111 protein-coding genes and 1 pseudogene (1 of these 112 only partly in view) are annotated in these 111397 nt (G+C 64.0%); 61 read left to right on the top strand and 51 right to left on the bottom strand.

Annotation, left to right across the window (positions count from 1 at the left end):
• Together AC0L3X_RS03545 and AC0L3X_RS03540 are read right to left on the bottom strand one after the other, a co-directional pair.
• Positions 1-604 carry the 5' end (the start) of a DUF5666 domain-containing protein gene (locus AC0L3X_RS03545; RefSeq protein WP_063983530.1) on the bottom strand. The gene continues 605 nt to the left of window position 1, outside the view, so only the first 604 of its 1209 coding nucleotides appear in the window; the start codon lies at positions 602-604; the stop codon falls past the left edge of the window.
• On the bottom strand, positions 601-1500 hold the full coding sequence (locus AC0L3X_RS03540; protein WP_063983531.1) for a DUF6502 family protein: 900 nt from the start codon (positions 1498-1500) through the stop codon (positions 601-603). The genes AC0L3X_RS03545 and AC0L3X_RS03540 overlap by 4 nt, the downstream gene beginning before the upstream one ends.
• Before the next feature lie 126 nt (positions 1501-1626).
• Here AC0L3X_RS03540 and AC0L3X_RS03535 point away from each other — a divergent pair, with 126 nt between their 5' ends.
• From AC0L3X_RS03535 to AC0L3X_RS03515, 5 genes are read left to right on the top strand one after another with little or no spacing between them, the layout of a single operon-like run.
• On the top strand, positions 1627-1788 hold the full coding sequence (locus AC0L3X_RS03535; RefSeq protein ID WP_187387718.1) for a hypothetical protein: 162 nt from the start codon (positions 1627-1629) through the stop codon (positions 1786-1788).
• A 7-nt stretch (positions 1789-1795) separates the two neighbouring features.
• Entirely contained in the window at positions 1796-3724 is a 1929-nt protein-coding gene (locus AC0L3X_RS03530; RefSeq protein ID WP_063983532.1) for a glycosyltransferase, read from the top strand.
• Between the two features lie 3 nt (positions 3725-3727).
• A complete protein-coding gene (locus AC0L3X_RS03525) occupies positions 3728-4468 on the top strand; it encodes an ABC transporter ATP-binding protein (protein WP_063983533.1) in 741 nt (246 codons plus the stop codon).
• The gene (locus tag AC0L3X_RS03520; protein WP_063983534.1) at positions 4465-5844 is read left to right on the top strand and encodes a glycosyltransferase family 4 protein; all 1380 of its coding nucleotides are present in this window, start codon (positions 4465-4467) and stop codon (positions 5842-5844) included. The genes AC0L3X_RS03525 and AC0L3X_RS03520 overlap by 4 nt, the downstream gene beginning before the upstream one ends.
• Before the next feature lie 12 nt (positions 5845-5856).
• Complete coding sequence (locus tag AC0L3X_RS03515; RefSeq protein WP_354095334.1) at positions 5857-7137, top strand: O-antigen ligase family protein; 1281 nt, start codon at positions 5857-5859, stop codon at positions 7135-7137.
• On the opposite strand, the gene AC0L3X_RS03510 is transcribed toward AC0L3X_RS03515, so the two are convergent.
• From AC0L3X_RS03510 to AC0L3X_RS03480, 7 genes are all read right to left on the bottom strand, one after another.
• On the bottom strand, positions 7138-8373 hold the full coding sequence (locus AC0L3X_RS03510) for an ABC transporter substrate-binding protein (RefSeq protein ID WP_063983536.1): 1236 nt from the start codon (positions 8371-8373) through the stop codon (positions 7138-7140).
• A 109-nt stretch (positions 8374-8482) separates the two neighbouring features.
• Positions 8483-9394: a DMT family transporter gene (locus AC0L3X_RS03505; protein WP_354141729.1), complete on the bottom strand. Its 912-nt coding sequence runs from the start codon at positions 9392-9394 to the stop codon at positions 8483-8485.
• Between the two features lie 77 nt (positions 9395-9471).
• Complete coding sequence (locus tag AC0L3X_RS03500; protein WP_063983538.1) at positions 9472-10347, bottom strand: DMT family transporter; 876 nt, start codon at positions 10345-10347, stop codon at positions 9472-9474.
• Between the two features lie 14 nt (positions 10348-10361).
• Entirely contained in the window at positions 10362-11243 is an 882-nt protein-coding gene (locus AC0L3X_RS03495; protein WP_063983539.1) for an NAD(P)-dependent oxidoreductase, read from the bottom strand.
• Positions 11243-12374 (bottom strand): peptide chain release factor 2 gene (gene prfB / locus AC0L3X_RS03490; RefSeq protein WP_100213929.1). Its coding sequence is split into 2 segments (ribosomal slippage): positions 11243-12304 and positions 12306-12374, totalling 1131 coding nucleotides; the frame shifts between segments, so codons are not numbered across the junction. Before prfB ends, AC0L3X_RS03495 begins: the two co-directional genes overlap by 1 nt.
• 104 nt (positions 12375-12478) lie before the next feature.
• A complete protein-coding gene (locus tag AC0L3X_RS03485; protein WP_014495579.1) occupies positions 12479-14989 on the bottom strand; it encodes a penicillin-binding protein 1A in 2511 nt (836 codons plus the stop codon).
• 263 nt (positions 14990-15252) lie between these two features.
• A complete protein-coding gene (locus tag AC0L3X_RS03480) occupies positions 15253-16548 on the bottom strand; it encodes an N-acetylmuramoyl-L-alanine amidase (protein ID WP_354131272.1) in 1296 nt (431 codons plus the stop codon).
• Positions 16549-17253: 705 nt separating this feature from the next.
• Here AC0L3X_RS03480 and AC0L3X_RS03475 point away from each other — a divergent pair.
• Together AC0L3X_RS03475 and AC0L3X_RS03470 are read left to right on the top strand one after the other, a co-directional pair.
• A complete protein-coding gene (locus AC0L3X_RS03475) occupies positions 17254-20349 on the top strand; it encodes an Rne/Rng family ribonuclease (RefSeq protein WP_354131271.1) in 3096 nt (1031 codons plus the stop codon).
• A 66-nt stretch (positions 20350-20415) separates the two neighbouring features.
• The gene (locus tag AC0L3X_RS03470; protein ID WP_063983543.1) at positions 20416-21648 is read left to right on the top strand and encodes an NAD(P)/FAD-dependent oxidoreductase; all 1233 of its coding nucleotides are present in this window, start codon (positions 20416-20418) and stop codon (positions 21646-21648) included.
• 61 nt (positions 21649-21709) lie between these two features.
• On the opposite strand, the gene AC0L3X_RS03465 is transcribed toward AC0L3X_RS03470, so the two are convergent.
• A complete protein-coding gene (locus AC0L3X_RS03465; RefSeq protein WP_473316256.1) occupies positions 21710-22546 on the bottom strand; it encodes a helix-turn-helix transcriptional regulator in 837 nt (278 codons plus the stop codon).
• Positions 22547-22637: 91 nt separating this feature from the next.
• Between AC0L3X_RS03465 and AC0L3X_RS03460 the strand changes: the two genes are divergently transcribed.
• A complete protein-coding gene (locus AC0L3X_RS03460) occupies positions 22638-23522 on the top strand; it encodes an SDR family oxidoreductase (RefSeq protein WP_063983545.1) in 885 nt (294 codons plus the stop codon).
• A gap of 35 nt (positions 23523-23557) precedes the next feature.
• Here the strand turns inward: AC0L3X_RS03460 and AC0L3X_RS03455 are convergent, their stop codons facing one another.
• The 3 genes from AC0L3X_RS03455 to AC0L3X_RS03445 all read right to left on the bottom strand — a co-directional run bounded on the left by AC0L3X_RS03455 (position 23558) and on the right by AC0L3X_RS03445 (position 26827).
• Positions 23558-24892 carry a dicarboxylate/amino acid:cation symporter gene (locus AC0L3X_RS03455; protein ID WP_063983546.1) on the bottom strand — a complete coding sequence of 445 codons (1335 nt, stop codon included), beginning with the start codon at positions 24890-24892 and terminating at the stop codon, positions 23558-23560.
• An 83-nt stretch (positions 24893-24975) separates the two neighbouring features.
• Positions 24976-25533: a biotin transporter BioY gene (locus AC0L3X_RS03450; RefSeq protein WP_473316276.1), complete on the bottom strand. Its 558-nt coding sequence runs from the start codon at positions 25531-25533 to the stop codon at positions 24976-24978.
• 106 nt (positions 25534-25639) lie between these two features.
• On the bottom strand, positions 25640-26827 hold the full coding sequence (locus tag AC0L3X_RS03445; RefSeq protein ID WP_063983548.1) for a pyridoxal phosphate-dependent aminotransferase: 1188 nt from the start codon (positions 26825-26827) through the stop codon (positions 25640-25642).
• A gap of 177 nt (positions 26828-27004) precedes the next feature.
• On the opposite strand from AC0L3X_RS03445, the gene AC0L3X_RS03440 reads away from it, so the two are divergent.
• From AC0L3X_RS03440 to aat, 10 genes are all read left to right on the top strand, one after another.
• Entirely contained in the window at positions 27005-28408 is a 1404-nt protein-coding gene (locus AC0L3X_RS03440; RefSeq protein WP_063983549.1) for a M48 family metalloprotease, read from the top strand.
• Positions 28409-28506: 98 nt separating this feature from the next.
• Complete coding sequence (locus tag AC0L3X_RS03435) at positions 28507-29274, top strand: DsbA family protein (protein WP_063983550.1); 768 nt, start codon at positions 28507-28509, stop codon at positions 29272-29274.
• A 237-nt stretch (positions 29275-29511) separates the two neighbouring features.
• On the top strand, positions 29512-30321 hold the full coding sequence (locus AC0L3X_RS03430; RefSeq protein WP_354131269.1) for a DUF1236 domain-containing protein: 810 nt from the start codon (positions 29512-29514) through the stop codon (positions 30319-30321).
• 258 nt (positions 30322-30579) lie between these two features.
• Entirely contained in the window at positions 30580-31047 is a 468-nt protein-coding gene (aroQ, locus tag AC0L3X_RS03425) for a type II 3-dehydroquinate dehydratase (protein WP_014495592.1), read from the top strand.
• A gap of 35 nt (positions 31048-31082) precedes the next feature.
• On the top strand, positions 31083-31571 hold the full coding sequence (gene accB, locus AC0L3X_RS03420; protein WP_085401096.1) for an acetyl-CoA carboxylase biotin carboxyl carrier protein: 489 nt from the start codon (positions 31083-31085) through the stop codon (positions 31569-31571).
• Between the two features lie 59 nt (positions 31572-31630).
• Positions 31631-32986 (top strand): acetyl-CoA carboxylase biotin carboxylase subunit, encoded by a 1356-nt coding sequence (gene accC, locus AC0L3X_RS03415; protein WP_354131268.1) that lies wholly within the window; start codon positions 31631-31633, stop codon positions 32984-32986.
• A gap of 103 nt (positions 32987-33089) precedes the next feature.
• On the top strand, positions 33090-34607 hold the full coding sequence (locus AC0L3X_RS03410) for a sensor histidine kinase (RefSeq protein WP_354131267.1): 1518 nt from the start codon (positions 33090-33092) through the stop codon (positions 34605-34607).
• Positions 34604-35044: a response regulator gene (locus AC0L3X_RS03405; protein WP_063983554.1), complete on the top strand. Its 441-nt coding sequence runs from the start codon at positions 34604-34606 to the stop codon at positions 35042-35044. The genes AC0L3X_RS03410 and AC0L3X_RS03405 overlap by 4 nt, the downstream gene beginning before the upstream one ends.
• A complete protein-coding gene (locus AC0L3X_RS03400) occupies positions 35041-36156 on the top strand; it encodes a sensor histidine kinase (protein ID WP_247310839.1) in 1116 nt (371 codons plus the stop codon). The genes AC0L3X_RS03405 and AC0L3X_RS03400 overlap by 4 nt, the downstream gene beginning before the upstream one ends.
• A 47-nt stretch (positions 36157-36203) precedes the next feature.
• The gene (aat, locus tag AC0L3X_RS03395; protein WP_135213473.1) at positions 36204-36884 is read left to right on the top strand and encodes a leucyl/phenylalanyl-tRNA--protein transferase; all 681 of its coding nucleotides are present in this window, start codon (positions 36204-36206) and stop codon (positions 36882-36884) included.
• A gap of 13 nt (positions 36885-36897) precedes the next feature.
• On the opposite strand, the gene AC0L3X_RS03390 is transcribed toward aat, so the two are convergent.
• Positions 36898-37941: a DUF2155 domain-containing protein gene (locus tag AC0L3X_RS03390; RefSeq protein WP_354131265.1), complete on the bottom strand. Its 1044-nt coding sequence runs from the start codon at positions 37939-37941 to the stop codon at positions 36898-36900.
• 252 nt (positions 37942-38193) lie between these two features.
• Here AC0L3X_RS03390 and AC0L3X_RS03385 point away from each other — a divergent pair, with 252 nt between their 5' ends.
• The 9 genes from AC0L3X_RS03385 (at position 38194) to AC0L3X_RS03345 (ending at position 46595) form a co-directional block, all read left to right on the top strand.
• Positions 38194-39537, top strand: coding sequence for a tyrosine-type recombinase/integrase (locus AC0L3X_RS03385; protein ID WP_354131264.1), 1344 nt, complete (start codon positions 38194-38196; stop codon positions 39535-39537).
• 174 nt (positions 39538-39711) lie between these two features.
• Positions 39712-39957, top strand: coding sequence for a helix-turn-helix transcriptional regulator (locus tag AC0L3X_RS03380; RefSeq protein WP_354131263.1), 246 nt, complete (start codon positions 39712-39714; stop codon positions 39955-39957).
• 134 nt (positions 39958-40091) lie between these two features.
• A complete protein-coding gene (locus AC0L3X_RS03375; protein WP_354131262.1) occupies positions 40092-42581 on the top strand; it encodes a phage NrS-1 polymerase family protein in 2490 nt (829 codons plus the stop codon).
• A gap of 770 nt (positions 42582-43351) precedes the next feature.
• Complete coding sequence (locus AC0L3X_RS03370; protein WP_354131261.1) at positions 43352-44149, top strand: hypothetical protein; 798 nt, start codon at positions 43352-43354, stop codon at positions 44147-44149.
• Positions 44150-44380: 231 nt separating this feature from the next.
• Complete coding sequence (locus AC0L3X_RS03365; RefSeq protein WP_354131260.1) at positions 44381-44800, top strand: hypothetical protein; 420 nt, start codon at positions 44381-44383, stop codon at positions 44798-44800.
• Positions 44797-45153 carry a hypothetical protein gene (locus AC0L3X_RS03360; RefSeq protein ID WP_354131259.1) on the top strand — a complete coding sequence of 119 codons (357 nt, stop codon included), beginning with the start codon at positions 44797-44799 and terminating at the stop codon, positions 45151-45153. The genes AC0L3X_RS03365 and AC0L3X_RS03360 overlap by 4 nt, the downstream gene beginning before the upstream one ends.
• On the top strand, positions 45140-45661 hold the full coding sequence (locus AC0L3X_RS03355) for a hypothetical protein (protein WP_354131258.1): 522 nt from the start codon (positions 45140-45142) through the stop codon (positions 45659-45661). The genes AC0L3X_RS03360 and AC0L3X_RS03355 overlap by 14 nt, the downstream gene beginning before the upstream one ends.
• A 34-nt stretch (positions 45662-45695) precedes the next feature.
• The gene (locus tag AC0L3X_RS03350) at positions 45696-45887 is read left to right on the top strand and encodes a hypothetical protein (protein ID WP_354131257.1); all 192 of its coding nucleotides are present in this window, start codon (positions 45696-45698) and stop codon (positions 45885-45887) included.
• 369 nt (positions 45888-46256) lie between these two features.
• Positions 46257-46595 (top strand): hypothetical protein, encoded by a 339-nt coding sequence (locus AC0L3X_RS03345; protein WP_354131256.1) that lies wholly within the window; start codon positions 46257-46259, stop codon positions 46593-46595.
• Positions 46596-46710: 115 nt separating this feature from the next.
• Here AC0L3X_RS03345 and AC0L3X_RS03340 read toward each other — a convergent pair whose 3' ends face one another.
• The 4 genes from AC0L3X_RS03340 to AC0L3X_RS03325 all read right to left on the bottom strand — a co-directional run bounded on the left by AC0L3X_RS03340 (position 46711) and on the right by AC0L3X_RS03325 (position 52150).
• The gene (locus tag AC0L3X_RS03340) at positions 46711-48441 is read right to left on the bottom strand and encodes an adenylate/guanylate cyclase domain-containing protein (RefSeq protein WP_354131255.1); all 1731 of its coding nucleotides are present in this window, start codon (positions 48439-48441) and stop codon (positions 46711-46713) included.
• Positions 48442-48578: 137 nt separating this feature from the next.
• Positions 48579-49988, bottom strand: a complete 1410-nt coding sequence (locus AC0L3X_RS03335; protein ID WP_354131254.1) for an invasion associated locus B family protein — start codon at positions 49986-49988, stop codon at positions 48579-48581.
• 435 nt (positions 49989-50423) lie between these two features.
• Entirely contained in the window at positions 50424-51566 is a 1143-nt protein-coding gene (locus AC0L3X_RS03330; RefSeq protein WP_354131253.1) for a DUF262 domain-containing protein, read from the bottom strand.
• A 2-nt stretch (positions 51567-51568) separates the two neighbouring features.
• Entirely contained in the window at positions 51569-52150 is a 582-nt protein-coding gene (locus AC0L3X_RS03325) for a hypothetical protein (protein WP_441268140.1), read from the bottom strand.
• 466 nt (positions 52151-52616) lie between these two features.
• On the opposite strand from AC0L3X_RS03325, the gene AC0L3X_RS03320 reads away from it, so the two are divergent.
• The gene (locus tag AC0L3X_RS03320; RefSeq protein ID WP_354131250.1) at positions 52617-53564 is read left to right on the top strand and encodes an alpha/beta hydrolase; all 948 of its coding nucleotides are present in this window, start codon (positions 52617-52619) and stop codon (positions 53562-53564) included.
• Positions 53565-53572: 8 nt separating this feature from the next.
• Entirely contained in the window at positions 53573-54580 is a 1008-nt protein-coding gene (locus AC0L3X_RS03315; protein ID WP_354131249.1) for a Na+-dependent transporter, read from the top strand.
• 7 nt (positions 54581-54587) lie between these two features.
• Here AC0L3X_RS03315 and AC0L3X_RS03310 read toward each other — a convergent pair whose 3' ends face one another.
• Both AC0L3X_RS03310 and AC0L3X_RS03305 read right to left on the bottom strand, forming a co-directional pair.
• Positions 54588-55382, bottom strand: a complete 795-nt coding sequence (locus AC0L3X_RS03310; protein ID WP_354131248.1) for a methyltransferase domain-containing protein — start codon at positions 55380-55382, stop codon at positions 54588-54590.
• 35 nt (positions 55383-55417) lie between these two features.
• Positions 55418-56359 carry a GlxA family transcriptional regulator gene (locus AC0L3X_RS03305; RefSeq protein WP_441256459.1) on the bottom strand — a complete coding sequence of 314 codons (942 nt, stop codon included), beginning with the start codon at positions 56357-56359 and terminating at the stop codon, positions 55418-55420.
• 94 nt (positions 56360-56453) lie between these two features.
• On the opposite strand from AC0L3X_RS03305, the gene AC0L3X_RS03300 reads away from it, so the two are divergent.
• Positions 56454-57140 (top strand): DJ-1/PfpI family protein, encoded by a 687-nt coding sequence (locus AC0L3X_RS03300; protein WP_354131246.1) that lies wholly within the window; start codon positions 56454-56456, stop codon positions 57138-57140.
• A 411-nt stretch (positions 57141-57551) separates the two neighbouring features.
• Here the strand turns inward: AC0L3X_RS03300 and AC0L3X_RS03295 are convergent, their stop codons facing one another.
• Positions 57552-57959 (bottom strand): NADH:ubiquinone oxidoreductase subunit NDUFA12, encoded by a 408-nt coding sequence (locus AC0L3X_RS03295; RefSeq protein ID WP_028148726.1) that lies wholly within the window; start codon positions 57957-57959, stop codon positions 57552-57554.
• Between the two features lie 246 nt (positions 57960-58205).
• On the opposite strand from AC0L3X_RS03295, the gene AC0L3X_RS03290 reads away from it, so the two are divergent.
• From AC0L3X_RS03290 to AC0L3X_RS03275, 4 genes are all read left to right on the top strand, one after another.
• Entirely contained in the window at positions 58206-58826 is a 621-nt protein-coding gene (locus tag AC0L3X_RS03290) for a BA14K family protein (protein ID WP_063983561.1), read from the top strand.
• Between the two features lie 246 nt (positions 58827-59072).
• Positions 59073-59486, top strand: a complete 414-nt coding sequence (locus tag AC0L3X_RS03285) for a response regulator (protein ID WP_028148724.1) — start codon at positions 59073-59075, stop codon at positions 59484-59486.
• Positions 59483-61741, top strand: coding sequence for a CHASE3 domain-containing protein (locus tag AC0L3X_RS03280; protein ID WP_354131245.1), 2259 nt, complete (start codon positions 59483-59485; stop codon positions 61739-61741). Before AC0L3X_RS03285 ends, AC0L3X_RS03280 begins: the two co-directional genes overlap by 4 nt.
• Positions 61742-62077: 336 nt before the next feature.
• Positions 62078-66439, top strand: coding sequence for an autotransporter domain-containing protein (locus tag AC0L3X_RS03275; protein WP_354141730.1), 4362 nt, complete (start codon positions 62078-62080; stop codon positions 66437-66439).
• A gap of 15 nt (positions 66440-66454) precedes the next feature.
• On the opposite strand, the gene AC0L3X_RS03270 is transcribed toward AC0L3X_RS03275, so the two are convergent.
• The gene (locus AC0L3X_RS03270) at positions 66455-67351 is read right to left on the bottom strand and encodes a DMT family transporter (protein WP_354131243.1); all 897 of its coding nucleotides are present in this window, start codon (positions 67349-67351) and stop codon (positions 66455-66457) included.
• A gap of 745 nt (positions 67352-68096) precedes the next feature.
• Between AC0L3X_RS03270 and AC0L3X_RS03265 the strand changes: the two genes are divergently transcribed.
• The 4 genes from AC0L3X_RS03265 to AC0L3X_RS03250 all read left to right on the top strand — a co-directional run bounded on the left by AC0L3X_RS03265 (position 68097) and on the right by AC0L3X_RS03250 (position 73859).
• Entirely contained in the window at positions 68097-71861 is a 3765-nt protein-coding gene (locus tag AC0L3X_RS03265; protein ID WP_354131242.1) for a vitamin B12-dependent ribonucleotide reductase, read from the top strand.
• 761 nt (positions 71862-72622) lie between these two features.
• Complete coding sequence (locus AC0L3X_RS03260) at positions 72623-72811, top strand: hypothetical protein (RefSeq protein WP_155257768.1); 189 nt, start codon at positions 72623-72625, stop codon at positions 72809-72811.
• Between the two features lie 38 nt (positions 72812-72849).
• Positions 72850-73023, top strand: coding sequence for a hypothetical protein (locus tag AC0L3X_RS03255; protein ID WP_166096372.1), 174 nt, complete (start codon positions 72850-72852; stop codon positions 73021-73023).
• Between the two features lie 143 nt (positions 73024-73166).
• Entirely contained in the window at positions 73167-73859 is a 693-nt protein-coding gene (locus AC0L3X_RS03250) for a phasin family protein (RefSeq protein ID WP_231144942.1), read from the top strand.
• Positions 73860-74085: 226 nt separating this feature from the next.
• Here the strand turns inward: AC0L3X_RS03250 and AC0L3X_RS03245 are convergent, their stop codons facing one another.
• Together AC0L3X_RS03245 and AC0L3X_RS03240 are read right to left on the bottom strand one after the other, a co-directional pair.
• Positions 74086-74283, bottom strand: coding sequence for a hypothetical protein (locus AC0L3X_RS03245; RefSeq protein ID WP_014495617.1), 198 nt, complete (start codon positions 74281-74283; stop codon positions 74086-74088).
• A 100-nt stretch (positions 74284-74383) separates the two neighbouring features.
• Positions 74384-74680 carry a hypothetical protein gene (locus AC0L3X_RS03240; protein ID WP_063983569.1) on the bottom strand — a complete coding sequence of 99 codons (297 nt, stop codon included), beginning with the start codon at positions 74678-74680 and terminating at the stop codon, positions 74384-74386.
• A gap of 487 nt (positions 74681-75167) precedes the next feature.
• Between AC0L3X_RS03240 and AC0L3X_RS03235 the strand changes: the two genes are divergently transcribed.
• Complete coding sequence (locus tag AC0L3X_RS03235) at positions 75168-76229, top strand: prolipoprotein diacylglyceryl transferase (RefSeq protein WP_231145274.1); 1062 nt, start codon at positions 75168-75170, stop codon at positions 76227-76229.
• 146 nt (positions 76230-76375) lie between these two features.
• Entirely contained in the window at positions 76376-76639 is a 264-nt protein-coding gene (locus AC0L3X_RS03230) for a GCG_CRPN prefix-to-repeats domain-containing protein (RefSeq protein ID WP_071914415.1), read from the top strand.
• Between the two features lie 68 nt (positions 76640-76707).
• On the opposite strand, the gene AC0L3X_RS03225 is transcribed toward AC0L3X_RS03230, so the two are convergent.
• A complete protein-coding gene (locus tag AC0L3X_RS03225) occupies positions 76708-77214 on the bottom strand; it encodes a hypothetical protein (protein ID WP_063983570.1) in 507 nt (168 codons plus the stop codon).
• 346 nt (positions 77215-77560) lie between these two features.
• On the opposite strand from AC0L3X_RS03225, the gene AC0L3X_RS03220 reads away from it, so the two are divergent.
• Positions 77561-78355 carry a transglycosylase SLT domain-containing protein gene (locus AC0L3X_RS03220; RefSeq protein ID WP_063983571.1) on the top strand — a complete coding sequence of 265 codons (795 nt, stop codon included), beginning with the start codon at positions 77561-77563 and terminating at the stop codon, positions 78353-78355.
• Between the two features lie 103 nt (positions 78356-78458).
• Here the strand turns inward: AC0L3X_RS03220 and AC0L3X_RS03215 are convergent, their stop codons facing one another.
• The 4 genes from AC0L3X_RS03215 to AC0L3X_RS03200 all read right to left on the bottom strand — a co-directional run bounded on the left by AC0L3X_RS03215 (position 78459) and on the right by AC0L3X_RS03200 (position 80750).
• The gene (locus AC0L3X_RS03215; RefSeq protein WP_244623325.1) at positions 78459-78671 is read right to left on the bottom strand and encodes a hypothetical protein; all 213 of its coding nucleotides are present in this window, start codon (positions 78669-78671) and stop codon (positions 78459-78461) included.
• Between the two features lie 258 nt (positions 78672-78929).
• Entirely contained in the window at positions 78930-79211 is a 282-nt protein-coding gene (locus tag AC0L3X_RS03210) for a hypothetical protein (protein WP_071914421.1), read from the bottom strand.
• A gap of 66 nt (positions 79212-79277) precedes the next feature.
• Positions 79278-79961: a hypothetical protein gene (locus AC0L3X_RS03205; protein ID WP_063983573.1), complete on the bottom strand. Its 684-nt coding sequence runs from the start codon at positions 79959-79961 to the stop codon at positions 79278-79280.
• Between the two features lie 252 nt (positions 79962-80213).
• Positions 80214-80750 (bottom strand): helix-turn-helix domain-containing protein, encoded by a 537-nt coding sequence (locus AC0L3X_RS03200; protein WP_063983574.1) that lies wholly within the window; start codon positions 80748-80750, stop codon positions 80214-80216.
• 287 nt (positions 80751-81037) lie between these two features.
• On the opposite strand from AC0L3X_RS03200, the gene AC0L3X_RS03195 reads away from it, so the two are divergent.
• Positions 81038-81388, top strand: coding sequence for a zinc ribbon domain-containing protein YjdM (locus AC0L3X_RS03195; RefSeq protein ID WP_473316249.1), 351 nt, complete (start codon positions 81038-81040; stop codon positions 81386-81388).
• Between the two features lie 20 nt (positions 81389-81408).
• Here the strand turns inward: AC0L3X_RS03195 and AC0L3X_RS03190 are convergent, their stop codons facing one another.
• The 3 genes from AC0L3X_RS03190 to AC0L3X_RS03180 all read right to left on the bottom strand — a co-directional run bounded on the left by AC0L3X_RS03190 (position 81409) and on the right by AC0L3X_RS03180 (position 83319).
• Positions 81409-81810 (bottom strand): VOC family protein, encoded by a 402-nt coding sequence (locus AC0L3X_RS03190; RefSeq protein WP_063983576.1) that lies wholly within the window; start codon positions 81808-81810, stop codon positions 81409-81411.
• Between the two features lie 73 nt (positions 81811-81883).
• Positions 81884-82804: a DMT family transporter gene (locus AC0L3X_RS03185; RefSeq protein ID WP_063983577.1), complete on the bottom strand. Its 921-nt coding sequence runs from the start codon at positions 82802-82804 to the stop codon at positions 81884-81886.
• A gap of 98 nt (positions 82805-82902) precedes the next feature.
• On the bottom strand, positions 82903-83319 hold the full coding sequence (locus AC0L3X_RS03180; RefSeq protein WP_231144940.1) for a nuclear transport factor 2 family protein: 417 nt from the start codon (positions 83317-83319) through the stop codon (positions 82903-82905).
• A 140-nt stretch (positions 83320-83459) separates the two neighbouring features.
• On the opposite strand from AC0L3X_RS03180, the gene AC0L3X_RS03175 reads away from it, so the two are divergent.
• Complete coding sequence (locus AC0L3X_RS03175) at positions 83460-84023, top strand: bifunctional transcriptional activator/DNA repair enzyme AdaA (protein WP_063986402.1); 564 nt, start codon at positions 83460-83462, stop codon at positions 84021-84023.
• Positions 84024-84048: 25 nt separating this feature from the next.
• On the opposite strand, the gene AC0L3X_RS03170 is transcribed toward AC0L3X_RS03175, so the two are convergent.
• The 3 genes from AC0L3X_RS03170 to AC0L3X_RS03160 all read right to left on the bottom strand — a co-directional run bounded on the left by AC0L3X_RS03170 (position 84049) and on the right by AC0L3X_RS03160 (position 85107).
• Entirely contained in the window at positions 84049-84195 is a 147-nt protein-coding gene (locus AC0L3X_RS03170) for a hypothetical protein (protein ID WP_166096368.1), read from the bottom strand.
• A gap of 285 nt (positions 84196-84480) precedes the next feature.
• The gene (locus AC0L3X_RS03165; RefSeq protein ID WP_028161188.1) at positions 84481-84735 is read right to left on the bottom strand and encodes a hypothetical protein; all 255 of its coding nucleotides are present in this window, start codon (positions 84733-84735) and stop codon (positions 84481-84483) included.
• Positions 84736-84942: 207 nt separating this feature from the next.
• Entirely contained in the window at positions 84943-85107 is a 165-nt protein-coding gene (locus AC0L3X_RS03160) for a Flp family type IVb pilin (protein WP_028169565.1), read from the bottom strand.
• A gap of 308 nt (positions 85108-85415) precedes the next feature.
• Here AC0L3X_RS03160 and AC0L3X_RS03155 point away from each other — a divergent pair, with 308 nt between their 5' ends.
• Positions 85416-86738: a hypothetical protein gene (locus AC0L3X_RS03155; RefSeq protein WP_063983579.1), complete on the top strand. Its 1323-nt coding sequence runs from the start codon at positions 85416-85418 to the stop codon at positions 86736-86738.
• 5 nt (positions 86739-86743) lie between these two features.
• On the opposite strand, the gene pdxY is transcribed toward AC0L3X_RS03155, so the two are convergent.
• The 3 genes from pdxY to AC0L3X_RS03140 all read right to left on the bottom strand — a co-directional run bounded on the left by pdxY (position 86744) and on the right by AC0L3X_RS03140 (position 89125).
• Positions 86744-87562 carry a pyridoxal kinase gene (gene pdxY, locus AC0L3X_RS03150; RefSeq protein ID WP_063983580.1) on the bottom strand — a complete coding sequence of 273 codons (819 nt, stop codon included), beginning with the start codon at positions 87560-87562 and terminating at the stop codon, positions 86744-86746.
• 181 nt (positions 87563-87743) lie between these two features.
• On the bottom strand, positions 87744-88385 hold the full coding sequence (locus AC0L3X_RS03145; RefSeq protein ID WP_063983581.1) for an FMN-binding negative transcriptional regulator: 642 nt from the start codon (positions 88383-88385) through the stop codon (positions 87744-87746).
• Between the two features lie 107 nt (positions 88386-88492).
• Complete coding sequence (locus tag AC0L3X_RS03140; RefSeq protein ID WP_354131241.1) at positions 88493-89125, bottom strand: TetR/AcrR family transcriptional regulator; 633 nt, start codon at positions 89123-89125, stop codon at positions 88493-88495.
• 97 nt (positions 89126-89222) lie between these two features.
• Between AC0L3X_RS03140 and AC0L3X_RS03135 the strand changes: the two genes are divergently transcribed.
• The 3 genes from AC0L3X_RS03135 (at position 89223) to AC0L3X_RS03125 (ending at position 91024) form a co-directional block, all read left to right on the top strand.
• Complete coding sequence (locus AC0L3X_RS03135) at positions 89223-89888, top strand: O-methyltransferase (RefSeq protein WP_063983583.1); 666 nt, start codon at positions 89223-89225, stop codon at positions 89886-89888.
• 222 nt (positions 89889-90110) lie between these two features.
• Complete coding sequence (locus AC0L3X_RS03130; protein WP_014495640.1) at positions 90111-90455, top strand: DMT family transporter; 345 nt, start codon at positions 90111-90113, stop codon at positions 90453-90455.
• Positions 90455-91024 (top strand): TetR/AcrR family transcriptional regulator, encoded by a 570-nt coding sequence (locus tag AC0L3X_RS03125; protein ID WP_063983584.1) that lies wholly within the window; start codon positions 90455-90457, stop codon positions 91022-91024. The genes AC0L3X_RS03130 and AC0L3X_RS03125 overlap by 1 nt, the downstream gene beginning before the upstream one ends.
• Positions 91025-91036: 12 nt before the next feature.
• On the opposite strand, the gene AC0L3X_RS03120 is transcribed toward AC0L3X_RS03125, so the two are convergent.
• Positions 91037-91357, bottom strand: a complete 321-nt coding sequence (locus AC0L3X_RS03120; protein ID WP_231144935.1) for a hypothetical protein — start codon at positions 91355-91357, stop codon at positions 91037-91039.
• Positions 91358-91487: 130 nt separating this feature from the next.
• Positions 91488-91694, bottom strand: a complete 207-nt coding sequence (locus AC0L3X_RS03115) for a hypothetical protein (protein ID WP_063983585.1) — start codon at positions 91692-91694, stop codon at positions 91488-91490.
• A gap of 111 nt (positions 91695-91805) precedes the next feature.
• Here AC0L3X_RS03115 and AC0L3X_RS03110 point away from each other — a divergent pair, with 111 nt between their 5' ends.
• The gene (locus AC0L3X_RS03110; protein ID WP_187387720.1) at positions 91806-92084 is read left to right on the top strand and encodes a DUF3551 domain-containing protein; all 279 of its coding nucleotides are present in this window, start codon (positions 91806-91808) and stop codon (positions 92082-92084) included.
• A gap of 15 nt (positions 92085-92099) precedes the next feature.
• Here AC0L3X_RS03110 and AC0L3X_RS03105 read toward each other — a convergent pair whose 3' ends face one another.
• Together AC0L3X_RS03105 and AC0L3X_RS03100 are read right to left on the bottom strand one after the other, a co-directional pair.
• The gene (locus tag AC0L3X_RS03105) at positions 92100-92327 is read right to left on the bottom strand and encodes a hypothetical protein (protein ID WP_224580733.1); all 228 of its coding nucleotides are present in this window, start codon (positions 92325-92327) and stop codon (positions 92100-92102) included.
• A gap of 239 nt (positions 92328-92566) precedes the next feature.
• Entirely contained in the window at positions 92567-94489 is a 1923-nt protein-coding gene (locus AC0L3X_RS03100) for an FAD-binding monooxygenase (RefSeq protein WP_063983586.1), read from the bottom strand.
• Positions 94490-94591: 102 nt separating this feature from the next.
• Here AC0L3X_RS03100 and AC0L3X_RS03095 point away from each other — a divergent pair, with 102 nt between their 5' ends.
• Positions 94592-95056 (top strand): MarR family winged helix-turn-helix transcriptional regulator, encoded by a 465-nt coding sequence (locus AC0L3X_RS03095; RefSeq protein WP_063986404.1) that lies wholly within the window; start codon positions 94592-94594, stop codon positions 95054-95056.
• Positions 95057-95177: 121 nt separating this feature from the next.
• Complete coding sequence (locus tag AC0L3X_RS03090) at positions 95178-95609, top strand: COG4315 family predicted lipoprotein (protein ID WP_063983587.1); 432 nt, start codon at positions 95178-95180, stop codon at positions 95607-95609.
• Positions 95610-95669: 60 nt separating this feature from the next.
• Here the strand turns inward: AC0L3X_RS03090 and AC0L3X_RS03085 are convergent, their stop codons facing one another.
• A complete protein-coding gene (locus tag AC0L3X_RS03085) occupies positions 95670-96287 on the bottom strand; it encodes a L,D-transpeptidase (RefSeq protein WP_166105773.1) in 618 nt (205 codons plus the stop codon).
• Positions 96288-96622: 335 nt separating this feature from the next.
• Between AC0L3X_RS03085 and AC0L3X_RS03080 the strand changes: the two genes are divergently transcribed.
• Positions 96623-97663: a hypothetical protein gene (locus AC0L3X_RS03080; RefSeq protein ID WP_354102581.1), complete on the top strand. Its 1041-nt coding sequence runs from the start codon at positions 96623-96625 to the stop codon at positions 97661-97663.
• A 377-nt stretch (positions 97664-98040) separates the two neighbouring features.
• On the top strand, positions 98041-98271 hold the full coding sequence (locus AC0L3X_RS03075) for a DUF6894 family protein (protein ID WP_027530842.1): 231 nt from the start codon (positions 98041-98043) through the stop codon (positions 98269-98271).
• 94 nt (positions 98272-98365) lie between these two features.
• Here AC0L3X_RS03075 and AC0L3X_RS03070 read toward each other — a convergent pair whose 3' ends face one another.
• Positions 98366-99148 carry an SDR family NAD(P)-dependent oxidoreductase gene (locus tag AC0L3X_RS03070; protein WP_473316248.1) on the bottom strand — a complete coding sequence of 261 codons (783 nt, stop codon included), beginning with the start codon at positions 99146-99148 and terminating at the stop codon, positions 98366-98368.
• 129 nt (positions 99149-99277) lie between these two features.
• On the opposite strand from AC0L3X_RS03070, the gene AC0L3X_RS03065 reads away from it, so the two are divergent.
• Together AC0L3X_RS03065 and AC0L3X_RS03060 are read left to right on the top strand one after the other, a co-directional pair.
• Positions 99278-99667 (top strand): hypothetical protein, encoded by a 390-nt coding sequence (locus tag AC0L3X_RS03065; protein WP_063983589.1) that lies wholly within the window; start codon positions 99278-99280, stop codon positions 99665-99667.
• 110 nt (positions 99668-99777) lie between these two features.
• On the top strand, positions 99778-100026 hold the full coding sequence (locus tag AC0L3X_RS03060) for a hypothetical protein (protein WP_231144930.1): 249 nt from the start codon (positions 99778-99780) through the stop codon (positions 100024-100026).
• A gap of 16 nt (positions 100027-100042) precedes the next feature.
• Here AC0L3X_RS03060 and AC0L3X_RS03055 read toward each other — a convergent pair whose 3' ends face one another.
• The 4 genes from AC0L3X_RS03055 to minC form a co-directional block, all read right to left on the bottom strand.
• A complete protein-coding gene (locus AC0L3X_RS03055; protein ID WP_028161169.1) occupies positions 100043-100228 on the bottom strand; it encodes a hypothetical protein in 186 nt (61 codons plus the stop codon).
• 212 nt (positions 100229-100440) lie between these two features.
• Positions 100441-100722: a cell division topological specificity factor MinE gene (minE, locus tag AC0L3X_RS03050; RefSeq protein WP_063983590.1), complete on the bottom strand. Its 282-nt coding sequence runs from the start codon at positions 100720-100722 to the stop codon at positions 100441-100443.
• Positions 100719-101534 (bottom strand): septum site-determining protein MinD, encoded by an 816-nt coding sequence (minD, locus tag AC0L3X_RS03045; RefSeq protein WP_063983591.1) that lies wholly within the window; start codon positions 101532-101534, stop codon positions 100719-100721. The genes minE and minD overlap by 4 nt, the downstream gene beginning before the upstream one ends.
• A gap of 21 nt (positions 101535-101555) precedes the next feature.
• Positions 101556-102254 (bottom strand): septum site-determining protein MinC, encoded by a 699-nt coding sequence (gene minC, locus AC0L3X_RS03040; RefSeq protein ID WP_063983592.1) that lies wholly within the window; start codon positions 102252-102254, stop codon positions 101556-101558.
• A 331-nt stretch (positions 102255-102585) separates the two neighbouring features.
• Between minC and panB the strand changes: the two genes are divergently transcribed.
• Positions 102586-103407 (top strand): 3-methyl-2-oxobutanoate hydroxymethyltransferase, encoded by an 822-nt coding sequence (gene panB, locus AC0L3X_RS03035; protein WP_063983593.1) that lies wholly within the window; start codon positions 102586-102588, stop codon positions 103405-103407.
• A 40-nt stretch (positions 103408-103447) separates the two neighbouring features.
• Here the strand turns inward: panB and AC0L3X_RS03030 are convergent, their stop codons facing one another.
• A complete protein-coding gene (locus AC0L3X_RS03030; protein WP_063983594.1) occupies positions 103448-104464 on the bottom strand; it encodes an ABC transporter substrate-binding protein in 1017 nt (338 codons plus the stop codon).
• A gap of 100 nt (positions 104465-104564) precedes the next feature.
• Between AC0L3X_RS03030 and AC0L3X_RS03025 the strand changes: the two genes are divergently transcribed.
• The 6 genes from AC0L3X_RS03025 to AC0L3X_RS03000 all read left to right on the top strand — a co-directional run bounded on the left by AC0L3X_RS03025 (position 104565) and on the right by AC0L3X_RS03000 (position 109761).
• A complete protein-coding gene (locus AC0L3X_RS03025) occupies positions 104565-105212 on the top strand; it encodes a TetR/AcrR family transcriptional regulator (protein WP_063983595.1) in 648 nt (215 codons plus the stop codon).
• Between the two features lie 84 nt (positions 105213-105296).
• Positions 105297-106067: an ABC transporter permease gene (locus AC0L3X_RS03020; RefSeq protein ID WP_063983596.1), complete on the top strand. Its 771-nt coding sequence runs from the start codon at positions 105297-105299 to the stop codon at positions 106065-106067.
• Positions 106068-106083: 16 nt separating this feature from the next.
• Positions 106084-107121: an NAD-dependent epimerase/dehydratase family protein gene (locus tag AC0L3X_RS03015; RefSeq protein WP_063983597.1), complete on the top strand. Its 1038-nt coding sequence runs from the start codon at positions 106084-106086 to the stop codon at positions 107119-107121.
• Positions 107108-107929 (top strand): GNAT family N-acetyltransferase, encoded by an 822-nt coding sequence (locus tag AC0L3X_RS03010; RefSeq protein ID WP_063983598.1) that lies wholly within the window; start codon positions 107108-107110, stop codon positions 107927-107929. Before AC0L3X_RS03015 ends, AC0L3X_RS03010 begins: the two co-directional genes overlap by 14 nt.
• Positions 107930-107935: 6 nt before the next feature.
• The gene (locus tag AC0L3X_RS03005; RefSeq protein ID WP_063983599.1) at positions 107936-108991 is read left to right on the top strand and encodes a dihydrodipicolinate synthase family protein; all 1056 of its coding nucleotides are present in this window, start codon (positions 107936-107938) and stop codon (positions 108989-108991) included.
• Positions 108979-109761 carry an ABC transporter ATP-binding protein gene (locus tag AC0L3X_RS03000; protein WP_063983600.1) on the top strand — a complete coding sequence of 261 codons (783 nt, stop codon included), beginning with the start codon at positions 108979-108981 and terminating at the stop codon, positions 109759-109761. The genes AC0L3X_RS03005 and AC0L3X_RS03000 overlap by 13 nt, the downstream gene beginning before the upstream one ends.
• Positions 109762-109941: 180 nt before the next feature.
• On the opposite strand, the gene AC0L3X_RS02995 is transcribed toward AC0L3X_RS03000, so the two are convergent.
• Both AC0L3X_RS02995 and AC0L3X_RS02990 read right to left on the bottom strand, forming a co-directional pair.
• Positions 109942-111033, bottom strand: a complete 1092-nt coding sequence (locus AC0L3X_RS02995; protein ID WP_063983601.1) for a TRAP transporter substrate-binding protein — start codon at positions 111031-111033, stop codon at positions 109942-109944.
• A gap of 177 nt (positions 111034-111210) precedes the next feature.
• A pseudogene (locus tag AC0L3X_RS02990) lies at positions 111211-111397 on the bottom strand (hypothetical protein); the annotation flags it as partial.

Raw genomic sequence — 111397 nt, 5'->3', positions numbered from 1 at the left:
CCCCGCTCAGCCTCAGCCCGCCAATACGCAAGCCATCAGGCCCGCGCTCGACGAGACCGGTGACACGCTCGGTCGCCTCGCGCCGCGGCTCGATCAGGCTTGCGACGATCACGCCGTCGGTCCGGCGCAGGCCGTAGACGGCCACCTGCGTGCCCGCACGAAGCTTGCTCTCCTTGTCGCTTGTGACGATCTTCTGGCTGAGCACCGTCAGCTCGTTGCCCTTCACGGTTTCGATCGGACCTGCGACCTCGCTCGCGATCGTGATGTTGCGCGTCACGAGCGTGCCGTCGGCCTGACGGGTCGCGACCACGCGCGCAAGCTGGCCGATGCGCAGAGCCTTGGGGCTCGCGGCCTCGCCGTCGATCCGGACCGGCACGTCGCTCGCATAAGTGACCCGCTCGCCGTTGACGTAGATGCTGCCAAACCGCTGGATCACGCCGACGATGCCGGTGCCGCCGATGCCGTGGTCGTCACCGCGCCTGATTCCGGTGCCGCCGATGCCCTGATCGGTGCCGCGCTTGACCTGCGCGTGGGCCATCGCCGTACCGGCGAGCCAAAATCCTGTCAGCAGCAGACGGCGGGAGATCAGCGGCGGCCGGCTCATGAAGAACCACCCTTCTTGCCGCTTTCCTTGCTGTTGTCCTTGCCGCCTTCCTTGGCCTCTGCCTCGCCATCTGCGTCTTCGCTGTAGATGTAGATGCCGAAATTCCAGCGGGCGTCACCGCCCTTGTCCTTGCCGAGCGCGCGGTTGGCCTCGCGGTTGGCGGTCTTCAGCGCGTCCATCGCGAGCTCGCGCGAGCGTGCCTCGAGGCGCTTGGCAAGCTTCGGCGAGATGTTGTTGTAGTGCACCGCGCGCTCGAGGAAGCGCGGCGCCGCGCCTGAGACGTTCTGTGCGGCGGCCGCGATATGGTCGTGCAGATTGCGGCCGAGATAGTGCCATTTGCTGTCGTCCTCGCCGCTCGGGACGAAGGCCGCCTCGACCAGCTCGATCTCGTCGGAATCGTTGATGGTGACGAGCTTGCGGTCGACCCATTCGTCGAGCACCGCGCGCGGCCGCACGTCCTTGGTGACGGAGGCGACCAGCTGCTCGAACGACGGCGCATCGCCCTCGGCCGTGCGCGGCAACGCCAGCGGCTCGCCTTTCGCATCGGTGAATTCGGGCGCAGCAAGCCAGCGCGCGATCACGGCGCTCGTCAGCGACACCGCGGCCGGCGCCTCGTGCACCGGCGCGCCGGCACCGCGCAGCCGCGCCACCTCCTTGCGATGGATCCCGGTGAGCAGGCTGACACGGCTGTCGGTCTGCTCCTTCCCCTCCAGCGCAAAATCGTGCTCGGCGACGTTGACGAACAGCTCGCGAAGCAATTGCGCCAATGCCGGAAAAGTCATGCCACTGCGAATGCAGAGCCGAACGAGCGGGCGCAGCAGCCGCGCCAGCGGCGCGTGCAGCTTCGCGGCAGTCGGCTGCGGAGCCGCTGCTTTGGACCCGGACTTGGCATTCATGTCTGAACTGTACCCGTGCCCCACGTGGGACACAATCCCACTTTTTCCCACTTTCCGATTGACGTGGTAAATTTTCCCACGTACACGAGGCGCCACTGAGGGCGCGACGTAAAGGGAATCACACCCATGGCTGACCGCTTGGTCCGCAATTCCAACTCACTGCGTGCTCTGCCGGCTCCTGACTGGGGGCGCGGCGCAATCGAGCCGATGCTGCCGGCGCTGTTGCGCGGCGTGATCTTCATCTCGGTGCTGGCCGCACCGTTCGTCGCGGCCCTTCTCGCAGGCTGACACCATCATGCATCACACCAGCGAAACTCCGCACCGCCCGTCGGTGCTGCACATCTTCAAGATCTATTATCCCGACCTGTTCGGCGGCACGCTGACGGTGATCCGCGACATCTGCGCCAGCCTGAAGGACAGCTTCGCCTCCGCCTTGCTGGTCTGCTCGCAATCGGCCGAGCGGCGCGAGATCGTCGTCAACGATGTGCCGGTCGAGCGCGTCCGCTCATTCGGCAATGTCCTGTCGCTTCCCGCCGCCCCCACCTATCCCTGGCGGCTCTGGCGCAAGATCGCCGAGCACGATTTGCTCGCGCTCCATGCCCCCTTCCCGCTCGCCGACCTCGTTTTCGCCTTCGGCTTCGGCGCCAATCGGCCGCTGGTGGTGCACTGGCATGCCGACATCGTCACCCATGCCGGCCTGCGCTGGTTCATCGAACCGTTGATGCGGCGGACACTGCGCCGGGCGAAAGCGATCATCGTCTCGGACCACGCGCTGATCGAGAACACGCCGTTGCTGCGGGAATTCGTCGACAAATGCCACATCGTGCCGTTCGGCATCGACACCGCGGGTTACGACTGGCCGAAGATCGAGCCGCACCACGTGAACGATCGCGGCCGGCTCGTGCTCGCCTGCGGCCGGCTCGTGCCCTACAAGGGCTTTGACGTCCTGATCCGCGCCGCGGTCAACCGCAAGTTCGAGGTCTGGATCATCGGCGAAGGCACCGAGCGTCCGCGGCTCGAGCAGCTGATCCGCGAGCTCGGCCTCGGTGACCGCGTCCGCCTGCTCGGTTCGGTGAACGACAGCGAGCGCATCAAGCTGATGTGCCTGTCCGACGTCTTCGTCATGCCGTCGGTCACCAATGCCGAGACCTTTGGCCTGGTCCAGCTCGAGGCCATGGCCGCCGGCCGCCCTGTCGTGAACACGGCGCTCGACACCGCGGTGCCGCGCGTCGCCCGCCACGGCATGGAGGCGATCACGGTGCCGCCAGGCGATGCCGAAAAGCTCGGCGATGCCATCGACACGCTGATCAGCGATCCCGAGCGCCGCCGCCGCATGGGACTGTCAGCCCGGACGCGCGCCCTCACCCGCTATTCCGCCCCAGCCTTCAGGGAAGGCATGCAGGCCGTCTACCGCGACGCCGTCACCGCGTCGTGCAAGGTACCCGCAACCGCCGCCGAGCCGCCGCAGGCGACCGGCTGGCTGGACACCGTCCGGATCGCGGCCGCACTGGCCTGGTCGGACATGCGCCACCGCTACGTGCGTTCGCTGCTCGGCCCGTTCTGGATGTCGCTTCAGATGGCGATCGTGGTCGCAGTATTGGGCTCGGTGATCGGCCAGATGTCGAACGCCGACATGCTGGCGCGCCTGCCGATGCTGGCGCTGTCGATGACGGCCTGGACCTTCCTCAACAGCGTCGTGCTCGATGCGACCACGGCGCTTCAGAATTCCGCGAGCCTGATCCGCGACCGGGCGCTGCCGCCGGTGATCTTCCTGCTCCAATGCACCTTCCGCCAGGCGCTGTTCGCGCTGCATAACGCCTGCGTGCCGCTGGTGCTGTGGCTGATCCTCTCGCCCCACGACCTCTCTCACGCGCTGGCGGCGTTGCCCGGCCTGCTGCTATTCATAGCCTGTACCTTCGCCTTGAGCCTCGTCCTCGGCGCGACGGCAACGCGCTATCGCGACCTCAAGCCGATCATCGAATCCACGCTGATGCTCGCCTTCCTCGCCTCGCCCGTGATCTGGTCCGCCGAGATGATCAATCACCGCTCGACGGTGATGCGGCTCAATCCGCTGACGCATCTGTTCGCGGTGTGGCGCGAGCCACTTGCAGGCGGCAATATCGATCCCGCCAGCATCGTCTACGTCCTCATCACGCTGGCGCTGCTGATCTTTGCGAGCGTGCTGACGCTGGTCCACCTGCGCAAAGCCGCATTCTGGATTTGACGCATGGTCTCGATCAACCTGCACAACGTCTGTCTCGACTATCCGCTCTACGGCGCCTACGACTTTTCGCTGAAGCGGCGGCTACTCGGCCACCTCATCCGCGAACCGGGCGAGATGCGGATCATCCGCGCCGTCGACAACGTCTCGATCGAGGCCGAAGCCGGCGCCCGTATCGGGCTCGCCGGGCCCAACGGCTCCGGCAAGTCGACGCTGCTGCGCCTGATTGCCGGTGTCTATCCGCCGAGCAGTGGCCGCGTCACGGTCCGGGGCAACGTCGTGCCCCTGCTCGGCCTGAACGCCGGGGTCAATCTGGACTTCGTGGCGGAGGACAACATCGCGCTGCTGCTGCGGATCAGCGGTCGCAAGCCCACACGTAGCGTGATCGACGAGATCTGGGCTTTCACCGAGCTCGAAACGCGCATGCAGCGCCTGCCCCTGCGGATGTTCTCCTCGGGCATGCTGATGCGGGTGTTGTTCGCGACCGCCACCGCTTTCCCGGCCGACATCCTGCTGCTCGACGAATGGCTCAGCGTCGTTGACGAGCGTTTTGCGGAGAAGGCCGAGAGGCGGCTGCAAAACCTGGTCTCGCAGGCAGCGATCGTGATCATCGCCTCGCACGACCTGCCGCTGCTGCGCCGCACCTGCTCCAGCATCATCAACCTCGATCACGGCCGCATCGCCTCGACCATCGCGGTCGAGCCGCCCGCCACGCACGCCTTTGAGCTCCGAGAGAAACGCGCATGAAACAGAACATCCTGGTCGTGTCCGAGTCGCTCGGGCAACCCAATCACAAGCGCGGCATCTTCCACTTCACCCGGGAATTGGTACGGTCGCTCGCGTCGGAAGGCCACGAACTCACGTTGCTGGTGGAAACCTCGAAGCGTTACCGCAAGCTATGTCGGCGCGAGCGACGCACGAAGCTGTTTCCGGCGCAGTCGCGCAACATCGAGCTGCTCGCTCTTTATCGCTTCCTCGACGAGGTCAACGTGAGCGGGCCGGTAATGCTCAGCGGCGCGCGTCGCAGGTTCGACTGGCTCCGCCACAAGGCCACCATGCTGGCGTCGCGGGATAATATCCTCTGCCTCCTGCGCGCGATCGGCCTGCTTGGCCTGCAAGCCCGGCTGATCGAGAACCGGACCGCCGCGCTCGAATACATTCCGCCGGATATGCGCCATCTCGAACTGTTCAGCGAATTCCAGCTCGAGCCCGGATTCTTCGACTATCAGGACTCCTCGGCCTTCTTCCTGCTGCCGCCGCCGCGGATCGACGCGCGTGACTATGATCTCATCGTTGTGGACACCCCGACGCGGGTCGCGATCAGGCGCAAGCCGAACGCCAAGGTGATCTGCGTCGTCCACGATTTGCTGCCGCTCACCGACCTCAAGCTCAGCGACATCGCCACGCGGCAGTTCCTGGCGCGGATCGGCACCAGCCTGCGCCAGGCTGACGAGCTCGCCTTCGTTTCAAACTATAGCATGATGCGGTTCAGGGAACTGTTGCCGCAATTTGCGCACCTGCCGGCGCGGGTCGTGTATCCCCGCACCCGGTTCGACGCCCCGGATGTCCTCCACCTCCCAGCCCTGTCGGGGCGTCCGGGGCGGCCGAACTTCGTCATCATCGTGTCGAACGAGCCGCGCAAGAACGTCGCCACCGTCATTCGTGCCTTCCGCAACGTCCCTCAGGCCGATCTGGTGGTGATCGGTCATGCGGGCCAGATCAGCCGGATGCGCAACCTGCCGCCAAATGTCCGCTTCGCCGGCTATGTCGACGAGCATGAAAAGGCCGCCATGATCGCGGAGGCGCACGGGCTGATCATGCCGAGCCTGGCCGAAGGCTTCGGCATACCGATCATCGAGGCGCTGGCCGCGAACACGCCGGTGCTGTGCTCCGATATCGCGGTGTTCCGTGAGGTCGCGGGCGAGCTCGCCGACTATTTCGATCCGTTCTCGACCGATGCGATCGCAGCTTCGATCACCCGCGTGCTGACACGGCAGGAGGAATACCGCGGCCGCATCCGCGCGAGGCGACACGAGCTCGCCGAACGCTTCGGCTACGAGACCCAGGCGCGCGACTTCCTCGGGCATGAGATGCCCCGGGAAAGCCTGGCCGCCGCGCAATAAGCGTCGTTGCACATGACTGCTGAAACCGCGGAATGGTCCGGCCCGGCCGGTCGACAAGCCTTGCGCGCCCGATGGCAGGCCATGGGCAAATCGCCCGCTCTGATCGGGGCCGCCGATGTGCTCGCTGTGTTGATCGCGGCGTCCCTGCCCTGGTCGACCACAGCGCCTTCGATCTTCGTCGGGCTCTGGCTGCTGGTGGTGACGCCGACCATCGACTGGCGCGACTATGGACGCCAGCTCGCACGGCCTGCGTTCGCCCTGCCCTTTGTCTTCCTGCTGCTCGCGCTTCTCGGCACGCTCTGGTCGGACGGCGCGTGGGCCGACCGGGTGCATGCGATCAAGCCGGTCGCAAAGCTCGTGCTCATTCCAGCACTGCTCTATCACTTCAGCCGATCCGAACGCGGTTTCTGGCTTTTGCTTGGCTTTCTCGTATCCTGCGCGCTGCTTGCAGTCTACTCCTGGATCGTGCTGCACGATCCCGCCTGGAAGCTCACCGCGACCGCGTCGGCGGGCGTTCCCGTCAAGAACTACATCGACCAGAGCCAGGAATTCACGCTGAGCGCCTTTGCGCTCGCGCTGCCGGCGTTGACTTTTTGGCGCGGCGGAAACGTGGTCGCGACAGCCCTCTGTCTGGCATTGATCCTGCTGTTCGCCACCAACATGGTGTTCGTCGCCTCCGCCCGCACGGCGCTGCTGTGCATCGCGGTGCTGCTCGGACTGCTCGCCTGGAGGCATTTGAGCCGGCGCGCGGCGCTGGTCCTGCTCGCGGGCACGATAACCGCGAGCGCGCTGGCCTGGACGACCTCGCCCTATCTGCGCCACCGCATTGCAGACATCGCCGTCGAATACCGCCACGGCCATGAGGACATCAGCCGAGCCTCGACCGCCCAACGCCTGACCTATTGGCGCAAGGCGCTTCACGCCTTTGCCGAGGCGCCCCTGGCCGGTCACGGCACCGGGTCGATCAAGCGCCAGTTCGAGCACGCCGCCACCGGTGGAAGCAGCCTCGATGCGGAGATCGTCAGCAATCCCCACAACCAGACCCTCAATGTCGGCATGCAATGGGGCATACTCGGCGTCGCCCTGCTCTACGCCATGTGGATCGCCCACCTTCGCCTGTTCCTTGACGAAGGCCTTGCGGCCTGGATCGGGCTCGTGGCCGTCGTACAGAACATCGCGAGCTCGCTTCTGAACTCGCATTTGTTCGATTTCCACGAAGGCTGGATGTATGTGCTCGGCGTCGGCGTCGCCGGCGGCATGGCGCTGAAGGCAAGAGCCGGCCGCCAACCCTGACTATTGACTCCGCTCGTGGCCGACCTCGCCGGTGATGACGTCGCCGAACAGCTCCCAGGCCTGCCCGTTGAAGCGCATCAACTGCATCTGCTCGATCGGGAAATAGTCGTCGGTGGAGGTGTTGACCATGATGCCTGGCAGCATCAGATCAGTGTGGAAATTCTTCAGGCTAGTGGCCTGCTTCATCACGTTCTCACGGGTGAGATTGTCACCGCACTGCTTCAACACCTGCGCCATCGCCTCGGCCTGCACATAGCCGTAGATGTTGTTGGCGTTGGCCTTGTCGCCATCGGGATAATATTTGTCCATGAATTCGCGCCACTTCACCACCGCCGGGTCCTTGTCCCAGGTCGGGTCGGTCGGATCCTTCAGATAGACGGTCGAGATGATATCCTTGGAATAGTCGAGCCCGGCGGGCTTGAGCACCGAGGCGACCGAGGTCGCGGTATTGGCGAGGAAGAATTTTGGTTTCCAGCCGAGCTCTCCGACCTTCCGGATTGCCTGCGCCGATCCCTTCGGGGCGGCCCATGAGAAGAAGATGTCGGCGCCCGAGTCATGCAGCGCCACGATCTGCGAGTCGATCGAGGGATCGCTGACCTCATAGGATTTGTCAGCAATGATCATGCCGGCCTTGTCGCCGAGCCCGTCCTTCAGGCCCTTGAACTGGTCCTTGCCGGCGTCGTCGTTCTGCCAGAACACCGCGATCTTGCTGTTGGGAAAATGATCGCGGATGTATTTTGCGTAGATCCGCCCCTCGCTCTGGTAGTTCGGCTGGAAACCCATGGTCCACGGGAAATTCTTGGGGTCGCCGAACTTGGTGCCGCCGGAGGCGACGAAGAGCTGCGGCACCTTCTTGGCATTCATGTATTTCATGATCGCGGAGTTCGAGGGCGTGCCGAGCGGCTGGAAGATCAGCAGCACCTCGTCGCTCTCGACCAGCTTGCGCGCCTGCTCGATCGCCTTCGGCGGCGAATAGGCGTCGTCATAGCTGATGAAGTTGATCTTGCGGCCGTTGATGCCGCCCTGATCGTTGATCATCCTGAAATAGGCGGCCTCGGTCTTGCCTATGACGCCATAGGACGACGCCGGCCCGCTATAGGGCATGATGTTGCCGATCTTGACTTCGGTGTCGGTGGCTCCGGGATCGTATTTCTTCTGCGCCAGAGCCGGTGCCGTGACGAGCACGCCGGCAGCAAGAATGGCGAGGGCAGCAAGGCTTTCGCGACGACCCGGCATCGTTCTCTCCCCTATGTTTTGTAGTCTTGTTTTGCGGAGAGTGTCGCAAGGCCGTTCGCCGCTGGCAAGCGCCGCGATTTTCCGCGCCGTGAAACGACGGACCCGGAACTTACGCGGTGCGCCGCAGCAGTCTCAGCGCGCGCCCGTCGATCACGAGCAATGCGCTACCGATGACGATGGCGCCCGCGATCTCGCGCGCGGAGATCGGCTCACCCAGCACCAGCCATCCCAGCAGGATGGCGGTGACGGGAATGAGCAGAGTCACCAGCATCACGTTGGTCGCGCCCGAACGCCGAATGATCTGAAAGAAGACGATGTAGGCGAGCGCCGTAGATAGGGCGGCCAGGCCAAGCACCGCGAGCCAGGTCGTGAGACCCGGCATCGAAAGGTGCCACGGCTGCTCCATAGCTCCGGCGACGACCGCCATCATCACAGTCGACGCCATCAGCTGAAACGTCGCCGTTCCCAGCGGAGGCGCGTCCTTCAGCAGCCTCCGCGCGGCAAGCGCCGCAAAGCCATAGCTGAACGCGCCGCCCAGGCAGAGCAGGATGCCGAGCCCCTGCCCCGGCCTCGTTTCGATGCCCCATCCGCGCAGAATGATGCCGCCGGCGAGGCCGAGCGCCACGCCGGCCACCCGACGCATCTGCAGGGCCTCTTCGCCGGCCGCCGCCATCACCATCACCGTGAAGAGCGGCGTGGTCGCGTTCAGGATCGAGGCCAGTCCGCTCGGGATGAAGGTCTGTCCGAGCACGATCAGCGAGAACGGGATGACGTTGTTGAGCAGCCCGATCGCGACGAACGGCTTCCAGCCCGCCATGCCCTTGGGAAGACCGATGCCCTGCATCCGGAGCAACGGCAGCAGAATGGCCGCCCCAAGCGCGACGCGCAGGAACACCAGCGTCAACGGCGGCAATTCCCGCAGCGCCGCACCATTGAAGAAGAACGATCCGCCCCAGAGAACCGAGAGCACCGCGAGCAGCGACCAGTCTCGCGCATCGATCCTGTTATCGTTCGGGGACATGTGCTTCACCTCGGCGGCCGAGCCTGCCGCCTAGGACGGCGCGAGACAGGCCGCCACCCGATTTCCGACAACGTTGTTCAGGAAGGGCGCCGCGAGCGAGCGTCACCGGCAATATCGGCGATCACCGCTCCAATCACCAGCGCGCCGCCAATGAGCGCATGCACGGCGGGCAACTCCCGGAAGGCGACCCAGATCCAGAACGGCATCAGCGGCGTTTCCAGCGTCGCGATCAGGGAAGCCTGCCCTGATGGCAGCAAGCGCGAGCCGAGCATGTAGAAGGTCAGGCCGAGCGCGACCTGGAGGCAGCCGAACATCGCGAGGATCGCAAGGCCATTGCCGCCGACATGGGCGATGTCGTGGGCGAAGGGAAGGCTGACGAGGCTTCCCATGAAGTTCGACAGCGCGGCCGCGGCCACCATCGACGTCTCGCGATGGCGCCGGACCACGACGGTCATGGCGGAGATGGCAAGCACCATCAGGCAGCTCAGCGCGACGCCGCCGAGATCGGCGCCGGCTTGCACACCGCCGACCGTGATGACGACGCCGGCAAAGGCAATCAGGCTCGCGGTCAGCGTACGCCACGTCGCGGCTTCGCCGAGCCACAGCCATGCCAGCGCGGCCGCGATGAAGGGCTGGGTGGCAATCAGCACGGCGACGTTCATGACCTTGGTCATCTGAAGCGCGGGAATGAACGAGACCATGCCGACCGCGGACAAGGACGCGACGAGCAGGCCGCCCTTCCCCGGCACGACCAATTGCCACAGCGCAGCGCGACCCTGCATCACGACGAGAAAGACCGTGATCAGGCTGCCCGCGAACAGGCCTCGCCAGAACAGGATGGTCCAGGGGTCGAACGGCAAGAGGCGCGTGAAGAACGGCGCCGTGCTCCAGGCAACTGCGGCAGCGATGACGAGGGCAATGCCGAGACCGCGATCCGAACGAGGCTGCCCCATGTTGATGCGTCCAGCTAGGTCGGCTTCTTCGGCCGCGACACCAGCTCGATCATCTTGCCTTCATCGTCGTCGGGCATTGCGGCCTTCGCCTGCGCGTAGGACTCGACCGCAGCGCGCGAGACCAGCGGCTTGTCGGCGAGCAGGCTTTCGGCGAGCCTCACCGCGTAGGCGGCATCCTTGTGCCGCAGCGCCGCCGTAAACGTCGCGCCGCTGAAATCGCGGGCGACCATGCGCCTGGAGTGACGCTGCACCTGCGGGCTTGCCGCGACACCGGCCTGGATCGATTCCAGCACCAGGTTCATGTCGAGCCCGGCCTGTTCGGCGATGGCGAGGCCTTCGGCAAGGCCCGCGATCTGGATCGCACCCAAGAGATTGTTGATGAGCTTGTAGACGGTGCCGGAGCCGACCGCGCCGAAATGGCGGATGGTCGAGCCGATCGGTTCGAGGAACGGCCGCGCACGTTCGAGATCAGCTGCGTCAGCGCCGGCGAGCAGCGTCAGCTTTCCGGCCGCTGCCGCATCCGGCAATCCCGTCACGGGGCAGTCGATGTAGATCAGCCCGCGCGCGTTCAGTTCGCGGCCCATCTCGCGGGCGTGGTCATAGGAGACGGTGGAGCACTCGATCGCAATGGTGCCGGCCTTTGCCGTCTTGGCCGCGCCCTCAGGCCCGAGCCAGACCACGCGCGAGGCTTCGTCATCAGCGACCATGGTCACGACCGCATCGGCATCGATCGCGGCATCCTCAGGCGAGGTCGCCCAATGCGCACCGCGCGCGATCAGGTCGTCCGCTTTTGCCTTGCTGCGATTCCAAAGCGTCACCGTGAAGCCGGCATCGAGATAGCGGCCGGCCATGCCGTGGCCCATCCGCCCCAACCCGATGAAGGCGACGCGGGACATCAGTCGACGTCCTCGATGTCGGCGCCGGTGGTGCCGAAGGCGCGCTGCGCCAGGGTTGCGGCCATGAAGTCGTCGAGCTCACCGTTCAGCACGCCCGACGTGTCAGACGTCTGCACGCCGGTGCGCAAATCCTTCACCATCTGGTAGGGCTGCAGCACGTAGGAGCGGATCTGGTGACCCCAGCCGATATCGGTCTTGGCGGCCTGGTCGGCGGCAGCCTTCTCCTCGCGCTTCTTCAGCTCGATCTCGTAAAGCCGCGCGCGCAGCATGTCCCAGGCCTGCGCCCGGTTCTTGTGCTGGGAGCGGCCGGCCTGGCAGACCACGGCAACGCCGGTCGGAATATGCGTCAGGCGCACCGCGGATTCGGTCTTGTTGACGTGCTGGCCACCGGCGCCGCCCGAGCGCATGGTGTCGACGCGGACGTCGGCTTCCTTGATGTCGATCTTGATGCTGTCGTCGATGACGGGGAATACCTGCACGCTCGAAAACGAGGTGTGCCGCCGCGCGTTGGAATCGAACGGCGAGATGCGCACCAGCCGGTGCACCCCCGCCTCCGTCTTCAGCCAGCCATAGGCATTGTGGCCGGAGACCTGGATCGTCGCGGACTTGATGCCGGCCTCTTCGCCCTCGGACTCTTCGAGGAATTCGACCTTGAAGCCGTGCGTCTCGGCCCAGCGCGTGTACATGCGCAGCAGCATCTGCGCCCAGTCCTGGCTTTCGGTGCCGCCGGCACCGGCATGGACTTCGAGATAGGAATCGAAACGATCCGCCTCGCCTGACAGCAGCGCCTCGAGCTCGCGCCGGGCGACTTCCTTCTTCAGGTTCTTCAGCGCGGTTTCGGCCTCAGTGACGACGCCGGCATCGCCCTCGGCCTCGCCGAGCTCGATCATGCCGATGTCGTCTTCGAGCTCCTGCTCGACCTTGCCGATGCCCGAGAGCGAATCCTCAAGCGAGGTGCGCTCCTGCATCAGCTTCTGGGCTTTCTGGGGATCGTTCCAGAGGTTGGGATCTTCTGCGAGCTTGTTCAGCTCAGCGAGGCGCGCCGTCGATTTCTCGACGTCAAAGATGCCTCCTCAGCAGCCCGACTGACTGCTTGATCTCTTCTACCAACCGTTCGATTTCGGCGCGCATGTTGTTCTCTGATCTCGCGGAATCCCGCGTGCAATTCAGATCGGGATGTAGCGGCGGCGGCTGCAAAGCGCAACCGCCGGAACCGCGATCGTCTGTCTTATCCGCTAGTACAGCCCGCCGGTGCCCGGCCGCATGAAGAAGCCGGAATCCGGCTGCTGCTGCTGCGACGCCGGCACGCCGCCGCGCCCGTCGGCATCGGCGACGCCGATGACCGAGTAGTTGTCAGGCGGCGCCGTGCCCGGCTTGAAGGCTTCGAGGATGGTTCCACCGGTCTCGCCGGGACCGGCGCGCATGCCGGTCTTGGAGACGACGCGCACGAGCTTGATGCCGGCCGGCACCTTGAACGGAACCGCGGGCTTGTCGGCGAGCGCAAGCTTGAGGAAGTCGCGCGCGATGGGCGCGGCCAGATGGCCGCCGGTCGCGGCGTTGCCCCTACCGAGCGCGCGCGGCTTGTCGTAGCCCATATAGATCGCGACGGCGACGTCGGGCGAGAAGCCGACGAACCAGGCGTCCTTGGCCTCGTTGGTGGTGCCGGTCTTGCCGGCGATCGGCTTGCCGACCTCCTTGACCACGGTTGCGGTACCGGCCTGGACCACGCCTTCCATCAGCTCGGTGATCTGATAGGCGGTCATGGAATCCAGCACCTGCTCGCGGCGGTCGATCAGCTGCGGCTCGGCCTGGTTCTTCCAGCCGCCCGGCGCGTCGCAGCCGCGGCATTCGCGCTGGTCGTGCTTGAAGATGGTGCGGCCGTAACGGTCCTGGATACGGTCGATCAAGGTCGGCTTCACCCGGCGACCGCCATTGGCGAGCATCGAATAGGCCGTGACCATGCGCATCGCCGTGGTCTCGCCGGCGCCGAGCGCGTAGGAGAGATAGTTCGGCAATTCGTCATAGACGCCGAAGCGGCGCGCATATTCGCCGATCAGGGGCATGCCGATGTCCTGCGCAAGGCGCACCGTCACGGTGTTGAGCGACTGCCGCAAAGCGTTGCGCAGCGTGACGGGTCCCTGGAATTTGCCGGACGAGAAGTTTTCGGGCCGCCACACGCCGGCGCCCTGGCCCTGGTCGATTTCGATGGGCGCGTCGAGCACCACGGTCGAGGGCGTATAACCGTTGTCGAGCGCGGCCGAATAGACGATCGGCTTGAACGACGAGCCCGGCTGCCGGTAGGCCTGCGTGGCGCGGTTGAACTGGCTCTGGTCGAACGAGAAGCCGCCGACCATCGCGAGCACGCGGCCGGTCCAGGGATCCATCGCCACCATCGCGCCGGACACTTCGGGGATCTGGCGCAGGCGGTACTGGCCTTCGACCGGCTGTCCCTCCTTGGTGTAGAGCGGATCGGCATAGATCACGTCGCCGGGCTGCAACACCTGCGCCACCGACGTAGGGGTCTTGCCCTTGGCGTTGCCTTGGGCCGCCCTCGCCCAGCGCACGCCGTCGACCGTGACGATGCCGGTCTCGCGTTGCTTGCTGATGGCGCCGCCGAGCTCGCGGTTCGGCTGGAAGCCGATGCGCGCCGACTGGTCGCTGGTCTCCAGCACCACCGCCATGCGCCATGGCGAGATGTCGGACAGCGACTTGATCTCGGCGAGCTTCACGCCCCAATCGCCCGAAATATCGAGCTTGCTCATGGCGCCGCGATAGCCCTGCTGCTCGTCATAGTTCACGAGGCCGGCGACCATGGCCTTGCGCGCCATGACCTGGATCTTCGGATCGAGCGTGGTGCGGACGGACAGACCGCCTTCGTAGAGCTTCTTCTCGCCGTAGCGCTCGAAGATGTCGCGGCGGACTTCCTCGGCGAAATATTCACCGGCGAAGGTGTGAGCGCCGTTGGAACGGTTGGTGACGGCCAGCGGCTCCTTGCGAGCCTTGTCGGCGTCGGCCTGCTTGATCCAGCCGTTCTCCAGCAGACGGTCGATCACGTAGTTGCGACGCTCGATGGCGCGATCGCGGTTGCGCACCGGATGCAGCGTCGCGGGCATCTTCGGCAGCGCGGCGAGATAGGACGCTTCAGCGACCGTCAGCTCGTTCACCGACTTGTCGAAATACACCAGCGAAGCGGCCGCGATGCCGTAGGCGCCAAGGCCGAGATAGATCTCGTTCAGGTACAGCTCGAGGATCTTGTCCTTCGAATAGGTCTTCTCGATGCGCATCGCCAGCAAGGCTTCCTTGATCTTGCGGGCGAAGGAGACCTCGTTGGTCAGAAGGAAGTTCTTGGCGACCTGCTGGGTGATCGTGGAGGCGCCCTGCGGACGCCGGTTCGAGCCGTAGTTCTGGATGAAGAGCACGCCGGCGCGCGCCATGCCGGTGTAGTCGATGCCGCCATGCTCGTAGAAATTCTTGTCCTCGGCCGCGAGGAAGGCGTTGATCACGAGCTTCGGCACCGCCTGGATCGGCAGGTATAGCCGGCGCTCCTTGGCGTATTCGCCGAGCAGCGAGCCGTCGACCGCGTGCACGCGGGTCATCACCGGCGGCTCGTAATCCTGAAGCTGAGAGTAGTCCGGCAAGTCCTTGGAGAAATGCCAGATCAGGCCTGCCACGGCCCCGACACCGACAAGGAACACCACCGTTCCCGCGGCGAACAGGAAGCCCATGAACCGCACCAGCAAGCGCATTATATGTTTATCCGTTCAAACTCTGGATCAGCTCAAGGCACCCAAAACAGGCGCCAACTCCACGTCGCGAATTTACCGGCCTACTCAATTACATCAGTGCCGGACCCAAGACGCTTGCCGAACGGGATTCTCGCCGATTCCGGAACCCCCTGCGGCATTTTTATAAAGCGCCCGCTGTGGCCAAACTAGGGCTTTTGCAACGGGACGGAAAATCCCTCTCAATTCGACGCCTCCCGGTCGTCAATTCGACGATCCCCCGGTCGTCAATTTGACGATCCGGCCGTCGCCATCCGCTTGGTCAGGAACCCGTCGATCGCCTGCGCCATCGAGCCCACGGCCTTGGACCGCCACCCCTCCGAGACCAGATGCTCGAGGTCGCCCTTGTTGGAGACATAGCCGATCTCGACCAGCACCGACGGCACGTCTGGCGCCTTGAGGACCCGGAAGCCGGCCGACTTCAGGGGATGCTTGTGCATCCGCACCGACGACTTCATTTCGCCCATCAACAGGCGGGCAAAACGGCTTGAAAAGGTACGAGTTTCTCGCTGGGTGAGGTCGATCAGGATGTCCGCGACGTCGGTCGGCTCTTCCGCGAGGTTGAAACCGGCGATCGCGTCCGCACGGTTTTCCGCATCCGCCAGCCGCTGCGCCTCGGCGTCGGAGGCCTTGTCGGACAGCGTGTAGATGGTCGCGCCCTGCGCATCGCCCTCGGCCTTCGGAAGGGCGTCTGCGTGGATGGAGACGAACAAGGCGGCCTTGAGCCCGCGGGCGACTTTGACCCGGTCGTTGAGCGGAATGAAGGTGTCGTCGTCCCGTGTCATCACCACGCGGAATTTGCCGGTCTTGTCCAGCCGGTCGCGCAGCGCCAGGCCGAAGGCCAGCACCAGGTTCTTCTCGCTCTCGCCGCCCGACTGCGTGCCGTTGTCGATGCCGCCATGGCCGGGATCGATCACGACGATCGGGCGGCCGTCGACCTTTTGCTGCCCGGCTTCCGGAGCTGCGGCGGCCGGAACCGTTGCCGGCGGCGCGTCGGCGATTGCGGGCCGCAGTTCGGGGCGCTTCTCGGGGAGGAGCGACTGCACGAAGGCGGTCCGGTCGACCTCCTCCAGCTCAAGCACGAGCCGGGCCGGCTGGCCATTGGCGGCCTCCAGCACGTAGGACTTGGCGATCTTGACCGGGCCTGTCAGGTCGAACACGATTCGCGAGCCGCCGGGCATGACCAGCCCGTAGCGGAAGGCCTTGACCAGTCCCCGCCCCTCGACCCCGGTGCCCGCAGGCAGTTGAAAATTGACTTGGGGCACATCGACCACCACCCGGTACGGGTCGGCGAGCGTCACGGCGCGGAAGGTGACGGCTTGATCGATGTCGAGGATGAAGCGGGTCTGCTTGCCATCGCCGGCCAGCCGGGCGGCGGACGCGGTTGGAAAATTCGCTACCGCAACAGAGGGTTGCGGCTGGCTTTCCGCCGCGCTCAGGCGCCAGGAATCAGCGCATACCAATGCTGCGGCGCACAGAAGCGCGCATCCCAGCAAAACCCTTTGATTTGTGCGGCTCGTCACCGATTCAGTGCCTCCGAGCGGCCCTTCTAACGCAATAGAACCACAGGGTTAATCGTCGCTTAATGACAGATATACGAAACTCCCCGACTGTGACCGCCGTGCGACGCTCCCTTGCACGGTTGGTCCATTCCACGTATGTACGGAGTGCTGACGGCCGATATTTCCGGTTGTGTCGCGTTCAGCCTCCCGGTGCAGCGCCGGAACTCTCAAGGTTTGGGAATTCCAGCGTTTTTCCGTTCCCCTCAAAGACCAGCGCGGTGCGCGGCAGCGAGGTGGAGCGGGTCAAGCGCCGGTGGCGGACGGTCCCTGGTTACCACCGCGTTTCCGGGACGGTTTTGACAGCGACGTGACTCGTTACCCGGTCCCTTAATCCCAAGGGAGCGGTTCGTAATCCCCAAGGCGAGCGCGCTCGCGCCATGCCTGGCCAGCAGCAACTGATTGAGGGGCGGCCCCGCCGCCCAATGTTTCATACGGGCCGACGCTTGATGCGCCAGACTGTGCCGACGAATTCTGAAGGACCGTTCGCGACGCTGCGGAGTGACAATCCCGCGCGCCGCTTCGGCCCTCCAGCTTCCGTTTCGGCAAGGCGCGAGAGACGGCGTTTCGGCCTTCCCCTCACCCCCGAATCAGGTGGACCGTCGCGGCACCCGGCAGCGCTAATCGCGCCCACGGTGAATCGCGCCCGCCGCCGCCAAGAGTTAAGACATGCCCAACAAGATGTTGATCGATGCCACCCACCCGGAGGAGACCCGGGTCGTCGTGGTCCGCGGCAATCGCGTCGAAGAGTTTGATTTCGAGACCGCACAACGCAAGCAACTGCGCGGGAATATCTACCTCGCCAAGGTCACCCGGGTGGAGCCTTCGCTCCAGGCCGCCTTTGTCGAATATGGCGGCAACCGCCACGGCTTCCTCGCCTTCAGCGAAATCCATCCCGATTACTACCAGATCCCGGTCGCCGACCGGCAGGCACTGATCGAGGCCGAGGAACAGGCCCATCGCGAGGCCGAGGAAGAGAGCGAGAACCGCTCCCACGGCCGCCGCCGCTCGCGCCACCGCAACTCCCGCCGCCGCAGTCAAGGCGAACGCGTCCGCAGCGACATCGTCGAGGGCCTCGAGGCCGGCGCCGATCCAGCGGCCCAGCCGGTCGAGAGCGACGCCCTGCACATCGAGGGTGCGTCGCACGAGGGCGAGCACCTGCACGCCGAGACGGAGCATCACGGCGAGCACGACGGCCACGAGCATCAAGACCACGAACATGGCGATCATGATCACCACGATCATGACCACGAAGGCCATGATCATCTCGATCATGGGCACGACGACCATCATCACGATCATGACCACGGCCACGACGGCCAGCACGATCATCACGACCATGATCATGCCGACGAAACGCCCGCGCCTGTCGCAGCCTTCGGCGCCGAGCCCGTGGTCGCGACCGAGACCGCTTCCGAACCGCAGGAGGCTATCGCCTCCGAAGCCCATGCCGAGGCTCTCGCCGAAGCCGTGACCGCCTCCGCCGAACCGGCCGACGCCGTCTACGCTGCCGGCGAAAGCACTGATGCTCGCCATCAGGAGTCCGAGGAGGAAGACGACGAGGACGAGGACGGCGAGGAAGCCGAAGAGGAACACGTCGAATCCGTCGGCGGCGACGACGTGATGGAGGAGGTGCCGGAGCGCACCTTCCGCCCGCGCCGCCAGTACAAGATCCAGGAAGTCATCAAGCGCCGCCAGGTGATGCTGGTACAGGTCGTCAAGGAAGAGCGCGGCAATAAGGGCGCAGCGCTGACCACCTACCTCTCGCTCGCCGGCCGCTATGCCGTGTTGATGCCGAACACCGCGCGCGGCGGCGGCATCAGCCGCAAGATCACCAGCGCCCAGGATCGTTCCCGCCTGAAGGAAGTTGTGCAGGATCTCGACGTGCCCGAGGGCATGGGCATCATCCTGCGCACCGCCGGCGCCGCCCGTACCAAGCCCGAGATCAAGCGCGACTTCGAATATTTGATCCGGATGTGGGAGACGGTGCGCGACCTGACGCTGAAGTCGCAGGCCCCGACCCTGGTCTACGAGGAAGGCTCGCTGATCAAGCGCTCGCTGCGCGACCTCTACAACAAGGAGATCGACGAGATCTCGGTTGCCGGTGAGTCCGGCTACCGAGAAGCGCGCGACTTCATGAAGATGCTGATGCCCGCCAATGTCAGCGCGGTGAAGCAATATCGGGACGGCCAGCCGCTGTTCTCGCGCATGGGCGTCGAAAGCCAGCTGGATGCGATGTTCTCTCCGACCGTGCAGTTGCGCTCCGGCGGCTACATCGTGATCAACCAGACCGAGGCGCTGGTCTCGATCGACGTCAACTCCGGACGATCGACCCGCGAGCACCATATCGAGGACACTGCGCTCAAGACCAATCTGGAAGCGGCCGAAGAGGTCGCCCGCCAGCTCCGCCTGCGCGACCTCGCCGGCCTGATCGTCATCGACTTCATCGACATGGACGAGAAGCGCAACAACCGCGCGGTCGAGCGCAAGCTGTCCGATTGCCTGCGGCAGGACCGCGCCCGCATCCAGGTCGGCCGCATCTCGCATTTCGGCCTGCTCGAGATGTCGCGCCAGCGCATCCGCGCCAGCGTGCTGGAATCCTCGACCGATCCCTGCCCGCATTGCGGCGGCACCGGCCATGTCCGCTCGGTCTCCTCGGTTGCGCTCCAGCTGCTGCGCGGCCTCGAAGAGATCCTGATGAAGGGCGCGACCCACAATCTCGTGGTCCGCACCCGCACCGACGTCGCGCTCTATGTGCTGAACCACAAGCGCGGCCATCTGCGCGACCTCGAGAACGGCTTCAAGGTCACGCTGGCCGTCATCGCCGACCCCAGCGTCAGCGGACCGCAGGCCTATCTCATCGACCGCGGCGAGCAGGTGCATACGCTGGAAGCAGCGAAGGCGCTGCTGGCGGCACAGGCCGCCGCAAGCCCGCCGCCCGTAGCCGAAGAAGTCTATGACGACGAGGAATTCGATCCGGAGCTGGAATCCGAGGTCGAGACCGAAGAAACCGAAGGCCTCGCCGAGGAGCAGGCTGGCGGCGAAGCGGCTTCCGACCAGGATGGCCAGCGCCGCAAGCGCCGCCGGCGTCGGCGCGGCCGCGGTGCCCCGCGCGACGGCGAGTTGCGCGAGGATGGCGCTCCGGCGTCTTCCGAAGCGGCCGTGGCGGCCAGCGAAGGTGAAGAGGATTCCGAGTCCGAACAGGACGGCGAGGAAGGTGAGGACCAGGCGGCCCGCAGCGAGCAGCAGGGCAACGGCGATCGCCGTCGCCGACGTGGTCGTCGCGGTGGACGCCGCCGTCGCGGTGGCAACGAGGAAGGTCTCGCCGGCTCCATCGGCGACGAGCTCGCAGCCAATGCGCCGTCGGAAGCGACCGATGCCGTCGCCGATTTCGACAGCTTTGGCGGCGAGGCTGCGCCCTCGATCGCGCAGGCCGAACACACCACCGCCGAGCCTCAGGTCAGCGAGCCCGAGCCGCGCGCCGAGGTGCAGATTGAGGCGCCGGCCCAGCCTGAGCCCGCTCCTGCCGCCGCGGACGACGAGCCCGCCGACGACAAGGCAGCGCGTCGCCGCTCCACGGTCCGGGAAAAGGTGAGCTTCCTGTCGAGCAGCGCGAGCGAGCCGGCAACACCGGTTGCGGCAGCGCCAGAGCCGGTTGCCCCGCCCGCACCAGCCGCTGAACCCACGCCGGAGGCGGCAACCGAAACCCCGGCCGCCCCGCGTCGCGCCGGCTGGTGGTCTCGCCGGTTCGGCGGCGGCGAGTAGAGCGAACAAAGCAGTTGAAACCGCCCGGCCAAACCGGGCGGTTTTGATTTAGCGAGGTCAGTTTCGATGCAAAGCGCAATTGTTCTCGGCGGCGGCATGATCGGCGTGAGCGCGGCGCTGCACCTCCGGCAGCGCGGCTGGTCGGTCACGCTCGTCGACCGCAGGGAGCCGGGCCGCGAGACCAGCTACGGCAATGCCGGGATGATCCAGGCCGAAGCCGTGCGTCCCTATCCGATGCCGCGCGACCTCGCTTCGCTCCTGAAGATCGCGACCGGCCGCACCAATGACGTGCGCTACAGCCTGTCGTCGCTTCATCTCCATATCGAGCCCCTGCTCCGCTACTGGTGGCATTCGGCGCCGAAGCGGCATCGCGAGGCGATCGACGCCTGGGCGCGGCTGATCGCCTACGCGACGGCGGAGCACGACATCCTCATTCGCGAAGCCCATGCCGACAATCTGATCCGCCGCGCGGGCTACCGGCATCTGCATCGCGACGCAGCCTCCTTCGATCTCGCCGTCAAGGCGGCGGAACAAGACCAGCGCGAATTCGGCGTGAGGTTTCGCGCGCTCTCGGGGGCCGAGCTCGCCAAGGCCGAACCGATTCTGCGCGACGACCTGCCCGGTGCGATCCATTGGCTCGACACCTGGACCGTGTCCGATCCCGGCGCACTGGTCACGGCCTATGCCGAGCTGTTCGAACGCCTCGGCGGCACCATCGTGCTCGGCGATGCCCAGACCTTGCGGCAGACCGCGACCGGCTGGTCGGTCGACACGGACCAGGGAACCATCGACGCTGCGGCCGCCGTCGTGACGCTCGGGCCCTGGTCGCCCAATCTCCTGCACAAATTCGGCTATCGCATTCCGCTCGTACGCAAGCGCGGCTACCACATGCATTACAGCGGCGGCGCCTCACTCGATCTGCCGCTGGTCGACAAGGCCGGCGGCTATGCCATGGGTCCGATGGCGAAGGGCATCCGCATCACCACAGGCGCGGAATTGACCGGCATGGACGCGCTCGCCACGCCGGTGCAGCTCGCGAGTGCCGAAGCTTCGGCGCGAGAGCTGATCGACCTCGGCAGGCGCGTCGAGCCCGACCCGTGGTTCGGCACCCGCCCCTGCACGCCCGACATGCTGCCGGTGCTCGGGCAAGCCCCGCGTCATCCCGGCCTCTGGATGAATTTCGGCCACGGCCACCAGGGCTTTACGCTCGGGCCCGCGACCGGTCGCCTGCTCGCCGAGATGATGAGCGGCGAGACGCCGGCGATCGATCCGACGCCATACCGGCCTGAGCGCTTCTAGCTGTCGGCGTCCGCGGCGCGCACCGCGAGCGCGACTGAGATGCGCGAGCCGGCAAATTCCGTCAGTCGGCGCGCTCGGCCAGCAGCTTCCTGATGCGGTCGGCATCTTCGGGCGTCGCCGGATTGTAGACGATCATGCTGAGATCGGAGCGGCCCTCGACATTGAAGCTCGAATATTCGAACGACATCGTGCCGTGAACGGGATGCCGCAGCCGCTTGGTTCCGTCGCCATGATGGCGCACGTCATTGTCGCGCCAGAGCGCCGCGAATTCCGGACTTGTCCGACAGAGCTCGTCGACGAAATCGGCGACATGCGAGACGGCACCTGCTCGCGCCGCGTCTGCCCTGAATGCGGCCACCACGAAGCGTGCCACACTGTCCCAGTCATATTGCGCGGCGCGCACGCGCGGATCGCAGAAGATGAAGCGCAGGATGTTGCGCTGTCTCGGAGGGATCGCGCCGTAGTCGGTCAGCACGACGCTTGCGGCGCGATTCCAGGCGACGACGTCCCAGGTCGCGGTGCGTACCAACGCCGGGCTCAATGAGAGCGCATCAAGCACGCGTTGCAGCCGCGGCGAGACGCCTTCGCTCGCCTGGTAGCGCACCTCAGGCGGGCGGCCGAGGCCGATCAGGAACAGGTGCTCGCGCTCGACATCGGTCAGCATCAACGCGCGCGCGATCCGGTCGAGCACGTCGGCCGATGGCGCCCCGCCGCGGCCCTGCTCCAGCCAGGTGTACCAGGTCGAGCTGATATTGGCGCGCTGGGCCACTTCCTCCCGGCGCAGACCCGGCGTGCGCCTGCGGCTGCCGGAGAAGCCGAACGCGGCTGCATCGAGCCGGGTGCGACGGTCCTTCAGATAGGCCCCAAGCAAGTTCTCGGCGGCAGCGCTCTCGCTCATCCTGTTAGCTATTATACCCTGATAATGTCACTACTTTACCCGGATAACTGTAGCGCAGATGGTTCTCTCCACCAACACCAGGAGATTTCGCATGCGTGTTTTCGTTACCGGTGCCACCGGCTTCGTCGGTTCCGCCGTCGTTCGAGACCTGATGGCCGCCGGCCATAGCGTAAACGGCCTCGCCCGCTCCGATGCCGGCGCCGCAGCGCTCACCGCGATGGGCGCCGAGGTCCATCGTGGGTCGCTGGAGGATCATGCCTCCTTACGCGGCGGCGCCGCCGCTTCGGACGGTGTGCTGCATCTCGGCTTCAACCACGACTTCTCGAAATTCGCCGACAATTGCGAGCTCGACCGCCGCGCGATCCTCGCGCTCGGTGAGGAGCTCAAAGGCTCCGACCGCCCTCTCATCGTCACATCCGGTGTAGCGCTGCTGGCGCCCGGACGGCTCGCGACCGAAGACGATGCGGCGGCCCGCCACTTTCCGCGCGTCTCGGAAGCCACTGCCGAAGACCTCGCGGAGCGCGGCGTCCGCACCGGCATCGTGCGGCTGCCGCCCACGACCCACGGTGAGGGCGACCACGGCTTCGTGCCGCGCCTGATCGCGCTCGCCCGGGAGAAAGGCGCCGCGGCCTATATCGGCGAAGGCCAAAACCGCTGGCCGGCCGCGCACCGCCTCGACGCCGCGCGCGTCTATCGTCTCGCGCTGGAGCAAGGCGCGACCGCGCGGCGCTATCATGCGATCGCCGAGGAAGGCGTGCCGTTCAAGGCGATCGCAGAGGTGATCGGCCGACGGCTCGGCGTCCCCGTCGTGTCCAAATCGCCTGAGGAAGCGGCCGCGCATTTCGGCTGGTTCGCACAGTTCGCCGGCATCGACGTTCCGACCTCAAGCGCCAAGACGCGCGCTTCGCTCAGCTGGGCGCCGAAAGAAAAAGGGCTGATCGACGATCTCGACCAGCCCCATTATTTCGAGGTCTGACGGCGCCGCCCGCGCCGTCAGATTCCGCTTGCAGATCAGTCCGTCGTGACGGCCGTTTCCATGTCGGTCGGATCGATCTGTCTGGCGAGGTTGGCGTTGAGCTTGTCGCGGTCGAGCTCACCCTCCCACCAGGCGACGATCACGCAGGCCACGCCGTTGCCACAGAGGTTGGTCAGCGCGCGGCACTCGCTCATGAACTTGTCGATGCCGAGCACGATCGCCATGCCCGGCACGAGGCGCGGATCGACCACGGCGAGCGTCGCGGCCAGCGTGATGAAGCCCGCGCCGGTGATGCCGGAGGCACCCTTCGAGGTCAGCATCGCCACCACCAGGATGGTGAGCTGCTGGCCGAAGGTGAGATCGAAGCCAAGCGCCTGCGCGATGAATAGCGTCGCCAGCGTCATGTAGATGTTGGTGCCGTCGAGATTGAACGAATAGCCCGTGGGCACCACGAGGCCGACCACCGACTTCGAGCAGCCGAGGCGCTCGAGTTTCTCCATCAAGGAAGGCAGCGCGCTTTCCGAGGACGAGGTGCCGAGCACGATCAGCAGCTCGTCCTTGATGTAGGCGAGGAACTTGAAGATGGAGAAGCCGGCGAGGCGCGCGATGGTTCCGAGCACGACGAATACGAACAGCGCCGCGGTGACGTAGAACGTCGCGATCAGGCCGACCAGGTTGAGGATCGCCCCGGTGCCGAACTTGCCGATGGTGTAGGCCATTGCGCCGAAGGCGCCGATCGGCGCCGCGCGCATCACGATGGAGATGACTCCGAACACCGCATGCGCGGCGTCATCGATGAAGCTGCGGATGGTATGGCCGCGCTCGCCGAGGCCCATGATGGCGAAGCCGAACAGCACCGAGAACAGCAACACCTGCAGGATCTCGCCTTGCGCGAAGGCGCCGACCACGGTGTCGGGGATGATGTGCAGGATGAAGTCGACCGACCTCTGGCCCTCGGCCTGCTTGGCGTAGTTGGCGACGGCCTGCGCGTTGGCGGCGGCGCTGCCGAAGCCCGCACCCGGCTTCACCAGGTTGCCGATGATGAGTCCGATCACCAGCGCGAAGGTCGAGACGACCTCGAAATAGACCAGCGCCTTGACGCCGATGCGGCCGACCTTCTTGGCGTCCTGGATATGCGCGATGCCGGAGACCACGGTGCAGAAGATGATCGGCGCAATCACCATCTTGATCAGCTTGATGAAGCCGTCGCCCATCGCCTTGATCCACTCGTTGGTGGCGAGCGACGGCCACAGCCAGCCGACCAAGGCGCCGAGCACGATGGCGATCAGCACCTGGACGTAGAGAACCTTGTACCAAGGCTTGGCGGCGGCCGGCGCGACCGGCGCCCCCGCCATCGTTGTCGTCGTCATTGTTTCACTCCCCCTCAAACTCAGAGCCAGCCAAGATCAACTTGGCCGGCTCTGTCAATCGGAACTGCTCGGAATGGTGCGCTTTACCCGCGTCGATCGACGATCCGGCGGGCCGCCGGCATCAGCGCGGCGCCCAGCGCGTTCTTGACCACCGATGCCGCAATGAACGGCGCGACGCCGATCGCCCAAGCCTTGGTTGCGCCAAGGCCGATGACGTAGGCCAGCCAGCCGAAGCCGGCGATGAAGATGACGACATGGGCGAGCGCCATTGCTCCAAACAGGAACACGACGTTGCGATCCCAGCCGCGCTCGGCCAGCCAGCCGGTGATGAAGGCAGCCAGCACGAAGCCATACAGGTAGCCGGCAGTCGGGCCGACCAGCGGTGCAATTCCACCGACCGGGCCGGCGAACACCGGCAGCCCCATCGCGCCTTCGGCGAGGTAGGCGATCATGGTTGCGCTGCCAAGGCGCCAGCCATAGGCGGCGCCGATCATCAGCACGACCAGCGTCTGCAGGGTCATGGGCACGTAAGGCAGTGGCAGATTCACCTTGGCTGATAGCGCCATCAAGGCGGTGCCGAGCGCAATCAGCACGACGGCGCGAAGTGCGCCGACGGTTTCACCCGGACGGGTCGGCCACATCAATGCGGCGAGAGGAGAATGCGGCGTGGCGACGGACGGGAGGGAACGGTCAGACAAAGTTGAACTCCGCAGGGCTGGTGTCGAAACGGCTGTCGAAAACTCGCGGCTATTTAAGCCAGTGAGCGATCCGGTCAACTGCCTCCCGCATCTCCGCTGCCGAACGCGCATAGGAAAGCCGTATGAACGAACGACCATGGATGGGATCGAAATCGAGACCCGGCGTGGCCGCAACGTGCGCCTGCTCCAGCATCTGCTTGGCGAACTCGAAACTGTCCGAGGTGAAGTCCGAGACGTCGGCGTAGAGATAGAAGGCGCCGTCGGCAGGCAGGAACTTGCTGAGGCCCGCCTTGGGCAATCCCTCGATCAGGATGCGCCGGTTTTCCTGATAGCCGTGCTTGATCTCCTCCATCTCGGCCGCGCCGTCGAAGGCGGCCTCGGCCGCGATCTGCGACAGCGAAGGCACCGAGATCGACAGGTTCTGCTGCAGCCGCTCGATCGGCCGCACCAGGATCTCGGGCACGACCATCCAGCCGACGCGCCAGCCCGTCATGCAAAAATATTTCGAGAACGAGTTGATCACGAGTGCGTGCTCCGACAGCGCCGCCGCCGTCGCCGCCGGAAACGCGTAGTCGAGCCCGTGATAGATCTCGTCGGAGATGAAGCGGATGCCGGCATCTTCCGCCGCAGCGATCAGGCCGGCAAGCGCCTCGCGGGACATCATCGTCCCGGTCGGATTGGCCGGGCTGCCGACCAGCACGCCCTTGAGCGGCGCCTTGCGATGGGCCGCCAGCAGCGCCTCGCCGGTCAGCGCGTGGCGCGTGTCATTGGTGGTCTCGATCAGCACCGGCTCGCAACCGAGCGCGGTGAGGATGTGACGGTAGGGCGGATAGCCCGGCACCGTCACGGCGACGCGGTCGCCGGGCGCGAACATCGACAGGAAAGCCAGGATGAAACCGCCGGAGGAGCCTGTCGTCACCACGATCCGCTCGGGGCTGACATCACAGCCATAGGCATCCCGATAGTGGCGCGCGATGCGTTCGCGCAATGAGGGGATGCCGAGCGCGGAGGTGTAATCGATCCGCCCCGCCTCGAGCGCCGCATGAGCGGCCGCGATCGCGGTCTTTGGAGCGCCGGTTGCGGGCTGGCCGACCTCCATGTGGATGACGTGGCCGCCTGCCGCCTCGATTCGGGCCGCGGCGGCCATCACGTCCATCACCATGAACGGGGGAACATCGCTGCGGCGGGAGGGCTCGAGCCACTGCCCCACCCGGTTCCTCAATGTCGCATCGTGCATCGAATTCTGCTATTCGCTGGCGAACCGGTCGGTTCGGTCCCGGAAACGGGGCGCTTGCGCCCCAGACTGGCCGCATTGTACGGCTCATAAGGGCATATCTCGTATCCGGTCCGCCGCCAATCGCCAAAAACCAATCACGAAACTGCTTGATCAAGACCGTTTGACCCAGACCGCCTGATGTTGCTCCAGATCGCATTGCGCAAGAAGGCCTCCTCCCTCACCGCCCTCGTCACCGCCGCGGCGATCGCGCTGTTGCCGATGCCGGCCGCGCATGCGCAGGCCAAGGGGCCGCCGATCCTGCGCGACACCGAAACCGAGCAGCTGCTGCGCGAATACACGCGCCCGATCCTGCGCGTTGCCGGTCTGGAAAAGCAGAACATCCAGATGGTGATCATCAACGAAGGCTCGTTCAACGCGTTCGTCGCGGACGGCCGCCGCATCTTCGTCAATTACGGCGCGATCATGCAGTCGGAGACGCCGAACCAGATCATCGGCGTGCTCGCGCACGAGACCGGACATCTGGCCGGCGGCCATCTGTCCAAGCTGCGCGAACAGCTCGCCAACGCCCAGACCCAGATGATCATCGCCATGCTGCTCGGGGCCGGCGCGATCGCCGTGGGCAGCACCCGCGGCAGCAACAGCGCCGGCAACAACGGGCTCGCCAATGCCGGTGCTGCCGCCATCGCCGGACCGCAGGAGATGATCCGCCGCACGCTGCTGTCCTATCAGCGCCAGCAGGAGGAGAACGCCGACCGCGCCGGCGTGAAATTCCTGACCGCGACCCAGCAGTCGCCGAAGGGCATGTACGAGACCTTCAAGCGCTTCACCAGCGAGAGCCTGTTCGCTGCCCGCGGCACCGATCCCTATCTCCAGTCGCATCCGATGCCCGCCGAGCGCGTCGCGTCGCTTCAGGAATTCGCCAGTTCCAGCCCCTATTGGGACAAGAAGGACGATCCCGCGCTCCAGCTCCGCCACGACATGGCGCGCGCCAAGATTTCCGCGTTCATGGAGCGGCCGGAGACGGTCTACCGCCGCTATCCCCAGACGAACGACAGCATGCCGGCGCGCTATGCCCGCGCCATCAGCACCTATCTGCACGGCGATTTACGCAGCGCCCTGGCCCAGATCGACGCGCTGATCCAGGTCCAGCCGAACAACCCGTATTTCTACGAGGTGCGCGGCCAGGCCCTGCTGGAGGGCGGCAAGCCGGCCGAGGCGATCCCTGCCCTGCGCAAGGCGGTGCAGCTGTCCAACAACGCGCCCCTCATCGAGATGTTACTTGGGCAGGCTCTGGTTGGATCGGATAATAAGGCCTACACCGATGATGCCGTTCGGATTCTCCGGGCCGCGGTGGCACGGGAACCGGAGGCTGCGCTCGGTTATATGCAGCTCGCGATGGCCTATGGCCGGAAGGGCGACTATGCCGAGGCGGATCTGGCGTCGGCGCAGGCCGCTTATCTGCGCGGCGACAACAAGACCGCCCGCGAGCTCGCCACGCGCGCGAAAACCCGTTTCGCCGTCGGCACGCCCGGATGGGTCAAGGCCGACGACATCGTGGCGGCCAAGCCGCCGCGCAACTAACGCGACCAAGACGACGCCTGACACCACGACGTCACGACACCGAGCTTAAGTCCGCCGGGACGTTTTCCGAAACCAGCTTTCGATAAGAGGATTTGCCTATGCCTTCGCTGCGCCTGCTTGCTCCCGCGCTGTTCGCGCTCGCCATCTTCGGCGCGGCCGTTCCCGCGTCGGCCGACAGCTTCTCGGATGCCCAGCGCACCGACATCGAGGCGATCATCAAGAACTATCTCGTCACCCATCCCGAGGTGCTCGAGGAAGCGATGACCGAGCTCACCAAGCGCCAGGCCGCGGCCGAAACGCAGAAGCACGAAGCCAGCATCGCGCAGAACTCCGATGCGATCTTCAACTCGCCGCGCCAGGTCGTGCTCGGCAACAAGGACGGCGACGTCACCTTCGTCGAGTTCTTCGATTACAATTGCGGCTACTGCAAGCGCGCGATGGGCGACATGCTCGACCTCATGAAGGCCGATCCGAAGCTGAAGGTCGTGCTCAAGGAGTTTCCGGTGCTGAGCCAGGGCTCGGTCGAAGCGGCACAGGTCGCGGTCGCCGTGCGCATGCAGGATCCCACCGGCAAGAAGTATCTCGACTTCCACCAGAAGCTGCTCGGCGGCCGTGGCGCCGCCGACAAGGCGCGCGCGCTGCAGGCGGCCAAGGAAGCCGGCCTCGACACCGCGAAGATCGAGAAGGACATCGGCAGCCCCGAGGTGCGCGCCACCATCGAGGAGAATTTCAAGCTCGCCGAAGCGATGGGCATGAACGGCACGCCGAGCTACGTGATCGGCAAGCAGATCGTGATCGGCGCCGTCGGCCTCGAAGGCCTGAAGGAAAAGATCGGCGTTGCCCGTTGCGGCAAGGCGACTTGCTAACAAGGCGACCTGCTGATCCCGCATTTCACAATCTGCGCATGCGACGAGGCCGGCTGAACAGCCGGCCTTTTTCGTTGACCGCAGCTCTGCGCGAATTCTGGCGCGAATCCGGCGCGCGCATTCATCTCGCGTTTAAGAAACAAATACCCCGGAACCGCCGATGTTCCGGAACAACTCAAATCTCCTTTCGTTGGTGGCGCGGGCAATGACGCTAAGAAACACGTGAGGAGAAATTTGATGTCTAACCGCTTTATGATCTCGGTCGCCGCGCTCGCGCTCGTCGCAGGCACCGGGCTGGCGAACGCACAGGGCACCATGAACCGCGATAGCGGTGGCGGGGCCGGTGCGCAGCCGACGCAACATTCGCAACCCGCCGGCGGCGCGGCTGAACGTGGCGCGATGGGCAAGGAAGCCGCTCCCGAAAGGGGCACCGTCGGCCAGGCTGGCGGCGCCATGAAGCCCGGCGGAGCAGCCGAGGAGAAGTCGTCTGGCGCGACGGAGAAATCCGGTGCGATGGAAAAGTCAGGCGGGATGGAAAAATCCGGCACGATGAACAAGAACGCGGCTGACGAGAAGGCCGGCGCGACGAAGGGTGAGCACGCCCAGGGCGCGCATGACAAGTCCGCGCAGGACAAGTCCAAGAGCACGATGGACAAGTCCCAGATGGACAAGTCCAAGAGCACCGAGACTGACACCAAGAGCGGCAACATGAACGCCCAGACCAAGGGCGCGGACAGCAAGGCTGCCGACACCAAGTCTCAGACCACGACCGGCGCCGCGCCTGCGACCGCTGCGGCACCGCCTGCCGAGAAGCGGACCGAGATCTCAACGGCGATCAAGTCGACCAAGATCGAAGAGACCACCAACGTCAACTTCAACATCTCGGTCGGCGCCGCGATCCCGGCGTCCGTTCGCTTCCATCCGCTGCCGCCCCGGATCGTGGAAATCTATCCGGAGTGGCGCGGCTATGACGTGATCTACGTCCGCGGACAGTACATCATCGTCCGTCCGCAGACGCGCGAGATCGTGTACATCATCGAAGGCTAAGCCACCTGGCTGACGGCCCGATAAGCCCTTGCCGAGAGATCGGCAGGGGCTTTTGGCCTATTGGGCGGCCTCCCCTGCCTATCCCGCCCGGCAGCCACGATTAGAACTGGTTAACAAGCAATTTCCGTAACTTCCGCACAGGTTTTTGCACCCCGGATGAGCTGTTTGAAGCCCCCTGGGAGGTCCTTCAAGGCTTCCCCTAAGGCGCTTTGTTACCTATAACCCCCGCCACGCCGAAGCACCTCTTGCGGGATTGGAATGGCCGAACCAGCAACCGACACGATCCTCGTTCTCAACGGGCCGAACCTCAACATGTTGGGGACGCGCGAGCCCGAGAAGTATGGCCATGCGACGCTGGCCGACGTCGAAACACTGTGCCGCGAAGCGGCGGCGGCATACGGCCTCAAGGCCGACTGCCGGCAGTCGAACCGCGAAGGCGAGTTGATCGACTTCGTCCACGAGGCGCACGCCCGCAAGATGAAGGGCATCATCATCAATGCCGGCGGCTATTCGCACACCTCGATCGCGCTGCACGACGCGCTGCTCGCGGTGCAGATTCCGACCGTCGAAGTGCACGTGACCAACATCCACGCCCGCGAGAGCTTCCGTCACCATTCCTACACCGCGCGCGCGGCCTTCGCCTCGCTCTGCGGTTTCGGCATCGAGGGCTACCGCCTCGCGATCCAGGGCCTTGCCGCCAAGCTCGGCATCAAGCCCAAAGCCTGACGCTCCCTCTTCACACAGAACATTCGGATCAGAACATGGCGCGCCAGCCAGACGACAAAGCAGCCGTAAAGTTTTCCAGCGAGGATTCCGCGCTCGTCCGCGAGCTCGCACTTCTGCTCGATGAGACCAGCCTCACCGAGATCGAGATCGAACGGGCCGGCCTTCGCCTGCGCGTCGCCCGCAACATCAGCGTCGCCGCGACCATGCCGATGCAGATGGCGGCCGCTCCCGCCATCCTGCCGGCAGCCGCGGCTGCCGCCGCGCCAGCCGCGGCCGACCTGTCGAAGCATCCGGGCGCGGTGATCTCGCCGATGGTCGGCACCGCCTATTGGGCGCCGGAGCCCGGCGCCAAGCCGTTCATCGAGGTCGGCAGCAAGGTCTCGGTCGGCCAGACGCTGCTGATCATCGAAGCCATGAAGACCATGAACCAGATCCCCTCGCCGCGCGCCGGCACGGTGACGCAGATTCTGGTCGAAGACGGCCAGCCGGTCGAGTACGGCGAGCCGCTCGTCATCATTGAGTAATGGTCGTGGGCGGTCAGCCGCCCTAGCCGCCTCCCGCGCGCCAGTCCCTTAAGGACACCATGTTCGACAAGATCCTCATAGCCAATCGCGGCGAGATCGCCCTTCGCATCCTGCGCGCCTGCAAGGAGCTCGGGATCGCGACCGTCGCCGTGCACTCCACCGCCGACGCCGACGCCATGCATGTGCGCCTGTCGGACGAGAGCGTCTGCATCGGGCCGCCGCCGTCCAAGGACAGCTATCTCAACGTGCCCGCGCTGCTCGCGGCCTGCGAGATCACCGGCGCGGATGCCGTGCATCCCGGCTACGGCTTCCTCTCCGAGAACGCGCGCTTCGCCGAAATCCTTTCGGAGCACAATCTGCATTTCATCGGCCCCAAGGCCGAGCACATCCGCCTGATGGGCGACAAGATCGAGGCCAAGAAGACGGCCAGGAAGCTCGGCATTCCCGTGGTGCCCGGCTCGGACGGCGCGGTCGGCCCCGAGGACGACGCGATGGCGATCGCCAGGAAGATCGGCTTCCCCGTGCTGGTCAAGGCAGCCGCCGGCGGCGGCGGCCGCGGCATGAAGGTCGCGCAGAGCGAGGCCGACCTCCAGGTGGCGCTGTCGACGGCAGCCAACGAGGCCAAGTCCGCCTTCGGTGACGCGTCCGTCTATCTCGAAAAATACCTCCAGAAGCCGCGTCATATCGAAATCCAGATCCTCGGTGACGGCCGCGGCGGCGCGATCCATCTCGGCGAGCGCGATTGCTCGCTGCAGCGCCGCCACCAGAAGGTCTGGGAGGAAGGTCCCTCGCCCGTCCTTGCTGCCGCTGCACGCGCCAAGATCGGCGAAACCTGCGCCAAGGCGATGCGCGAGATGAAATATCTCGGCGTCGGCACCATCGAATTCCTGTTCGAGGACGGCGAGTTCTACTTCATCGAGATGAACACCCGCATCCAGGTCGAGCATCCCGTCACCGAGAGCATCACCGACATCGACCTCGTGCTGGAGCAGATCCGCATCGCTGCCGGCGGCGATCTGCCGGCCAAGCAAAGCGAGATTCAGATCATCGGCCACGCGATCGAGTGCCGTATCAACGCCGAGAACCCGCAGAGCTTCCGTCCCTCGCCGGGCCGCATCACGCAATATCACCAGCCCGGCGGGCTCGGCGTGCGCATCGATTCCGCGGTCTATCAGGGCTACACCATCCCGCCCTATTACGACTCCCTCGTCGGCAAGCTCATCGTCCACGGCAAGACCCGCGCCGAATGCCTGATGCGGCTGCGCCGGGCGCTGGACGAGATGGTGGTCGAGGGTATCGAGACGACGCTGCCGCTGTTCCGCGACCTGGTGCGCCAGGACGACATCATCAACGGCGACTATCACATCCACTGGCTGGAACAGTATCTCGCGGGTAAGGAACCGACCGCGGGGTGACCCCTCTCCTCCCGTGGAACCCTTTGGCCCCCATCGCGTTCTGGACGGGGACAGTTCCGAGGGGGCCTTTTGAGTTCCGTTGACGTGACGAAGCGAGACCGTCGTGACGACTGAAGCGCAACGACGGCGCTCCATGTGGCAGATCCTGCTGTTTTCGGCGGGTCTTTTGGTGTTGACCGTGATCAGCGCCGGCTCCGTCTACTTGGTCAACAAGGCCAGAGACGATAGCAAATGGGTGATCCACACCATCGAGGCGGAGAATCAGATCAACGCCCTGCTGCTGGAAATCCGGCGTGCCGAGAGCGCCGCCCGCGGCTATCTCCTGACCCAAGGGGCGGATTTCAAGGCCGACCATGAGAAAGCCGTGGGAGCGATCATACCTGCCCTCGACAAGCTCACGCGCCTGACCCGCGATAATCCGGACCAACGCGGCAACATCGAGAAGCTGAGCGCGGCCATCGAAATCCGGCTGGGGCAATTCAAGCAGGAGCTGGACTTCATCGCCCAGAATCGGCCGGACCAGGCCATAGCGCAGGTCCGCGAGGCCGCCTCCACCGACACCACGGCCGAGATCAGCAAAGTCGCGGTCTCCATGATCCACGAGGAGGAGCGCCTGTTCCGGCTCCGATCGGTCAATTCCGACCGCAGCCAGACGCTGGCGGCCTCGATGACCGGCATCGGTTCGGGCCTCGTGGTGCTGCTGACCCTGATCTCGATCTGGCTGGTGCGGCGCTCGGTGCGGGCCCGCGACGAGGCCGAGACGCGCCTGCGCGACGCCTACGCCAATCTCGAGACCGTGGTCGACGAACGCACGGCAGACCTGCGCGAGGCCAACAACGAGATTCAGCGCTTTGCCTATATCGTCAGCCACGACCTCCGTTCGCCACTCGTCAACATCATGGGCTTCACCAGCGAACTCGAAGAGCTCAGCGGCGACATTTTCCGCCGTATCGGTGGCCTTACCCATGTCCCGGCCGATGGCCCGCCGCTAGCTGACGGCGAGGTCACGCTCGAAGGCCCCGACAAGCAGCTTTCAACGGATTTTTCCGAAGCGCTCGGCTTCATCAAATCGTCGATCGGCAAGATGGACCGCCTGATCTCGGCGATCCTCCACCTCACCCGCGAGGGCCGGCGCGAATTCGTGCCCGAGAAGATCGACACCCGCGAGTTGATCGAAGCCATCGTGTCGACGCTGGCGCATCAGTCCGCCGAAGCGCAGGCCGAGATCCATGTCGCGCCGCTGCCGGATCTCGTCAGCGACCGCCTTGCGCTGGAGCAGATCTTCTCCAATCTGATCGACAATGCCATCAAATATCTCAAGGCCGGCGCCCCCGGCGAGATCAGAATCCGCGGGCGCACCAAGCTTGGCTACGCTATCTTCGAGATCAGCGATAATGGCCGCGGGATCGATCCGAAAGATCACCAGCGGATTTTCGACCTGTTTCGCCGGGCGGGAACCCAGGACAAGCCTGGTCAGGGCATCGGTCTTGCGCATGTGCGTGCACTTGTTCGCCGCCTCGGCGGTACCATGTCGGTATCATCGGAACTGAATACGGGCAGCACCTTCACCATCACGCTGCCCATCACCTGGAACGCAAGCAACCGGAACGCCGACCAATGACTCAACCCGTCACCATCATCATGATCGAGGACGACGAGGGCCACGCCCGGCTGATCGAGCGCAACATCCGCCGATCCGGCGTCAACAACGAGATCATCCCCTTCGCCAACGGCACGGACGCGGTGAAGCACCTGTTCGGCTCCGACGGCAGCGGGCTCGTGCAGAAGGGCAATGCGCTCCTGATCCTGCTCGATCTCAATCTCCCCGACATGACCGGGATCGACATCCTGAAGCAGATCAAGGAGAACAAGTACCTGAAGGCCTCGCCCGTGGTGGTGCTGACCACCACCGACGACAGCCAGGAAATCAAGCGCTGCTACGAACTCGGCTGCAACGTCTACATCACCAAGCCCGTGAACTACGAGAATTTCGCCAATGCCATCCGGCAGCTCGGCCTGTTCTTCTCGGTCATCCAGGTCCCGCCCGCCGCCTCATGAACCAGCACCCGCCTACACTGCTCTACATCGACGACGACGCGGCCTTGGCCCGCCTGGTCGAGCGCGGCCTGACGCGACGCGGCTACAAGGTCATTCATGCCGCGAGCGGCGAGGAAGGCCTGGAGCGTATCCGTCGCGCGGGGACCCAAAACAGCGCCGACGGCTGCATCGACGTCGTAGCGCTCGACCAGTACATGCCCGGCCTCGACGGGCTGGAGACGCTCGAGCAGATCATGGCGATACCAGGCGCGCCGCCCGTGGTGTTCGTCACCGCGTCGCAGGATTCCAGCATCGCGGTCACCGCGCTGAAGGCGGGCGCGGCCGATTATCTCGTCAAGGACGTCAAGGGCGATTTCATCCCCCTGCTCCACGTCGCCGCCGACGGCGCGCTGCGCCAGGCCGAATTGCAGAAGGCGCGCGAGGAAGCCGAGGCCGAGATCCACGCATCGCGCGACCGCTACGCCGCGCTCGCCGCCGAACGCGAGCTGCTGCTGCGCGAGGTCAATCACCGCGTCGGCAACTCGCTCCAGATCATCGCTTCGCTGCTGCATCTCCAGGCGAACTCGGCGGGCCAGGAAGAGGTCAAGGCGGCGCTGACCAACGCGATGGGCCGCGTCGCCGCGGTCGCGCAGGTGCACCGCCGGCTCTACACTTCGCAGGACCTGAAGAGCGTGGTGCTGAACCAGTATCTGGATTCGCTGCTCGAGGATCTCAGGCGCTCGGCCGAAGGCAACCGGATGTCGCGCCTGACGGTGAAGGCCGAGCCGATCGAGATCGACCCGGACCGCGCCGTCGCCGTCGGCATCATCGTCAACGAGCTGGTGATGAACGCGGTGAAATACGCCTATCCCGACGGCGCCGGCCCCATCCATGTCGAGCTGACCTCGCAGGGCGAGGATCTGTTGCTGGCGATCACCGACGACGGCGTCGGCGACAAGGTCAAGGCGGATCCACGCTCGACCGGCATGGGCCAGCGCATCGTCGCGGCGATGGCCACCAAGCTCGACGCCACCGTCGAGCGCGACCCCGCCCATTCCGGAACTCGCGTCATGCTGAGGTTCCGCCGCACGCCCGCAGCCCCCGACAAGACCAACAACGCCGCCGCAGGCTGACCCTCGCCCCCTTCGCAACACCTCCACGATCCTGCTATTGTCGCGGCATGACTTCGCGCGACTCCGCTTCGTCTGAAATCACGCCGGCCGTGCTGTTGCGCGCCTATGCCTGCGGCATCTTTCCGATGGCCGAGAGCGCCGACGATCCGACGCTGTTCTGGGTGGAGCCGGAATTGCGCGGCGTCATCCCGCTCGAGGGATTTCGCGTGGCCTCACGGCTCGCGCGCACCGTCCGTACGGACGCCTTTCGCGTCACCGTCAACACCGCGTTCAAGGCAACGATCGCCGGCTGCGCCGCGCCGCAGGCGGGACGCGAGGACACCTGGATCAACAAGCGGATTCGCGACCTCTATGGCGGCCTCTACGAGCTCGGCCATTGCCACAGCGTCGAGGCCTGGCAGGGCGACGACCTCGTCGGCGGGCTCTACGGCGTCAGCCTCGGACGCGCCTTCTTCGGCGAGAGCATGTTTCACACCGCGCGCGATGCCTCGAAGGTCGCGCTGGTGCATCTGGTCGCGCGGCTGATCCATGGCGGCTTCGAGCTGCTCGACACGCAATACGTCACCGACCATTTGAAGAGTTTTGGCGCGGTCGAGATTTCGCGTCGGCGCTACACCGCATTGCTCGACAAGGCCCTCGCCGGCGACCCCGGCGATTTCCTGAGGCTGTCAGCCGGTGACGCGATCCCGGGCGCGCGCGCGCTCGACATCGTCGCCTCCCGGCCATAATCGGTGATGGGGCCTAGCGCCCGAACCCGGGGATACCGAACAGGCCCGGCCGCTGCTCCGGCGGCGGCGGGGGTGGCGGCGCCGGCTGCTGCTGCTGGATCGGCGGCAAGGGCTGCGGCGGGCGCTGCTGCACGGCCTGCTTGGGTGGCGCCGCCTTCTTCTGCGCGGGCGGCGGAGCCGCCGGCTTTGCCGCGGTCGGATCGGGCGCCGCGGTCGCAATGGTCTGCTGCGGCTCTTTGCAGTCGGTGAGCCAGATGTCGTAGATCGGATGCTCGACACCGTGCAGGCCGGGGCTTGCCGCATACATCCAGCCCGAGAAGATGCGCTTCACCTCGCCCTGCAAGGTGATCTCGTCGACCTCGACGAACGCATCGGTATTGGTGGCTTCCGTCGCCGGCCGGGTATAGCAGGCGTCGGTCTTGACCCGCAGCGCGCCGAACTGGACGGTCTCGCCGATGTCCTCGTCGAAATTGATGATGCGACCGGTGATCTTGTCGAGGCCGGAGAAGGTCGCCTTCTTGTTCACGATCTTCTGGGCGGGCGGCTCGGTCACGACCTCGTCGCCCGGCTGGAGGCTCGCCGGGGTCTGCGGGACAGTGCCGCCCGGCCCGCCCTTCTGCTGGGGCTGGCGCTGACCGGGCGCACCCGGGGCGGCTTGCGGATTGGGCGGAGCGACCGCCACGGACGGCGGCTGGTTTGGCGGAGCGACGGTTGAGCCCGGCGGCGGCGCCAGGGGCTGGGATTCGACCGGCCCCGGCATCACGTTACCTTGCCGGCCCGGCGGCGGCGCCATCGGGCGCGACGGCAGCACGCGGCCCTGCGGCGGCAGCTCGGGGACCTCTTCATCGTCATCGGGGATCTGAGGCTGCGGCTGACCACGCGGAATCGAACCCGGCGGCCGCGGCGGCGGGTCGGAGAAGATCGTGCCGATCTGCGCCTGCGCGGGCGTCGCAACCGTCAATGCGGTGGCGGCCAGAAGCGCCGCAAGACCTGTCAGGGTAAAGGTTCGAACCATCTTCTCGCGCGGCTTCAACAGCGAATCGGGCTTGCTGGACATTCTACAGGGGATACCGCCGCTCGCAGGCCATCCGGTTAACACGGCGAATACGGCGGGGGAAGGGCGGCCGTAGCTTGGCGGCGTCACGCGACGTCACTAGCGATCACGAGCGCACTTAACTCTTTGAGCTTGTTTTATTATCCCCAAGTTTAGACGATCATGAGCGATCATGAAGAAACAGGCGCAGAGAGCAGTGGTGAACTCGGAAAGGTGAATGTCTAGCGTGGCGATTAACCAGCGAGGTCGCCAGCAGTGCACGCACCAAATCCCCATAGACCCCAGCCAGCAAGCCCCAAAAAAGGTCTCACCCTCAAAACCATCCAAACCCTTGTCCAAGCCGCTCAGCCGGGCATGTGGGCGCACGAACGCGGGCTATGCCTTGCGGTCGCCAAAAGCGGCTCAGCCTTCTGGGCGTTCCGCTATTCCACAGCAGAGGGTCGGCGGCGACTGATGACCTTGCAGCCGTACCAGCCGATCGATGCAGCCGGGCTGAAAGCCCTCGAATGGCAGGCTGCGGAACTCCGCAAGCTGATCAAGGCAGGCCGCGACCCGTTGGCCGAACGCGACGCGGACGCCGCCGCGACCGCTACGGCGGGCACGACGGTCAACCGATTAGCCGTCGATACATTCGAGGAAGTCGCCCGCGACTACATCGCTCAACATAAGGATGGTTGGAAAAGTGCGAAACACCTTCAGCAGTGGGAAAACACGCTCGAAACCTATGCATATCCGATCATCGGCAAATTACGATCGCACGAGATCACAACCGATGACGTGTTGAAGGTCTTGCGACAGGATCACGAGCGCGCGGAAAAGAACGACACGCTTTGGACAGGCGCACGTGAAACAGCATCGCGTCTCCGTATGAGAATCGAAACCGTGATCGGCGCCGCGAAGGCGAAAGGGATAACCAATCCCGACACGCGCGAAATTTGGATCAACCATCACAACCCGGCGCAATGGAAGGATCATCTTGAACATTGGCTGAACGGGAAGCAATCGAGAGGACATTTCAACGCCATGGACTGGAAAGACGCACCCGCATTCATGATCGAATTGCGCGAGAAACCTGACTACAGCGCAAAGGCATTGATGCTGACAATTCTCTGCGCGACGCGCACGAACGAAACGCTAAACGCGCAACGGACCGAATTCGATCTAGACAATGCGATCTGGATCATCCCTGCCGAGCGTATGAAAGCGGGCGTAGAACACCGCGTCCCTTTGTCGGATGCTGCTGTTCAGCTACTGCGGTCGCTACCAACGATCGATGAGAACCCCTACGCATTTCCCGGTATGAAGCGCGGTAAGCCGCTAGGCCACATGAGCATGTTGGAATTGCTATGCGGAATGCGCGAAGGCTTCACAGTACACGGCTTTAGATCAACGTTCCAAGATTGGGCGGAAGACACAACCGTGCATCCGGACGTGATCACCGATATGGCACTCGCGCACACGATCAAGAACAAGACCAAGCGGGCCTATCGCCGGGGCAATGCATTCGACCGCCGCCGCGATCTAATGCAACAATGGTGCGACTACCTCTTAACGGACGCACCGACATACAAAGCGAAATGGGAAAAACTGATCGCCTGAAAGCGGATTGTGTATAATCCCCGGAAGAAGCCCGTTCGCGGGCTTTTTCTTTTTGACGCATCGTGAGCGAATATGAGACTGCTTAGCTAGTCGCGTGGTCGGATGACAGCGGCGTAAGGGTCGGATGGCCTGAGTTGCGGTGAAGACGCAGCGTGCGTGGGTGGATGCCCTGCAATGCCCATCAATTCGAAGCAGGACCCCGCCCACATGTCCCAGGACAGCACGACCATTCTGACCACCGATCAAGTCTGCCAGCGCCTCACGATCTCCGCGCCGACGCTACGCCGCTACTCCAAAGCAGGCCACGGCTTCCCTCCCAAGATTCCCTTAGGTCCGCGTCGTGTCGGCTATCTCGCCAGCGACATCGAGAACTACATCGCGAACCGGCGCAAAGCCGCACTCGCCACAGCGGACGGTTAATCGTCCGGTTAGTGGCGCGACAATCTGTGAACCCTCTCAATGAAAACGGCGGAACGTTCATCCGCAGCACGGAGAAGTAGGCCCCGCCAGTGGCACCCGGCAGGGCCTCAATCAACGTCATTTAGGAAAGTCCGATGACTATACACGCTCATGTCGCGCGGCTCAACAGCTTCGCGCAGCCATCCCCTCACCTCGCCGATCCTCTCGCAGGACTGACAGCCCTTCCGCAATGGGTGCTATGGCGACTTGAGCAATACGATGGTGAACCGAAACCGCGCAAAATCCCTTACGATCCGAAGACGCTTCAACGCGCCGATACGACCAATCCGACCACATGGGCGAGTTTCGAAACCGCAACGACGATCGCAACGATCAATCCGGAATTCCGCATCGGCTTCGTCTTCACCCTGAACGATCCGTATATCTTCGTTGACCTAGACGGGTGCCGCGATCCGGACACCGGCACATATAACGACGAAGCAACGCATATTTGCACGCGCCTATTTCCGGGCGTCGCAGCTGAGGTTAGCCAATCAGGAACAGGTTTACACCTGATCATGAGAGGCGACAAAACCCAATTCGGCAATCGGCGCAACAAATGGGGCGGTCGATTTGAGTTCTATCAAAACAACCGCTTTGTTGCGATTGCGGGTAACGAATGGATTGGCAACGCCGATCTAGAGCAAACGGCATCGCTGCAAACATTCCTGCAAATTCGTGAACATGGCCGCGACAATCAAGAACTCGATACGATCCGCGATCCACGATGGTCAGGGCCGGAAGACGATCAAGAACTACTGGCCCGCATGCTTGCATCTGATGATAAGATTTCATCGGAGCGAATTGCCGAGCTGAACGACGCTATCATGCGCGATCCGAGCAACTTTGTCGCGAAAGCCCAATTCGACATTTTAAGCCGTCGCGTTCCATTCGCCGCGCTGTGGAACGCTGATGCAAATGTATTGAACCAGTTCTATCCGTCGTCGGCAGGAAAGCTATTCGACCACAGTGCGGCGGATCTGGCGCTTATGAACAAGCTCGCTTTCTGGAGCGGCAAGGATCACGTGCGGATGATCCGGCTTTTCAGCATGTCGGCATTAGGCAAACGCGAGAAATGGTGCAACCGGGCATATTATCGCAACAGGACAGCCAGCAGCAGCAACCAGTCATGTCGCGATGTTTATCGGGGCACCAATCAAGAGCGACGAGACAAACAGCGCCAAGAAAACGAGCGGATCGGCGAACAGCTTGAATTCGATATCACGACGAAGCTGATCACGCTGGATGAAATGATCAGCGATTTCTATTTCGTCAGCGGCGTCGGAGCGTCGGGCGGCGTGGCAAGCGCAAAGACGCTGAACGTTCTGTCTGTTGCGGTTGCGCGCAACGAATACGCGCCGTCAAAACACCCGCTTGAATACACCGATAAGCGAACGGGCGAAACAAAGACTAAGATCGTTCCAGCGTTTGAACAATGGTTGCCGCACGAAAAGCGAAAACGCGTTGATAGCGTTACATGGAAGCCGGAAGGTGGCTCGATTTGCGACGTTCCGGAAAAGGTTGGTCTAAGCGGGTTCAACACGTGGCGCGGATTGATCAAGCCAACGTGGCATGATCACTTCATCAACGATAATCAGTTGCGCGAGCGATGGCTGACAAGATGGCGCGAACACCTCGGCTATCTGGTCCCGATCGAAGCTGAGCGCGATCTATTTGAACGCTGGCTTGCGCACATTTTGCAGCACCCCGGCGAGAAAGTCGAAACGGCTTGGTGCTTCGTCGCGAACATGACCGGCATTGGCCGCAACTGGCTTGGTAGCGTTCTCTCGCGCGTGGTGCGCGGCTACGTGCTGAACAACGCGATTTTGGATGTTGTCCTAGACGGCAAGTTCAACGGTCGAATGTCGCGCAAATTGCTGATGATCGTTGACGAAGCCAAGGCAGGAATGCGCGGCCCGAACACATGGGCGTTGTCCGAGAAACTTAAAACGATGGTCAATCCGGACTTCCGCGAGATAAACGAAAAGCACGGCTTGGAATGGGTGGAACACAACGCGATGCGTTGGCTTGTGTTTTCCAACAATTGGGACGCGCTCCCCATTGAACGCGACGATCGGCGATGGAACATCGTCGAAAACCCGACGAAACCGCAATCAACTGCTTATTACAAAGAAATCTATGACCTTGTCCGGCGCGATGAATTCATTGCGGCGGTATGGGCGCATCTGTCCACACGGCCGCTAGACGGCTTCAACGTCGGCGATCGATCGATAAACAATGCCGCACGCGAAAGGATGCTCAACAGCGTTTCGACCGATCTTGAACAGGCGCTAAAGGAATTCAAAGACCAATGCAGCGCCCAAGTGGTCGATTACATCACCATCGAAAACTTTCTCAGGCAACGCGCGCCCGGCGAACAGCTCAATAAAGCCGCGATCAGACGCAACCTGATGAAGCTTGACATGGTGTATCTGGATAAACGCATTGGCACCGGAAACGACAAAAGACGCATGGTGATCGTCCGCGACTTGAGACCAGCCGATGTTTACGACAACCCCGCCCGCTGGCAGGCTTCGGCAACTCACACCACAGCAGCAACGTTTTTCAACCAACCATCCGAATGATCATCAAGCCCGGCTTCGCACCGGGCTTTTTGTTGCCCTCCCGGTCACAGTGGCAGCTTCCATAATTTCATTTTCATCTCGCTGGACAGCTTGGACAGCCTTTCTGCTACTCTAGAAGAAAATACATCAGGCATGTTTCGTCTCGTAGGGGAATGGGAGACCTGTCCAAGCTGTCCAGCCGAATTATGGAGAAGGACGATCCACGGCGGAAGAACCATCCGCCGTGCTCGCCGTCCCAACCATCTGAATTGATTGCCGTTGGAACAAGCGACGGTCATGCGATGATCGGGGCACTCACCACCCTGATCACCAAATTGATCACTTCCTCGGTTACGATGATGATTGCGACGGTCGCCACGCGAGCCCCCCCTCCCCCTGGACAAATAGCGTCACACCGTTCCATCGGGCGGCGTCCCGGCTACAGGGTGAGCGCCCGGCGATTTGCTGCCGCCCGACTTATCCACAGGTAAGTTGCATGAATCTCCGATTGCTACCATCGCAATTTTCACCCGCATCAATTCGCAATAGCACCACGCATCACGACGATTTTCACCCGCATCAATTTGTAACGTCGCAATAGCACAACGCATCACGACGATTTTGTCCGCATCAATTTGTAACTCATGTTTGCCGTCGATCGGGAGACGCCCGATGCGTCTCTCGACTTTGCTTCATGGGTGATTCATGAGTGCCACACGACGCGTGTCCGGGGATGTTTGACCTTCCCGCCCGGCGCTGATCCCAAAAGGTCAAATTGAGGATTTTCGGAAATGAAATTTCAAATGACGCGGAGCATCGTTGAGAATCGTGGCGTCAATTACACGTTCACGAACGTCGCCACTGGTAGGAACGCTAGTACGTTCATCCCCGTGACGGAACTGACCGGCACACCCTACGATGCTTCGCTCAAGATGCTCGATAACGCCCTCTTAAACCTCGGGGCTATCGTTGAAAAGAACTCCGCTGAGTACCAGCCGGCATCCCTTATGTCCCACAATCGCGCCGCTGTTGAATTCTCCACGGTTTCAGCCGCGTTTAAGAGCACGCAGCGTGCCGGATTGATTGAAGCTGACGGCACCCGGAAGGATTGGGCTGAGCGCACTGCTATCGAACCTGCAAACTTTGGCACGGCGGCTATTCGTGCGCGCGGCGTGGCGAAGTTTGACGCCACACCGGACGGCCAGAGACCAACGCTGCTGTCCGTGATGCGAGAGCAAGAACTGGCGGGCATAATGGAAGTCGGGGCGCTCGATGACCTCCCGCCTGAGGTAGCTCAGCAAGCTCGCGAACGATATGCCTCACTTAGGGGCATCCGCGTGTCAGGCATTCAGGCGGATCACACCCAGAGACCGACCGACACTGCCCCACTTTTAAGTGGACCCGATGTCGCTAGCGCCCAACGTGCGGCGAAAGCTTCGTTCGATCAACTGAAACAGCGATCGGAAAATATTGGCTTTGTTGAGAAGGCGCTCAACGAAGTGATTAGCGTCGTTGAAACGTGCTGTGATTTGCACCGCCCGCAAGCCTATCGACTGCTGACCACAGGCAGCATTGATGTTGTGGAGTGACAGCATTGATCCGTGGTCCACGTCTCCCGGCTCAGATCGTTTTGGCAACTGGACGGGAGATCGGACCGGGCGAAATCATGCGTGCGTTCAACATCAGTAAAGCGCGCTTGCATTATTGGCGCCACGCGTATCAGTTTCCTCGCCCGACGAAATCACACGGTCCGGTCGTGCGTTCCGAAATTGGAAAATGGTGCGCATCTCGCAATTGCGCCGTACTTTGGTGTTGAGATCATGAGCAATGTCACGCCGTTGCCAGCCGATAATAACGGTCGCGACGGCAAGGGTCGCTGGGCAAAAGGCCCCGGCAATATCGGACGGCCGGTCGGTGCCAAGTCCCGTCATCAACGGGATTTCTCCGCGCTCATAGTCGCGATGATCCCGCGCGCAGCGCAAAAGCTTTCAGACGCTCTAGACAATTCTGAGCCGTGGGCGGTGCAAGCCATCATAAAGTTGGCCCTACCATCCGGCTTAACTATCGCCATGCATGGCGTTGAGCCGGCAGACGTGGAAAGCGCGCTTGCTAGCGGTGACATTTCATCCGAGCAAGCCAAGGCGATGATCGCCAACAAAAAGGACGGCAAGGCAATCAACGAACTCGATGAACACCGGGCGATGATGAGCGAGATTTTGGAGAAGCTGCCAAGGCAATGATCACCGAGCGAGACAAGCGACAACTTGCGTCGATTATCGCGATCGTGAAGCCTGCCAATTCGCTGGAAGCACGTCTTGAGAAATTGAGCGAAGAACATCGCGTTCGGTACGACATTTATTGTTGGCGGATGGTGCAATGGGCAACACGCATAAATGCAATGTGCCCAGATGATTATGAAGGCGGTATCGATGCGCATCTATACGCGCGATCGATTGACTCTAAGAGTTACGAACCGAGATTAGACGCGCGTGTGCAAATGGCGCTGTTCGGACCGACGCCAAGGATATTGAAAACGGCGAGCGAGGACGAAGCCATGCGGATTTACAAGGAATATTGCGATGAGCAACGTTGATAGAATTCCCGAAGGTTGGCACATGATCCGCGTCGAGCATCCTACGCCGATCATCTATACTTTCGGTCCTGAAATCGATCCGTACACATGGCAGCAGCTACCATCAACGTTTAGACATTTCCTAACGGTAAAGGAATTTGACCGCAAGCACGGTCTGTATGAAGCAAACAAGCGACAAGACATTCAACGTGTTGAAGCGTTGATGTTAAGCGGGATAGCTGAACCGTTTCGCATCGGTAAAGATGCTCTTGGGCATGACAATCTATTGGTCAACGGCGAAACGTTGACCAAGATCATTACGTTTCATTCCATGCGCAACAGCAATCCGGGCGGTGCATTCAAGCCTCGCGAGCTTGCACTATTATTCGAGCAGTACACCAACCAGAAAAACGACGCTCTCGACTGGCTCGAAGCAATTACTCCACGCGACCGTGCGCGCGCCTTTTTGACCATCTTGCGCGAAATGGTTGAATGGCAACAGCGACACGGTTTATCGGACGAACCGTAATGTTTTCCAGTCCGAACAACAGAGGTACGCACCCATGGCTAAGATGACCAAAGCACAATATTGCGAAGCAGGAATGTCACACATCGAGCACATGCGCCAGCTACTGAAAGAGCACGGCGACAGCGCAACGCTCAATCTCCATGCCGATCACCTACGCTCAATTCTCATATATGAGAGCGTGAAAGCGCTTGGCGTGATCGATACGCGCGAACCCACAAAGCATTAAGTCGGAATGCAGCACCGGCAAAGGTTAGTCGCTTCTCCATTGCCGGTGCTCGCACCCCGGACGTGTTGTCGGATGTACGCAACACGTCCGGGGAATGCTTCGAAGACGGACGCGCCCTCCGCCGAGGTCTACTCCTAAATTGCTGAATTGATTGCGATGAGGATCGCGATGGCCCGCGCACTCACCAAACTGTCTGACCATCGCGGTTTATATGGCTGTGGAAATCGTCACGCGATATCCGCCCGATGACCGTTCATGACCGCTCGTGACGCTTAGTAACCTTTTCTGATCCCAATCTGCCACTTTTGACCGTCCGGCCCGAACGGCCGATCTTGTGCGGCCACAGAGGCGCATAAGGAGATCCGTCAAATGAGCACACTTTCACAACTGATGACGCAGCGAGCCGCTGCCGGTGCAGCCTACGCCAGCGCGGTTGATGCGCTGAAGATTGCCTACGTAAACCTCGCCGCGCTCGACCGCACGATGGAAAATCGCAATGTCGTCGCACCGGTCCCCTCTGTCGTCTTCGGTCCGATCCCCAATGGCGGGCCGGTTCCCGTGCTGTCTTTCCTGCGTGACAAGAACGCGGTTGATGATCTTGTGCGGCTCCTGCAACACGCCGAGTTCGCGCCCAACTTAAAGCAGGATTGGCCGGCTCAGATCATCACAGCGTCGAACATGCAAGTCGCATCGTTCACGCAGGGCTAAATAGTGGCGAGTACTCATAAACGTCGGCTTTCGGTTATAAAGCGGAAGTTGCCAGTTCGGTCGATCATCGGCGGCTTAAGACCCATAGGAGACGTCCGCCGTGTCGGTCCGACGCTTATTTTTCGATGTGCCACGACCCGTCCCAGTCGCATGGAGGTGGTTTTGCTTTGAAGCTTTCGATGCGCTGGATTAGAGCCGTGGCAGGCCCGTCGCCGGGCATCGCTTCGAGCGACACATTGAACGCGGCAAGCGCTTCATCCCATCGCCGGTCCCGGTAGGCCGCGAGCGCCTTGAGGTACTTGTCACGTGATGCAAGCTGCTGCGGCGTAAGATTACCTTTCTTTCCTACGATTTCGAACACGGCCTCGAAACGAGTCTGGCCCGCCACCACGATGCGATCGATCTCCCGAACCTCAAGTGAGGTGCCCACGGCAGCAATTGTTCTTTCGGAAACGAGATTGCGGGTGCCATACACCTTGTTTGCGCCTTCCAGCCGCGAGGCGAGGTTCACGACGTCGCCCATGACGGTGTAGCTCATCATCACGTCGGAGCCGATGCTGCCGACCAGCGCCTCGCCGGTCGCGATTCCGATCCTTAGATCGCATTTCTCCATTGGGGTTGCGCGAACGCCAAGCAGTTCAGGAATCTCCTCGCGCAATTTGTCGATACGTTCGATCATTTCCAGCGCGGCGAGGCATGCAAGCCGGGCATGATCGGCCTCATCGACGAAAGGAGGGCCCCAATACGCCATGATGCCGTCGCCGATATACTTGTCGATGATCCCTCGGTTGTTCCGAATTGGTTCGGACATGACCGAAAGATAGTGGTTCATAACCTTGACGAGACCTTGCGGGGTCATGCCTTCGCTCAGGCTGGTGAAGCCCTTCAAGTCGCAGAACAACACAGTCATCACTCGGCGCTGGCCTTCGGCGGCCGTCAAATTAGGGCGATCGATCAGTCCTTCAACGACGCGCGGGTCGATATACTTGCCGAATGTTTCCTTGATGCGTTGGTTGTTGCGCAATTGCACAACCATCCGATTGAAGGCGGCCGCCAGTTGTCCGATTTCGTCAGTCGCCCTTACATCGATTGACTGATCGAGCTGGCCCGCTTCGACCGCGCGGGTACCCTCTAGCAGTTGACGGATCGAGCGAATGATGCCGCCACTGACCAGGTTGGCGAAAATCAATCCGACGATCGCGGCAAGCAGCGTAACGATGGCCGAGGTCAGGGCCACCCGGGTTTGTTCCGACCTGATTTTTGCGATAGCCCCATCGCTGACGGTCAACATGCTCAACCGAATAGCGTTGACTTTCTCATCCAGCTCGTCGCGAGCAGCGTCTGCTTGCGCAAGGCTGCGCCTGACCGCCGCAAAGTCTCTGGCCTCAAGGTGTGAAAGTAGCTCTCCGGTTTCCTGCTTCAGTTGGCGGCGAGTATCGCTCAGATTTTCAATTCTGTTTTCGATGCGCGCCAGGCCTGCATTGTCCGAGGGTGTACTTGCGTCCTCAATGATCGAATTGATCAGTGTCCGCGCGGCTTGCGCCTCACTTTCGACCTCGTCTCCCTTCGCGTTGTATAGCTCCAAGCGGGCCCTATACCCGAGCACATCGGGCGGCTCCTGCATCTTCGCGATCACCATGCGGCGGACCGCGAGACCTCGTTCCAGAGACAGAGTATTGATCCGCGTCAGATGCCCGTTGATCGGGGCGTACCGTGCAGAGAGTTCATCAAGCAGATGGCCGACCCGCCTGACCATCACTATCGATAGGACCGATGTCGCCAGCATGAGGATGATCAATCCGACGGAGATCGCAACAATCCGCCGCCGTATCGACTGTTTGATCATCGATCCGGAGAAATTCTTGAATCCTTTAAGAGCGAGAACCTTTGAGATGTCTCGTGCTCCGTGGTGAAACGTCCGATGTACTCACAGTCGAGCTTCCCCGCGCTCAGCCACGTCAAGCGGTCAGAGACCAACTTCGTTCATTCCTCATTCAAGCTGAATTCGAAGGTTTTGGCGGGCGGGCCTTGGTGAACAGCCCCGAACTGGCTAAGCGGCAAATTTATCACCAGCGAAGAGGAGTAAAGGTCGGTGAGTTCGAGTTTGAGCTGTTGACCGGCTTCCATTTGGGCCGCCACAGTTGGTTCGATTCCGCGGGCTGCGATGCAGATGTTGGTGAGACACCAGTTGAAAGGAACCTGGATAGGGCTGCCCTGATCTACCGTCACCTTGACTCCCTGCTGCAGATTTGCCCCTTGCGGAACGAATAGCTGCAAGCGAGCCGGACCGTCAGCTCGCTCGATCAGATCGACACGCACCACGACCTGATCGAGATCGTCCGTGGCGGTTGATGTCGATCGGCATATCGTGGTTCGATCGGATGAGGCGAAACAAAATTTTTGCCAGGTTGATAAATGGATGTTTTCAGGCAGCCGCAATCGCGGCGGCGTCGAATGAGGCTCCTGCCGGGCCGAAGCGCCGTTGACCTGCTGCCCAAGCGGCGGGGCGGTCGCCGAATGCTTCTCTAGAAATTGCGATACCAAGGGCGACCAGATCGGCACCGCGTCAGCGGAATCGATCATGAAGTGCCCGTCGGTCCCAAAGGACGGGAACATACGGTAATCGGCATTTCCGCCCGCTTCGACAAAGGCATGATGCATCCGCTTCGTCAATTCCGGTCCGAAGTAGGTGTCGTTTTCCGCGTAGATCCAGAGCATCGGGACGCGTGCGGTGCGGCCAAACTCACCAGTAGCGGCAACGAGCTTGTCGGGAGCACAATTGTTGTTGGGTTTGCCGTCAACGCGGCCCCCACGGCCAGCCGCAAATGTAATGATGGCCTGAACTGATGACGGGTTTAGGCTCCCAAGAGCGATTGAACCCCATCCGCCGCCGGACTGGCCAACGACGACAACCTTGCCAGGCTGGATCATCTTCCGCTTACTCATGTAGTCGATGACCCACTCATTCAAAGTGGCGATAGCGAGTCCGGGACCACGAAAGTTCGGGTTGTCGCAGCTGCCGACGTGGGCAAAGACAGATCCGTAGAGACCTTGATCCTTGTCATCGAGACTACTAGCCCCGTACCTGATAGGCGAGATGACCACATAACCGCGGCGTGCAAACCAACGTGCCGCGTCCCGATATTCGATCGCGGGAAACAACGTCCGCTGATTGGCGTCGAGCGAAATTCCGTGGTTCATAACCACTAGGGGAAACGGACCATCTCCGACCGGCCGTACCAGGAAGGCAAGCACCGGCAGTGGAAACGGCAGCGCCCAAATCTCCTCTTGGATTGCTGGTCCCGCGCTTCGGTCATCTGCGATCGCCGAGGAATGGAATGCCGAGGGGACACTGCCCAGCAAGACGAGAACCATCAGCAAGTGCTTCAGCATGTGCTGTCTCCGCCCATGAGTTCTAGCCTAACGCTAGGTCTGAGGGGCAGGAAGCCGTTGATCTGGATCAATGATCAATCGGGACGGCCCGGCGTGCTAATGGTTTAAACCGCGTTGGAACCGTGGGATTAGTGTCTCTCCCATGGCTCCTCGGGGCCGGAGGCGGGACCCGGAGCGCCGCAGAGCATATACCGGCTCCGGGCCGAAAGCCTCACTAGACCCCCTTGTCTTAAGGGACCATACGGGGGCGATTCAGTCTGGACTAGTTGGTCTTGTTTGTCTGTTGCTGGCCCGTGGCTGACCTTCGCGCGGGGCGCGGCAATGTCTGGTAAGCGTGCTGAAGTGGACGAGCGGCGGAAACGTCATCCGCCAACTTCTTTGAATTGTTTCATCGAATTGCGGTCGCTAACGAAGACGATTGACCAGCAACGCCTTCTAGCGGCTCTTTTTGTTCCCTGCGCGTGTAACCAGCAAATTGCGAACTATTTTACCACGCAACTCTCGCTCTGCCTTCTGACCGACCGCTTCGCGGGCCGCTAGTGCGTAGTCCATCGGCACTGCATCCGCAAAACTGAGCAGCTTTTGTTTCGCATCTTGCGCAGATTGCTCCATTGTTTCAGGGATTCGAGAAAGTTCGGAGACGAGTGTAAAGAAGTTAGCTTTATTCCACCACATCGAACCGTCGGGCAGATTCATCAACTTGATATAGGCAGCGGCTTTGTTGATCGCCTCGATGACTTCGTTTTTTTCTGGAAAGCTGCTGGCGCGATCTTCGAGGTACTTACGGACTCGATTATTTCGCTGAAAGTAACCCGTCATGTATGTGCACATGAGGTTCAAAGTGAACATCAAAGGGACTTTGCGGTCAAACTCAAAGCTGGTGAAGATTTCCTTCGATCGGACCAGGTTCGTGAATGGACCCTCGGCTTGTGAAAGAAGCCAGTGCCACGTGTCCGAGTCTATGCCGGGGTCACGGCTGAAGATATTTGCCGGTATCGTTTCTTCACCGTCAGTCTCACTGCCGACATCACCTAATTCATCGTCGTCCGGAGGGTGTCCGACGATCTCACCGCACAGCACTCTCGCCACAAGCATGAATTCAGAGGCCGAGTATTCTGATGCAAGCTTTTCGATTGCGGACAACGAATAGTAAGTTCTGTTGAGCCGGTAGAATACGTCTTTCAGGCGGGGGTCTCCCGCATCAAGATCAAAGTCGATCACGGCCACTTCGTACTTCAAAAAATCTTCGCGCTCTTTAGGCGTAAGTTCTCTGAATGTTTTTCCTTCAAAGTCCAACTTTCCCTCAACAAAGTCCCGTATGGAGTTGAGTCGTTGCTGACCATCGACAACCGCCTGACTTGCTTCCATCGTGTCGAGGTCGATTGGTCCTCTAGCGAGGAAAATTTGCGGGAACGGATATCCTTTCATGATCGTGTCGATGAAGTCACGTTTGTGTGCCTCACGCCATACGAGATTTCGCTGAAAATACGGTGACAGCGTCAAACGAGAGCTGCGCATCGCCGCGACAAGATCAATTATCTCTCTTGATCGAACGGTATATTTGAGATCGTTTTGCATATTCAGCCTATGAGATCAGCTAGCGCACTGTCTTGTTTCCAGCAAAAAGCGTATTCGTTCATGTAGATCGCACAGTTGATGTTTTTGAACATCGTGGTGTGTTTCCGGCTTAACTGTCCTTGAAATCGAGACCAAGCCTGACTGAGGGGGGATTGGGGCATGACATCGATCCGAATCATGCCGCGCCTCAAAATCTGTTCCTTGAATTGGTCGATGTAGCCCACGCCCCGTTTTCCGAACGGCGTCAGGTCGGTGAAGGCTCGAGTGGTGGATACTACATCGATCCAGGCTCTCTGAAATAGCTCGACGTCAATGCAGGCGACGTCCAGATCGGAGACGCTCGGTTCGAAAAATTTGTCTTTATGGATGCTGAAGCCAATTTGTCCCGACCCGGAAAAGCTGACAGCCGAATAAGCGATGCAAAAATAGTTTGATATTTCAGTTTTGATCGCGAACTCGCGATCTCTTTCGTTGTGAAGGGCAGCGGCCCGCTCTTCAATGAAGAGACGGCGGGCGCGCTGTTCGCGATCAGTATATTTCTTACCGATTGTCCGAACGTGGTTCTTTAAATCATCGATTTTCATATCGCTTGTCGGCTCGGACCTGGTTGCGCGTTGCGCAGTGCTGCAGCGATTCGTGTTGCCGATCCCTGCCCGAGGCTTAGGAGCCCTGGGAACGGAGACCCGGCACGAATCACTGCCCAGATCATCTGGCATGGAACCATAATTTGGTGTGGGTGTGAGACTTCGCTCAATATGCCTTTGTTCACAGCTTTTCGCTTATGCCGGGCAGGTTTCGATCGCTGCAACCTGCGTTACGGCGATGTGGCATAGTGGTTAGCGGCGACTGGTTAGCCAAATGTTCCAAACATTGAAAATATTGACTTTTTAGCCTTGACGGGCGGAAAGGGCGGCATCCCTGCCCTGCCCGCGGCCCGCTGGCCAGACCGGCGGCCGGATGGGATAGTTGACCGGCTCCTCCCCTGGGCCAAGGCGGGCAGCGCCCCCGAAACGACGTCCAACGATAACAGAAAACCCCAAGGTCGCTCCCATGCCCGTCGTGCTCGATCCCGATGCCGCCGCCGTCTACAAGGCCTTCCAGGAGGCCGGCCGCCCGGCCTACGAGACGCTGACGGCACCGCAAGCCCGCGCCTATTACGCGCAGGCCCGCTTTGCCACCAACCCCGAGCCGCCGGAACTGGCGCGCGTCGCGGCGCTGGCGATCCCGGCGCCGCACGGCGAAATCCCCGCCCGCATCTACGTCCCGAAGCAGCCACGCCTTCAGAACGGCCTGTCGCCGGCGCTGGTGTTCTTCCATGGCGGCGGCTGGGTGATCGGCGATCTCGACTCCCACGACGTCGTCTGCCGCCAGCTCGCCGTTTCAGGCGCGCTGATCGTGATCGCGGTCGATTACCGCCTCGCGCCCGAGCACAAGTTTCCCGCCGCCGCCGATGACGCGATCGCCGCCACGAAATGGATTGCCGCGAATGCGCGCGAACTCGGCATCGACGCTGCGCGCCTTTCGATCGGCGGCGACAGCGCCGGCGGCAATCTCGCCGCTGTGGTCGCACTCACCGCACGCGACGGCAACGGTCCAGAGATCGCGGGCCAGGTCCTGATCTACCCTGCGACCGATTTCGCCATGACACACGGCTCGCACCGCGAGCCCGAGACCAGCGTACTGCTGACGCATTCGGTGATCCGCTGGTTCCGCGACCACTATCTCAATGGCGCCGCCGACATCCAGGACTGGCGTGCCTCGCCGGCGCGCGCGAAGAGCCTTGCCGGTCTGCCGCCGGCCTATGTGCTGACCGCCGGCGCCGATCCCCTGCGCGACGAAGGCGACGACTATGCCGAGCGCCTCAGGCAGGCCGGCGTGCCCGTCGCCTACAAACATTATCCCGGGCAATTCCACGGCTTCTTCACGATGGGCAAGCTGCTGCCGCAGGCCAATGTCGCGGTGCGCGAGATCGGCGCCTGGTTGAAGGAGCTGGGCTGACGCCTCCCATGCCCTTCGTTCTTCAAACCGTCTTCGCCCTCCTCCTGCGCGCGCTGACATGGCTCGGCAGCCAGGGCACCCGCGGGGTCGCGGCGGTCGTGTTCGTCGCCGCCGCCGTGCCGCCGCTCGGCGCGCTGCTGCGGCCCTACATCACCGAAGCGATCCTCGTCCTGCTCTGCATCTCCTTCATGCGAGTCGATCTCGCGGCGCTGTACGGTCACCTACGCCGCCCGGCGCTGATTGCGACCGCAACCGCCTGGACTACGATGGGCGTGCCGCTGATCGTCGGACTGATCATCTATGCAACAGGGCTCAACGACCGCTCGCCCGGCCTTTCCGTTGCCCTGATGCTCCAGAGCATGGCCTCGCCCATGATGGCGTCTCCGGCGCTCGCCGCGCTGATGGGCCTCGATGCCACGCTCGTGCTGGTCACGCTGGTGACCTCCACCGCGCTGGTCCCCTTCACAGCGTCGCTGTTCGCAAGCCTGTTCCTCGACGGCATGCTCAGCGTCACACCGGCGACGCTCGGCCTGAAGCTGCTTGGCATCCTCGCGGCGTCGCTGCTGGCCGCAACTATCATCCGTTGGGTGTTCGGCGCAGAAGCGATCCAGCGCCACAGGAAGCCGATCGACGGCTTCAACATCATCATCCTCCTGATCTTCGCCGCCGCGATCATGGGCGATGTTGTGAACGATCTGGTGGCGCAGCCGGTGTTCACCATCAGCCTGGCGGCTCTGTCCTTCGCCATCTATTTCACGCTGCTCGCCGTCACCACGCTGCTGTTCCGCCGCATCGGCTATGAGCGCGCGCTGGCGCTCGGGCTGATGGTGTCACAGCGCAATCTGGGCCTGATGCTGGCCGCGACCGCCGGCGCGCTGCCGCCCACCACCTGGCTCTATTTCGCGATGACGCAGTTTCCGATCCATCTTGCGCCCTACATGCTGACGCCGATCGCGCGGCGCTTCACGGCGCGCGCGGATGGCAACGGTGAGGCCGCTGCAGGCAAGGCGACCTAGGACGCAGTCATAGCGGCGGCGCAGCCGGCTTCGAGGCCCTGAAGAGATAGCGGTTGGTGCTGAAGAAGTATCGTCCCGCCCCGCTGAGACGCCCGAACTCGCTATGCCATGCTTCGAGATCATCGGCTGAAACGTCGTTCCTGCGGGCGACGAAGTCCCGAATGCCCTGGGCCAGCCCCTTGCTGTAGCTATCGTCATCGTACTGCAGATTCAGGATTGGAAAGACCGACGCACCGTCCAGGTGAAGTCGTGCATTCACCAGTCTATGGGCCATCGACCTCGGGAGACGCGGGTGAGCGCAGTGCGCTTCCCATGATTTCATCACCGCGGCCATACGTTCCGGGCTTTCGGAATGCCACACCACCGCGTCCCAGTCCGTTGCGACAAAAATCGTGCGGCCCCCCGGCTTGAGCACGCGAAATGTCTCTGCGAGGACGCGGTCAACATCAGGCACGTACTCGGCAACCTGTGTGCATACGACAACATCGAACGACGCATCGGATTGACTCAATTCCGTCGCGTTGCCGATCGCATATGAAATCCAGGCGGAAGCCTTCTGCCGGTTGCAGACCTCGATCAGGTCAGTCGACACATCGATACCGAGGACAGCACCATCAGGCCCAACGATCTGCGCCATGCTTTCGCAGAGATAGCCGGGACCACATCCGATATCGAGAACGCTCTCGCCGGCAGACAGATTGAGCTGCCGAATGGTCTCCGCGCGCTGGGCGGTCACGTCCCCTGTGAGATAAAGTCTTTGGAGCCGTTTCGCGTTCTCGTTGCTGTACTCCATCCCGCTCATCTTCGCCTCCACGCTCGAGTGCCAGGTCAGATTGCCTAGCCCGCCCGCGCCGCGCGCCGCAGCGCCTGCGGCGGCTGGCCGAAGGCGCGGATGAAGGCGCGCCGCATGCGCTCGGGGTCGCCAAATCCGGTCGCCTCCGCGACGAGCTCGATCGCCTCGCGCGAGGACTGCACGCGCTCGCGCGCGACCTCGATCCGTAAGCGCTCGATCGCCTTGGAGGGTGTCGTGCCGGTCTCGGCGGCAAAGGCGCGGGCAAAATGCCGCGCGCTCATGCCGGCACGATCGGCGAGGTCTTCGACCGTCAGCCGGGCGTCGAGGTTCTCGCGCGCCCAGGACAGCAGCGCGCCGAAACGGCCGTTCGGCGTCTTCAACTCCAAAAGCGATGAGAACTGCGACTGGCCGCCGCTGCGGCGATGATACAGCACGAGCTGGCGCGCGGCCTGTTGCGCGATCTCCTCGCCATGGTCCTCCGTGACCATCGCGAGCGCGAGATCGATACCCGCGGTGATGCCCGCCGATGTCCACACATTGCCGTCATGCGTGAAGATCTGGTCCGGCTCGAACTTCACCTTGGGATAGCGCGCGACGAAATCCCGTGTGCGGCCCCAATGCGTGGTGGCGCGGCGCCCATCGAGCAGGCCCGCCTCGGCCAGCACATAGGCGCCCGAGCAGACGCTGGCGACACGCACACCGCGCCGCGCCAGCCGCTGCACGAAGGCGCGCGTGACCTCGCAGCGTGCGGCGTCCGTTACGCCTGCCCCACCCGCGATGACCAGTGTCGTGATCGCATTCGCCGACCTGAAGTCGCGCGCCATCATTTCGACGCCGGACGAGCTGCACACGGGCCCCGCGTTCAGTGCCAGCACGCGGATTCCGGTGGTCGTCTTGCCCGTGCAGCGCGCTGCGATCTCGAACACCGAGATCGGGCCGGCCGCATCGAGCAACTGGAAGTCCGGGAAGATCAGGATGCCGATCATGGTCATGTCCGAAAGTGAGGGAAATACGCCATTTTGGACGGAATGGCATCATGAGAGGCTGCGTCCGTCAAGCTCATCTTTGGAGGACCTGCCCATGTCGTCACCGCTCCAGATCGGTCTTTTGGTGTTTCCGCGCGTCACCCAGCTCGACTTCACCGGTCCCTTGCAGGTGTTCTCCTCCGTCCCTGGCGCGAAGCTGCACCTGATCTGGAAACGGATCGAGCCGGTGCCGAGCGATTCCGTGCTGACGCTGACGCCGACCACGACGTTCGCCGACTGTCCGCAGCTCGACGTGATCTGCGTGCCCGGCGGCGGCGGCACCAACGACCTGCTCAATGACGAAGAGGTGCTGGATTTCCTGCGCAGGCAGGCCGAAGGCGCCAGGTACGTCACCTCGGTCTGCACGGGGGCGCTGGCGCTCGGCGCTGCCGGCCTGCTCAAGGGCTACCGCGCTGCCACCCATTGGAGCGCGATGGAGATGCTCGGCCAGTTCGGCGCGACGCCGACCAGGACGCGCGTCTGCATCGACCGCAACCGCGTCACCGGCGGCGGCGTCACCGCCGGGATCGATTTCGCGCTGACGCTGGTGTCGATCCTGGTCGACCGCACCACGGCAGAAGCGATCCAGCTCCAGATCGAATACAATCCCGCCCCGCCATTCACTTCCGGCTCGCCCGACACCGCGCCGGCCGAAGTGCTGGCCTTGCTGAGAGAGCGCGGCGCCGCAAACCAGGCCCGCCGCCTCGAGGCGGTCAAGAGCGCGGCTGAGCGGGTGATGTAGCTCTCATGTCCCGGACGCGGTGCAGCATGCAACGCTGCGCCGCAGCGTCCGGGGCACGAGACCTCCCGCAAGTCCCCAAAAGAAAAAGGCCGCTCGGTTTCCCAAGCGGCCTTTCCTGTCTTACGGTGGCTGCACATTCCATCGGGCGATTTCGAACTTCCAGACCGGGGGCCTATCTCCCGATCGAGTCCTCGTCGGCGGCCGCTGCATCACGGGACAGTCGCGAACTGTTGCCCGAACCGAACGCGATGGTCTCCCATCTCCGTAAGATGGGACCATTGAGCCGCATCGCTCGCGTAGCTGCAACGCCGGCGCAGGCGCTGTCCCCGCTGTTCCCGTTGTCCACAGCAAGGTGAGGCGGATGCTGGTGCATCCACCCCCACGGCAAGGATTCGGACGGAGATCGGAAAGCTAGCCAGGCGTCCAGGGCTGGTAGTCGCCGGTCGCCTTGGGACGCTTGCCGCTGGCAAGCGTCGAGCCGGAGGGCCGATAGGCGTTCGGCGTGCCGGTGGGGTTCGGCTGGTGCGGCTTTTGCCATTCGCGCGGCTGGTAGTTCTCTTCGGTCGGCGGCACATCGACGACGTGATGCATCCAGCCGTGCCAACCCGTCGGGATGCGGCTCGCTTCGGCGTAGCCGTTATAGATGACCCAGCGCCGCTCGAAGCCGAGTGTCGGATCGATCGCGCCGCCGCGGGTCCGATAATAGCGGTTCCCCTGCTCGTCCTGGCCGACCAGCTCGCCATACCGCTTGGTCCAGAGCTGGGTGCCAAAGGTCTGGCCACTCCACCAGGTGAAGAACTTGAGGAAGAACTGTTTCATACGGCTAGGGCCCTGCTTCGTGAGGCCCTGATGCCATCCGGGCGGCGAAATGTCCAGTTCCGCGGGGGCGGCGGTGCCCCCCGCAAAATGTGGTGCCCGGCGCAAGCCCTGCCGCAAATCGGACGCGATCCGTTCATGCCGGGTACAGCGGCCACATGGAAACCTGCGCCATACGCGCACACCGGCGTGAACCCTGGAACCGCGGGCCCTTCAAGAGGTTTGCTTCAGGGAATAAGGAGTTTGAACATGAAAAGTCTGAGAATTTTGAGCGCCGCGGCAGCGGTGGCGTTGGTCCTTCCGTTGGCGACGCCGAGCTTCGCCCAGGGCCGTGGCGGCCACGGCGGTGGCGGCGGTGGTCATTTTGGCGGTGGTGGCGGCGCCCATTTCGGCGGTGGCGGCGCCCGCATGGGCGGCGGCAGCTTTGGCGGCGCGCGGTTCGGTGGCGGCGGCGGCAATTTCGCAGCCGGAGCCATGCGCCCGAGCGCCGGCCTAGCCATGCGTCCGACCGCAGGAGCCACGTTTAGTGGTGGCGGCGGCCGTCCCCTCGCAGTCGCGGGTAACAACTGGCGCGGCGGCGGTGGCAACTGGCACGGTGGCGGCTGGCGTCGTCATGGTGGCGGTTTCTGGCCGGGCGTCGCAGCCGGTGCTGCGATCGGCGGGCTCGGCTCCTACGCCTACTACGGTGGCGGGTACTACAACGATCCCTACTACTATGGCGACGACAGCTATTATGACGAACCGTCGGTCGCGGTGGTGCCGGATAGCGGTGGTGACTCGTCGGCTTATTGCGCGCAGCGATACAGATCCTACGATCCGGCCTCGGGCACGTATCTCGGCTATGACGGCCAGCGTCATCCCTGCCCGTAAGCAGGTCGACAACGCTTGACGGAAGAGGCGTCGCATCGGTGCGGCGCCTCTTTCGTTTGTCGCGCGCTCATCGCCTGTTTCGCGCGCAGCCCGCGCATCGCGCGGGAGTAACTATGCACGCGAACGCGAGGGACCTTTATTCACCGCACCGTGCATATCTACAATGATCCAATCCCAAATTGACCCGTCCCGCGATTCGCCTATATCACCGATGAATGTTGGGACTTCGATCTACTGGGAAATGTCATGCCGCGTATCCTCGTGGTAGATGACGATCCGATGGTCGGCGCGACCATCGAGGTTCTGCTCCAGCGTCAGGGCTTCGATGTCACGATGGCTGACGGCGGCGAAACGGGACTGGCTGCGCTCGAAGCGCAGACGTTTGACGTGATGCTGGTCGACATCTTCATGCCGCACATGCGCGGCTTCGAATCCATCCGCATCTTTCACGAGCGCGCCCCGGCGATCCCTCTGATCGCGATGTCCGGCTACGCCTTCGCCTCGTCTGCCTCGCCCTCCCCCGATTTCCTTCGCATGGCATTGGAACTCGGCGCGACACGCTGCCTGCGTAAGCCGTTCACGCCGGACGCACTCCTGACCACGATCCGGGAATGCCTTGGCGAGGCCGCGCAGCCGAAGGACAAGAAAGAAGCCCCTTGATCCCAACGCAGCGCGTCATTCTCGGTGCTGGACTTGCAATCCTCCTGATCATCACCGCCGCCTCGATCGGACTCGACGTCAAGTCGCGGTACGATGCCGCCTGGGTCAATCACACTATCGAGACGCAGAAGAAGATCTCCGATCTGCGCGTGCTGATGCGCCACGCCGAGAGCGCCGCGCGCGGCTACGAGATCTATCGCAACCCGAGCTTCAGCGACGAGTTTCAGGCGGTGCACGCCCAGCTCGCGCCGGCGCTCGCCGACCTCAAGCGCAGCCTGCGTGACAATCCCGATCAGGTCGCGCTCATCGAGGGCACCGAGCCGCTGGCGCTGCGCCGGGTCGAGATCGCCGCAGAGGTGATGCGCCTGCGCGCCGAGAACGACCAGGCCGGCGTTGCCGCGCTCCAGGGCAAGGGCGAGGGCCGCGGCCTGATGGACACGGTGATGGGCAATCTCGATCAGCTGAGCGCGGAGGAAGAGCGATTGCTCGCCGCCCGCGCCCTAAGTTCCCGCCGCACCGGCATCGTCTTGCTCGGCATCGATGTGATCGGCGCGCTGGTGATCCTGCTGCTGGTCGCGATGCTGATGCGCGAGAGCCAGCGCACCACGGTCGCGCTGAAGAGCACCCTGCTGGAGACCACGGCGGCGAAGGAGCAACTCGAGGCGGCCGTCGCCGAGCGCACCGAGCATCTCGTCAACGCGCATGACGAGCTGCGGCTGTCGGTGAACGTGCTCCAGAGCACGTTCCACAGCATGGCCGAGGCTGTGCTGGTGATCGACGCCGAGGGCACCGTCCTTCTGTCCAATCCGGCCGCGGAGCGCATCTTGCTGCATCGCGCCGGCATGAGCCTGCGCAATCTGCGCGCCCTGTCCGACGTGTTTCACGGCGACGGCGTCACGCCGCTCAGGGCCGACGAGCTGCCCTCGACGCGCGTGCTGCGCGGCGAGCAGTTCGAGAATCTGGAGATGATCGTCCGCCCGCATAACGGCAACGATCCCCGCCATCTGATGATCAGCGGCCGGCCGATGCGCGACGGACAAGGCAACGTCTCCGGCGCCGTGCTGGTCTATCACGACGCGACCACGTCGCGCGAAACCGAGCGACAGCTGCACCAGTCGCAGAAGCTGGATGCGATCGGCAAGCTGACGGGCGGCGTCGCGCACGACTTCAACAACATGCTCACGGTGATATCAGGCAATACCGAGACGCTGGTGGCGAGCCTGAAGCAGCAGCCCGAGCTCCAGCGCGTGGCGCGGCTGATCGACGATGCCGCCGAGCGCTGCGCCGAGCTGATCCAGCATCTGCTCGCCTTTGCGCGAAGGCAGCCGCTCCAGCCGCGCAATGTCGAGATCAACGGCGCGATCGCCGATATCGCCAAGCTGCTGCGCCCCACCCTCGGCGAGCAGATCCAGATCGAGACCGTGCTGGAACAGGGACCGATGACCGCGCACATCGATCCGTCCCGCCTCACCAACGCCGTGCTCAACATGGCGATCAACGCCCGCGACGCCATGCCGAACGGCGGCAAGCTGCTGCTCGAGACCCACCACGTCGTGCTCGACGAGGCCTATGCGCAGGCCCACGCCGAGGTGCAGCCCGGCCCCTACGTGATGCTCGCGGTCAGCGACACCGGCACCGGCATGTCAGCGGACATCCAGCAGAAGGCCTTCGAGCCGTTCTTCACCACCAAGGAGGTCGGCAAGGGCTCGGGCCTCGGCCTCTCCATGGTCTACGGCTTCGTCAAGCAGTCCGGCGGCCACATCAAGATCTACAGCGAGGAAGGCCACGGCACCACGATCAAGCTCTATCTGCCGCCCGGCGACGGCATGACGGACGCGGCGGCCCCCGTGGCGCCGCAGGCCGAAGGCGGCGCCGAGACCATTTTCGTGGTCGAGGACGACACGCTGGTGCGCAACTTCGTCACCGCGCAGCTGCAGAGCCTCGGCTACGACACGGTCGCCGCGCCCGACAGTCGGGCCGCGCTGGACATGATCGAGGCCGGCCAGGACTTCGACCTCCTGTTCACCGACGTCGTCATCCCCGGCGGCATGAGCGGCCGCGAGCTCGCCGAAGAGGTGGCCAAGCGCCGGCCGGGCGTGAGGGTGCTCTACACCTCCGGCTACACCGACAACGCCATCGTCCATCACGGCAAGCTCGACGACGGCGTGCTGCTGCTGACCAAGCCCTACCGCCGCAACCAGCTCGCCGAGATGATCCGGAAAGCGCTGAACGGCGGCGGGATGACGGCGGGCTAGAGCACTTTCTCACGGCTTCGAAAGCGCGCGGATTGTGTGTGCGCTCGGCTGAGAACTGCACTGAATTACGAATGCTCACTGACGTCATCCGCGGTCTCGCGGCGGGTGTCGATGTTGTTTCCGGGTGACAGGCGACCGAAATCAAGCGGTATTTCTGGCAGGCAAGACCATTCTCGTTGAGCCGTTTCGGCGAGCGAATATGTTGCGGTCTGTTTCTGAGGATTTCACCTCGGAATGGCCTGCGGGTCGGTGCCAAGGCTGCCGGTAATACAATTGATAATTGAATCGAGAATTGGTTCTTGTCCGACCCGGCGCCGTTTCAGGCTCCCTACATTGTTGGCGAGCACGGCTGTCGCACTGGCGCTGACGATCGTGTCGGTGCGCGCCGACGGCGGCGCTGGCGGAGCCGGTGGCAATGGCACGGGCGGCGGCGGTGGCGCGGCCGGTACCAGCGCCTCTCCTAACGGTGGGAATGGCGGTGACAACGCGACCGGACAAGGCGCGGGCGGCGGCGGCGGCGCTGCCGCAGGCGGCACCGGAGGCTCCGGGGGCACGGCGACCTCGGGCGGCGACGGCGGACTTGGCGGTGACGGCGGCAGCGTTGCCGGTGGCAACGGCGGCAATGGCGGCAACGGCAACTCAGCCCTGACTGCGGGTAGTGGCGGTGGCGGCGGCGGTGGCGGCGAAGGTGCGCTCGGTGCCGGCTCCGGTGGAGCGGGTGGCGCTGGCGGTCACGGCGGCGCCAGCGCGAGCGGCGCCGATGGTTCTGCTGTCATTGGTGGCCTTGATGCCAGCGCGGGAACGGGCAGCGGCGGCGTCGGTGGCGGCGGTGGTGCGGGTGGCGCCGGCGTGCAGGTCAGCGTCGGAGGCAGCACCCTTTCGATAGCGGCGACCGGCGGCGCGGGTGGGGTTGGTGGCAGTGGCGGCGCCGGCGGGAGCGGCGGCAATGGAGCCAGTGCTCTCTCCCTGGGCGTCGCTGGTGTGACCGGCGGGACCGGTGGCAACGTCCTCGGCAGCGGGGGCGCTGCCGGCGGCGGCGGCAATGGCGGCACCGCCGTGCAGGTCACCAGCGCAGGCACCACGACGGTCCAGCAAACGGTCGCCGGCGGCGATGGCGGCAGCGGCGGGCGCGGCGGTACAGCGGGTCACGGCGGGAGCGGTGGTGCGGGCGCTTCCGGCGCCAATGTTCTCGGCGCGCTCGATGGCGGGACCGGTGGAAACGGCGGCAATAGCGGGGTTGGTGCCGGCGGCAATGGTGCGATCGGCGGCAGCGGTGGCGACGGCATCCAGGTCACGGGTGGCGGCACCGTGACGATTTTGCAAAGCGTCACGGCAGGTACCGGCGGCAGCGGTGGCGCTGGCGGTGCAGGCAGCGCCGGCGGCATGGCCGGCAACGGCGGCAACGCGGGATCCAGCATCGGGCTCGGCGTAGCCGGCGGGCGCGGTGGCAATGGTGGCACCGGCGGCAGCGCCAGCGCCCACGCAGGCGATGGCGCCAATGGTGCCGACGGTGGCGTTGGTCTGCAGGTGACGAGCGGTGGCACGCTCTCAATTTCCCAAACGATCATGGGAGGCGCCGGTGGCAATGGCGGCGCTGGCGGCAACGGCGCCAATGGCGGCGCAAGCGGGATCGGCGGCGCCGGCGGCACAGGCGACAATGGCGCCAACGGGTCCTCCGGCTCCGGCTTTCTCAATGGCAACAACGGTCTGGTTGGTGGCGCTGGCGGCAACGGCGGGAATGGTGGCGCCGGCGGAAATGGCGGCATTGGCGGTAGCGGATCCAGCGGCGGCGATGGTGTCCAGCTCACGAACGGCGGGACCGTTACAGTTTCGGGCAACATCGCTGGTGGCGCCGGCGGGATTGGCGGCTCCGGCGGCAATGCCGGCAACGGCGCCGCCGGGGGCAACGGCAGTGACGCCGGCACAGCGGGCACCGGCGGTGCTGGCGCGAGTGCCCTTCTCCCGGCCGTCGCTGGCGGCAGCGGCGGCAGCGGCGCCGCTGGCGGAATGGGTGGCAACGGCGGGAGCGGAGGAAGCGCCGGCGATGCTGGCGTAGGTGGTCATGGCGGCGCCGGCGGCGCCGGCGCGACCATTTCAAACGGTGGCACGCTGACCAATCAAGGCATCATCACCGGCGGCGATGGCGGCCGCGGCGGCACCGCAGGCAGTGGCGGCAACGGCGGCGCCGGTGGCAATGCGGGCAACGGCGGTGTCGGCGGCGTTGGCGGCGCTGGCGGCAACGGCACCGCTGGCGTCAACGTGGTCGGCTCGACCGATGGCGGCAATGGCGGCAACGGCGGGACCGGCGGATTTGGCGGTGCCGGCGGCAATGCCGGCAACGGTGGCAGCGCCTCGAGCCGCGGCGGCGATGGCGGCTATGGTGGCACCGGCGGCGTTGGCGCCGCCTTCTCCAACGGCGGCACGCTGATCAATCGCGGCACGATCACCGGCGGCAATGGCGGCATCGCCGGGGCCGCGGGCATGGGTGGCCTCGGCGGCACCGCGGGCAGCGCCGGCAGCGGTGGTGTCGGCGGCTCCGGCGGCGTCGGCGGTGCCGAGGCCTTGGCCGCCAGTGGCGGCACGAACGGCACCACGGGAACGAACGGCTTCTCCGGCGTGAGCGGCAGCGCCGGCGCGAGCGGTAGCTCCGGCAGCAGCACCGTCACCGCCGGGGTCTCCGGCGCGGTCGGCGCAGGCGGCGCCGGCGTCATCGGCACCAATCTCAGCATCATCAACAGCGGATCGATTTCCGGCGGTCTCGCCGGCGACGGCGTCACGCGTGCCAACGCCATCACCTTCACCAGCGGCACCAACACGCTGCAGCTTCAGGCCGGCTACAGCTTCAGCGGCAACGTCGTCGATCAGACGGGCAACGGCACCTTGCAGTTCGGCGGCAGCACCAACCCCACTGCTTCTTTCGACGTTTCGCTGATCGGCGCCGCTGCGCAGTATCGGGGCTTCGCGAACTTCGAGAAGACGGGCGCTTCGACCTGGACGCTGAGCGGCACCAATACCGCTGCATTGCCCTGGTCGATCGCCGCCGGCACGCTGCTGGTGAACGGCTCGCTGGCCAATTCGACCATGACCGTGAACGCCGGCGGCACGCTTGGCGGCACGGGCACTGTCGGCGCAACGACGATCAATGCCGGTGGCACGTTCATGCCTGGAGCCGTCAACACGCCGGGGACGTCGACGACGGTCGCCGGCAATCTGGCCTTCCAATCGGGCGCGCTCTACGTCGTTGCGGTCGATCCATCGACGTCGAGCTTCGCCAATGTCACGGGCGCGGCGACGTTGACGGGCGCGACCGTGGTCGCGAATTTCCTGCCCGGCAGCTATGTCTCGAAGACATACACGATCCTGACCGCGGCCGGCGGACGTGGCGGCACGACGTTCGCGGGCATCACCAATGTCGGACTGCCGACGGGCGCGAGCGATACGCTGAGCTATGACGCCAACAACGCCTATCTGAACCTGACGGCCGCCTTCACCAATTACACCGGCCTCAACGTCAACCAGCAGAACGTCGCCAACGCGCTGACCTACGCCTTCAACAATAACGGCAGCCTTCCGATGGGCTTCTTCGGACTCGATCCCACCGGCTTGACCCAGGTCTCCGGCGAGAGCGCCACTGGCTCCCAGCAGACGACGTTCAACGCGATGAACCAGTTCATCGGCGTGATGACGGATCCATTCATCTCCGGTCGCAGAGGTCCCGTCAGCGCCGGCGGCCCGCCGAACGCGTATGCCGAGGACAGCTCGGCTTACGCGGCACGCGGTCGAACTGTTGGCGAGCGCGACGCGTATGCGGCGATGTCCACCAAGGCGCTGCCAGCCCCGACCTTCGAACAACGCTGGAGCGTGTGGGCCGCCGGCTTCGGCGGGTCGCAGACCACGGCCGGCAACGCCATCATCGGCTCGAACAACAGCGCGAGCAGCATCTACGGCATCGCGGTCGGTGCGGACTATCGGGTCTCGCCGGACACGCTCGCGGGATTTGCGCTGGCGGGCGGCCGCACCGGCTTCAACGTCAACGGCCTCGGCTATGGCAGCTCCGACCTGTTCCAGGCCGGCGGCTTCGTTCGCCATAACATCGGTGCGGCCTACATCATTGCTGCGCTGGCCTATGGCTGGCAGGACATCACGACCAACCGCATCGTCACGGTCGCCGGCATCGACCACCTGCGCGCCGAGTTCAATGCGAACGCGTATTCGGGTCGCGTGGAGAGTGGCTACCGCTTCGTCATGCCGAAGCTGGGCGGTCTCGGCATCACCCCTTACGCCGCAGGGCAATTCACCACATTCGACCTGCCGGCCTATGCCGAAAGTGTCGTCGCCGGCTCCCTGTTGTTTGCACAGACCTATGCCGCCAAGAACGTGACCGACACGCGCAGCGAGCTCGGCATTCGCACCGACAAATCATTCGCCATGCAGAACGGCATCATCACGCTGCGCGGCCGCCTTGCATGGGCGCATGATTTTAATCCGGATCGTTCGATTGCTCCGACCTTCCAGTCGCTGCCGGGCGCAAGCTTCGTCGTCAACGGTGCGGCGCTGGCGCCCGACTCCGCGCTGACCACAGCCTCGGCCGAATGGCAGTGGACCAACGGCTGGTCTGCCGCCGCGACGTTCGAGGGCGAGTTCTCGAATGTCACGCAAAGCTATGCCGGCAAGGGCGCGATCCGCTACGCATGGTGATGCCTGGTTCTCGAGCTAGCGCGTCGCCAGCACCACGGCCGCCAGCGTGAAGGTCAGCGCGGCGATCTGGCCCGGTCCCAACGGCTCGCCCAGCGCCAGCGCGGAGGCGACTACGCCAATCACCGGCACTGCCATGGTGCCGATCGCGGCGACCGAGGCCGGCAGCCGCGCCAGTGCCGCGAACCAGCTGACATAGGCAATGCAGAACTGCACCACGGTGGAATAGACCAGCAACCACCAGCCGACCGGCGTCACCAGCGAAAGATGCGTGGTCTCGACCAAGAGGCCGATGATCGAGATCGGCAGGCAGCCGATCCCGATCTGCCAGGCCGCGGCCGTGATCGGCGGCAGATGGATCGGGTACTTCTTCGAGAACACCGTGCCGACGGCGAAGCCGATCGCGCCGCCCAGCGCCATGATGATGCCCGGCAGCTTCTCCACGCTTGCGGCAAAGCCGTTGCCGCCCATGATCGAGGCCAGGCCGACGAAGGCCATCACCAGCCCCAGCGTGCGCAGCACGGTCGGCCGCTCGCCCAGCACTGGCCAGGCGATCAGCGAGGCCCAGACCGGCATGGTGTAGGCGATCAGCGCCGCCTCGCTGGCCGGCAGCCAGAGCAGCGCCAGGCCCATCAGCACCATCCAGCCGGTGACGTTGAGGACGGCGGCGGTCAGTAAGCGCGGCCAGATCCCCGGCCCCACCTTGAGGCTCTGGCGGCGGATCAGCGCGAGGGCGGCGAGCAGCACCGCGCCCAGCACGCCGGTCACCCCGCGCAGCGTCAGCGGCGGCAGCTCAGACAGCAGGAATTTCGTCACCGGCCAGTTGAAGCCCCAGCCGATCGAGGTAATGGCGAGGAACATCAGGCCGGCCGGGGCGATGCGCGGTCGCGCATCCCGGCGAGTCGAATCAAGCATGTGGGGTACCCGGCAAAATCGCGGTCAGCTTGGCGCGGATTCGCACGCGCCACCACCACCCCGGCGGGCATGCCTGCCCTCACCTTCCGTAGCCCTACGTGAGTCCCGCTGAGGCAACCCCGGTCCCGAAAAATATACCTGCCCTGTGAACAGTGGGGTGAAGGGTCCGTATCGTCACGGGATGCAAATTTTTTTGGTTGGGAATCCCTGAGGACTCACTGATACTTGGCTCAACAACAGGCGCGGGCTTGCCCCCTGTTATCCCCCGCAATCCACCATATTTAGTATTTGATTCAGGAACTCGCACTAGTTCTTGACGGGCGCAACGGAGAGTCCTAGCTTTCGGTCCGTTCGGCGCGAGTGAGTTTGCGTCCCGCCGGCACTCCCCCAAAGGGTCTCGCAAATCGTCACTCCGCCAAGCCAGCCAAAGGCCGCGGATGAGGGCTTGTCTGCCCTCGAAATGCAGACCTTCGGGCGCCAGAACGGGCCGGCAACAGGCTCGGATGGCATTGGTTGAAGTGGCGTGTGGGGCGTTGAACGCATGTCGCGCACATCCCCTTGGGGGCGGATGGGTGTGGACATGCCGGCGGATGAGAACCATCGCGCCGGGAGAAACTGGGCCGGATCCACCGGCTGAACTGCGAAGCCTTTGGGCCGATGAGGCCCTTGGAGGAATCGCGAACCGAAATAGCGACCCGGGCGCCTTGCGGAGGCAGTCCGGCAGATAAAAGGACGGGGCAAGACCATGCGGATTGAGCGGCGCCACACCACTTCGGGACAGTCACCTTACGCCGGGATCGATTTCCGGCTGACCACGTCGGAGATCCGGAATCCCGACGGCTCGGTCGTGTTCAAGCTTGAGAACGTCGAGGTGCCGACCGAGTGGTCGCAGGTCGCCTCCGACGTGCTCGCCCAGAAGTACTTTCGCAAAGCCGGCGTCGCCGCGCGCCTGAAGAAGGTCGAGGAGGAGTGCGTCCCCTCCTTCCTGTGGCGCTCCGTGCCCGACACCGAGGCGCTCGCCGCTCTCCCCGAGAAAGAGCGCTTCGTCAGCGAGCTCTCGGCCAAGCAGGTGTTCGATCGTCTGGCCGGCTGCTGGACCTATTGGGGCTGGAAGGGCAACTACTTCTCCTCCGACGAGGACGCCCAGACCTTCTATGACGAGATCCGCTACATGCTCGCCATGCAGATGGTCGCGCCGAACTCGCCGCAATGGTTCAACACCGGTCTGCACTGGGCCTATGGCATCGACGGCCCCGGCCAGGGCCACTATTACGTCGACCCCTTCACCGGCAAGCTGACCAAGTCCAAGTCCGCCTACGAGCACCCGCAGCCGCACGCCTGCTTCATCCAGGGCGTCGGTGACGACCTCGTCAACGAGGGCGGCATCATGGACCTCTGGGTCCGCGAAGCGCGCCTGTTCAAATACGGTTCCGGCACCGGCTCCAACTTCTCCCGCCTGCGCGGCGAAGGCGAGAAGCTCTCCGGCGGCGGCCGCTCGAGCGGCCTCATGAGCTTCCTCAAGATCGGCGACCGGGCAGCCGGCGCGATCAAGTCGGGCGGCACCACGCGCCGCGCGGCCAAGATGGTCGTCGTCGACGTCGATCACCCCGACATCGAGACCTATATCGACTGGAAGGTGAAGGAGGAGCAGAAGGTCGCGGCTCTCGTCACCGGATCCAAGATCAACCAGAAGCACCTCAAGGCGGTGCTGAAGGCCTGCGTGAACTGCGAAGGCTCGGGCGACGATTGCTTCGATCCCGAGAAGAACCCGGCGCTCCGCCGCGAGATCAAGCTCGCGCGCCGCAGCCTTGTGCCTGACAATTACATCAAGCGCGTGATGCAGTTCGCCAAGCAGGGCTACAAGGACATCCAGTTCGACGTCTATGACACCGACTGGGATTCGGAAGCCTACCTCACCGTTTCGGGCCAGAACTCCAACAACTCGGTCTCGCTGAAGGACGACTTCCTCCGCGCCGTGGAAACGGATGGCGACTGGAACCTCGTGGGACGCACGACGAAGAAGATCACCAAGACGCTGAAGGCGCGCGACCTCTGGGAAAAGATCGGCTACGCCGCCTGGGCGTCGGCCGACCCGGGCCTGCACTTCAACACCACCATGAACGACTGGCACACCTGCAAGGCGTCCGGCGACATCCGCGCGTCCAATCCGTGCTCGGAATATATGTTCCTGGACGACACGGCGTGCAACCTCGCCTCCGCCAACCTGCTGACCTTCTACAACACCGAGACCAAGCAGTTCGACGTCGCCGGCTACGAGCACCTCTGCCAGCTCTGGACCATCGTGCTCGAAATCTCCGTGATGATGGCGCAGTTCCCGTCGCGCGCGATCGCCGAGCTCTCCTACGAGTTCCGCACGCTCGGCCTCGGCTATGCCAACATCGGCGGCCTGCTGATGACCATGGGCCTGTCCTATGACAGCAAGGAAGGCCGCGCGCTCTGCGGCGCCCTCACCGCTGTGATGACCGGCATCACCTACAAGACCTCGGCGGAGATGGCGGCCGAGCTCGGCACCTTCCCGGGCTACAAGAAGAACGCCGCGCACATGCTGCGCGTGATCCGCAACCACCGCCGCGCCGCCCACGGCCAGTCCAACGGCTACGAGGCGCTCTCGGTGAACCCGGTGCCGATGGACCTCGTCTCCTGCCCGCAGGCTGACCTCGTCAGCCACGCGCAGGCCGCCTGGGATGCGGCGCTCGAGCTCGGCGAGAAGCACGGCTATCGCAACGCCCAGACCACGGTGATCGCACCGACCGGCACGATCGGCCTCGTGATGGATTGCGACACCACCGGCATCGAGCCCGACTTCGCGCTGGTCAAATTCAAGAAGCTCGCCGGCGGCGGCTACTTCAAGATCATCAACCGCGCGGTCCCCGCGGCGCTGCGCGCGCTCGGCTATCGCGAGAGCGAGATCGCGGAGATCGAAGCCTACGCCGTCGGCCACGGCTCGCTCTCCAACGCGCCGGCCATCAACGCCTCGACGCTGAAGGCCAAGGGCTTCACCGATGAAGCCATCGCCAAGGTCGAAAAGGCCCTGCCGACCGCCTTCGACATCAAGTTCGCCTTCAACAAGTGGACCTTTGGCGAGGATTTCATCCGCGACCAGCTCGGCATCGGTGCCGAGGCGATCGCAGCCCCCGGCTTCGACCTGCTTCAGGCCGTGGGCTTCACCAAGCGCGAGATCGAGGCGGCCAACGTCCACATCTGCGGCGCGATGACGGTGGAAGGTGCCCCGCACCTGAAGGCCGAGCACTATTCGGTGTTCGACTGCGCCAATCCCTGCGGCAAGATCGGCAAGCGCTATCTGTCGGTCGAGAGCCACATCCGCATGATGGCGGCGGCCCAGCCCTTCATCTCGGGTGCGATCTCCAAGACCATCAACATGCCGAACGACGCCACGGTGGAGGACTGCAAGTCCGCCTACATGCTGTCGTGGAAGCTCGCGCTGAAGGCCAACGCGCTCTATCGCGATGGCTCGAAGCTCTCCCAGCCGCTCAACTCGCAGCTCATCGCCGACGATGAGGACGAGGAGGATGCGGCCGAGTCACTCTACGAAAAGCCGATGGCGGCGCGTGCCACCCAGGTCTCGGAAAAGATCGTCGAGAAGCTGGTCGAGCGCATCATCGTGATGCGCGAGCGCGAGAAGATGCCGGATCGCCGCAAGGGCTACACCCAGAAGGCGGTCGTCGGCGGCCACAAGGTCTACCTGCGGACCGGCGAATATGACGACGGCCGTCTCGGCGAGATCTTCATCGACATGCACAAGGAAGGCGCAGCGCTCCGCTCCTTCATCAACAACTTCGCCATCGCGGTGTCGCTGGGCCTCCAGTACGGCGTGCCGCTCGACGAATATGTCGACGCCTTCACCTTCACCCGCTTCGAGCCGGCGGGCCCCGTGCAGGGCAACGACAGCATCAAGTACGCGACCTCGATCCTCGACTACGTCTTCCGCGAGCTCGCGGTGAGCTACATGTCGCGCTTCGATCTCGCCCATGTCGATCCGACCGAGTCGAACTTCGACGCGCTCGGCAAGGGCGTCGAGGAAGGCAAGGAGCCGGACGAGACCCAGCACGCGACCAAGCTGGTCTCGCGCGGCCTCACCCGCTCCCGCACCGACAACCTCGTCGTGATGCGCGGCGGCTCCACCGCGGTCGCCCAGGGTAACGACAGTGCCCCGACCGGTGGCAGCAAGGTCACGGCGCTGGCCTCGCACGGCGCAAGCGCGCGGGTCGGCGATGCCCTGGAAGGCGCGGTCGCGCTGAAGCAGGAAGTGGCCCACGACCTGTCGCCGACGGAGAAGCTCGAGCAGCTCCAGTGGAGCAAGTCCGGCACCGCGCAGACCCTGGTTCCCAGCAAGGCCGAGCGCCGCGCGGAAGCCAAGGCCAAGGGCTACGAAGGCGAGATGTGCTCGGAGTGCGGCAACTTCACGCTGGTGCGAAATGGCACGTGCATGAAGTGCGATACTTGCGGCAGCACGACCGGGTGTTCGTGAGCACCACGTTATAGTCGCAGCCTTGGCGAGACCCGCTGATCGACTCAGCGGGTCTTTTGCTATTGGTCCCCAGCGAATATTCAGCTGCAAACGCACCCGCAGCGGGCGAGCTAACCATGAAGTTCCGACTTCTATATGAGGGTCCGATCGCACCAAAAAGCGGGCGACCGAACGCCCCTTCCGGGGGCGTTCGAACTCGCACCTAGCTTTGGTAATCGGGATTTCCGTCGATACGACCGCTGAGAGCAATTGAGCGAAAATGGCCTTTCGCGATGAAGCGCCAGTTTCTGCGGCTGGCGGCGGATATCGGCAATTCGTAGCTCGGATCAGGGTAGCGATATCTGGGAAGGGTGTAGGAATGGGTGGAGCGTTCGCTCCACCCATCCTACGAGACCTCACGGCTCATCATTCGCCGGCGCGTTGCGGCGTGCTTGCCTTGCGGCTTGTCTTGCGTCTTTTCTGGCAACCCAGTGCGCGCGAAATCGCTTCGCGGCATGAAACGCCCGCGGCGCCACGACCTGAAACGCTATGGAGGCAACGCCGGCGACAAATCCCTTCACCACGTCAAAAGCGAAATCGGGTCCAAAATACTCCCACATGACCCTGCATCCTTCTTCGCGAAGGCACCGCCGGGCAGTCGTGGGCTGACATGAAAAATGGAAAGGCCCCGTCCGTCACCGGCGGGGCCTCAAGAAAAATCCCTGCACGCGCCGTTGCGCGCACGCGAAAATCTCTCGGTTCACCCGCTCATGGTGGACACGATGAAAGAGCTGCAAAGCATGGCCGTGCGATTGAAAACGCCCATAGCGATCATCCCGAAATTGCCAAATGCCGACCCGCCGGTGCGCATCGCCGAGCAAGCGCACGAGGGTATAGTGTCGGTGCTAAAGAAGCAGACCCGAGGGCTGCCGTCTGTGTGCCATTTCACAATTGGCGGAAGACTTTTATAAGGCGTGATGAGCAAGCGTGGCCCGCAGGAAGGACCGCCATGAACGGCAATCGCTACTACGGGGTTCGGGTCGAGGGCGCCAAATACGGCGTGGGTTTTGGCTCCGCACTCGCCATCGCAATCTCCTACACCAACAATCATTCGATCCTGTGGGCGATCATCCACGGCATCTTGGGCTGGCTCTACGTGGTCTATGTCGCCCTGTTCGGGTGACGACGAACGCGCGAGGACCAGGACGCCCGTCATTGCGAGCCACCGGGTCCGCGCGGAGCGCGGCCCGATGACGGGCGCTGCGAAGCAGTCCAGGCCGTCACCCGCGAATTGCGCCTTGCCGATGCCCGGCAAAATCTCACCACATGGCCGCCACGCAAGCGACAACCCACAATCGCGATTTCAGCGCAAACACGACGGAGGCTTGCGGCTTCAGCGATATTCAGGAGTCATTTGCAATGTTGAGTGCGGGCGAAAATAAGACAACGGGAAAATCCGGCCGGCGCGGCGCGAAGAAGAAGGCCGGGCAACGGACCAGGGCCGGCGAGCAACACGCAGCTGCAGCCCATCAACTGCCGGATGCCTCGGCGGAGATCAGCCAAGAGACTAAGCAAGAGAACAAGCAAGAGAACAGGCAAGAGGCCGAGCAAGAGATAAGGCAAGAGACGAGCCGAGAGATCAGTGCTCAGGTACCCTCGGCTGCAGCCTTGCCGGGCGAGGCTTCCGGGATGGAGATCGCTGCAAGCGCGCCCGTCGCACCGGTGGAACCCTCCCAGGCCAGCCCGCAGGCGATTGCCGATGCCTATAGCGACTACACGAGGACGTCGCTTGAGCACGCCTGGAACTTCCTGGGAAAGCTCGCGGCGGCGCGCTCACCCGTCGAGGCCTTTCAGCTTCAGATGGAGTACGCGAAACAGGTGTGCGGATCGTTGATCGCCGAATCCCAGAAGATCGCCGAGTTGCATGGACAATTGACCAGACAAAGGGTCATGCATTTTGAGGGGTTCGTGGCCAAGCTCACCCAGACGACGCTCGAAATCCGCGCGACACGTCACTAACGACAACTGCGTACTCCGACGCAGGGGGGAGCGAGCGTAGCCCGGATGGAGCGACTTGTCCGCCGTAGCTCGAAGAGCGAAGGCGGAAGCGAAATCCGGGCTACCTGCCGCGGTCTCGGCATCGGCTAACGCATGATCCGGAAAAGTGCGAAGCGGTTTTCCGAAAAGATCATGCTCAAACAACAACCTAAAGCGCGATGACGATTCATCCCAATCTCATCGCGCTTTAGCCGGTTGTCTTGGCCCGCTGCACTTCGTGCGGGTGGCGACGATCGCCACGCCGATTTGACTTGCGAACGTAGGTGACGAGTGCCTCGGGGTTCTCGAGCTTGATCTTCAGCGCCGCGACCAATGCGTCCTCGGCTTCGATCGTGAGCACCTTGGCACGCACCCCGAGCTTCAACCCGACAGTATATGACGTCATGGCAGACTCCACGGGTCCAAGCTTCCACCGTACCTCAATCGGCGTCCCTTCGGAACAGCCCTACTCGACACATCCCCTTTCGCCGCCGAACAAAACCGGATCACGACCGCTCTACCAGGATCGGTGAACCGAGCTCTTCGAAATGAAAGAGCTGAAAGACCCGCTGGCCGTTGAAGTCGAGCACTCTCAAATCATCGGTCTCGTGCAGATTGCTTTCGACCGCGTGAAAGTGCCCGCCGTAGCGCTCTCTGGCGAGCGACAAGGGAACCTCGAACGCGACGAACTTGCCGATACCTTTTTGCCTGAGCACCCCAAGGAGCTTCTGGTCGTCCAGGGACTGGTGCGAGGTGAGAATGAGCAGCGGACCGCTCGCCGTGAGCAGCAGAAGCGATTTCATTGGATCCTCCTTTGCGCCCCTCCCTACCTGATCTTCGCCAGGACTCCTTCAGGCGCTCCAGCTCCGTACGAACCTGCGCCTCCATGGCGTCTTGCAATGCGAGTATGCCCTGCTGGACAATTCTGCGGAGGCCTTTCTGTCCAGATTCTGCTTCCAATCCCGGATGGCTTGCTTGGTGGCCTTTTGGGCCTCCGACGTCGTCTTAACGTACTCCTTCATGTGGGCGTCGGCCATTGAGCATGTCTGGCACTCCCGGGCCGCGGCCGGACCTGAAAGAAGCAGGGCGAGTGTCGCGGTAGAGACCCTCATGGCGCTTCCTCCCGCGATAGCACAGCACGTCGCAGGGATGCCCCGGGGAGCAGCGCCCGGCTGCTTCAGCAACCGTAGCCCGCCATAATTTCTCCTTCGCGCGCGCGTTGTGTTGGACAACGGTGAGGCCTATCCTTCCGACGATCGGACTGCCGCACTCCCATTGACGCCCGACTGGATGGAGCGCGCATCGGTGCCTGAAGCGAACGACCCCAAGCCTGATACCGACAAGCCTGATACCGACAAGCCTGAGGCCCACAAGCCTGAGGCCGCCAAGCCGGACGAGGTGCGCGCCGATGGCGGGCTGGCACGGGCCTATGACCAGATCAAGAGCGCAGAGCAAGACCTTGCGCGGCTGGACCGGCTGGTTTCCGGAATGGAACGCGGCAACGAAGCCCCGCGGGCCTCGCAGGCCAGCGCCGGTGCGAAGGCAGCCGAGGGTCCCAAGGACAAGGTGCCGGCACCGGTTAGCAAGGTGGGCAATCAAGGCCTGAAGGGAGATCGGACCATGCTGCGTGCCTTGGTTGGCCTCGTGTTGGCGATCGGCCTTCTCGGCGCCGCCTTCGCTTCGCAATATCGCGATGAGGCCAAGTCGATGACCAGGTCCATCATGGCGCGATGGGCTCCGCCGGCCGCGAGCGAACCCGCGCGAGCGTCCGTGGTCGAAAGTCCGGCGCAACCGCCGGCCGTGCAACTGGCTGCTGCGGATGGGCCCAGTCCGGTGCCCGCGCCGCCGCTCGGCAAGGAAACGGAAAGCGCTCCAAGAACTGACGCTCCAAGAGCTGAGGCTCCAAAACCTGACGCTGCAAGACCTGACGCGCCAAGAACCGGCGCCACGGCGCCTGATCCGTCATCGTCCGATCTCGCGCAATCGCTCAAGACCATCACCAGCGAGCTTGCGAGCATCAACGGAAAGCTCGAGCAACTGAAAAGCCGCAACGAGCAGACGCTGCGCGAGCAGGCCGACACCATTCAACAGCTCAAGGCGGCGCAGGAGAAGGATGCCGCGGACAATGCGCGCCTCGCCGCACAGGTCCAGGCGCTGCAAACGCAACTGACGACGTCAGCCGCGCCTGCACCCGCGAAACCGGTCGTGCGGAGCGCGACGAGCAACGAGACGGCTGCGCCTGCACGGCCGCACGTGCAAGCGACCGCCCCCCGGCGGCCCAGGCCACCGCCGCCGCGAGGACGCTGGATGCCCCCGCCCTATATGGCCGACCCCTACGATCCGGATTGGTAAGCCGTCAGCGTTCTCGGCCAAGAGGCTTGGTGCCAAGAGCCTTGGTGCCAAGAACCTTGGTGCTATGCTGCGCGGCGATCGGCCGGCAGGCCCTCGGCCAGATCTGTGCGACGTCACGACGGGCCTCGGCATGAAGGAGCAAGCCCATGACCAGGCACCTTTCACGCGTCCTGTTGACCCCAATGATGCTTCTGTTTGCAGTCTGCGCGGCCAGCGCCGCAGACGGCTGCGGCACCGGTTGCCACGCCACCGTTTCCGGCGCGTGCGTGGTCGATGGCTGGGCAACGGGTGCGCGGGTCTGGAATCAATGTCCGGCCACGTCGCGTGCGCGTCCGCCTTGCGGCGGTTCGGATTACGTCTGGGACTCTCGCAAACGGGCTTGTTTCCCGTCGACGCGCGATTGGCTTTGAAGCCCAGCCCGCAGGATGGGGGCGCGCGAGCGCTCACCCCATCCTGCGAACTACGCTCTACGCCCGCCTCACCGTACCTCGCACACCGACACCGTGGCTGCGATCCCGGTCGGCTCGAGCTCTTCCGTCGCAAGCTCCTCGCTGCAGTACTCGCCGACCGAGACGTCCTTCATCCTGCGCTTGACCTGCTCGCACGTCTTGCGGACGTCTTCCGTGAAGAGCGCGCATTCCTCGATGCGCTTGAAGATCTTCCGCCCCTCGTCGCGATACCCCGCTGCCGTCTCGCGCATGAAGGCGATCGCATCATGGACCTGGGCTGTCAGCGCCTCGCATTTTCGCGCGGCATCGATCAGCTCGGCGCCCATGGCCTCGATCTCTTTCGCAGCGGACTCATAGTCACGAATGACCGCCTCTGCACTGAGCGCGCCCACGCGCGTGACCCCCTCGGTGTGCTCGACGTAATCGGGCAGCGCAATTGAAGCAATCGAGCTTCCCGTGCGCACCGATGCAATGTCCGCCTCGAGCTGGACCAAGTTTACGCCTTCACGTCTGCGCAATTGTTCGACACTTGCCATGATTGACCCTCCCAATACGCTCCCCGTACCCCAAACGGCGCTGAGTGTATTACGTGGATAAGCGACCTTCTAATCAGATATGTCGTTGACAGTCGCAGCTTTGCCATTTTTGTGCAGTTTCCGCCGCGGCACGCAGCGATGATGGATGTCATCAACGCTCAACCTCTCATAGTTGCGGTTCGAATTGCGGTGACGGTGCACCCAACTCTCAGAGGACAGGGACGAATCGTTGCAGTGATACCCCCACACGATCCATAGGATGGGTGGAGCGAGTCGATCCCCATCGACCCCGTCAGGTGATGGATTTCGCAAAGCCTCAACTCATCCACGCGCTCCCACCAGACCCATGCCACGAAAAAGCAAACGCCTCCTCCCCCGCCTTCGCAGCGTCCGGCGAGGCGCCCGGTGGATGCGAAAGAGGTTCGCGCGCGCACCGCGGATGGTTCGGATCGCAGGCAGCGTGGCGATCCTGCTTGCGGTCGCTGCGCTTCTGAACATCGTCTATCACGTCATCCGCAAGCCGACCGAGCTGTTCGTCCTTGTCGGCAACGCGCTCGACAAGGAGCCGGCCGAGAACTGGCGGCAATACGGGCCGCTGTTCCGAAGCTTTTCCACCGCGACGATCACGCCCGAATTGCTGGCCGCGCTGGCGCAGGTCGAGAGCTCGGGCAATCCCGTGGCGCGCACCTACTGGCGCTGGCGATTGAGCCTCAATCCGCTCGCGATCTACCGGCCCGCCTCCAGCGCCGTCGGCCTCTACCAGATGACCGATCCCGCCTACGCCGACGCCGCACGGTTCTGTGTCCGCGGCAACGCGGTCACGGAGACCGGTTGCGGGTTCACGGGCCTCTATAGCCGCGCGATCCCGAGCCACGCCATCGAGCTGGCATCGGTGTATCTGGACCGCAACGTGGCTGACGTTCTCGCTCGCGCGGGCGATGTGAAGGCAAGCCGCGAGCAGAAGCAGGATCTGGCCGCCTTCATCCATCTCTGCGGCGCCGGTCCCGCCACAGCCTACGCGCGCCGCAAGTTTCAGATGATCGCCGACGAACGCTGCGGCGATCACTCGGTTGCAAGCTATATCGCCAGGGTCAACGCGATGAAGCGGCAGTTCCTGCGGCTATCGGCGGATGACCCGTAGGGTGGGTTTGCCTGCGGCTGCGCGAAGCGCACCAGCCTAGACATTCATGGTCGCGAGGGCGCGCGTCCCTATATGCGGGTGCTTTCCGCCGCGCGCTTGCGCCCTACCTGATCTTCGCCAGGCACTCCTTCAGCCGCTCCAGCTCGGAACGAACCTGCGCCTCCATCGCGTCCTGCAATGCGAGTATGCCCCTGCTGGACAATTCGGCGGAGGCCTTTCGGTCCAGATTCTGCTTCCAGTCCCGGATTGCTTGCTTCGTGGCCCTTTGGGCCTCCAACGTTGCCTTAGAGTACTCCTTCATGCAGGCGTCGGCCATTGAGCATGTCTGGCACTCCTGGGCGGCGGCCGGGCTTGAAAGAAGCAGGGCGAGTATCGCGGTAGGGACTCTCATGCTGATTCCTCCCGCCCAGGAGCATAGCACGTCTCGGGGATGCCTCGAGGAGCAGCGCGCAGGATGGGTGGAGCGCTTGCGAAACCCATCATTCCATGACGGCCATTGATGGGTTTCGCTTCCGCCTTCGCTCTTCGAGCTACGGCGGACAAGTCGCTCTACCCATCATACGCATCTATTCCTCTACCACCAGTACGGCCACCGCCATCCCTCGTAGCGGACCCATGACGACACATAGGGCGGACCGTTCGGATCGACCCGGTCGTCTTCAGGGCGATAACGATATCGTGGAACAATGTAGTAATCCCACGGCGTCGGCCTGAGCACGGGCGCCGTGACGATAAGCCTCTGCTGTGGTTCGCGAACCACTTGGGCCTTCCGCGTCCGGGCCTCAGCGCCCGATATCCCGAGGTTGCACAGCACCAGGGCCGTTCCGAGCGCACACGCGGCGGTGATGATCTTCATGCGTTGGTCTCCTTCCCTGGAAGAGTGCAAAAGGACGCAAGGCAAGGCAAGCTAAATTCGCTCGCGCTACGTGCGCGCGCGGCGCAGAGCCTCCTCCAGCTTTTTCCTTTGCTTGTCCCACCGGCCCTGCTCGGCCTCGGCGCGTTCGTCGAGCACAGCCCGCTCGGCTTCGATCGCCTCCGCCTTCGCGGCGTGCTCCCGCCTCGCATTGTCCAGCGCCGCCTGGGCCGTGGCCACCGCCTTGTCGCGGCGCGCGCGCTCCTTGGCGCGCTCCTTGGCGAGGGCGACCTCTTCCTTGCGTCGCTCGGCGTCCCGCCGCCGCTCTTCCTTCTCGAACGCCGCGGCGGCTTTGCGCGCGTCCTGATCGTCAATCTTGCGTGACTGTTTTGTTACGCCCTCGGCCGGAGGCTGCTTCGACTCGGATTTGGACTCGGGCTTGGACTTGGAGTTGGAGTTGGGTTTGGGTTTTCGCTTGGCCTCATCGTCGGCGAGATCGGTCGGCAGCGCGGCGTTCTCGGTGAACGGGCCGCCGGAGCCGACCGGACGCCGGAGCACGACGCCCGGGCTTGCCATGGTCGCCGCGACGATGTCGGGGTCGTCGGTCTCCCTCGCGGCGCCCTGATGGAAGAGGTTGGAGCTCGCGCCCCAGGCCTCCAGCGCCGCCTTCATCGAGGGTGCGGCGACCGCCTGGTCGTAGAAGCCGAGCGAGGTCTGGTAGGTCTTCAGTTTTCTCTTCAGGTCTTTCGGCATGTCTCCCCGCGGCCCGGCGAAGCACCTCTCCCTCGCACCGGCGCCACCATGCCATAGTGCCCCTGTTTTGCCCGACGAGTCAAATTTTATTCGGGATCACCGAAATCGATCCGAGGCAAGCAACGATCGGGATTGCCGACGGTGCAGCACAATATTCGGTCCCGCAGACCCCTGAAATCACGCGAGTTTTCTACGGTGCATGGGGTTGTTTTCGACATTTTTGTTGGCCGGACAGTTCCGCGAGGTGTGCCCCTACGCCGCGTCGACGTCCTCAGGCGGCGGACCTGCGACGAGCCCGTCGAGGCCGACCATCAGCAAATCGGCAATGTGCATCAGCTGGTAGAGCGGAATGTCGGCCTCGCCGTTCTCGGCCAGCGCCAGGAAGGCGGGCGTCACGCCGATGCGCTCGGCGAGCTGGACTTCGGTGTAGCCGCGGGTCTCGCGCGCCGCTCTGACGCGCGCACCGATCCCGAGCCGATGCCGGGACTGCTCGTCCGCGGTCATCATGACGGCCTGTTCGTCCGGGCTCGCATAACCCTCGGCGAACGCGGTGCCGATCAGTCTGCCTTTGCGCCAGGCGACGCGGCAGTCCTTGCGCAGTCCGCTGCTGAAGACCAGCGTGAACTGCTCGGCGACCCATAGCGACGAGTTGAGCTGCAGGCGGGCGCCGGTGCCGGAGACATCGCGGATCGTGCAGGGCACGCTGATGAGGCTGCCGGTGCCGTTGTCGAACTCGACAATCCCGGTTCGCAACGTCTGATGTCTGGCAGCGGCACGATGCTCGCTCATGACCTGGACTCCCAAAGCTTGCGGCAGCGTCGAACGGCGTAGCCGACGCATCCGTATGATCAGGACATGGATACCGCGGAATTTTTCCCGAACTCCTAAGGCTCCGGCACTTCAACCGGGACCGGACGCCATGGTAAAGGATTTGCTCCCAATCCATCTTTTCCGGCGGAATGCGTGCGGCGCGCCCGTGAGAGCGTTTTCGAGCGAAGTGGATACCGGTTTTCGTAAAGAAAACGCGCCAAAACAAAAACCTGGAGCAAAGGCTCTAGGGGGTGACGAGGCAAGCAATGACCGAACCGATGAAATGCCCGAACTGCCAGTCCGAGCACGCCTATCAGGACCGCGATCTCTGGGTCTGTCCGGAATGCGCCCATGAATGGCGCACTGGGGGCGATGCGGCCACTCCGGTCGCGCAGGAGGCCGGCGTGTGCGATGCGCATGGTAATGCGCTCGCCGATGGCGACAGCGTCATCGTGATGAAGGACCTCAAGGTCAAGGGGTCGTCGTCGGTCGTCAAGGGCGGCACCAAGGTCAGGAACATTCGCCTCCAGGACGCCACCGACGGCCACAACATCGCCTGCAAGATCGACGGCATCGGCGCGATGAATTTGAAATCGGAGTTCGTGAAGAAGGCTTAAGCCGCCCGCGTCCGCTCGCGCTATTCCTCCAGCAGCGCGTCATACCCTTTCGCGCTGAATGCCAGCAGACAAAACCCGTGCCCGAACGGATCGGCCAGCATGGCGATCCGGCCATAAGGCACATCGCACGCGGGCGCCTCGAGGGTCGCACCGGCGGCAAGTGCGCGCGCGACGGCGGCATCGACATCGTCGACGACGACGTCGATATGCAGCGGCGTCCAGTGCCGCTCGTAGCGCCGGCGGTCGCTGCCCGCGCCCGGTGTGCCGGCCTGCTTGGTCAGAAGATACACCGGCGCCGGCCAGCCCAGCAGCTCGACGAAGTCGGTGCCGAAGTGGCGGCCGACCGTCAGGCCGAAGGCGGCGGTGTAGAAGGTGGTCGCTTGCGCTGCGTCGGGAACGTCGATGTTGAGCAGGATGGTCATGACGGACAGCGTAGCCCGGATGGAGCGGACGCATAATCCGGAATGTTGCCGCACCTCCGGTCGCGCTATGCGATCACCGCTGCCGCTGCGCCAGATAGAACCCGCACAGCACCGTGACCAGGCCCGCCACCTGCAACATCGTCGGCGGCTCGCCGAGCAGCAGCCAGCCGACCAGGAGCGTCAGCGCCGGCACGCAGGCCGGGATCACGGCGGCGCGGGCGACGCCGAGGCGTTGGACCGAGACAGCGAACAGATAAAGCGCGGCGGGGCCGGCGAGCACGCCCTGCGCCAGCGCCTGAATGGCATTCTCGGTCACGCCGATCGCCGCGACATGGGCGAGACCGACGGTGGCGAGATAGATCGGCAACAGCAGCAGCGACAGCACGTTGATGACGAGCGCGGCCGACACGGCGGAGACGCGCCAGTGCCGCAGCAGCGCGCCAAAACCGGCGAACATGAATCCGGTGAGCACGAAGATCAGATCGCCGAGCACGCCGTCGGACCCAATATGGCCGATCGATTCGGCGCCGATCACGCAGAGGCCGCCGACGATGACCAGGGCGCCGGCAAGGCGCGAGGCGGAGATGTGCTCCTTCAGCACGACTGCCGCGAGCAGGAGGCCGCCGAGCGTCGCGCAGGAGGGCTGGATCACGCTGCCGTGGCCGAGCGGCACGAACAGGAATCCGGTGTAGGAGATCAGCGACATCACGGGACCGCCGAGCACCATCAGCACAAGGCCCCTGCCCCAGCCGATGCCACAGAGATCACCGATGCCGGCGCGCGCGACCAGCGGCAGGAACGCGATGCCCGACCAGACATAGCGATGCACGAGCAGATCGACCGGGGTGAAACCGACCTTGAGGCCGTGCCGCGTGCCGGCAAAGCCCAGCGCCCAGAACAGCGCAGCCGACAGGCCGCAGACGACGCCGAGTAACGCCGGCGCCGCATCGTTCTTCTGAATGAGAGCGTCAGCGCCGCTCGTTCGCTGATCCATGAGGAAGCCTTATGTCAGCGCGTGAGCCGCCTCAACCCACGCCGTTGCAGGTCTGGCACACGGCGAGATTCCGTAGCTCGGATGGAGCGTATCAACCGTCATGCCTCCTCGCCGAACACCATCCGCCATCCCTTGCGCGTGTCCATGTATTCCCGCACCTCGCGAATGCGGTCCCCGGCCACCGTGAACACGAAGCAATAGTCGTTCTCGTAGGGCTTGCCGCCCGCAAGCGTGGCACGCATCCGCTCTTCCACGATCACGACATCGCCGTCGGCGTAGACGCTGCGGAAGGCGATATCGATCTCGGAAAACATCCTGTGCATCTCCTGCGCGATGAAGCGCGCGATCGCTTGCGCGCCCACCATGTGATCGGTGTGATCGAGCGCGACGGCGGTGGCGTTGCCCTTCGGCGCGATCCATTCGGCATCGTCGGTGAACAGTGCGGCGATGCGGCCGGCATCGCGCGACGAAAAGGTCTTCCAGGCGTTGAGGACGATGTCTTTCGGGCTGGTCACGGCGCGCTCCAGAACTGGCATTGAGGGGGCTTGCATCGAGGGCTGGCTTCTAGGCCGCCATGCGCGTTGCGGCTCGCCACAATCGGACTCGGTCATCCCGCGGCCCTTCCGCCCGCGCAGGCATGCGCTATCATCCGGTCATGCTGAGTTTTGACGACTGCAACGCCGCGCGCCTGCGCAGGGATTCCCGCTATGACGGCCGCTTCTTCACCGCGGTGAAGACCACGGGCATCTATTGCCGCCCGGTCTGTCCGGCCAAGCAGCCGCTGACGCGCAACGTCGTCTATTACCCGACGGCGGCCGCGGCCGAAGCCTCTGGCTTCCGGCCCTGCCTGCGCTGCCGTCCCGAAACCGCACCGTTCTGCCCGGCCTGGAACGGCACGCGTTCGACGGTCGCGCGCGCGGTGAAGCTGATCAACGAGGGCGCGCTCGATGAAGATTCGGTGGTGACGCTCGCGATGCGGCTCGGCATCTCCTCGCGTCACCTGGCGCGCTTGTTCGAGCGCCATGTCGGCGCGACGCCGCAGCAGCTTGCCAAGACGCTGCGCGTCCAGCGCGCAAAACGCCTGCTCGATGCCGGCGAACGCACCATGACCGACATCGCGTTCCAGGCCGGCTTCGGTAGCCTGCGGAGATTCAACGCCGCGTTCGCCGAGCTCTATGGAAGATCGCCGTCCAGCCTGCGCTCATCGAAGCATGCGTAGCCCGAATCGAACTGCGCAAGTTCGCTCAGAAAAACCCGGGGCTGAGATCGAGTCCATAGGTCAGGCTCAGCACGAACACGAACAGCGCGGCGGCTGCGAACAATGCAATATGTCTGAGAATAAACGCGCGCGGCGAGGTGGTGGCAATAACGGCTTTTTGCGCAACGGGCATGACGGCTCCATTATGAAAACGGTTTTTGGCCGCCACTAAGCGGCGCCCGCATCAGGCGCCGCGATCTGCAAAGCAACTATTAAAGAGATCACACGCGTCTTGAACGGCCGTACACAACCGGCGCGCGACGGCGATTTTTCTTGCCGCAGCTTTCTCAACCCGCGCACGGCCGCGCCAAATCACGGCTCGCCTCTCAAAAAAAGACCGCGCTCCCGAAAGAGAACACGGTCCGCGCAGGCTCGGGAGGAGACGAGCCAGATTCGTGTTGTCTTCAGACGATTGAGATCAGCGGGCCGTGCCCGTCGTGACATCCGCGGTCTTGACCTTGCGCGGCGTCAGCACGCGGGCCTGGTGGACCGAAGCGACCGTGGTCGGCACGGTTGCCTGCTGCTCGACATGCGCGGCACCAAGCACGCGCACCTGCAGGGGGGAGACCGGAAAACCGTTGGCCTCATAGGTCGGCAACTCGGCGGCGAAAGCCGCGGTGCTGCCCGCGATCGTCAGGATGGCGGCGGCGATCGACAGAGTCTTCTTGTTCATTGGTGATGCTCCTGAGTGGAAGGTTCGGAGCACATTTAAGCGCGTTTTGCTGCATTGCGACATGCTCCGTTGCATTGCAACAGCGCGCCCGCTGCATGGCAATATGTTTAATGCGCACAAGCGCTTGGTCAAAGCCCTGCCAGACGCGACATGACACTTTTATGGGCGGCGGTCAGGTACCGAGCACATGCCCCGCGTCCACGCGGCCTATTTCAACGCCGTCGCCAGCGATTGCAGCTTTGCGACGAGATTGGTGCCGAGCGCATAGATGATCTCGATGATCGCCAGCGCGATACCAGCTGCAATCAAGCCGTATTCGATCGCGGTGGCGCCGGATTCATCGGCGGCAAATTCGGTCAACAGGCATTTCAATTTCACAACTCGCATCCCTTCCAACTCTACCGCACGTTGCTGGCACGGGAGAGATACCAAGCCGCAATCCAAGATTGAGTAAATTCAACCCCTTCAATTTGATGACAATGAATGGCTGGCGCTTTTCAGCCACTTGCCGCCCCTCAAACCGCAGGGAACTCGCGTTGCACCTCGGCAACACCCGCCCGAAAAGCCCCATTTCGCCTCTTTGCGCCATTGCGCCGCCACACCATCCTCCGAACAATTGACGCGTCACGTGCCTGGCTGTGCAAGATTGGTTCGAACAGAACCGTTTGGAGGCAGGGATCATGAATGATCGGCGGTCTCTTCTGGTGGCGGTCTCGTGCCCCTCGGCCGTTCTCGCCGGCTGGCTGGCGCTCTCCCTGTCCGCCTACGCTCCGGCCCTCATCGAGAAAGGCAGCGCCAATGCTTCCGCCGTGTCGCACGCGAAAGATCTTGGCCGGCTCGAGCTCGCCGACGTCCCGCATGCTGCGGCCATCGAGGATGGCATCGCCCTGACCGCCGATATCGCAGCCGCTGTCGCTGCGACACCGAATCCGGATCCGGCCCCCGAGGCCGCAACAGCCGAGATGCCCGCCGCCGTCATCAAGCTCGCCTCGGCCGATCCGGCGCTGATCTTGCCGGCGGAAGCGCCGCCGGCGCTACAGATTTCACCTGAACCCGCGCCCGTCCTCAGCGAGGCTGCACCAGCAGAAGCCGCACCGGCGCCGGAGCCCGTGGTCAAGCTCGCCTCCGCCGATCCCACCGAGATCGTGACGACAGATGAGCTGTCGCCCGCGGCGATCGCGACCGGCCCAGCGCCTGCCGCGAGCACGCCCTCGCCGCCGGCCGACACAGTCGCCGTGCTCGATGAATGCTTTGTCATGGACGCCTGCATCGACCGCTATCTGTGGACGCTCTATCAGCGCACCGCGAAGGAGGATTCGATCAAGGTCGAGGACCGCCGCCCCGTCACCATCAAGCGCAGGGGCAAGATGGTCACGGTGATGCGCAGCTTCACAAAGCTGGTTGATCAGGATTTTGGCTGGAAGGATCCGAAAGCGGCCGAGCGCGCCAGCATGCCGATGATGGACTACGTCATCGGCGGCATGGACAAGAGCTTCAAGCGAAAGCTGTTTCGCATGCTGCTCGCAGCCGAGTCCGCCGGCCTGTCGCCGGGCATCACCAGCGCGTTCCGCGACGACTACCGCCAGTCGATCGCGAGCGGCCTGAAGGCCGCCTCCGACCGCTCCTATCATGGCGGCAGCACGCGCGGTGGCTACGGCCACGGCATGGCGGCCGACATCGTCAGCACCCAGGGCAACAACCGCGCGCAGCGCTGGGTCTCGACCGAAATCCTGTGGAAGTGGGTTGACGCCAACGGCAAGGCATTCGGCATCGGCCGGCCCTATCTCGGCCGCGATCCGCCGCATGTCGGCCCGGTCGACGGCCAGGAATACATCTCGAAGCGTGGCACGGGAGACCGCAAGGAAGCGGCCAACGTGAGGTCCAAGAAGGTGATGCGGGCCGCGGCCCACGCAAAGCTGCGAAAGACACACGCCGCACGCGAGCAGAAGAGTTTGGCCAAGCCGCAGAAGTCAGCGCAATCGGCCGGCAAGCGCGCGACCTGACCCTGTTACGGCTTCCGCCCGGGGATCGGCAGCGGTACGAGGCGCATCTCGGCGGTGCCTGCGTCTTGCGTGCGCACCAGCACCGCAAAGATGGTTTCGACCGCGAGCCGTACGGCCGCCTGCATCGCCTTGCCCTTGGCCAGATGCGCCGCAATCAGGCCGGCAAGGAGATCGCCGGTGCCTGAGGGGCGGATCGGCAACCGCGGCGTCGCAAAGCGCGACAGCTGGCCGTCGGCGCACAGGATCGTCTCCACCTGCCCTTCTGCCGTGTCGGCGAGCGTGCAGCCAGTAGCGACGACATCGATGCGACGTTGCCCCGCCAGCGCCGCGCAGGCCGTGCGCAGGCTCTGCGTGTCCGCGATCGTGACGCCCGACAGCAGCTCGAGCTCGAACTGGTTCGGCGTGGTCAGGTTGGCGGCCGGCAGCAGCCGGTGCTGCACCACGTCCAGAATGCCATCGGCGACGTAGACGCGGCCGTCATCGCCGATCACGGGATCGCAGAGATAGACGAGCTTCGAATTCCGCGTCAGCGCCCGCTCGACGAAGTCGGCGATCACAGCCGCGTTGCCAGGCGAGCCGAGATAGCCGGTGACGAGCACCGCGGCCTCATCGACGAGGTCGCGCTCCTCGACGCCTTTGAGGAGATCGGCGACGAGCTCGGTCTCCAGCACCCGCCCACGCAACGTCGGATAACGCGGATGGTTCGACAGCAGCGTCGTCGGCACCGCCGCGACGTTCACGCCCTCGGCCTGCATGGCATAGGCCGCCGCGCTGTTGCCGACATGGCCGTGAACCACCTGGCTTTGAATGGAGATCACGAGCATGCAGAGGTCCGTAAGATCAAATGCTGAGCGACGCAAGCGTAGCAGGAACGGCTGGTGTAGCCCGGATGGAGCGAAGCGCAATCCGGGGTTCTCAGATCGCGGCATGAATCCCGGATTACGCGGAGCTTGTCATCGGGCGGCCGCTTCGCGCCGACCCGTTGACTCCATCCGGGCTACAAGTTTAGAGCATCTCATACCCCAGCCCCGGCCGCAGCGCCTGCATCTTCCGCGCCAGCCGCCCGTGCCCCGTCTCCTCCGACCGCGCCAGCCGGTCAGCGATCGCGACATGGTCCGCATCGCTCTTGTGCTGATTGAGCTTGGCCTGCCCCTCGACGGTGTCGACCACGAGATCGACGACCCGGATCGCAGCCAGCATGCTCTCGCGCTTGCCCGGCTCCATTTGCGCGAGGTCCCAGGGCTGCTTCGGCAACCGCGCCTCGGACACCGCAAGCAGCGCATCGCCATGCCCGCGGTTCTCGTCCAGTTCGCGCAGATGCGCCACGCCCGACAGGTGCACGGCCTCGTAAAGCCAGGTCGAGACATTGTCGCGCGAAGAGTACCAGTCGTTGGAGATGTAGGCGTCGTCGCCGGCAACGATCAGCAGGAAGCGCCGCGTGCCGTCCGCAAGCGCAACGAGCGGATTCTTGGCGGTGAAATGGATCTGCACGACCACCTGCCCGTCGCGCTCGCCCAGCACGAACGGCACGTGCGAGGCCCGCGGACCGTGCTCGTCCGCCGCGACGATCATGCCGAAGCCGCGTTGCCCGGCAAATTCCAGCGCACGCTGCTCCTCGATGCGAAACTGGGGGCGAAGCACATGCATGGCGCGGCGCTCGATGGCTCGAATAGGGAACGGCGAGAGAAGGTTAACCCACGAGCCGGCAAGATCTGAAGAACAATCGGCCCGCAAACGCCGATGTCAGCAATGCCTCAGCGCCGCGCCAGCGTCGCAAGATAGGCGCAGAACATGTCGGCCATGGCATCGGCATAGACTGCGATCTCCGTCTCGCTCCGCGTCACTTCCGAAAAACTCTTGCCGACCTCGCTCAGCGTCGCCGTGATCAGCTCGCCGGCGAGGGTACGCGTCGCATCCGAGGCTTTCGGCAGCGCCTCCCGCATGAACGCGGCGACGATCCCCTCGCCGGCTGCCCGGGCGTCCTGCGCCTCGGGCGCGTCGCGATACAGCGGTGCAGCGTCACTGAGCGCGACGCGGATCGCGGCCTCCTCGCACTCGGAACGAATGAAAGCGTGGACCAGCGCGCGCAGCCGCGCCGGTGGCGGCTTCGCCGCATCCGCGAGGATCCCGCGCAAGAGCTCGCTCGTGCGCCGCCACTCGTCGCTCTGGAGGCGGAACAGGATCGCCGCCTTGTTCGGAAAATATTGGTAGAGCGATCCGACGCTCGCACCGGCCCGCTCCGCCACCCGTGCCGTAGTGAAACGCTGCGCCCCCTCCTTGGCCAGGACCTGAACAGCGGCATCCAGAATGGCGGCCACCAGCCCGCTCGATCGGGCCTGTTGCGGCTGTTTTCGTGAGGAAATTGAACGGCTTCGACGGTCGGCCATGGCGTACTCGGGCAATGCGAATAGGAAATGCGACGAATTAGTCGTATTTCAACCGCTGGGCAAGCGCGCGCTTCCTCGCGAACTCCGGAGACATCAAATGACCACCCCGACCATCACAACGCTTGCGCCGCTGCTGGATCGCCTGTTTGACGAGGCCGAAGCAGCCAGGGGCGCAACGCACGCCGCCGTCGCCGATTTGTCCGACGCAGACCGGGCGCGGATGATGCGGAGCAAGACCGATTACCGCGACCTCTACGGACGCTTGAAGGACGCACCGCTCGCGGTCTCGCGCGAGACGGGTCACCTGCTCTACATGCTGGCGCGCAGTTCGCGCGCCAAGGCGATTGTCGAGTTCGGGACCTCGTTCGGCATCTCGACCCTGCACCTTGCCGCAGGCTTGCGCGACAATGGCGGCGGCCGTCTCATCACCAGCGAGTTCGAGCCGTCCAAGGCGGCACGGGCACGGGACAATCTTTCGGTTGGTGGGCTGATCGATCTCGTCGAAATCCGCGAGGGCGATGCGCTGAAGACGCTCAGCGCCGATCTGCCCGACACGATCGACCTCGTGCTGCTCGACGGCGCCAAGGCGCTCTACCCGGAGATCCTGGATCTGGTCGAAGGCCATCTCAAGCCGGGCGCGATCATCGTCGCCGACAATGCCGACGACAGCCCCGACTATCTCGCGCGCGTACGCAGGCCCGCAAGCGGCTACATGTCCACGCCCTTCGCCGAAGACGTCGAGCTCTCCGTGCGGATCAGCTGACGCCGCATAAAATCGACACTCCGAGCCGTCGTGCGATCTATCGCGCGGCGGCTTCGTCTTTTCGGCGAAACAGCCAAAACTCCGGCAAACCGCTGCCAACAGGCTCCGGCCTGTCGCAGGCTCGTCACTCACACGTGATACCTTCACCCGCCAAAAGCCATGTTCCGCGTGCTAAACATACCTACCGCGCGGTATCTTTCGCGCGCCACATCTGAGCTCGCCATGACCTCCGCCTTCAATGCCTACGCGGCGCTTGCCCTCGCCATCGTCTTCGAGGTGACCGCGTCCGCCTTCCTGCAACAGTCCGCGCAGTTCACGCGGCCATGGCCGACGCTGGCCATGGTGCTGTTCTACGTCGCCTCCTTCTACGCGCTGTCGGTGGCGATCCGGGTCATTCCGTTGAGCATCGCCTATGCGATCTGGGGCGGCGTCGGCATTATTCTGACTGCGACCGTCTCCTTCGTGCTGTTCCGCCAGATGCTGGACGCCGCGGCCTTCGTCGGCATCGGACTGATCGTGTCAGGGGTCGTGGTCATCAACCTGTTCTCGCAGACGACGGCGCATTGATGCCGGCCAGCGCCTACACCCGCGCCAAGCAGCCCGAGCAGGTCCGGCGCGCCCTGCTCGACCATGCCGCGGCGATCGCCATGGATCACGGCGTATCGGGGATCACGGTGCAGGCGGTGGCGGCGGCGGCCGGCGTCACCAAGGGCGGGCTGTTTCATCATTTCGGCAGCAAGCAGGCGCTGATCGAGGGCCTGTTCGCCGATCTCCTCGGCCGCGTCGATGCCGAGATCGACGCCGCTATCGAAACGGACCCGAAGCCGCGCGGCAGCTTTACGCGGGCCTATGTCAATGCGGTCTTCACCGGCAAGGCCTTCGGCTTTGCGACGCCCTGGGCGGCGCTGAGCATGGTCGTCGTCACCGATCCGTCCCTGCGCCGGCTCTGGAACGACTGGATGAAGGCGCGCCTGAAGCGTCACCGTACGACCGACGCGGCGCCCGAACTCCACGTTGTGCGCCTCGCCGCCGACGGCGCCTGGCTGTCCTACATCACGACGGGACAGACGCGCATGGGCGCGGACTTGCGTGCCGTGCACGACCGCCTGATCGCACAGACCTATCGGCGCGGATAACCGGAACGACAGCTATTGGCTCTGCACTGCCTTGGGCGGACGCGGCGCGGATTTGGCCGGCTTTGCACCGGACTTGGCCGCCGCGCGCGGCGGCGGTTCGTCGACGGACACCAGATAGGCGGCGAGCGCCTTGGCGGAGTCGGGGCTGGTTGCGTAATGGTCCTTCAGGAACCAGGCGAGCGTCAGGCTGAAGCGCCCTTTCGCCAATCCCCGCGGGCTGCGATGGCAGGTCGCGCAGCCGTCCGCGAAGAGCTTTGCGGCCGGCTTGCCGGCATCGAGATTTTGCGCGGACGCGACCGTCACCGTCAGCGCCGCGGCTGCGAGAGTCACCATGGGCGCGATCACGTCGCGCCCCGGTCGAAACAGCGAAATCAATGTCGTCCCCTAGAGCGTTTTCGAGCGAAGTGGATTCCGGTTCGCGTAAAGAAAACGCGTCAAAAGAAGAATCGGCCCCGTCGCGCGGTCACGCCGCCGATAGCTGATCGAATTCGGGCGGAGTGTAGGCCTTGCCGTCCGGGTCGGTGATGACGACCTTCCATCCCTCGCTCGCCCATACTTTTGCCTTCGCCACGATGAGCAACCGGCTCTCGCGGGCAAAACTGCACTTCTCATTGTCGCGTTCTGCGACCATTTTATAGGCCAATGCGCATCCCCTTGCGTCGCTCTGCACCCGCTCCCTCGTGGCAGCGGGCTTTGGCGGCAATTCGCCGGGAGCGTGGCAATTTGGTGCCATCGACGGCAGCATTGTGCCCTGGTTCCAACTGAGCGACGGAGATTGATCGTGCGCAGCATCAGAAGTGCGATTCTGCTTGTCGCGGGCTTGCCTGGCGTGGCGCTGCTTGCCACCGCACCTGCGCGGGCGCAGACCTACGATCCGCGCTATCCCGTCTGCATCGAGATCTACACCATCGACGGCAGCAGCATCGATTGCAGCTTCACGTCGATCGCGCAGTGCGCCGCGACTGCTTCCGGGCAGTCCGCCCAGTGCTACGCCAACCCTTATGCCCTGCGGAGCCGGCCACCGGGCCCGGGTCCATCGCCGCCGCGACGGAACCGTTAAGGTATCGCGATCCGCTTAGTGGACGCGAATGATATGGGGACGGCCGAGATCGATCAGCCCTTGCACCGCCGAGAGACGGTCGTCCAACGCTGCGATGGTCAGCAACAGGTTGTTGCGGCGCTCGTCGAGCATGCCCATCTCGGCACCGGTGAGCTTCGTGCTCGTCCGCTCCTTGTGAATCCCGTCGAGGGATTTGCGCAGCCCGGCGATCAGGCTGGACAGTTGTTTGGCCTCCTTGGTCATCGACCGCTTCGCGACATTTTGGCGGCGCGTCTCCGCCTGGCTCTGTCTCATCGTCATCCTCCCGTTGCCCCGCTGCCCCGAGTGGATGCTTACAGCTTTGAGTACACATATTACGATCGATGAAATCTGCCCGCGAAGAACTTTCTTAAATTGGACAAGCCGGGAACCTGACTCGAACCAAACGGAAAGCCCGGCGCGAGGACCGGGCTTTCGTTGGCAACGCCAGGGCTGTTTGAGCGTCAGCTCGCTTGCAGCATGAACGCGTCGAAGTACGCCGCGAGCGCAGAAAAAGCGTCGATCGGAAGAACCTGCGCGACATATTGGTCGGGGCGCACCACGACGATGCAGCCAGCCCTCCGATCGATACCGCGCATGGTGAAAACGTCCTGGCCGCTCTTGAGGTCCGGACAGAACATCTTCTCGTAGTCGATCAAGCCGTGTCGCCCCTTGCGCGGCAGCAGCAGCGCCGGCATCGCCTCCACGGCGAGCGCGCGATGATCCTGCTGGAAGACGGCACGCAGGTCGATCACGCTGTCGATGTCGGCTCCAGCGGGCGTATGGCGACGGACCGGCGATTCACGGGCCTCTGCGAGAAAATCACACAGCGCGCGGATCGCCGATCCCGCGGCGGCGGGATCCTCCGCGGGCGAAAACGCGTAGACGCGGAAGCGGCCATCGGCCTGCGCGGCATGGCCGAGATGCACCGGCTTGGCGTCCGCAAGCCGGATCACCGGCGCGGAATGGAAGCGCGTGCCGATGACGAGGCCTTCGGCAAGATGCTGGTGTGATGTCGCGCCAGTGAGGGGCGACGGCCGGTAATGCGTCGCCGTGCCCGCGGTATAGCGCCCGTGCCTGACGAAATAGTCCTGCGTCCTGGCCGCATCGGCACCACCGGCCTTGGCGGCGGAGGCGAGAATGCCCGCCCATTCGCGGTCGAAATCGATCAGCTCCTTCGCCACCGCCTGGCGCTCGGCCGAATAGGAATGCAAGAGGCCCGGTGCACACTGCCCCCGGAGGACGGCGGCGAGCTTCCAGCCGAGATTGAAAGCGTCCTGCATCGAGACGTTCATGCCCTGCCCCGCCTTCGGGCTGTGGGTATGGCAGGCATCGCCGGCGATGAAGATGCGCGGGAGGCGCGAGGCGATCTCGGCCTCCGGAACGTCGTCGAACTTGTCGGTCAGGCGCTGGCCGATCTCGTAGACCGACCACCAGGCGATCTCCTTCACATCCAACGTGTGCGGCTTCAGGATCCGCCGCGCTTTCGCGATCACGTCATCGGCGGTGATGTTTCGATTGGCGACGCGCTCGCCGACATCGAGCTTTGCGAGCTCGACATAGAGGCGGACCATGTAGCCGCCTTCGCGCGGAATGATCAGCAGGCTGCCGTCCTTCGCCGACTGGATCAGGGCCTTGAAGCGGATGTCGGGAAAATCGGTCACCGCCAGCACGTCCATCACGCCCCAGGCGTGGTTGGCGGAATCGCCATGCAGTTCGCGGCCGATCGATTTGCGCACCGTGCTGCGCGCGCCGTCGCAGCCGACGACGTAGCGCGCCCTGATCGTCTCCACCTTCCCCTCATTGCCGGCATCGCCTCGCTCGAGCCGCACCGTCACGGCATGGTCGGCGGGACCTGCCGCCGGATCGACCTCGAGGTCGAGCAGGCGCCGGTTGTAATAGGGCTCGAGCTTGGCCGGCGAATTGCGCATGACATCGAGAAAGCCGTCATGGATGCGCGCCTGGTTGAGGATGACATGCGGGAATTCAGACAGCCCGTCCTCGACATCCTGCACACGCCCGCTGCGGACGATCGTCTCGGGCTTCCGTTCGTCCGGCTTCCAGAACGTGGTCTCGTTAACCCAATAGGCTTCCTTCAGCACGCGCGCGCTAAACCCATAGGCGTGGAACATCTCCATGGTGCGGCAGGCGATGCCGTCGGCCTGCCCGACCAGCAAACGGCCCGGCTTCTGCTCGACAATGCAGGTCTTGATGTCGCCGAACTGCGCAAGCTGGGCCGCGAGCGTCAGGCCCGCAGGGCCGCAGCCGACGATGAGGACATCGACCTCTTCAGGCACGACCCCGGCTGCGCCCGAAGCCAGAATGCGTTCGGCGGGATCGGCGATTTCAGGATCGCCCGGCTGAAATCCATTGAGATGGAATTGCATGAGCACCTCTCCCGTCAACGTCTTCTTCGATATTGCTCAGTATGCTGACTATCAGTATACTTGTCAACGATCCGCGCCTTCCCTGCCGCAACGGAGAATTCGGTGAAAGACAACAACGACATGCCCGGGCATCTGGCGCGCCGGTTCCAGCAGATCGCGGTGGCGGTGTTTCTGGCCGAGGTTGGGGAAGCCGGTTTCGACCTGACGCCGGTGCAATACGCGGCACTTGCGACCATCAAGGGCAATCCGGGGCTCGACCAGGTGACGCTGGCAGGATTGATCGCCTACGACCGCACCACCATCACCGGCGTCATCGACCGCCTCGTCCAGAAAGGCCTTGCCGAGCGCCGCGCCTCCAGCCGCGACCGCCGCGCCCGCGAGCTTGAGATCACCGACGAGGGCCGACGCACGCTGCGCAAGATCACGCCGGCCGTGGAGTCCGCCCAGCGCGTCATGCTGCGCGGCCTCAGCGCGAAGGAAGGTGAAGAGCTAATGCGGCTGCTGCGCAAGGCCATTGCCGCCGGCAACGAGCTCAGCCGCGCCCCGCTGCGCGAGCTGGAGGCATGAACCCCGTATTTCTATCCGTAATTGTCGCAGTGCCGCGAAACCAGGAACTAACCTTCGGCTGCTACGGTCGGCAATATTCGGCGTTTAACGCGCGATTTACTTTGCCGCCCGGGAGTTTCGGATGTTCAGGTTCCTCATTGCGGCGACGGCCATCGCGCTCTCGGCCGGTCCTGCGCTTGCCAACGGCCATGGCGGCGGCGACCCTGCTCCGCCGAAGCCCGAGGCCACGACCGCACCGGCGAAGGTGGTCCTGACCAAGCAGGGTCCCACGCTCGTCGACCTCAAGGGCATGACGCTCTACACTTACGAGCGCGACACCACCGGCAAGACGTCGAACTGCAACGGCAAGTGCACCGAGAGCTGGGTACCGTTATCCGCTACGGTCGACGCCAAGCCCATCGGCGACTTCACCGTGATCAGTCGCAACGACGGAAGCAAGATGTGGGCGTACCGCTATCGTCCGCTCTACACCTCGCCGGCCGACAAGGCGCCAGGCGACGCCAACGGCAATGCCACGACGTTGCAATGGCGCGTCGCCCGGCCTGAGAACTAGGTCTCAACCCTGCCCACGACGAAAGTCTCGTGAGCAGTGGAATGACCGATCGCACTGCGCCTACCCGCGCCAGCTAGACCCCGCGTCGACCCGTGCATTCTGCCCGGGCGGCAACACCACCACCGTGGCATTCAGCTTCACCCGGTCGAACAGATCGATCACGTCCTCGTTGCGCATCCGAATGCAGCCGGACGAGATCGCCTGCCCGATATATTCCGGCTGGTTGGTGCCGTGGATACGGTAGAGCGTGTCCTTGTTGCCGAGGTAGAGATAGATGCCCCGCGCGCCCAGCGGATTGGCGGGGCCACCGGCGACGCGCGCCGGATACGGTCCTAGCCGCGCCTGGATCTCCGCTGTCGGAACCCAGTCGGGCCATTCCGCCAGACGGCCAACGCGCGCGACGCCGGAGAAGGCCATGGCTTCCTCGCCGACCGCGACGCCGTAGCGGATCGCCTTGCCTTCGGGCAGCACGAAATAGAGGTAGCGCGCATCGGTATCGACCAGGATCGTGCCCGGCTGCTCCTTGCGCGGGTAGTCGACGATATGACGGAGATATTGCTCAGGCACGTTCGCCTGCGCGTAGGGCGTGTGCGCAAGCAACTGCCGGTCGCGCGGCGTCATGCTCGCATCCGTCGATGGAGAAAGCGTCGTCTGCATGCAGCCGGCGAGCGGAAGCATGGCCATGACGAACAATACGATTAGAGATTTTGGCACCACCGGCCCCCCGATAGCGGATAGCAGCGCCCCCAGCCCCACTAGATGCTGCCCAAATCGTGCTGAAAAAAAGGCAGTGTGGAACACGTGCGCGTGTTCCACCGGCCTGGTTCCATCACCACAAACGGCGGAGAAGCGTCGCACAGTCTCCATCCCCTCGCCTTGCTTTGGTCAAACCCGGCTGGACTCGTGGGTCATCGTGCTGACTCATCGGATTTGGGATGGGTTCACCTCGACAGATCGGCTCGCGCCAATGCGGACGCCCATACATTAAACACTCGGACTTCAAAGGAGCTGCGATGCTCGCGACGCTGAACTCTAGGCAAATCGTCGATGAGATCGTGAAGGACACGGTCAAGGACAACGATCCGCACGACGCCGTTGAGATTTCACCCGACATGGTGCTGGCTTCGCGCCCCATCGGTGGTGCGCCCGCGTTGGCGCCTGAGATCGCAACCCGTCCAGAGCCGAAAATAGATCCGAAGTTCGCGCCGGAGCGCACCATTAATCCGGAGCCGAAATTCAGTCCCGTCTTGGAGCCGCAGACGGCAGCGCCCTCGGTCGACACCGCCGTGCGCGTCGCCGCCAGCGATGGTCGCCGGCAGAAGCGATCCTCCGCCGGCAAATGGCTGCGCGGCGCGTTCGTCATGATCTTGTTTGCGGGCGGAAGCGCGGCCGCCACTGTCGCCTGGGAGAAACATGGCGACACGGCCAGGCAGATCCTCGCCGAATGGACACCTGCATTGACTGCGTTGACTTCGCTGTTGCCTTCGACATCGCAAACGGCGGCACCGGTGACCGCCGCGCCGGTCACCGCTGCGCAGGCCGCGCCGCCCGCGGAGCCAGTCGCAACGGATCAAGCGGCGGATCAAGCTGCTCAACCCGCGACGCCGCCTCCGGTTCAGGTTGCAGCAGCCGCACCTGTCGCAACACAGCCCGATCCCGCGCAGTCGGTCCAATCGATGACGCGCGATCTCGCAGCGATGGCGCAGCAGATCGAAGCGCTCAAGGCCAACATCGCCGAGCTGAAGGCCGGGCAGGAGCAGATGGCGCGCGAGATGGCGAAACCGCCCGCGCCAAAGCCGGTGGCTGAGGCCAAGCCGGTCGATCCGCGCGCGCGTGTGTCCACGCTCCCGCCGAGATCTCCGGCGGCTCCGGTTCGCAAACCGAAGCCGGTCGTGTCGCAAACCTACATGCCGGCCTATTCGCCCGCGCCGCTTGCACCTCCGCCGCCTTCGCAGGCTGCCGCGGCGGCGTCGACGGCAGCACCGGTCGCCACGACGCAAGCCGTTGCCGATGACGACGGACCTGTCGTGCGTCCGCCGATGCCGGTGCGTTAAACCAGTCGCGAGCGCGGCGTCGCTTTCGCGACGTCGTCCAAGCTGTCCGAGTCGATGCGACGCGTTGAGTCCGGGCAATTACGGAGACCGATATTTCGATCGTCTTCCGTCAAGAGAAAAGGCCGTCGGGATTTATGCCGCCGGCCTTCTCTTGCAGCTGCCGGTTCCCGGAGCCCGGTTCTGCTGCAATTCCATGCCTTATGATCACGTCGACATATTTAATAAAATCTTAACGCACCCGAATGCTGCACATGATTTCTGCGCCATAAGCACAGAGATTGCGCGCCCCGTTCATTCGAAAATATCGACTCAGTGGTATCATCCGAGATGTGTTGAGACTTCCACTGAAGCTCACGTCGTCACACCGGGGAAATCGAATGCCCTACTATTCCTTCGATCTCGTGGTTGGTGAAGAGTTCAAGAACCAGGGTGGAATCATCCTCGAAGACATCGAGGTCGCTTCCGATCGCGCCGTTCAATTGGCTACCGAGCTGTCGCAGGTGAAGCCGGAGCTGCAACGGAAGGGTTGCGCGGTGCGCGTCACCGATCGCGATCACAACGAGGTCTATCGCACGCCGCTCGATCCCGTGCCGGCCTGGCGACGCTAGGCCACGGCGTTTCGAGCGATTTGGAAACCGCTTCGCGTAGAAGTGCGTCGAACTGTGACTCAAAAGCATCCTTCCGAGTCATCGGAACGGGGCCTTAGTCGTCCAGCTCCGGCGGCTCGAACCAGTTCGTCAGCGACAATCCGCCGTCGACGACGAAGGCTGCGCCGGTGACGTAACCCGAGAGCTTGTTCGACAGCACCGCAAGCGCCATCGGCGCGAGGTCCTTGGCCTCGCCGAGACGCCCGAGCGGAATGTGCTTCGCCAGCGAGGCATCGGCAACGAACCCGCCCGCCGCGATCGCGCCGGGCACCAGCGCGTTGACGCGGATGTCGTGACGCCCGAGCGTCTTCGCGAGCTCCTTCACCAGCATTGCCATCCCCGCCTTCGCCGTCGAATAATGCGGCAGGTTGCGCGGCGTGCCCGCGTGCAGCGAGGTGAGAAACAGGAACGAGCCGGGCCGTTTCGCCGCGATCAGCCGTTTTGCCAGCCCGCGCGCCAGATGGAATCCTGCATCGAGATTGACGGCATGCATCTCGTGCCAGGTCTTGCGGTCGACCGCGAGCGCATGATCGGCCTCCCGCCGCGGCGGCGTTGCGCTGTGCACGAAATGCGTCACCCCACCGAGCGCCTCTGCGGCGGCCAGCAGGGCATCGCAAGCGTCTGACCTGGCGAGATCGCCGACCCACGGCACCGCCAGTTCAGGCCTGCCGCTCGCGCTGATCGCCGCATTCACCCGTTCCAGGCTCATATCGGCGAACACGGTCCGAACGCCCTCGCCGACCAGCGCCTGCGCAATCGCGCGGCCGATGCCGTTGCCTGCGCCGGTGACGAGCGCCGTGTCGCGTGCGGGGTCGAACGGCGTGCTCAACAGGCTCATGTCGCTCTCCGTGGCCAGGACGGGGTGACGATAGCGCACCGCACCGGGGAGCGACAAATACGTCCCGGCACCATTGCGGAGTGGCTTGCCGGACGCTAGCCTCCCAAAAAAACGGAGGAGATACCAAGGATGCGCACCGGTTTCCTGATCGCAGGTCTGTTACTGCTCGCCGCGCCGGCCCAAGCGGCGGACCGTGCACGCTCGACCTATGTGACGATGGTCTTGCAGGCCTTCGCCGCCAAGGTGGAATGTCCGAACACCGATCTCGTCTATCAGGACCTCGTGCAGAAGGCGCAGCAGATGCAGCTGCCGGACGGCACCACCGAGAAGGTGCGCAAGGCGATCGCCTGGATGCACACCGGCGGCAAGATGGGCGAGAAGCAGGACGATGATTTGATGGCCGAGGTCGCGGTCGCGACGCAGGCGACCGACATGGACCAGCGCCGCCTCGGCATGCCCGGCTGGTGCGAGGCCCAGAAGACCAACCTCGCCGGCCTGATCCGCAGCAAGGGCGGCTAGGCGCTCTCTCGCGGCGTTAAGCACGCCGTGGCGGAACCGTCGCGGCGGCCAACTATCGTCATAATCCTCGACACCATGCGGCCTCTTCGAATTCGAACAGGAGAGCCCACATGCGGAGTATCCATTTTGTTTTCGCCGGCGCATTTGCGGCCGCCGCTGTGCTGACCGCGCCCGCCCTGGCGAAGAACTCCGATGCCCAGAAAGGCGAGGAAAAATCCACCTCGTCATCCTGCAGTGCTTACCAGCAAGCACCCGACGGCTCGTGGGAACCGCTGCCCTGCAAAGAGACAGGCGAGCGTCCCCAGCCGCAGACACAAAATCGCACTACGCAGCCGGGCGCCGACCGCGGGGAGCGCTGAGCGCGCTGGCCGCGGATCAGCTCTGGTGCGGGCCGCGGATGATCTTCATGGCGTCCTCGATGTGACGCCACTCCTTGGCCTCATCGGCCTCGCCGCGGCCCTCACAGGCCTGCGCCTGCTCGGCGGCCTTCGCAATCGCAGCGAAACCATGTTTTTCCAGCATCTGGCGCGCGATGGTGTGGACCTGGATCTCGGATATCATGGGCGCTCTCCTGTTCAGGAAACCGCAGCGCCTGGCTTGGCGCTCCGCGGCCTCCGACAACGATTTCGCCGCAGGTCCCGTTCCGCCCACGACCGATCACATCGGCAGGCCTGGAATTTGACGTGACGAGCAAGTAAGACAAAGGCGGTCCGCTATGCCCAGCGGACCGCCTTCTCACCCACCCCAAATTTGCAGTGTACCGGCCGGATCCCCTACCCGACCGCCGCGCGCTTGCGCTCCAAATCGTTCGGCACCTCGATATCGACCTCCAGGGTCGATACCTCGTCGCCGCGCTCAAGCCGGACGATGACCTTGGTCGGGTCCAGCGTGACGTGCCTGGACACGACAGCAAGAATTTCCTCGCGCAGCACGCCGAGCAGATCGGGCTGGCCGCGCAATCCGCGTTCATGGGCAAGCAGGATCTGCAATCGCTCGCGAGCGACCGGGGCAGAGGCCTTCTTGCCGCGGAGAAGCCGAAGCAGACCCATGCTCATGCAGCCCTCCGTCGCAGCAGACGATCCATGAAGCGCCTGCGCTCGGCCGGAACCTGCATCGCCACGGTGTCGCCGCACAGCCGCCGCGCCGCATCGATATAGGCCCGTGCGGGTGCGCCGTCCACGTTCGACAGCGTCACCGGCGTGCCGACATTGGAGGCCTTCAACACGTCCTGGCTCTCGGGGATGATGCCGAGCAAGGGCGTTGCGAGGATTTCGAGGATGTCGTCGATGGTCAGCATCTCGCCGCGCGCGGCGCGCGAGGCATCGTAGCGGGTGATGAGAATGTGCTTCTGGACGTGCTCGCCCTTCTCGGCCCGCACCGTCTTGGAATCGAGCATGCCGATGATGCGGTCGGAATCGCGCACCGAGGAGACTTCCGGATTGGTGACGATCACGGCCTCGTCCGCAAAGCGCATCGCCATGGAGGCGCCGCGCTCGATGCCGGCCGGGCTGTCGCAGATCACCCAGTCGAAGCGGTCGCGCAAATCGTCGATGACCTTGCCGACGCCCTCTTCCGTCAACGCGTCCTTGTCGCGGGTTTGCGAGGCCGGCAGCAGCCAGAGATTCTCCAGCCGCTTGTCGCGGATCAGCGCCTGCGGCAGCTTTGCGACACCCTGCACCACGTTGATGAGATCGAACACGACGCGGCGTTCGGCGCCCATGACGAGGTCGAGGTTGCGCAGGCCGACGTCGAAATCGACGACGACGACCTTGTCGCCGCGCTGCGCCAGCGCAGCCCCCAACGCGGCGGTCGTCGTGGTCTTGCCGACCCCGCCCTTGCCTGATGTCACGACCAGTACCTTACTCATCTGAAATGTCTCCTTTGCTGGTCAGTTCAGTGCTGTAATTCGCATGGTATTCCCCTGCAGCCAGGCCTGCGCCGGCTTGCCGCGCAAAGCGGCGTCGATGTCGTCCGCAGTCTGGTAAAATCCATCAATTGCAAGCAGTTCAGCCTCGATCTTCTGACAATAGATGCGGGCGCTCGTGTGCCCATTGACCCCCGCCATGGCACGGCCGCGGAGCGCGCCGTAGATGTGGATGGAACCGCCGGCGACGACTTCGGCGCCGGAGCCGACCGAGCCCAGAATGGTGACGTCGCCCTCCGGGAAGATCACGGTCTGGCCCGAGCGCACCGGGCTATCGAGCAGGAGCGAGGTCGGCTTGGTTACGGCCTTCGCCTCGGCCTTCTTCGGCGCGCTCGGCTCGACCACGCAGCTGCGCCCTCCCGAGAGCAGCGGCGGCATCGTCGGCGTCAGCCGGCCCTCCTCCACCCCCTCGATCCCGAGCACCCGGATGTTGCGATCCTGGAGGCTCGTGAGCAGATGGGCGATGCCGGACTGGCTGAGATCGACCGAGGACAGATCGATCACCACGGGCCGGCCGGCGAAGAAACCCGGCGAGCGCGCAATCGTGGCGTCGATCTCCTGCAGCCAGTCCTGGATCGGAACCGTCGGCACGAACACGAAGGCCACGTAGGAGCGCCCGCGCAGGCGAACCATTTGGCGTTGGACTTTTGCTGCAGCCTCCATAGCGGCCGACTCGATCCCTGTTATTGAATGGTTAACGATGCGGCGGATTTGGTTAACGACGGGTTAATTTCTCCAGGGGTTACGTGGGTAGGTGATGGATTGGCGCTGGCTCTCGCCACATCGTCATTGCGAGCGCAGCGAAGCAATCCAGACTGCCGATGCGGAAAGACTCTGGATTGCTTCGTCGCTGCGCTCCTCGCAATGACGGCGCCCCTGCCCCTCCTTCTTCACCTCTGCTCGCGTCGATTTTGATCGCAGCCCCAATCATCCCGCATTGACATGCCCTTGGCATCTGGCTTCGATCCGCGTCCCCCGGATATGGAGCCCGATCATGTCAATTCAGTCTTCCATCAGGCGCAAGACCGCGCCGGACATCCGTGCACGCAAGCGGGGCGAGCCGATCGTGATGCTGACGTCCTATCACGCGCATACGGCCGCGCTGGTGGATCGGCATTGCGATGTCATCCTGGTCGGCGATTCCCTTGGCAACGTCATGCACGGCTTCGAGACGACGGTGCCTGTTACGCTCGACATGATGATCCTCCAGGGCGCCGCGGTGATGCGGGGCTCGAAGCAGGCGCTGGTCGTGGTCGACATGCCGTTCGGCTCGTATGAAGCTTCCAGGGAGCAGGCGTTCAACTCCGCGGTGCGGATCATGAAGGAGACGCAATGCGGCGCAGTGAAGCTCGAAGGCGGCGTTCGCATGGCGGAGACGATTGCATTCCTGTGCGGGCGCGGCATCCCGGTGATGGGCCACATTGGTCTGACACCGCAATCCATCAACACGCTCGGTTCGTTTCGTGCCCAGGGGCGCAACGAGGTGGACTGGGGCCCGATCGAGGACGACGCGAAGGCCGTCGCCGATGCCGGTGCATTCTCGGTCGTCGTCGAAGCCGTGGCCGAACCGTTGGCGCGCAGGATTACGGAGACGATTGCGATCCCCACCATAGGCATCGGTGCGAGCGCTGCCTGCGACGGTCAGGTGCTCGTGCTCGAGGACATGCTCGGGCTGTCGCCGCGAACCCCGAAATTCGTCCGGCGGTACGGCAATCTTGGTCCGGCCATCGAAGCGGCGATCCAAGGATATGCCACCGACGTGCGCTCACGCGCCTTTCCCGGGCCCGAACACGTCTACGAGATGAAGAAAAGCTGACGATACGCAGCAAGCGGTCAGGGACCGCTCACGGCTCCCCCTACTTCTTCACCTTGCTCGCATCCATCTTGACGGCGGGATCCAGCATCTTCGTCGTGAACGCCGTCGTCACGTCGAACGGCTTCTCCATGCCGAGATAGGTCTGGACCAGCTCATAGTCCTTCTTCATCCGCTCGCCGTCGATCCAGCCGAGACCCTTGGTGGTCGTGAACTCGTCGGTCATCAAATACTTGATGCGCTCCCACTGGCGTTCCTGGTTCTCCTTGTCGAGACCGGAGACCTGGTCGAGCAGCGCCTTCAGGCACGGCGTGACGTCGGCGACGCAGGCCGCAAAGGCCTTCTGCGAGACGCGCACGAACTCCTCGACCAGCTTGGGGTTCTTCTGGAGATAAGCGCCGTTGACGATCAGCGAATTGCCGTAGGGGTTGAGCCCGATGTCCTTCCAGTTGACGAAGCCGAGATCGCTTCCGAACTCTGTCACCTTCAGATCGTGCTCGTTGTAGAAGTCGCTGATGATGTCGACGGTGTGGCTCTTCAGCGCCGCGATTTTCGCGGTCGGCCCGATATTGACGAAGCTGACGGCATCAGGCGCGATGCCTGCGGCCTTGGCAAAGGCCGGCCACATCACGCGCGAGGCGTCGCCGGGCGGGTTGCCGATCTTGTGGCTCGGAAACTCCTTCACGCCATTCACGCCGTAGCTCTTCAGCCAATAAAACGTCTGGCCGGTGTTGGCGTAGATGCTCATCAGCGCGACGTCGTCGGCGCCCTTGCTCTTGGCGACCAGCATGGTGGCGAGATCGGCGATGCCGAAGGCTGAGCCGCCCGAGCCGACCTTGGCGGCGGAGACGCCGGAGCCCTTGCCGACCTCGATGGTGAGGTCGATGCCGGCCTTCTCGAACCAGCCCTGCGCCTTGGCGTAATAGAACGGCGAATGGTCGGCCGTCGGCGTCCAGTTCAGGATCAGATTGACCGCCTCGCCCGCGCTCGCCGGCACCGCCGGCACACCGAGCATCAGGGCCAAAGCCAAAGCCGAGCCCGCAGCCTGCAAACGCTTCATCGCATCCCTCCTCATTGCCGCGACCCGGCTTGTCGCTCTCCCCATGTGAGGATACCAATGCAACAAGCCCGCCCTCGACTTGTCAACTGTCTGGTTGGAAATGCCCGCAAAACGTTCAGGCGACACCGTGCCGCAGCGGCGCGATCCCGTCGCCACCCGAAAGAAGCTGCTCACCGCGGCGCGCCTGGAGTTCGCCCGGCACGGCTTTGCCGGCGCCCGCGTCGACGAGATCGCCGAGCGCGCGGGGGTCAACAAGCAGCTCGTCTACCACTACTTCGGCGACAAGGACGCGCTCTATCTCGCCGTGCTCGAATGGGTCTACGCCGATATCCGCGAGCAGGAGCGCCAGCTCAACCTCGAAGGCCTGCCGCCGGAAAAGGCGATCCGGAAGCTGATCGAGGCCTCGTTCGATTACCTCGCAACAAACCCCGATTTCATCGTGCTCCTGAACGACGAGAACCGCGGCGGCGCCCGCCACGTCCGCGGCTCGACGCGGCTGGAGGCGATGCATTCGCCGCTGGTGAAGAGCGTCTCCCACATCCTCCACGAGGGCGTCCGCACCGGCGTGTTCCGCAAGGGGATCGATCCGATCCAGCTCTATATCTCCATCGCGGGCCTCAGCTATTTCTATCTCTCCAACACGCCGACGCTGTCGGCGATCTTCGGCAAGGACCTCTCGAGCCGGGCGGCAAGGCGCGCCCGCCGCAGGCATGTCGTCGACCTCTTGCTGCATTCGCTCCGGCCCTAATCAACCAACTGGTTGAAACTTTCCGAAAGGCCGGCTAGGCTTAACTTCCAGCGGCATCGTCGCCGCAGTGACAGGGAGCAACCGGTGGCGGGAGACGGGGCAAGCACCTCGCGCAGCTTTGCGATCATCCTGATCGTGCATCTCGCCGTGCTCGTGCTCTGGCAGGTCGCGGTCGATGCCTTCCACGTGCCGAAATTCATCCTGCCCTCCCCGCTCGCGACGGTGCAGACGCTGGGCACCGCGAGCTATGCCTGGGGCGCCAACACGCTGGTCACGGCGATCGAGATCCTCGGCGGCTTCGCGCTCGGCGCGTTCGTCGGCGTCGCGCTAGCGGTGATTTTCAGCTGGGCACCGCTGCTGAGCCTCGTGCTGCTGCCGCTGTTCGTGACGATGAACATGATCCCGAAGGTCGCGCTCGGCCCGCTCTTCATCGTCTGGTTCTCCTACGGCATCGTGCCGAACATTTTGATCGCCTTCAGCATCTGCTTCTTCCCGATCCTGCTGACCACCGCGCGCGGCCTGCGCGAGGTCGAGCCGGACCTGCTCGACCTCGTCAAATCGCTGCGCGGTTCGCGCTGGACGCTGTTCCGCAAGATCCAGTTGCCGGGATCGCTGCCTTACGTGTTCTCCGGCATGAAGGTCGGCGCGATCCTCGCGGTGGCGGGCGCCATCGTCGGCGAGTTCATCGCCTCGGAGCGCGGGCTCGGCTATCTCATGATCCAGGTGCAGTCGTCGCTCGACACGCCCGCGATGGTGATGGCCGTCGTGCTGCTGACCCTGCTCGGCGTCGCTCTCTACGGCCTGGTCCTCGCGCTCGAACGCATGTTCGTGGTCGGCGATGCCAGGCAGAACTAACGACAAGGACCGATCCATGCTGCTCACCCGCCAGACGCTGCCGAAGACGATCCCGGATATCGCAGCCCTCGACGATCTTCTGTGCCGGCCGACCCAGGCGCTGATCGACGACCTCAAGAAGGTCGAGGGCGACATCATGATCCTCGGCGTCGCCGGCAAGATGGGACCGACGCTGGCGGGGCTCGCGAAAGCCGCCGCACCCGATCGCCGCGTCATCGGCGTCGCGCGATTCAGTGACCCCAGCGTCAAGGACTGGCTGCAGGCGCGCGGCGTCGAGACGATCAATTGCGACCTGATGGACGAGACGGCGATTCAAGCGCTGCCTAAGGCGCCCAACATCGTCTTCATGGCCGGCCGCAAGTTCGGCGCCGAGGGCGACCTGTCGCTGACCTGGGCGATGAACGCGCATGTGCCGGCCCTCGTCGCACAGGCCTTCCCGACGTCGCGCATCGTGGCGTTCTCGACCGGCTGCATCTATCCCTTCGTCCCCGTCGACGGCAAAGGCGCGACCGAGGACATGGCGCCGAATCCGCCCGGCGAATACGCCCAGTCCTGCGTCGGCCGCGAGCGCATGTTCGAGTATTTTTCGCGCAAGTTTTCGACGCCGGGCCGGCTGTTCCGGCTCAATTACGCGATCGACATGCGCTATGGCGTGCTGCACGATATCGCGACAAAGGTCCTCACGGGAACGCCGATCGATGTCAGTCTCGGCCACGTCAATTTCATCTGGCAGGGCGATGCTTCCTCGCAGGCGCTGCGCTGCCTTGCGCATTGCACGGCGCCGACCTCGCCGATCAACGTCAGCGGCCACGAGATTTTGGCGGTACGAGATCTCGCCGCAAAATTCGGCGCGCGCTTCGGCCGCGCGCCGGTGCTGACAGGCAAGGAAGAGCCGACGGCCTGGCTCACCGACACGTCGAAAGCTGTCGAGCTGTTCGGCCTGCCGGTCGTGGACACCGAACAGTTGATCGCCTGGACCGCGGACTGGGTGTCCCGCGCCATGCCAAGCCTCGGCAAGCCCACCAAATACGAGGTGCGCGATGGACGCTACTGACGGTCCGCCCATCCTCAAGCTCGCCGTCGACGACGCGATCGCCGGGCTGGTGCTGTCGACGGAAGCGCACTGGAACCAGACCGAGGAGGACTGGCGAATCTTCCTGCACGAGGGCGTGGTGTTCGGTATTCGCGACGGCCTACGGCTGGTCGCGACCGCGGCGCTGCTGCCCTATTCCGGCAACAACGCCTGGATCAGCATGGTGCTGGTATCGGGCACGCATCGCCGCCGCGGCCTCGCCACCCGTCTCGTCGATGCCTGCCTGGAAACCGCGCGCAAGAACGGGCTGACGAGCTGGCTCGACGCGACGCCCGACGGCGCCGCCGTCTACGGCCCGCTCGGCTTCACGCCGACGCTGCAATTGCGCCGGCTGAAGCTGGTGAAATCCGGGCGAGCCGAAGCCCCACCGCCTTCATCGGCGACCATCGATGCGCTGCGAGCGCGGGACCGGCGCGCCACCGGTTTCGACCGCACCGCGCTCCTCGCCGCCATCGCCCTGCGCTCCGGCTCGCGCATCGTCGCCGCACATGGCGCCATCGCGCTGGTTCGCGACGGCCGAACCGCGCGCCATATCGGACCGTTGCTTGCCAACAATGCCGCGCCAGCGCTGGCCCTGGTTCATGCGATCGTGCGCTCCGAGACCGGCCCGATTCTGATCGATGCCGTTGCGTCGCAAGCCGCATTCCTGGACGGATTGACCGCCTCGGGCTGGACCATCGAGCGGCCGTTCCAGCGCATGCGGTTCGGCCCCGCCACCACCGCTGCCAAGGATACGCCATTCGCCGTCGCCGGCCCTGAATTCGGATAGGACATCATGCACCACAGCCAGATCAACAGCGACGTCCGCAAGCTGATCGCCGACGGCACCGTGCTGCCGGCGCACCCCCTCGCGCTCACGGCGGAGCGCCAGCTCGACAAGAAGCATCAACGCGCGCTGACGCGCTACTACATCGACGCCGGCTCGGGCGGCCTTGCGGTCGGCGTCCACACCACGCAATTTGCGATCCGGGACGTCGGCCTCTACCGTCCCGTGCTCGAGCTCGCCGCCGAGACCGCTGCGAACTGGACCAAGCGTCCGCTGGCGATGGTCGCGGGCCTCGCCGGCCCGACCCGGCAGGCAGCGGCTGAGGCCCGCACCGCGCGCGATATCGGCTATCACGCGGGGCTCCTCAGCCTCGCCGCGATGAAGAGCGCCTCCGAGGATGAGATCATTGCGCATTGCACGGCGGTCGCCGCCGAGATCCCGCTGGTCGGTTTCTATCTCCAGCCGGCCGTCGGCGGCGTCATCCTGTCGAGCCGGTTCTGGCAGCGCTTCGCCGCGATCGACAATGTGATCGCGATCAAGATCGCGCCGTTCAACCGCTATCGCACGCTCGACGTGCTGCGCGGCGTCGCGGCGGCCGGTGCGCTCGACCGCGTCGCGCTCTACACCGGCAATGACGACCACATCCTGCTCGACCTGATGCTGCCGTTCGACCTGCGCGACAACGGCATCACCACGCGCACCTATTTTAGAGGCGGCCTGCTCGGCCATTGGTCGGTGTGGACCGCGAGCGCCATCAAACAGTTCGAGCGCTGCAAGGCGGCGCGGCACAAGGAGGCCGTGCCGGCCGATCTGCTCGCCCTCGATGCCCGCGTCACCGACTGCAACAGCGCCTTCTTCGACGTCGCCAATAATTTTCACGGCTGCATCGCCGGTTGCCACGAGGTGCTGCGGCGTCAGGGCCTGATGCAGGGCCTGTGGTGCCTCGACCCGAACGAGGGCCTCAGCCCCGGCCAGAAGGAGGAGATCGACCGCGTCTATCGCGAGCACGCCGACCTCGGCGACGATGCGTTCGTCGCCCCCAATCTGAATAAATGGCTGGCATGAGCGCCGAGCCCTTCATCAGCCTGAGCGGCGTCCGAAAGGTTTATCGCAGCGGCGGCGCCGAGTTCTTGGCGGTGTCCGACGTCACGATGGACGTGCAGGAAGGTGAGCTCGTCTCGCTGGTCGGCCCCTCCGGCTGCGGCAAGACCACGGTGATGAAGATTTTGGCCGGCCTGCACAGCTCCGACGGCGGCACCATCAGAATTGGCAATGCCAAAAGCCCGTTCGATCCGACCCGCGACATCGGCATGGTGTTCCAGCAAGCGCTGCTGCTGAAGTGGCGCACCATCCTGGACAACGTGCTGTTGCCGGCCGAGATCGTTGGCCTGCCGATCAAGGCCGCGCGCGAGCGGGCGCGCGATCTGCTCAACCTGGTCGGGCTTGCCGGCTACGAGCAGAAATATCCGCGAGAGCTCTCGGGCGGCATGCAGCAGCGCACCGCAATCGCGCGGGCCTTCATTCACGATCCAAAGCTGATCCTGATGGACGAGCCGTTCGGGGCGCTGGACGCCCTGACGCGCGAGCAGATGAATCTGGAAATGCTGCGGATCTGGCGCGAGAGCGGCAAGACCATCATCTTCGTCACGCACTCGATCCAGGAAGCCGTGTTCCTGTCCTCGCATTGCGCCGTGCTGACGGCGGGGCCTGCGAAGATGGCCGACTACTTCCCGATCGACCTGCCCTTCCCGCGCGACCTGCCGCTCAAGACGACCGACGCGTTCGGCGCCTATGCAAGGCGGATCTACGCGAAGCTGGGGCTGGGTGCGGCGTAAGGCGCCACACGACAGGTGCCGTAGGGTGGGCAAAGCGACTTGTCCGCCGTAGCTCGAAGAGCGAAGGCGGAAGCGTGCCCACCATTGCACGTGACGCAAAGAACGTGGGCACGGCGCAAGTGCGCCTTTGCCCACCCTACGAGAGCGGGGCGCGGCGTAGTCATCGCGCCCCGCTCGTCATCAAGTCTTATTCCGCATCTTGCTGAGCAGATAGTTGTCGTAGAAGTTTTCCGCGATCTGCGTGTAGAACAGCAGCTCCTTCATATAGGCGTCGTGGCTTTCCTTGGTGCGCTTGAACAAATCGCTCTTGGCGGCGAGCTCGTTCAGATGCTCCTGGGTCGCGTTGTAGCAGGCTTCCAGCACCGGCTGCGGGAACGCCTTCAGCTCCGCGCCGTTGGCGATCAGCCGCTTCAGCGCTGCCGGATTCACGCTGTCGTATTTCTCCAGCATCCAGGCACCGGCCGCCGAGGCAGCCTGATTGACGATCGCCTGGTACTGCTTCGGCAAGCTCGCCCACTTCTCGTCATTGACGATCATGTGCAGCATCGCGCCGCCTTCCCACCAGCCGGGGAAGTAATAGTACTTGGCGACCTTCTGGAAACCGAGCTTCTCGTCGTCATAGGGACCGACGAATTCAGCGGCGTCGATCGAGCCCTTCTCCAGCGCCGCATAGACGTCGCCGCCGGCGAGTTGCTGCGGCACGATGCCGAGTCTGGCCAGCACGTGGCCGCCCATGCCGGCGATGCGGAATTTGAGGCCCTTGAGATCGTCGACGGTCTTGATCTCCTTGCGGAACCAGCCGCCCATCTGGGTGCCGGAATTGCCGCAGAGGATGGCGTGCGTCTTGAACGGCTTCAGCGCCTCGTTGGTGAGTTCGGCGCCGCCGCCGAAATACCACCAGGATTCCTGGTGGCGATGGTTCATGCCGAACGGCGCGCCGGTGGCGTAGGCCAGCGCCGGCTCCTTGCCGATGTAGAAATACAGCGGCGTCTGCGCCATCTCGACGGACGCGACGCTGACGGCATCGAGCGCCTGGAGGCCGGGGACGAGCTCGCCGGCCGCAAAGGTCTGGATCTGGAATTTGTTGTCGGTGGCTTCCGCGACGTATTTCGCAAAGGTCTGCGCCGTGCCGTAGATGGTGTCGAGCGACTTGGGGAAGCTCGAGGTCAGGCGCCATTTGATCTCGGGCGCGCCTTGCGCAATCGCAGGTGCAGCAACCAGCGTCGTCGCGCCGGCGACCGCGCCGCCCTTGAGGAATGTACGGCGTTTCATGTTGGGGTCTCTCCCTGCAGGTAAGTTTCAAACATATCGGGGTCTGGCCACGGTCTTCGCGGACCGTTTGCCCGTTCCTATAGCGGAGTTCAAGCTGAGAGCGGAAGGCCTGCCGGCGTCCATAGCCCGGATGGAGCGCAGCGCAATCCGGGCGACGAGAGCGCGTTGAAAGGCCGCTCAGAGCAGCTTCGCGCTCACGAACAGCGCGCGCACGGCGTTGGTCGCCTGCACCGCGAGCATGGCGTTGTCGGGGGGGGCCCCCCGCGCCCCCCCCCCCCCCGCGAGGGGGGCGCGGGGATGACAACCAACCGACACGGTGGTTTTTGTGGGGGATTTTTTTTGCGTGGCGCCGGGCGCGCACGCC

This window comes from Bradyrhizobium sp. MI1.7 (genome assembly GCF_055811795.1).
The sequence above is the reverse complement of the archived record's forward strand: the minus strand, read 5'-3'. Positions and strand labels throughout refer to the sequence as shown.

What these genes read in the sequence shown, in the direction of transcription:
- AC0L3X_RS03540 (WP_063983531.1), bottom strand. Translation starts at nt 1,500, where the DNA reads ATGAATGCCAAGTCCGGGTCCAAAGCAGCGGCTCCGCAGCCGACTGCC.
- AC0L3X_RS03535 (WP_187387718.1), top strand. Translation starts at nt 1,627, where the DNA reads ATGGCTGACCGCTTGGTCCGCAATTCCAACTCACTGCGTGCTCTGCCG.
- AC0L3X_RS03530 (WP_063983532.1), top strand. Translation starts at nt 1,796, where the DNA reads ATGCATCACACCAGCGAAACTCCGCACCGCCCGTCGGTGCTGCACATC.
- AC0L3X_RS03525 (WP_063983533.1), top strand. Translation starts at nt 3,728, where the DNA reads ATGGTCTCGATCAACCTGCACAACGTCTGTCTCGACTATCCGCTCTAC.
- AC0L3X_RS03520 (WP_063983534.1), top strand. Translation starts at nt 4,465, where the DNA reads ATGAAACAGAACATCCTGGTCGTGTCCGAGTCGCTCGGGCAACCCAAT.
- AC0L3X_RS03515 (WP_354095334.1), top strand. Translation starts at nt 5,857, where the DNA reads ATGACTGCTGAAACCGCGGAATGGTCCGGCCCGGCCGGTCGACAAGCC.
- AC0L3X_RS03510 (WP_063983536.1), bottom strand. Translation starts at nt 8,373, where the DNA reads ATGCCGGGTCGTCGCGAAAGCCTTGCTGCCCTCGCCATTCTTGCTGCC.
- AC0L3X_RS03505 (WP_354141729.1), bottom strand. Translation starts at nt 9,394, where the DNA reads ATGTCCCCGAACGATAACAGGATCGATGCGCGAGACTGGTCGCTGCTC.
- AC0L3X_RS03500 (WP_063983538.1), bottom strand. Translation starts at nt 10,347, where the DNA reads ATGGGGCAGCCTCGTTCGGATCGCGGTCTCGGCATTGCCCTCGTCATC.
- AC0L3X_RS03495 (WP_063983539.1), bottom strand. Translation starts at nt 11,243, where the DNA reads ATGTCCCGCGTCGCCTTCATCGGGTTGGGGCGGATGGGCCACGGCATG.
- AC0L3X_RS03485 (WP_014495579.1), bottom strand. Translation starts at nt 14,989, where the DNA reads ATGCGCTTGCTGGTGCGGTTCATGGGCTTCCTGTTCGCCGCGGGAACG.
- AC0L3X_RS03475 (WP_354131271.1), top strand. Translation starts at nt 17,254, where the DNA reads ATGCCCAACAAGATGTTGATCGATGCCACCCACCCGGAGGAGACCCGG.
- AC0L3X_RS03470 (WP_063983543.1), top strand. Translation starts at nt 20,416, where the DNA reads ATGCAAAGCGCAATTGTTCTCGGCGGCGGCATGATCGGCGTGAGCGCG.
- AC0L3X_RS03465 (WP_473316256.1), bottom strand. Translation starts at nt 22,546, where the DNA reads ATGAGCGAGAGCGCTGCCGCCGAGAACTTGCTTGGGGCCTATCTGAAG.
- AC0L3X_RS03460 (WP_063983545.1), top strand. Translation starts at nt 22,638, where the DNA reads ATGCGTGTTTTCGTTACCGGTGCCACCGGCTTCGTCGGTTCCGCCGTC.
- AC0L3X_RS03455 (WP_063983546.1), bottom strand. Translation starts at nt 24,892, where the DNA reads ATGACGACGACAACGATGGCGGGGGCGCCGGTCGCGCCGGCCGCCGCC.
- AC0L3X_RS03450 (WP_473316276.1), bottom strand. Translation starts at nt 25,533, where the DNA reads ATGTGGCCGACCCGTCCGGGTGAAACCGTCGGCGCACTTCGCGCCGTC.
- AC0L3X_RS03445 (WP_063983548.1), bottom strand. Translation starts at nt 26,827, where the DNA reads ATGCACGATGCGACATTGAGGAACCGGGTGGGGCAGTGGCTCGAGCCC.
- AC0L3X_RS03440 (WP_063983549.1), top strand. Translation starts at nt 27,005, where the DNA reads ATGTTGCTCCAGATCGCATTGCGCAAGAAGGCCTCCTCCCTCACCGCC.
- AC0L3X_RS03435 (WP_063983550.1), top strand. Translation starts at nt 28,507, where the DNA reads ATGCCTTCGCTGCGCCTGCTTGCTCCCGCGCTGTTCGCGCTCGCCATC.
- AC0L3X_RS03430 (WP_354131269.1), top strand. Translation starts at nt 29,512, where the DNA reads ATGTCTAACCGCTTTATGATCTCGGTCGCCGCGCTCGCGCTCGTCGCA.
- aroQ (WP_014495592.1), top strand. Translation starts at nt 30,580, where the DNA reads ATGGCCGAACCAGCAACCGACACGATCCTCGTTCTCAACGGGCCGAAC.
- accB (WP_085401096.1), top strand. Translation starts at nt 31,083, where the DNA reads ATGGCGCGCCAGCCAGACGACAAAGCAGCCGTAAAGTTTTCCAGCGAG.
- accC (WP_354131268.1), top strand. Translation starts at nt 31,631, where the DNA reads ATGTTCGACAAGATCCTCATAGCCAATCGCGGCGAGATCGCCCTTCGC.
- AC0L3X_RS03405 (WP_063983554.1), top strand. Translation starts at nt 34,604, where the DNA reads ATGACTCAACCCGTCACCATCATCATGATCGAGGACGACGAGGGCCAC.
- AC0L3X_RS03400 (WP_247310839.1), top strand. Translation starts at nt 35,041, where the DNA reads ATGAACCAGCACCCGCCTACACTGCTCTACATCGACGACGACGCGGCC.
- aat (WP_135213473.1), top strand. Translation starts at nt 36,204, where the DNA reads ATGACTTCGCGCGACTCCGCTTCGTCTGAAATCACGCCGGCCGTGCTG.
- AC0L3X_RS03390 (WP_354131265.1), bottom strand. Translation starts at nt 37,941, where the DNA reads ATGTCCAGCAAGCCCGATTCGCTGTTGAAGCCGCGCGAGAAGATGGTT.
- AC0L3X_RS03380 (WP_354131263.1), top strand. Translation starts at nt 39,712, where the DNA reads ATGCCCATCAATTCGAAGCAGGACCCCGCCCACATGTCCCAGGACAGC.
- AC0L3X_RS03375 (WP_354131262.1), top strand. Translation starts at nt 40,092, where the DNA reads ATGACTATACACGCTCATGTCGCGCGGCTCAACAGCTTCGCGCAGCCA.
- AC0L3X_RS03370 (WP_354131261.1), top strand. Translation starts at nt 43,352, where the DNA reads ATGAAATTTCAAATGACGCGGAGCATCGTTGAGAATCGTGGCGTCAAT.
- AC0L3X_RS03365 (WP_354131260.1), top strand. Translation starts at nt 44,381, where the DNA reads ATGAGCAATGTCACGCCGTTGCCAGCCGATAATAACGGTCGCGACGGC.
- AC0L3X_RS03360 (WP_354131259.1), top strand. Translation starts at nt 44,797, where the DNA reads ATGATCACCGAGCGAGACAAGCGACAACTTGCGTCGATTATCGCGATC.
- AC0L3X_RS03355 (WP_354131258.1), top strand. Translation starts at nt 45,140, where the DNA reads ATGAGCAACGTTGATAGAATTCCCGAAGGTTGGCACATGATCCGCGTC.
- AC0L3X_RS03350 (WP_354131257.1), top strand. Translation starts at nt 45,696, where the DNA reads ATGGCTAAGATGACCAAAGCACAATATTGCGAAGCAGGAATGTCACAC.
- AC0L3X_RS03345 (WP_354131256.1), top strand. Translation starts at nt 46,257, where the DNA reads ATGAGCACACTTTCACAACTGATGACGCAGCGAGCCGCTGCCGGTGCA.
- AC0L3X_RS03340 (WP_354131255.1), bottom strand. Translation starts at nt 48,441, where the DNA reads ATGATCAAACAGTCGATACGGCGGCGGATTGTTGCGATCTCCGTCGGA.
- AC0L3X_RS03335 (WP_354131254.1), bottom strand. Translation starts at nt 49,988, where the DNA reads ATGCTGAAGCACTTGCTGATGGTTCTCGTCTTGCTGGGCAGTGTCCCC.
- AC0L3X_RS03330 (WP_354131253.1), bottom strand. Translation starts at nt 51,566, where the DNA reads ATGCAAAACGATCTCAAATATACCGTTCGATCAAGAGAGATAATTGAT.
- AC0L3X_RS03325 (WP_441268140.1), bottom strand. Translation starts at nt 52,150, where the DNA reads ATGAAAATCGATGATTTAAAGAACCACGTTCGGACAATCGGTAAGAAA.
- AC0L3X_RS03320 (WP_354131250.1), top strand. Translation starts at nt 52,617, where the DNA reads ATGCCCGTCGTGCTCGATCCCGATGCCGCCGCCGTCTACAAGGCCTTC.
- AC0L3X_RS03315 (WP_354131249.1), top strand. Translation starts at nt 53,573, where the DNA reads ATGCCCTTCGTTCTTCAAACCGTCTTCGCCCTCCTCCTGCGCGCGCTG.
- AC0L3X_RS03310 (WP_354131248.1), bottom strand. Translation starts at nt 55,382, where the DNA reads ATGAGCGGGATGGAGTACAGCAACGAGAACGCGAAACGGCTCCAAAGA.
- AC0L3X_RS03305 (WP_441256459.1), bottom strand. Translation starts at nt 56,359, where the DNA reads ATGATCGGCATCCTGATCTTCCCGGACTTCCAGTTGCTCGATGCGGCC.
- AC0L3X_RS03300 (WP_354131246.1), top strand. Translation starts at nt 56,454, where the DNA reads ATGTCGTCACCGCTCCAGATCGGTCTTTTGGTGTTTCCGCGCGTCACC.
- AC0L3X_RS03295 (WP_028148726.1), bottom strand. Translation starts at nt 57,959, where the DNA reads ATGAAACAGTTCTTCCTCAAGTTCTTCACCTGGTGGAGTGGCCAGACC.
- AC0L3X_RS03290 (WP_063983561.1), top strand. Translation starts at nt 58,206, where the DNA reads ATGAAAAGTCTGAGAATTTTGAGCGCCGCGGCAGCGGTGGCGTTGGTC.
- AC0L3X_RS03285 (WP_028148724.1), top strand. Translation starts at nt 59,073, where the DNA reads ATGCCGCGTATCCTCGTGGTAGATGACGATCCGATGGTCGGCGCGACC.
- AC0L3X_RS03270 (WP_354131243.1), bottom strand. Translation starts at nt 67,351, where the DNA reads ATGCTTGATTCGACTCGCCGGGATGCGCGACCGCGCATCGCCCCGGCC.
- AC0L3X_RS03265 (WP_354131242.1), top strand. Translation starts at nt 68,097, where the DNA reads ATGCGGATTGAGCGGCGCCACACCACTTCGGGACAGTCACCTTACGCC.
- AC0L3X_RS03260 (WP_155257768.1), top strand. Translation starts at nt 72,623, where the DNA reads ATGAAAGAGCTGCAAAGCATGGCCGTGCGATTGAAAACGCCCATAGCG.
- AC0L3X_RS03255 (WP_166096372.1), top strand. Translation starts at nt 72,850, where the DNA reads ATGAACGGCAATCGCTACTACGGGGTTCGGGTCGAGGGCGCCAAATAC.
- AC0L3X_RS03250 (WP_231144942.1), top strand. Translation starts at nt 73,167, where the DNA reads ATGGCCGCCACGCAAGCGACAACCCACAATCGCGATTTCAGCGCAAAC.
- AC0L3X_RS03245 (WP_014495617.1), bottom strand. Translation starts at nt 74,283, where the DNA reads ATGACGTCATATACTGTCGGGTTGAAGCTCGGGGTGCGTGCCAAGGTG.
- AC0L3X_RS03240 (WP_063983569.1), bottom strand. Translation starts at nt 74,680, where the DNA reads ATGAAATCGCTTCTGCTGCTCACGGCGAGCGGTCCGCTGCTCATTCTC.
- AC0L3X_RS03235 (WP_231145274.1), top strand. Translation starts at nt 75,168, where the DNA reads ATGGAGCGCGCATCGGTGCCTGAAGCGAACGACCCCAAGCCTGATACC.
- AC0L3X_RS03230 (WP_071914415.1), top strand. Translation starts at nt 76,376, where the DNA reads ATGACCAGGCACCTTTCACGCGTCCTGTTGACCCCAATGATGCTTCTG.
- AC0L3X_RS03225 (WP_063983570.1), bottom strand. Translation starts at nt 77,214, where the DNA reads ATGGCAAGTGTCGAACAATTGCGCAGACGTGAAGGCGTAAACTTGGTC.
- AC0L3X_RS03220 (WP_063983571.1), top strand. Translation starts at nt 77,561, where the DNA reads ATGCCACGAAAAAGCAAACGCCTCCTCCCCCGCCTTCGCAGCGTCCGG.
- AC0L3X_RS03215 (WP_244623325.1), bottom strand. Translation starts at nt 78,671, where the DNA reads ATGGCCGACGCCTGCATGAAGGAGTACTCTAAGGCAACGTTGGAGGCC.
- AC0L3X_RS03210 (WP_071914421.1), bottom strand. Translation starts at nt 79,211, where the DNA reads ATGAAGATCATCACCGCCGCGTGTGCGCTCGGAACGGCCCTGGTGCTG.
- AC0L3X_RS03205 (WP_063983573.1), bottom strand. Translation starts at nt 79,961, where the DNA reads ATGCCGAAAGACCTGAAGAGAAAACTGAAGACCTACCAGACCTCGCTC.
- AC0L3X_RS03200 (WP_063983574.1), bottom strand. Translation starts at nt 80,750, where the DNA reads ATGAGCGAGCATCGTGCCGCTGCCAGACATCAGACGTTGCGAACCGGG.
- AC0L3X_RS03195 (WP_473316249.1), top strand. Translation starts at nt 81,038, where the DNA reads ATGACCGAACCGATGAAATGCCCGAACTGCCAGTCCGAGCACGCCTAT.
- AC0L3X_RS03190 (WP_063983576.1), bottom strand. Translation starts at nt 81,810, where the DNA reads ATGACCATCCTGCTCAACATCGACGTTCCCGACGCAGCGCAAGCGACC.
- AC0L3X_RS03185 (WP_063983577.1), bottom strand. Translation starts at nt 82,804, where the DNA reads ATGGATCAGCGAACGAGCGGCGCTGACGCTCTCATTCAGAAGAACGAT.
- AC0L3X_RS03175 (WP_063986402.1), top strand. Translation starts at nt 83,460, where the DNA reads ATGCTGAGTTTTGACGACTGCAACGCCGCGCGCCTGCGCAGGGATTCC.
- AC0L3X_RS03170 (WP_166096368.1), bottom strand. Translation starts at nt 84,195, where the DNA reads ATGCCCGTTGCGCAAAAAGCCGTTATTGCCACCACCTCGCCGCGCGCG.
- AC0L3X_RS03165 (WP_028161188.1), bottom strand. Translation starts at nt 84,735, where the DNA reads ATGAACAAGAAGACTCTGTCGATCGCCGCCGCCATCCTGACGATCGCG.
- AC0L3X_RS03155 (WP_063983579.1), top strand. Translation starts at nt 85,416, where the DNA reads ATGAATGATCGGCGGTCTCTTCTGGTGGCGGTCTCGTGCCCCTCGGCC.
- pdxY (WP_063983580.1), bottom strand. Translation starts at nt 87,562, where the DNA reads ATGCTCGTGATCTCCATTCAAAGCCAGGTGGTTCACGGCCATGTCGGC.
- AC0L3X_RS03145 (WP_063983581.1), bottom strand. Translation starts at nt 88,385, where the DNA reads ATGCATGTGCTTCGCCCCCAGTTTCGCATCGAGGAGCAGCGTGCGCTG.
- AC0L3X_RS03140 (WP_354131241.1), bottom strand. Translation starts at nt 89,125, where the DNA reads ATGGCCGACCGTCGAAGCCGTTCAATTTCCTCACGAAAACAGCCGCAA.
- AC0L3X_RS03135 (WP_063983583.1), top strand. Translation starts at nt 89,223, where the DNA reads ATGACCACCCCGACCATCACAACGCTTGCGCCGCTGCTGGATCGCCTG.
- AC0L3X_RS03130 (WP_014495640.1), top strand. Translation starts at nt 90,111, where the DNA reads ATGACCTCCGCCTTCAATGCCTACGCGGCGCTTGCCCTCGCCATCGTC.
- AC0L3X_RS03125 (WP_063983584.1), top strand. Translation starts at nt 90,455, where the DNA reads ATGCCGGCCAGCGCCTACACCCGCGCCAAGCAGCCCGAGCAGGTCCGG.
- AC0L3X_RS03120 (WP_231144935.1), bottom strand. Translation starts at nt 91,357, where the DNA reads ATGGTGACTCTCGCAGCCGCGGCGCTGACGGTGACGGTCGCGTCCGCG.
- AC0L3X_RS03105 (WP_224580733.1), bottom strand. Translation starts at nt 92,327, where the DNA reads ATGACCAAGGAGGCCAAACAACTGTCCAGCCTGATCGCCGGGCTGCGC.
- AC0L3X_RS03100 (WP_063983586.1), bottom strand. Translation starts at nt 94,489, where the DNA reads ATGCAATTCCATCTCAATGGATTTCAGCCGGGCGATCCTGAAATCGCC.
- AC0L3X_RS03090 (WP_063983587.1), top strand. Translation starts at nt 95,178, where the DNA reads ATGTTCAGGTTCCTCATTGCGGCGACGGCCATCGCGCTCTCGGCCGGT.
- AC0L3X_RS03085 (WP_166105773.1), bottom strand. Translation starts at nt 96,287, where the DNA reads ATGCTTCCGCTCGCCGGCTGCATGCAGACGACGCTTTCTCCATCGACG.
- AC0L3X_RS03080 (WP_354102581.1), top strand. Translation starts at nt 96,623, where the DNA reads ATGCTCGCGACGCTGAACTCTAGGCAAATCGTCGATGAGATCGTGAAG.
- AC0L3X_RS03075 (WP_027530842.1), top strand. Translation starts at nt 98,041, where the DNA reads ATGCCCTACTATTCCTTCGATCTCGTGGTTGGTGAAGAGTTCAAGAAC.
- AC0L3X_RS03070 (WP_473316248.1), bottom strand. Translation starts at nt 99,148, where the DNA reads ATGAGCCTGTTGAGCACGCCGTTCGACCCCGCACGCGACACGGCGCTC.
- AC0L3X_RS03065 (WP_063983589.1), top strand. Translation starts at nt 99,278, where the DNA reads ATGCGCACCGGTTTCCTGATCGCAGGTCTGTTACTGCTCGCCGCGCCG.
- AC0L3X_RS03060 (WP_231144930.1), top strand. Translation starts at nt 99,778, where the DNA reads ATGCGGAGTATCCATTTTGTTTTCGCCGGCGCATTTGCGGCCGCCGCT.
- AC0L3X_RS03055 (WP_028161169.1), bottom strand. Translation starts at nt 100,228, where the DNA reads ATGATATCCGAGATCCAGGTCCACACCATCGCGCGCCAGATGCTGGAA.
- minE (WP_063983590.1), bottom strand. Translation starts at nt 100,722, where the DNA reads ATGAGCATGGGTCTGCTTCGGCTTCTCCGCGGCAAGAAGGCCTCTGCC.
- minD (WP_063983591.1), bottom strand. Translation starts at nt 101,534, where the DNA reads ATGAGTAAGGTACTGGTCGTGACATCAGGCAAGGGCGGGGTCGGCAAG.
- minC (WP_063983592.1), bottom strand. Translation starts at nt 102,254, where the DNA reads ATGGAGGCTGCAGCAAAAGTCCAACGCCAAATGGTTCGCCTGCGCGGG.
- panB (WP_063983593.1), top strand. Translation starts at nt 102,586, where the DNA reads ATGTCAATTCAGTCTTCCATCAGGCGCAAGACCGCGCCGGACATCCGT.
- AC0L3X_RS03030 (WP_063983594.1), bottom strand. Translation starts at nt 104,464, where the DNA reads ATGAAGCGTTTGCAGGCTGCGGGCTCGGCTTTGGCTTTGGCCCTGATG.
- AC0L3X_RS03025 (WP_063983595.1), top strand. Translation starts at nt 104,565, where the DNA reads ATGCCCGCAAAACGTTCAGGCGACACCGTGCCGCAGCGGCGCGATCCC.
- AC0L3X_RS03015 (WP_063983597.1), top strand. Translation starts at nt 106,084, where the DNA reads ATGCTGCTCACCCGCCAGACGCTGCCGAAGACGATCCCGGATATCGCA.
- AC0L3X_RS03010 (WP_063983598.1), top strand. Translation starts at nt 107,108, where the DNA reads ATGGACGCTACTGACGGTCCGCCCATCCTCAAGCTCGCCGTCGACGAC.
- AC0L3X_RS03005 (WP_063983599.1), top strand. Translation starts at nt 107,936, where the DNA reads ATGCACCACAGCCAGATCAACAGCGACGTCCGCAAGCTGATCGCCGAC.
- AC0L3X_RS03000 (WP_063983600.1), top strand. Translation starts at nt 108,979, where the DNA reads ATGGCTGGCATGAGCGCCGAGCCCTTCATCAGCCTGAGCGGCGTCCGA.
- AC0L3X_RS02995 (WP_063983601.1), bottom strand. Translation starts at nt 111,033, where the DNA reads ATGAAACGCCGTACATTCCTCAAGGGCGGCGCGGTCGCCGGCGCGACG.